Raw genomic sequence first — 111234 nt, 5'->3', positions numbered from 1 at the left:
GGGCAAGATCCTTGGTAAAATGAATGACCGCCGCTTTACTGGTACTGTATCCAATGGCATTTAATACCTCAGGAGGTTCGGCCCGCAATCCGGCTGCCGAAGCAATATTGATGATTTTTCCGTATTTCCGGTCCTTCATGTGTTTTCCAACCTGCTGAGACATCAAGAACGTACCGGTCACATTGACATCCATGACCTTTTTCCAAGCTTCCAAAGGCATCTCCTCAACTGATGCTCCCCATGTGGCCCCACTGTTATTGACGAGGATATCAATTTTTCCGAAATGCCGAATCGCCTCACGGACAACACGCTCTATATCCTCCGGATTGGTCACATCGCATGCAAAAGCTTGGGTACTCACTCCTAATTTGCTGACCGATTGGGCCACCTCCTCACAATTTTCCAGCTTTCTGGAGCAGACAATGACATCTGCACCCGCCTCGGCCAGTCCTTCAGCCATTTGCTGTCCCAATCCCCGGCCCCCGCCGGTTACTAAGGCCACCTTGCCCGTTAAGTCGAATAATTGTTGGATATTCATTTCCGCCCTCCTGACATTCTTCTAATACTCTTTGAGAGATGATCACCTTTTGGATTTCATTGGTTCCTTCTAACAAGGTACAAAACTGCTACAATTTTTCAGTTAAATGATTGTCCATGTTCACCTCCTACTAGGCTATTCATAGATTTACATTTGCAATAAGCTTGCCAACCGGTTTAGGTAAACCATTGCTAAGTTTGCTTCAATAATAATTCATAAATGAATCAATATTCGGATAAACAGGGATTCAATCGGTTGACAGTAAGTCATTTTTGTTTCAGTCAATTCATTGTTGTATTAGAACTGACTAATGCTTTTTCACTTTTCCCTGCTTTATCAAGCTGGCATTAAACATTGTTCAAGAACCGAGCGCAACTCAGAAGGAATCAACTCGGACTGTTGTTTATGAAAATTAAAACAAACCACTACAGCACTTCCGGTTGCTACAATCAAGTTCGAATCAGCTGTTTTGATTATGTGCTCCATAGTAAAGCTTTTTGTCCCTATTCTGGAAACTGTTGTGGTCAGAGTTAGCGTTTGGTAGGCATAGGCTTGGGCTAAAAAATTGCACTGTGTCGAGGCAATAATAAAATTCAAGTTTAACCTTTTTCTGTTGTCCCTTCCGAAACCGATGGCTTCAAAAAACTTTGTGCGTGCCTCTTCCAAATATAAAAAGTAACTTGTGTTACTCACATGGCCTGCTGCATCCGTCTCACAGAACCTTACATACACATCAATTTCAGGAATGCTTTTCATGATTCCCCCCCCCTTTCAACGAAGTATTGCTTTTTTGCAATGTGAGTGAGGAGCAAAAGATTACCCCTCACCGCTTTCAAAATTACCTCTCATCTATAATTATTTCTACTATTAATCTATCAATTTAAATAAATTGTCCCACTTTGACATGACCTTTTAACAAATCTCTGGAAATGATCATACGCTGAATTTCATCTGTTCCATCATAGATTCTCCACAATCTCGCTTCACGGTACCATCTTTCAATTGGCAATTCCCGAGTATACCCCATGCCTCCATGTATTTGCAGGATTCGGTCTACGACCCGGTTTCCCATATTGGCTCCGTACAATTTAGCCATTGAAGCCAGGTGGCGGTTGTCCTCGCCCTGATCAAGCGTATAGGCCGCATTCAGGACAAGCCATTTCGCTGCTTCGATTTCAACGGCTGAATCCGCGATTTTCCATTGGATGGCCTGCCTGTCTGCAATCGGCCTGCCAAAGGTTTGACGCTCTTTTGAGTAGTCAATCGCCATCTGCAGCAAACGCTCTCCCATTCCAACGGCTCGAGCCCCAACAATCCATCTAGCAAAGCCGATCCATTCCAGACCAAGCTTATATCCGCCGTTGATTTCGCCCAGAATATTTTCTTCAGGCACACGGACATTATCAAAGACTAAACCAGCTGGTCCCCACTCTCCCATTGTGTGAATGTACTCTGACTTCCATCCCATGTCTCGGTCGACAATAAAACACGTAACACCGTCTCTGCCTGTTGCCTGATGCAACTCTTTATCCGTGATAGCGATAACCATAACGAAATCGGCTTCATTTCCTCCGGTAATGAACGTTTTCTCGCCATTTAACACCCATTCATTTCCGTCCCTTACGGCTGTCATTTTGATATTTCTTGTATCTGAACCTGCACCTGGTTCCGTCATAGCAAAACAGGACTTCTTTTCACCATTGATGGTGGGAATTAAATATTTTTTCTTTTGTTCTTCATTACCGTAGTAGAGAATATTATCCGCTGAACCCCCAAACTTAAAGGGCACAAAGGTTTTGGATACTTCCATCGTTACGATAGCCATCATCATCTGGCCAAGGTCAGCTCCGCCATACTCTTCAGGAGTATTAATTCCCCAGAATCCAAATTCTTTCGCCTTCAATTGCAGCTCTTTTAATTTTTCTGACGAAATTCCCGGTCTGCCTTCCCTCTCATTTTTTAAGACTTCATTTTCAAGAGGAATAAGTTCATTCTCGACAAATTTTCGGATGGTTTGCCGTACCATTTTTTGTTCATCTGTCAAGCGTAAATGCATATTAACAACTCCTTTATAGATACAATTTTGATTTATTATTTTAACTAATCTTATTAATAGTAATTTAAATTTGTATCAACAATTCATTTTCGAATCATAATCCGTACGACCCATCTTCGCTACCTTCCTTTAAATTCCGGAGATCTTTTCTCAAGAAAAGCTCCTGTTCCTTCGTTTTTATCTTCAGATTGAAATAGAATCGCTTGGGCGAGCTTTTCCACCATAAGCGCCGTATCCATATCCAAATCCAATCCGCGGTTCACACTGAGTTTAGCTAAGCGAACGGCTAATGGCCCCTTGGCTATTATTTTTTCAGCAGTTTCCTTTACTGTGTTCCAAAGTTCAGCCATAGGAACTGCTTTAGTTACCAGACCAATTTCTTCGGCTTTCTGGGCGGAAACCATTTCACCCGTCAAAATCATGCTCAACGCTCTTCCTTTCCCTATGATTCGGGATAACCGCTGGGTACCGCCGGCTCCAGGGATAATCGATAGGTTTAGCTCAGGCAACCCCAGCTTGGCATGCTCCGCTGCAATGCGGATATCACAAGCCAACGAAAGCTCACACCCTCCGCCAAGTGCGAAGCCATTAATGGCGGCAATCGTGGCTTTGCTGGAATTTTCAATCAAACGATAAGTCCCGGACATACCCGGGACAAGAGCATCTAACGCCTCTTTTTCCCGCAACTGGCGAATATCGGCACCCGCTGCAAAGGACTTCTCTCCCTCTCCTGTGAAAACAATGACCCCGACTTCTTCATCGCGCTCATGGATTTCCAATGCCCGTTCCATTTCCCTTAAAGTTTTGGCGTCCAGCGCATTTCGTACTTCCGGGCGATTGATTTTGATCACTCCGATGCGTCCTTCTTTTTCTACTACAATGTTTTCAAACTCCATCTTCACAACCTCCATTATTGTGGATATCATTTTAATAAACTGAATATTTATCTATGCAAAAATCATTCCAACTAATTTCATCTTACAGATTCAAATTTTTCTCCATCACCGCCCGCCGTTGAACCCAAAGGACGCAACCAGCTAATAAACTTATGAATTGTAATGACAAAAATGCATTACTGTAATTCATACCGGAACCATACCACAAGCCATTCACTGCACCGAAATGGCCTGCATCCAATATCATCCCCGTGCAAGCTACACCAAAGGCCCCTCCAAAAAACTGAAGGAGTTGTTGAAGACCCATGGCGGTTGCAAATTGATCTTTGTTTAATAGTTTAGATAAAAAATGTGGGACTCCAGCGGATATGCAAGCAAAGCCGATTCCGCATAAGAAATAGAACAAGAGTATCAACCACATGGAATGGTAACCAAAACTAGAAAACAAAGATACGCTCAAAAACATTATGAGGATCCCGATTCCTATTACTTCTGTTGAATCCACTCGATCAAGCCACCGTCCTATAAAAAGGGAAGCGACAGCAGATCCAAAAGCGCCCGGGAAAATGATCAGACCAATTAAAGCGGATTGGGCATGAAACAAGGATGCAAGCAATAAAGGCACAAGAAACATGACGGAGAAATTGATAAAAAAAACTAAAAAACCAATGAACAGTGAACATACATATCGTTTATTCCTTAGAAGATCCGGATGGATAAATGGTTTTTCAATCCGCTGAATGTGTGCCCACAGCAGAAAAAAGAAGATTATCCCGATAGCACTGTATAGATTTTTGGTAGAAATCACCAATAATAACGAAATGACGCCAGCACTAAGAAGCATGAGCCCAACCCAATCAATCGCTTGGTTATTTCGGCTTTCTGAAGGAAGCTGCTTATAATAAACCGGAAGCATAAAGAAGGCAAACAACGTGATTAAAAAGAGATAACTCCATCCCCAATATTGGACTACCAATCCTCCCACCAATGGGCCGAGCCCAAAAGCCAGTGTGGATGACGATGCCACTTTCCCCATGGCCTCTCCACGACGATGGGCGGGGATATAACGATTGGTGATCACCATCCCAACACCCGAAACACACGAGGCACCGGAAGCTTGAATCAACCGAGCGGCAAGAAGAAGATATAAATTGTGGGCTAGCATCCCCATGACCGAACCAATACCCAGCAGCGAAAGACCAATCGTAATTAAATATTTAATTGGGTATTGATCCGTCAACCGGCTGTAGGTTACAGTCCCGATCGCAAACATGACAGAATAACCGGTCACAATCCAGGATGTAGATGAAGGTGAAAGGAGCCATTGACCTGAGATCGCGGGAAGGGCTACATTAAACATGGTTGTATTCATGACGGTGATTAAAATATTGAACCGCAAAGCGATATAAAATAATTGCTCATTCTTAATCTCATGAACCGTATAAGTTGACATCCTCCCACATCCGTTTTCACAATAGTCTATCAAATTAGGAAAGAAGCCCTTTTTAGCAAGGCTTCTTTCGTACAAGATGGAGCAGTGTTCCATTTTTCATCTCTTTCTTCTTAAGAGAACATCAAGAAACTAAGCTTCCCCTTCGCTACCATCTGACCTAGGCCGTTTTCTGCAAGGACGGTATAATAATGAACAGTTCCTTTATCCCCCTCTTCACTTCTTTCCCATTCAGCCCTGGCTGTTATCTGATCATCCACAAAAACCTTATTTAAAAACCGAGTGGAATAATCTTGGATCATCCCACGATCCATATAAGGGGAGAATAGCCGAGCCATCATTCCCATCGTTAACATGCCGTGGGCAATGACTCCTGGCAATCCGGTTTTATGTGCTTCTTCATCAATCGTATGAATCGGATTGAAATCTCCGGAGGCGCCTGCGTATTTGATCAATTGCAACCGGCTGATAAGTGGAAGCGTTATCGCATCAATCTTCATCTTTTGCTCATTCCTTCCAGTACTTTTTCCGTAATAACCAAGGTTTGTGTCGAACTAAAGACCGGTTCGCCCTGCAGAGATTGCCCTTTTTGCTCCATCACAACAAACACAAGCCTGCCAGTGCTTCCTATTTTGTCCGACACATCTTTTACTTCAAAAGAACAAGCAAGCTGATCACCAACCTTAATTGTCTGAAAATAAGTAAATGTCTGTTCCCCGTGTATTAAACCGCTTATTGGCAATTCAAACAGCTCAATCTCCCCATAATCAAATGTTCGGGGAAAAGTGGGAGGAGCAAGCATATTGTCATGCATACTCCTTTTACCCGTCTCTTCATCCCAATAAATGGCGTTATGATCTCCAATCGCTTCCGCAAACTTTCGGACGGCTCCCTTTTCCACCACATTCACTACAGGTTCCGACCTCATCCCGATACACTTTCTTAGTCTTTCTACCTCGACGTTTAGATCTCTCATAAGCTCCCCCTTTTATCTCCTCATCACCTTAAAGGTTCCGGTCCCTTTGGCCACTAGTTTACCATTGCCATCCCGGATTTCTCCTTCCCCCGTCAGCAGCTTATATCCTTGTTTCAGCACTGTCGCTGTGGCCACTAACTTCCCTTCCGTCACTGAATCCAGATAATGAATATTTAAATTCATTGTAGTTAACGGATATTTGACAATGGAACGGAAAGTCATCCCCAGGATATTATCCAGCATGGAGGCATAGACTCCCCCATGCACGGTTTCATTCACATTCATGACATGCTGATCGACAGGAAGTTCCAGAATAACTTTCCCTTCTTCAAACTGCACAATTTGAAACCCTAGATGGGAAACAAAAGAGCTCTTCTCAAACACTTGTCTTACCTCATCCAGTGACATAATGGTCATTTCAAAACCTCCCTTCAAGTCCATGTGATATTGCACATCTTTTTAAGAATAGCTGTAAAAGCCTTTCCCTGTTTTCCGGCCTAATTCTCCACGATTGAACATCTCGGTCACTGTTTTTGAAGGTTTCGCGGACTCCTCCCCCGTTTCCTCATAACGCTGCATTCTTACATAATAATGGACATCAATGCCTGTTAAATCGATCAGGGCAAATGGGCCGATCGGATGATTCAGGGCTTTGGTGCAAGCCAGATCAATTTCTTCAGCGGTAGCTATCCCATTTTCCAGCAAATAAATCGCTTCATCCATCAGCTTCCCAAGAATCCGATTAGCCACAAAGCCAGAAATTTCTTTTCTAAGCAGAATGGGGACCTTGTTGATTCGCTTGGTCAATTCGAACGTGACTTCAGCTGTCTCTTCCGACGTATGGGTCCCTTTAACCACTTCCACTAGCTCCATCACTAAGGCCGGGTTAAAGAAGTGCATGTTGCATACTTTGTCCGGACGATTCGTTGAATCTGCCAGTGCCGAACTTACCATGGTGGAACTATTGCTTGCCAAGATGGTATGGGCAGGTGCGAGTTTATCCACCTCAGCAAATAACGCACGTTTGGCTTCCAGCTTTTCTACGATTGCTTCTATGACGAAATCCGTTTCCTTCACCGCTTCTTCTAATGATGTCAAAAAACGTAGCCGATCAAAAGCCTGATCAACCTGATCTTGGGATAACCTTCCTTTCTCCACCCTTCTTTTCATATGGCCTTGCAACGATTGTTTTGCTTTTTCCAGGCTTTCTCCGTTAATATCCTGCAAAGCCACATGGTATCCGGCTAAGGCGCAAACCATAGCGATTTGCGAACCCATGGCTCCAGAACCGATGACTGTTATCTGTTTGATTTGATTAATATCCATCATGCTTCCTCCTTTATTTAACGCACCAAGATCAAGGCAATTCCCTGGCCTCCGCAGGTCCACGTCTACACCTCTTTTTTCAGCTGATCTAGCTCTTCCTCAACCAACCTGCGCCGCAAAAGCTTGCCAACTGATGTTTTAGGCAATTCTTCCCTAAACTCTATTAGTCTAGGAACCTTGTATCTAGCTAAACGTTCACTGCACCATTGAATCAATTCCTCTTCAGCTACGGTGCTGTGCTTTCTGCGGACAATTGCCGCTTTGACCGTTTCTCCTCGGTAAGGATCCGGCACGCCGAATACGCAAGCCTCCGCAACGGCAGGATGCTGATAAAGCACATCCTCCACTTCAATCGGGTAGATATTGTACCCCCCTGCGATGATCATCTCTTTTTTCCGGCCGACAATATAGAAATAGCCATCTTCATCCATCGTGGCAATGTCCCCTGTAAAGAGCCATCCATCACGGATCGTCAGTGCCGTTTCCTCCGGCTTCTTCCAATATCCTTTCATCACCTGAGGTCCTTTCACGATCAATTCCCCCGCTTCGCCTGGTGGCAGTTCCACCGTTCCGGTTTCCAAATCGACAACCTTACTGTCGGTATTAGGAAGAGGCAAACCAATACTCCCTGCCTTCCTTTGTCCACGTATTGGATTTCGGTGTGTGACCGGCGAGGTCTCGGACAAGCCATAGCCTTCCACAATCCTTGCTCCAGTCTTTCGTTCAAATTCATGCATGATTTCGACGGGCATCGGAGCTGATCCGCTGTTGCATACTTTGATGCAATCCATTCCGGCCTTATCAGAGTCCGGGTGATGAAATAAGGCAATATACATCGTCGGAACTCCGGGGAAATAAGTTGGTTGATGCATTCGAATCAACTCCAGGGTTTGATTGACCTCAAAACGCCTGGAACAGATCAGAGTTCCTGCCGCATAGATGGTAATATTCATTGAACTGGTCATTCCATATACGTGGTAATAGGGTGATAGGCTTAATAACCGCTCTCCCGGGCGTTCAAACGCTCCTCCAGCAAACGTAAAACTCTGAATGACGTTACTGACTAAATTAAAATGGGTTAACATGACTCCCTTCGAGCGACCGGTTGTTCCGCCCGTATACTGCAAAACGGCAAGATCCTCTTTCGGATTGATATCCAGCGGAGGAATGTCTATCCCTCCACTGGATATGAGGCCATAGAAGTCATAGGCTTTCGAATCAGATTCCCCATCAGTGAAAATAAGGCCTATTTGGTCTTCCAAACCGATCTGGCGAATTTTCTCTCTTTGTTCCTCCTGGCAAATTATCCATTGTGCCTCCGAATCGTTAAGAATATAGGCCAATTCGGATTGCTGGTACATGGGGTTGACCTGAACCAGGATCCCGCCCAATCTTTGGATGGCATAATAAGCAATGATATACTCGACGCAGTTGGGCAGCATCACACCAATTCGATTCCCTTTATTCAATCCAAGGCTATAAAGGGACGAGGCCAACCGGTCTACTCGATGTTTAAGTTCTGAATAGGTAAGCTGATGCTCTCCATCAATCACGGCAATTTGTTCGGGGTAGTCTTGTTCAGATTGTTTCAACAGGTCATATAAGGAAAGAGGGGGAACCTCGATTTCATGCGGAATCCCCTCCGGATAGAATGCATACCAAGGTCTATTCACTCGCTGCTCACCCCTCATCCTTTTCTCTCGCTCTTCTGTCAAACTCAAATCGGCCATTTCTCTCCTCCCTGTCTCGCTTCCCTTCATCTTTACCCTACTTTCTGTTCCCCCAAGTAAGCCTTGATGACATGCAAGTTGTTTTGGATATCTTTTGGCGTTCCTTCCGCAATGACATTTCCGTTCTCCAGTACCGTAATCGAGTCGGAAACTTTCATGATCAGCCGCATGTCATGCTCGACCAACAGAATGGTGAGTCCTGCTTGGCACAATTTCAGCAGGATGTTTTCCAATTGCTCGATTTCCGTATTCGTTAACCCGGCTGCAGGCTCATCAAGTATTAATAGTTTAGGCTGTGCGGCCATCGCTCTCACTATTTCCAAAATCTTCTGATACCCGTAGGGAAGATCCCCCGCTTTGGCAAAAGCCAAATCCTTCATCCCAAACCATTCAAGAAGCTTTAATGCCTCTCGCTGGCTTTCTCTTTCTTCCTCCACCGCTTGGGGCAACAACAAAGAACCGCTGATAAATCCCGTTTTCCGGAGACGATGCTCTCCGACCATGACGTTCTCAATGACCGTCAACTCTTTAAAAGTCTGTGCATGCTGAAAGGTTCGAGCAATTCCGACACCGATCTTTTCATGCATTTTTAGATTCTTAATCGATTTTCCCTCGAAAAGGACATCTCCTTCATCAATTTGATAAAGCCCGCTTATGGAGTGAAGGCAGGTGGTTTTCCCTGATCCATTTGGTCCGATTAGAGCATGGATGGTTCCGGCTTTCACAGACATATTCACGCGATTGTTGGCAACAACACCGCTAAAGCGTTTGGTCAACTCAACCACTTGCAAAATGTCCTTTTGATTGGACTTCATTTTTAATTGTTGAGACGGTTCATAGTTTCCTATTGGCTGATTGACTAAATTTTCTTCATTCAGCAGGTTTTCCTTTGGCTTTAGAGCCTTCGGAAGCAAACTGGCAATTCCACCGGGCAATCCGATAATGAACCCCAGCAAAATCAAACCATAAATAATCAATCGATATTCATCAAATTCTTTTAACACTTCCGGAAGAATATATAAAAGAATCGTCCCGATGATTGGCCCAATAACGGTCCCCATGCCCCCAAGAATAATCATGACAAGCAAAAATACGGATAGATGCGGAGTGAACGAATCCGGGCTGACGTAGTTGTTGCTATGGGCGTATAAATTTCCCCCGATGCCGGTAATCATGGCACTTATGACGAAAGCAATCAATTTATACCGGAAACGGGAGACACCCATGGCTTCCGCAGCGGTTTCACTATCACGCAAGGCAAGAAAAGCACGGCCGGGTCTTGTCCGGGTTAAATTCCAAAGAAAGACGGTAACCAATCCAGCGATAAAAGTCACCAGGTAGTACATCTCCATCGCCGATAAGGCATGCCCAAATAGTTCTACACCCGGTACACCGCTAATCCCGGCAAATCCTCCGGTAAACTCACCGCCCTCATGCAGGAGCTTCTCAATAATAATTCCAGCCCCAATGGTCACCATCGCCAGATAATGACCTTTTACGCGGAGCGCAGGCAGCCCAAGCAACAGCCCGACTACGCCGGAACAAATAATGGATGCCAACACACCAATGAAAAACGGCATCTCGAAGTTCGTTGTAACGATCGCAGCCGCATAGGCGCCTACGGCATAAAAGCCAGCGTGTCCCAAAGAAATCTGTCCTGCGTATCCGCTTAATAAATTAAGCCCTTGGGTCACAATCACGGTGATTCCAATCATTTGTCCCATATGGATGTAGTAATCGTTTGTCGTAACGAATGGGAATAAGGCCAATCCCAAAAGGACAATACCCAACATTCCCTTTTTTATCATTGACAGTTTCAAATTGCTCTTCCCTCCTTAAGCCTTCTCTACTATGGCTTCCCCGAATAATCCATCCGGCTTCAAGGCTAGTACAATGATCAGTAGAACGAATGCCACGATATCCCGGTAACCCGCTGAAATGAAAGAGCCGGCAAACACTTCGCAAATCCCTAGGGCTAATCCTGCAAAGATGGCTCCATGACCGCTTCCCAGGCCGCCCATTACTCCCACGGCAAACCCTTTCAGTCCGATCAGCAGTCCCATCGTACTGCTTGCAAAGGTTAAGGGACTGACCAAAACTCCTGCGATTGAGGCGATGCCGCCTGCAATGGCAAAGGAGAGCGAAATGACATAGGATGTTTTAATCCCCATGTATTCAGCGGCCTGCTTATTTACACTTGTCGCTTTAATCATTTTTCCAATGTAGGTTTTGTTCAGCAGAATTTCGACTAATAGGGCGATGAGCAAGGCGCCCAAGAAAATATACAACTGGTTGGTATCGAGAGCAGCACCCATAAAAGAAATCGTTTTACTTTCAAATGGCGGAGGAACAGGCAAGAAGTCTTTTCCCCAAATAATCATCGCAATATTTTGAAGGATAATGGAAAAAGCGAGCGTGCTTATAATCCAAGCGATGCTGTGACCTGCTACTTTAACGCCTTGTACCGGGCGATAGGCTATCCGCTCCACCATGAGACCCACCATCGCGACTACAATCATCGTTAATGGAATCGCAAGTAAGGGCGGGATATGAAGACCCGTTACGATCGATAAGGTCACCAAGGCCCCAAGCATGACGAATTCCCCGGTGGCAAAGTTAATAATGTGAGTAGTAGAAAATATGATATTATACGCGATGGCGACTAGTGCATATATACTGCCCATGGTTAAACCGCTTATGACTAATTGCATAACAAAGCTTGAAGTCATTTTGATCCTCCTAATCTTTAGTCGGCATTGACAACGTTTACAAATGCGTTCAGTTACTCCGACATCTCAAATAACTTGCCGTTTTCCACGATCACCATTCCTAAATCCTCTCCGAGCCACACTTCATGATTATCCTTGCTGTATTGGATCACGTCCTTGGAAGCCAGCTTCTCATGCTTGATGCTCTCTATTGCATCACGAACAGCTTCCGGTTCTGGTCCTGCTTGAGCAATCGCATTCATCGCGATGATGGCGGCATCGTAAGCGAACATCACTGTACCGGCGTCATCAATACTGAGGGCATTCTGGCTGTACTTCTTATAGACTTCGTAAGCATCTTTAATCCGTTTCGTGCGGTCTCCCTCTTTTTTCTCCCGGACATGATCTTTTGGCCAAATCGTTAATGTTCCATTCGCTGAATCACCTGCCAATTTTCTAAAGTTCGGTGTTTGCAAGGAGGTGGAACCAATCATTTCAATTTGAATCCCTAATTTCTGCTTAGCCTTTGCGATCTGGGCCATATCTTGGCCCAAAGCCCATACAAGGAGGACATCAGCGCCATTTTGCTTGCCCTCTAGGACTTGCGGCGTTAAATCAGGGCTATTCATGGGGAAGCCAATTTCTTTAATTGGTTTGACCTTGATTTTCTCTAACCCCTTTTGCAGCTCCAATAATCCGCCTTTTCCATAAGCCGTTTCATCATGCAAGATAACCGGTTTCTGGTAACCTTTCTTCTTGACATAATCCGCTATAGCATCCGCCTGAGCATCATCGGGAGTCGTGGTACGGAAAAAGTAATTCTCCCCGCCTTTAGCCAACTTTTCCGCTTCCTCGCCAATCTTGGATCCTGTGGCAACTGCATCAATTAAAGGAACTTTGGCATTAAAGATTTCTGGGAGGATGGCCAATGCATTGGAAGTATTGGTCGGTCCGATAACCACAGAAACCTTCTCCTTATGAAGAAGATCTTTGATTAATTCCTTTGATTTGGTCGGATTTGCCTCATCATCCCGCATCACCACTTCAAATGTATACCCATTCAATCCTCCCTGCTCATTGATATGCTGAATCGCTGCTGTAGCCCCGTCAAAATATTGCCCAAGTGTAGCTGAAGGACCCGTTCTTGCGCCAATAATCCCAATTTTGACAGTCTTTCCGCCAGAGGCTCCCCCTTCTTTTGAAGCTTCCGTCTTCGTCGCAGCCTGTTCGCCGCCACCCGTACAAGCCACGAGGCTGCTTAAAGACAATACGCAACTCATAAGGACTAGGCTGATTCTTTTGATCATGTCTTTTCCCCCTAAATATAGACGTTTATTTATGGAGTGTTTATGAAGTTGAACAGGCTGATTTAATGGAGCTTCCCCCATCGACACTCAACACTTGAAATATAATTATAAGTTTTCATATGTTTTTAGTTGGTAATATGAATGAGAGGGTCACACATTTAGCCTTATTTTAACAGGTGTAGATGCACTTTTTTTATATCCCTCTGCATCCCGAATTTTGTATGGAATAAATGAATCTACTGGTTCAGCTTTAACATTCTTCTAAAACCCGTTGAGAAATGATCAGTTTTTGGATTTCATTGGTTCCTTCATAGATTTTGGTAATACGGGCATCCCGGTAGAAACGTTCCACTGGATATTCTGCCATATAGCCCATTCCCCCATGGATCTGCACCGCTTTGTCAGCAACCTTGTTAAATACATCCGTGGCAAACAGCTTGGCCATGGAAGCTTCCTTGATTGCCTTGACCCCTTCATCCACCAGCCATGCCGCCCGATAAGTCAACGCTCTGGCCGCTTCGGTTTCAGTTGCCATCTCCGCCAGCATCCATTGGATTCCCTGATTTTTGGCGATTGGTTTACCAAATTGAATTCTTTCCTTGGCATAACGGGCTGACATTTCAATCAGCTTATCACAAGACCCGACAGACCGGGCCGCCAAGCTTACTCGGCCTTCACCCAGAATTCGCAAGGCGGAAGTGTACCCCAAGCCAACTTCTCCGATGACATTCTCATCCGGAACCTCACAATCTTCGAAAATGATTTGAGATGTAAATGATCCTTTTAAACCCATTTTCTTATCCGTCTTTCCGACAATTAAACCCGGAAAATTCTTTTCAACTAGAAAAGCTGTAATCCCCCCTTTAGCCCCTTTATCCTTATCGGTCATGGCAAAGACGGTGAACACATCAGCAACTGGGCCATTGGTGATAAAATGCTTCATCCCATTCAGGATCCACGTATCTCCCTTTTTCACAGCTCTTGTGGACAAGTTGGTGGCATCTGAACCCGCTCCCGGCTCCGATAAGGCAAATGCTGCGATTTTTCGGCCTGCCGCCATATCCGGCAGATATTTTTCCTTTAGCGCCTCAGACGCAAGCTTGACCAAACCTGTACTGCCAATTCCGGTATGAGCTGAGATCAATGATACAAATCCATTATGTGTACGCCCCAACTGTTCCAATACAATGGCTTTTTCCACTGTGGAAAGACCAATGCCGCCGTATTTCTCAGGAATGCTGATCCCAAATAGCCCTAATTCTTTTGCCTTCTCCACCAGATGCGAAGGAATCGCATCTTCCTCCTCGATTTGCTGGGCATATGGCTCCACTTCGTTTTCCACGAAGTCTCTGACCATTGCCCGTATTTGCTGCAGCTCTTCTGTTAGTTTAAAATCCATGTTGATCCTCCTTTTGTCTGTCCTTGTCGATTTACTTGTTCTATAATGGCCTTATTTTTCTCTTACCTACATTTAATAGCAATTTCTATGCCAACCAAATTTTCAGAATTCCAATTCGAACGATTCGCTAATGAATTAATAGTCGGACAAATATTGATAATTGTATCGATTTCCAATCCGTTTTTGTATCGCATGATTCGATATTGGATTATTCATTCCAGTCTAATCCAGAAGCTCAATCCCGATAGCCATCCCTTGGCCGCCGCCAACGCATAGCGTGGCTAAACCAAACTGTTCGTTCCTGCGTTTCATTTCATAAAGCAAGGACGTCATAATTCTTGCTCCCGTTGCGCCCAGCGGATGCCCTAAGGCGATCGCACCGCCATTGACGTTTAGTTTGTCCGTATCCAAGTTCAGCTCACGAATGACGGCAAGGGCTTGAGCGGCAAAAGCCTCATTTAGTTCTACCAAACCGTATTCTGCTAGGCTCATTTTGGTTCTGTCCAACAGCTTGCGCACCGCTGGAACGGGTCCGATTCCCATAATCTCAGGCGAAACGCCGGATGTTGCCCAATCAATGATTTTCCCCATCGGCTTGCAACCTAATTCTTGCGCTTTTTGGCGTGACATCAAGACCAAGGCGGCTGCCCCATCATTCCGTCCGCAAGCATTTCCTGCTGTAACAGTGCCACCTTCCCTAAAGGCCGGCTTAAGGGCGGCAAGCTGTTCCATTGAAGTGTCTCGAGGAAATTCATCCGTATCGAACAGCATCGTTTTTTTCTTTTGCTTTACTTCTACTGGAACAATCTCATCTTTAAATTTATGGTTTCGAATCGCGGCAGCTGCGCGCTGTTGACTCTGCAAAGCAAAGGCATCCTGTTCCTCTCGTGTAATGTTGTAGCGTACCGCGACATTTTCAGCCGTCATTCCCATCCCGAGATGGGAACCAAAGATCTCCATCGGTTGCTGTCCATTTTCCAAGTTCGAATCGACAATAACCGGATTTCCTTCACCAAAACGGGCATTGCGTAGGTAAATGGGAGATAAGCTGAGACTCTCCGCTCCCCCCGCCACTGCCACCTCGGCTTGTCCAAAGGCAATCTGCTGGACAGCCGAAGCAACAGCCTGCATGCCGGATGCACATAGTCGGTTCACCGTATAAGCGGTCGCTGTATCGGGGAGCCCTGCCCGCAGAGCTGCCACTCTGGCCATATTGGAAGATTCGGTGGATTGTCTCACTTCCCCCATAATTACTTCGTGGACTGTTTCAGGAGAAATCCCTGCTCGGCGCACCGCTTCCTCAAGCACGATTGCCCCCAGCGTTCCCGAATTGATATCCTTTAATGTTCCGCCAAATTTTCCAATCGCGGTTCTTGCTGCAGAAACGATTACAATCTCATCTTTCATTTTTAGTCCTCCTTACGATTTGGTTATACCTTCGATATTTCTGACAATTTTCTTCTTAGCACCTTTCCGACAGCTGTTTTCGGAAGTTCACTTACAAATTCTACATATTTTGGCACCTTGTATTTGGCCAAACGATCTTGGCACCATTGGATTAATTCTGCTTCCGAGACACTGGTTCCCTCCCGGAGGACGACGGCAATCTTGACTGCTTCACCGCGATAAGCATCCGGAACCCCGAATGCACACACTTCCTTGATGGAAGGATGTTGATACAGTACTTCTTCCACTTCATTGGGGTAAATATTATAACCGCTTGAAATGATCATTTCCTTTTTTCGACCGACTATATAAAAGTATCCGTCCTCATCCATTGTCGCGATATCCCCGGTATACAGCCATCCGTCCCGCAATGCGATAGCTGTCTCTTCCCCATTATTCCAATACCCTTTCATCACCTGAGGACCTTTGATCACAAGTTCACCGGGAACACCATTGGGCATTTCCACTTTTCCTGTTTCCAGGTCAACCACTTTGCTATCGGTACCCGGTATCGGCACTCCAATACTGCCAATTTTCCGCTTCCCTCGGATCGGATTTCGATGGGTCACTGGGGAAGCTTCGGATAAACCGTATCCTTCAACGATGATGGCACCAGTTTTTTGTTCAAATTCTTTTAATAATTCTGCAGGCATTGGTGCCGACCCGCTGTTGCACACTTTGATCGAATCCAGTCCCGCTTCCTCCGCAAGAGGGTGGTGCAGCAATCCCATGTACATGGTCGGTACCCCGGGGAAGAAGGTTGGACTATGCTTTTTCATTAATTCAATCGCCTCATCGGGAGTAAATTTTTTCATACAAATGATGGTGGCAGCAGCAAAGATCGATGAATTCATACAGTTGTTCATCCCGTATACATGGAAGAATGGGGAGATGCTGAGCATCCTTTCTCCAGGTCTTTTAAACATCCCGCCAAAAGTGCTGAAGATTTGGTAGACATTTGAGATCAAATTGGAGTGAGTCAACATCACCGCTTTCGATCTCCCCGTGGTTCCTCCTGTATACTGCAGCACAGCGATGTCTTCGTTCGGAATGATTTCCACCTTGGACAGATCTTGAGCCGATGTCTTAAGCAGATCATCAAGCGGCCATTCTCGTTCCTCCAAGTGATGCGGATCGGTAATGATCTTGTTAATCCCTTCACTGCATGGAATTTCTTTTAATTTGTCTCGAGCTTCAGCTTGGCAAATAATCCCCCAAGCTGTTGAGTCCTCCAGAATAAACTCCAGCTCATGCCGTTGATACATGGGATTGACTTGAACCACAATCCCCCCTAAACACTGAACCGCAAAATAGGAAACAATGTATTCCCAACAGTTCGGGAGCATAATAGCCATTCGTTGTCCTTTTTTAAACCCCATTTCCGACAAGCAGGCTGCTAAGGACTCACTTTTTTCTTTTAGTTTCCGATACGTGATGGTATGTGCACCGTCTACAATCGCCTCTTGCTCCGGGTAATCATAGGCTGATCTCTCTAATAATTGATAGATGGAAATGGCCGGAAATTCAATTTCCTTAGGAACACCCGAAGGATAAAATTTCAGCCACGGTTTGTCTTGCATATATCCCCCTCCTGATCCTGTTCACCTTTATATGTTATTGATTAAGTTCAAACAATTTTCCTTTTTCTACAATAATCATGCTAAAGTCTTCTTTCTTCCACACTTCATGTTGATCCGGACTATATTGAATTAGATCTTTGGAAGCGATATTCTTATGCGGAAGGCTTTCAATCGCGTCACGAATGGCGACCGGATCATTTCCTGCATGGGCAATCGCATTCATGGCCACCATGGCCGCATCATAAGCAAACATCATTGAACCCGCATCGTCCAGATTATACCCGTCTGGGAAAAATTCCTTGTATACATCATAAGAAGTTTGGATCCTTTCCGGACGATCTCCTTGTTTTTTCTCCCTTACATGATCGGCCGGCCAAACGCTCAGCGTACCATTAGCGGCTTCCCCAGCCAGCTTGCGGAAATTCGCGGTTTGAAGAGAAGTGCATCCGATCATGGGGATATTTTTGCCTAATTTATGTTTTGCTTTTGCAATTTGAGCCTGATCTTGACCCAACGCCCAAACCAGAATGACATCCGCTCCCGTATTTGTTGCTTCTAATACCTGAGGGGTTAAATCAGGAGAATTCATCGGAAATCCAATTTCTTTTATGGCTTTCACCCCTGATTTTCCCAGTGATTTTTGCAACTCTTCCAAGCCGCCTTTACCGTAAGCTGTTTCATCATGCAAAATGACCGGCTTAGAATATCCCTGTTTGACTAAGTAATCCACAATAGCATCCGCCTGTGCCTCGTCAGGGGTCGTCGTCCGGAAGAAATAATTTTTTCCGCTTTTTGATAGTTTTTTAGCTTCTTCCCCAATCTTGGTGCCCGTTGCAACAGGATCGATCAGCGGTACCTTGGCCGAAAAGACTTCCGGCAATATAGCTAAGGCATTGGAAGTGTTCGTAGGACCGATAATCACCGACACCTCTTCCTTATGAATCAACTCTTTCACTAATTCTTTCGATTTGGTCGGATTGGCTTCATCATCCCGAACGACAGCTTTAAATGTATACCCATTCAAACCGCCTTGTTCGTTCACATGATCAATGGCTGCTTGGGCACCATCCAAATACTGGCCAAGGGATGCAGAGGTGCCTGATCTCGCACCTAAAATACCGATTTTGACCTCCTTTTCATCCTTGCTGCCGGCACTCGCCTGCTGATCGCCAGTCCCGCCTCCACAACCTGCCAACATTCCGGCTGTTAAGGTGAACGATAAAACCATCGAAGGTATTTTTTTGAACATCTCTATTCCTCTCCCCTTTTTCTATCCATCTAGAAAAAGTCAATTAACTGACTTGTCCGAGGTACACTTCTTTTACATAACTATCCTGCAACAACTCGATGGATTTCCCTTCTACGATAACCTTCCCCGTTTCAATGGCATAGGTACGCTCACTGATTTCCAAGGCCCGGTAGGCTTTCTGTTCTACAACCAATACGGTTAATCCCTTTTTGTTCAGGTCCGCTATAATGGAAAATAGATTATCCACAATATTGGGTGCCAATCCAAGGGTCGGTTCATCTAACATCAACAATTTGGGCCTGGACATTAACGCTCTTCCAACAGCCACCATTTGCTGCTCCCCTCCGCTCACGGTTCCCGCCTTTACTTTCAAGCGCTCTTTCATCCGTGGAAAAAGCTCTAGCATTTCTTCCGCCCGCTCGATCACTTCTTTTTTGTTCTTAAAGTAATTGAGGTATCCTCCCATTAATAAATTTTCCCATACCGTTAAGTTCGGAAAAATTTGCCTCCCCTCCGGCACAATAGCGATCCCCTTTTTCACAATTTCCGAGATCGGACATCCTTGAATCGACTCTCCTTGGAAAGCAATACTTCCAGAAAGGGGTTTCAATTCTCCCATAATGGATTTTATGGTCGTCGATTTGCCAGCGCCATTGCTTCCTATAATAGCCACAATCTCCCCTTCGTTGACATGCAAATCAATCCCATGCAATACTTGAACTTTGCCATACGCGGAAACCAGTTGATTTACACTTAACATCTCAAACCCCCCTTGTATGATTTTCACTCTCATAAATATTAGCAAGTATTGTGCCAATCAAAAAACAAGTAATATTGTTAATTTTCTATCGTTATATCCAGTATTGATACAGGCTTGAATTATTTTTCCTAAATATCGGTTCATATCAATTCTTTTCTGTATCGTCAATTCAATAATGTATTAGTTACCTTCCCTTAAAGCAAGGGAGCCGTTTCTCAAAGAAGGCCTCTACACCCTCCCTAAAATCCTCTGTCTCAAAACAAAGGCCTTGAGCGAATGCTTCTAACTCCAGCGTATGGTCCAGCATCGTATTCACATTTTGATTCACTAGCTTTTTAGTTAACCCGAGCGCGAGGCCAGGACCGTTTGACAACTTCTCTGCAAAGACAAGTACTTGATCAAGCAAATCCTCTTCTTCTGTAACCCGGTTGACTAGTCCTAATTGGAAAGCTTGTCCTGCAGTCAGCACCTCTCCTGTAAACATCAGCTCCTTTGCCTTATAGGGGCCAAGCATTTGGGTTAAGAAATGAATGGATCCGAGATCAGGAATTAAGCCCACCTTCGCAAAGCTTTGGATGAACGTCGAAGACCGTGAGGCATAGACGATATCGCACGCAAGGGCCAGACTGAATCCCGCCCCGGCGGCGACACCATTGACCGCAGCGATGATCGGCTTTTCTACATTTAAGATAGCTTGAATTACCTGATGGCCTTCCTTCAGCCGGTCCCTACCTGAAATGGCATCCACTCCTTGCAATGTACGCAAGTCGCCGCCAGCAGAGAATGCTCTTCCCATTCCGGTAAGAACGACAGCTCGAATCTCCTTTGATCGATTCACCTGCTGAAAAACATCAATTAACTCTTTCCTCATCTCTGTAACTAAAGCGTTTCGAATCTCGGGCCGATTCAGCTTAATTAAAGCAATCTGCTTTTCAATGTCTACCACAATATGTTGGTACATGGTTCACATCCCTTCTGAACGTCAGCTGAAAGATTTTCGGTTTAACCATTGACCGCCGTCAATTGTAATGCAATCCCCATTTATAAAGGAAGACTGAGGCGAAAAGAGAAAAGCGGCTACTTCTGCAACCTCTTCCGGTCGTCCCAGACGTCCGGAAGGTATACTCTGAATGGTGCGCTGATACGCTTCTTCCGACGCCCATAACCGTTCTGCCCCTCCCGTATCAGAAATCGGGCCGGGGGCAATCGCATTGACCCGAATTCCATATTTGGAGCCCCATTCTACAGCCAGAGTTCTCGTCATCGCTAATACCCCTGCTTTTGCACTGGCGGAATGAATGACGCCGGATCCCGCCGACCATGCATAGGTCGCTACGATATTGATAATGCTTCCTTTATGTCTCGTCCGAATCCATTCCTTCCCTACCGCCTGCGTACAGTACCATGTGCCATTAAGAACTATATCGATCACTGCATTCCATCCATTCACAGATAAATCTTCTGCCGGACTGATGAAGTTTCCGGCTGCATTATTGACGAGAAAATCGATTCTTCCAAAATGTCTTTTCGTTTCCTCAACCATATACTGAACTTTTCCTGGCTCCCGAACATCCATTGGAATGCAGAGGATTTGATCCGGAGTCTGTTCAATTTCTCTTTTCGCTTCTTCCAACCGTTCCCGATTGCGCCCTGTGATGACGACACGCGCTCCGTCTCGAGCAAATTTTCCAGCCATGGCTTTCCCAATACCGCTGCTTCCTCCTGTAACGATAACTACCTGATCCTTCATACGATCATTCCCCTTTTTCCACTGTGTAATAAACTAATCTAGCCGGCTATTGACCGTTCTACAATTTCTACGATGTCTAACGTCTTTACTTGTTCCTCCACCTCCTTAGCCTTCGTTCCATCACTTAACATGGTTAGGCAATAAGGACAGTTACTGCCGATCGTGGTGGGGTTCAGCTGCAGAGCTTGTTCTGTGCGATCCACATTGATCCGCTTTCCTTGTGTCTCTTCCATCCACATCATGCCTCCACCAGCCCCGCAACACATGGCATCCTCTTTATTGCGCTCCATCTCAAGAATTTTGACACCTGGAATGGATTTGAGAATTTCACGAGGGATATTGTAGATTTCGTTATAGCGCCCAATATAACATGAGTCATGATAAGCGATGGCTTCTTTTACTTCCTTCATCGGCTGAATGCGGCCCTCTTGTATCCATTGCCAGATCAACTCGGTATGGTGATAAACTTCGGCTTCTAAACCAAATTCTGGATATTCATGTTTAAAGGTATTGTAAGCATGCGGATCAATGGTTACAATCTTCTTCACATCATAAGCCTGGAAATTTGCGATATTCTCCTGACATAACTGCTGAAATAAGAATTCGTTCCCCATTCTCCGCGCCGTATCCCCAGAGTTGCGCTCTTCATTGCCAAGAATGGCAAATTGGATGCCTGCTAAGTTCATAATTTTTGCAAATGATTGGACGATCTTTTGACTGCGTTTATCAAAGGATCCCATCGATCCAACCCAAAAGAGATATTCGAATTCTTCCGTCTCATTAACAGTCGGGACTTCAATATCCTCACATTCTTCACGCCATTTAATGCGCTCCTTGCGGTTAATTCCCCACGGGTTGCTCTGCCGCTCGATGTTTTGAAAATAACGGGTAGCTTCGTGAGGCATGTTGCCTTCAGTTAAGACTAAATAACGCCTCATATCAATGATTTTATCCACATGTTCGTTAGCCACCGGACACTGGTCTTCACAATTCCGGCATGTCGTACAAGCCCATAATTCCTCCTCAGTGATCACATCGCCGATCAAGTTTGGCATTTCAGCCGTTGCCGCGATTTCCTGAGCTGCCGATTCAGCCGGTAATGAAGGGGATAATGCAGTAGATCCAAAAACAAAACCGGGCATCCATGGATTACGGGAGGTAACGGCCGCTCCTTTTTCTGTCAAATGATCCCTCATTTTAACTATGAGATCCATCGGAGACAACGACTTTCCGGTTCCTGAAGCGGGGCACATGTTCGTGCATCGTCCGCATTCCGCGCATGCATACAGATCGATTAGCTGCTGCTGGGTAAAATTCTCTATTTTTCCTACGCCGTATTCCTCGACTTCTTCATCTTCGAAATCAATCTTTCTCAGTTTTCCAACAGGTCCAACCTTCTTGAAATAGACATTGAACATAGCGAATAGCTCATGCGCTTGCTTCGACTGCGGTACGAATACCATGAATGTTAGCACGGTCAGCAGGTGCACCCACCAAAATACGTAGAACAATACGGTTCCAGCCGCCGTTCCGATGCCAGAGAACATCGTCGCAATCACTCCGGAGAATGGAGCATGGACGAGATCCGGTTTATGCCCGAGCATCACCGTTTCGAAGCCCAGCATAAGCAGAATGGACAGGGTCAGCGTGGTCAGTGCAATATAGACAAAGGCGGCTTTGGCATCCCGCTTGAATTGCAACCGCTTCAGCTTCTCAATATAACGGCGGTAAGAAGCATATACCACAGCGCACAGCATGAGGAAGGTTGTCCACTCCTGCAGGAGACTGAAATATTTGTGCGCTTCGCCGAAAGGGAATTCATAACCGATAATAAATCCCTTGATTATGATTTCTATAAGTCCAATTTGGATGATAATAAAGCCATAAAACAATATCAAATGCATACAACCGCTTTTCTTGTCTTTAAACAATTTTCGCTGGCCGAATACGTTGATTAAAACCTCCCGTACCCTTTGTCGAGTGTCTTCTTTTAAATTTGATTTTTTGCCTAGCCTGATAAAGGTGATACGGCTATAAACCACGTGGGCAAATAAATAGACCGCATACCCGGTTATGGCTAAAAAAGCTAGAAAATTAAGCAGTGCTAACATAGATGTCCATCCTCTCCTTACTCTTTCATCTTTTTCCCACCTGCAATTCTAATAAGCAATAATGATGCCAATCAAAAAAACTTACATTTACTCTTTTTTGGAGAAACATGGACTCTCTAAGAGCCATTTTTTGTTGAGGTCTATTCATTATTGGATCAATTGACGACTAGTTTAATTCATATTTGAATCGGTTAACAAAAAAAGAGGGTTTCTCAAAGGACCATCTTGTGATCATTTTAAGAAACCCTCAGGATCTGGATTATACCTAATTCATTCTTGACTCATTCAGTCCAATGTTGTTAGATTATACTTTTTCAGTTTCCTCACAATGGTGGGCTGACTTGTTCCCAGTTTTTCCGCAATTTTATACGTACTGCCATATTGTTCAACAGCGGCCACGAGCAGCTCTCGTTCAGCGGTTTCAATGGCTTCCTTTAAGGTCGTAATAGAAACAGGGGTTGTCATTTCCTCTTCATCATCTTGAATATTTTCAGGAGCTTCTTCCCGATCATTATTTGTTGGATCTTCTTCGTGAAAAGAATTATATTCAAATGGAAGGTCATGTACCGTTACGACTTTTGATGGCACTGTCAAAACCAGTCGTTCGATTAAATTGGAAAGCTCCCGTACGTTTCCCGGCCAATCGAAATGATAAAAGAAGTCTTTTAGTCTCCGATCAAACTCTCTTGAAATTCCATATTTTCTATTAAAAATGTTTAGGAAATACTGAACAAGAGGAAGGATATCCTCTTTCCTTTCTCTAAGTGCCGGAATGGATATGGGAATCACATTGAGCCGATAAAATAAATCCTCTCGAAATTCCCCTTTCCTGACCATTTCCTTTAAATCTCGATTGGTTGCAGCCACTAGTCTGACATCTACGTTTTTCGGTTTGGTCCCGCCGATGCGTTGGATTTGTTTCTCTTGCAACACACGGAGCAATTTCACTTGCAGTAATAAGGGTAACTCTCCGATTTCATCTAAAAACAAGACACCTTTGTCCGCGAGTTCAAACATCCCGGGTTTTCCCGCGCGGTTCGCCCCGGTAAAAGCGCCAGCTTCATACCCGAAAAGTTCAGACTCCAATAAATCATGGGGAATGGCACCACAGTTGATTTTCACAAATTCGCCCTTTTCATGCCGTTGGCTCGAACAGTAAATATGTCTGGCTAATACATCTTTCCCCACTCCGGTCTCCCCTAGAATTAATACCGTGGCATCGAAATCGGCAATGCGATCTGCCATATCATAGATGTCCAGCATGCGTGTACTTTCCACAATCACATCAGGGTCTTGGCGGGTTTTTGTCTTTAATTTCTCTAGTTCCTTGCGATATTGATCGTTTAGCTCTAACACTTTTTTCAGTTCATGATGCAATTCATTTAATTCGGAAAGGTCGCGGATATTGGTAATGACTCTTTCAATTTCTCCATCTTCATTAAAAATAGGAGTGCCCGTCATTAGGGTTTCCTTGCCTGCGAAATTGGTTTGGATTTGGCTGACGGGTTTCTTTTGTTCCAATACTTTAAACGTGACAGATTCCTTTAAGATCCCTCTTTTGATCAGGTCCTTGGAATTTTTCCCGATATAATAATGCTTCGGAATTCCCGTAATTCTCTCGATCGCTGAATTCGTTCTGATTGTCGTTCCTTCACGATCGGTAATATAGATGGCATCATATGAATTTTCAATAATGGCATCAAATTCTTTATTCAGTGTGTCCAACTCATGAATTTTTTCCTGCAAAAGCTTTATATGCGATCCGTCCGCCAGAATAAAGAAAGTGAGCTCTTGATTTTCATATACGATACGGTTATCGATTAATATATATTGATCTTCCTTGAATTTGACGGATACAAGGTTCTTTCCCTTAACTTCCCAGTCCTGAAAGAATTTTTGAATACGGACTCCCTCAGTAACACTATGAATTAGATTGACAAAGTAGGAGTTATAGTACTCTATTATATGATTTCGATCGGTTACCACGATTGGAAAAGGCATAATTTCCAACCATTTTGGCTTGTTTTTGATCATCTCCATCTGTCTCTCCTTTCCATGGAAGACAAAATAGCATATAGAGTGCTAAGTACGGGAGTATCGACGCCCAGCCTTTGGCTTTTGGAAATAAAAAAGCCGCAAAGCGAATCAATTTCCATCCTTTTTCCCCGTTCCCGATCCTGAAGCATTGACGTTTTATGATGACGAACTAACTCCGCTGAAGGGAAAATTCGGTCAATCACCTTCTCCCGAATCTCAATCCCACAAGCTTTTCCGATCATGACCGCCTCCAGCAATGCTTTTTCTGCTGTCATTCTCAATTGTTTATCGTCCAAAATCTCTCCAACCGAAGCCCCCGTCACAGCTGACAAAGGATTAAAGGTCACATTCCATAACAGCTTATCCCATTTTCGTGTGAGAATTGAATGGGTTGTTTTGCAATGAATTCCAGCAGACTGACATAGATCCGAAAGAGACATAACAGCTTTTTGGGCGGATTCATGCAGCGAGCCGACCAATAGAGAAAACGGTCCCTCTTGACGTATTACCCCGGGTTCCTCAATTTTGGAGGTAATATAAGCAGCTCCGGAAAGAATCTTTTCTTCACCTAGCACCTCAGAAAGAATTTCTTCGTTATCCACTCCATTTTGCAAAGTCAATACATGTGAACCCGCTTTCATGAAAGGGCGAAGCATAATAGCCGTTTCTCTAGTATCGGTGGACTTTACAGTAAAAAAGATAAAATCAGCCCTATTAATTTCCTTCAGATCCTCTGTAAAGGTCCCATCTATGCAAAAGGTCTCCGAGTCAGATTGTATTCTCAGTCCACGTTCCTTCATCTTCTCCAAATGGAGTCCCCTGGCTATAAACGTTACATCGAAACCTGCTCGTTTTAACTTCGCTCCTAAAAATCCACCGACCGCACCCGAACCGACAATAGCCACTTCCATCTTATTTCGTTCCCCTCTCCGTCATATAAAAAATCCATATGAATTGATTAACTGGTAAATGCGACTCTAATTTGATGGATGGCAATTGATTGGAAATCAAAATTATTTTAATTATAATACATATTATGTTTATTTTGAATTCCAATACAAAAAATCATAATTATAAGTAAATTATAAATTAATCATAATTTAACCCTACAAAAGACCATAGGGGAGAATCGGTATAATATATCAATATCCAGTTCTTCATTTATTTCCAGCAATAATTCGCATAAATGGTACTTTTTATATATTTAGTTTCTTCTTTAATCGTAGCCAACAATTGTTCCGAATCTTGCATTAGTTGTTCTCTAAACGAAGTATCATTATGATTAATCCATTGAACGATTTGATAAACATCTAACACTTCACGATTATGGATATCCGACTTTTGCTTCCTTTCCATTTCTACAAGAAATCGTAATAACATATTTTATCTCCCTTCATTACAAGTCAATTGGCTAAGAATAATCTATATACTATTTCTTTCTAATCATTTTAAAGCAATAATCATGCCATAAAGAAAACTCCAGCCCAAACTTGAATCAATAACCCGTTTGACAGGAAATAAACTTAAAACTATTCTATTTTCTTATTAGGGTCACTTATCTTCTGATTCATCTTTAAATCAGCGTAATTCAATAGTGAATTAATGGCAGCTTTGCAAGCCGCAGGGGTCCAAGTCTTAAAAGACAGCTATGTCACGATTGGAGATGGTTTTTATCTTATAGGGCGGGATACAATAAAACTTTATAAGATTTCATATGAAATAGTTGGAAATGAAGCTAGCATGAAAATTGACTATGATACACGGAGAGATTTACAAGAAGGAAAAAAGGGAGCACCACCTAAGGCTACGCAAATCTTGATTTAATACGGCCATAAAAAAAGGAACCTTCTCACCTAAGGGAAGGTTCCTGTCTATTTTGCTTTTTCAATCGCATCAAAAACAAAGGTATAATAACCATCTCCTTGGGCCGCAAAGTCCCTTCGCTCAGCAAGCAGTAATCTTTCTACTTTCTCCCCACTATCGTCGTATTCAAAGCCGATTGCTTCCACTGTTGATTGGCTTCCCTTTAGAAAAGACTGGAACGACTCCAGCTTGACCTTATAGAGTCCCTTTAGTTCGGCTTGCTGAATGGAAAATTCGGTGAGCTTCCGATTGGTTTTTAGCAGGTGAATATGATTAAATTCCCGGTCCTTATAAGCATCCGTAACGTAGCTCCCCTTATATGTCCCCAGGAATATCAGTTCGGCGTAGTCCACCTGGATTCCTAATTCCTCTTCCAGTTCACGAACCCCATCCTCTACCGTTTCACCCTGAAGCAGGTGCCCTGCTGCTGAAATATCTAATTTATTAGGAAAGGTTTCCTTAGCCGGATGGCGCTTCTGGAACAAGACAAACCTATCTTCTCCCTCCTCCAGAACTACCCAGCAGTGAAACGTCTGATGCCAATATCCTTTTTGGTGGACTTCGTTGCGAGTGGCTGCGCCGATCAACTTCATCTCTTCATTTAACCGATCTAAATATTCTGTCATGGCTTCGGCCACCTTCCTCTATACTTGTGTGATGAATTGATAGACTTATAGAGAAAAAAAGGTTGAAATACTATAGGTTTTGATAAGGGTGTCCCTTCACGAGACACCCCTTCCGTATTTCTCTTCCCTTAGACTTGTTCAATAACGGCAAGCTCGTTCACCTGAGCAGATGTTACCTGAGCCAGTTGATTTAAGAACTCAATCTGAAAACTTCCCGGCCGATTGGAACCAACAAGCCCAACCGCTTGTTCCGCGGCGATCCCGTAATAAGCAAGGGCTGCCACCGCTGCTTCCATCAGATTATGTTCAACCGCTGCAAACGCACCGATAACCGAAGTAAGCAAACAGCCGGTTCCTGTTACCTTCGTCAGAATCGGGTGTCCGTTTTTAACGAGAACCGTTTTTGTTCCATCCGAAACAATATCCTCTTTGCCCGTGATTACCACCAAACAGGATAACAGACGGGCTGCCTTTTCCGCTAAAGCAACCATATCTCCTGAGCCCTCTCCCGTATCCACTCCTTTAACAGTCCAATTCTCCCCGACAATATTCGCTAGTTCCCCGGCATTGCCGCGAACGGCACCAACCTTTACCTCTCTGAGAATACGCCGTGCGGTTTCGGTTCGATAAGCGGTCGCTCCTGCTCCCACCGGGTCAAAAATAACCGGTACATCGCTTTCGTTGGCCGCCCTTCCTGCAATAATCATCGCTTCAATTTCGGTTTCATTTAAAGTACCCATGTTGAGGACAAGCGCACCCGCGATTTTTGCCATATCCGCCACTTCCTGTTTGGCATAAGCCATCACCGGCGATGCGCCAAGGGAAAGCAAACCGTTTGCGGTAAAATTGGTAACAACTACGTTAGTGATATTATGTACGAGCGGATTTACCTTCCGCACTTTATCCAGCTTCTGCGCAATATCAAGATTTGTAAATAGCATAATGGTTTCCCTCCTACGTGGAATTGTATTAGATATTTTGCCAAAGAGCAAGGCAAAGAGGAAACGGCTTGCTGGGGTGGCCTTACAAACCGCTTATGAAAGGTTCAAAAAGAGGGGGGATAGGCCGAGGGGGTAAAATTATACTCTTTATAATGGCAAAGAAACTGCGTATCGTTTCCCTACCGCTCTAAGCTCTTCGACCTGTTTCATGGATAACGGAATACCTCTGGTTTCTCGCTCTGCCATCTTTTCCAACTCTATTTCTCCAGGCAAATATATTTTCTCAAATCCTTCTGCTAAAGGGATATTTCTTATTTCTCGAATCATCTGATCAACTCGTTGCTTAAATCCATCTAATTCCTCAAATAAATCCGCACGCATGACAAAAAAGAATTGGCCAACATTCTGTTTCTGATGGACGTCTTGATAAAGGCTCATGATATGCGGACCGTATGCCGCTCCGGTAAACAGCCCGGATAGTACCTCGACTAAAAACGCCAGCCCATAGCCTTTTGGGCCACCCACAGGGAGGATCACCCCGTCGAGAGCTTCCGCAGGATCCTTTGTTGGGTTTCCTTCCTTGGAAATCGCCCACCCTAGTGGAATCGGTTGTTGATTCTGAAGAGCGAGTGCGATTTTCCCGCGCGCTACAACACTGGTTGCCATATCAAAAATAATGTCGTTCTCTTTTCCAGCAGGAACACCGTAAGAAAAAGGATTTGTGCCAAAATACCTCACCTTGCCCCCCCAAGGAGCCATACTAGATGGCGCATTGGTTGTCACGATCGCAATACAGCCTTGTTGGGCTGCGTACATCGTGTAGTCCGCCAACATGCCGCAATGGCTGGAATCTTTGATCCCGACTACTGCCATACCTGCGCATTTGGCCTTTTTTACGGCTATGCGAATGGCTTCAGTTGCTAAAATAATCCCCATTCCTCCGCTTCCGTCGATCAACAGGGAGGAAGGCGACTCTCTTTCGGCGATGACCTGGTTGGTCTTGTTAACAATTCCGCTATCCAATCGCTTGCAGTATATATCCACTCTGCTCACCCCGTGCGAATCGATCCCCCGCAGATTGGCCAACACGAGATGTTTCGCCACAATGCGTGCATGTCCTTCACTTATCCCTGCCGCTTCAAATACACATTGGACAAACCCTTCTAGGTCCCGTTTGGATACTCTGACCGATTCTTTGGACAAAATCACCTCATCCTTTCATCATAGACACTGCTCTAGTAAACTCACACTCTATATCCAATGTATGAAAAATAAAAAGCCTGGTGTCTCTTCCAGGCTCTTGCCATTCCTATTAGTTTATGCTTGGATACATCGCTTCATAGCTTTTATTTGGCCTAGATGCTCCGCTTCATGATACAAAGTCAGGGCAAACAATTCTCCGAACGTTTGAATGTTTCCAAACGGAAATTGGAAAGGAAGCTTTTGCGAAAAAAACTCTTCCGTGAGCTCATTGATCCGCGCGGTTTGGCTCTCTATATGGGCAATCAACTCGGGCAGAGCTGGGATATCACCGCTCCAGTCGGCTGGTTTTGAACCCATGCCAAACAAATCGTTGTAGGATGCAGGCAGGTTTGATGACTTCTTGGGATAGCCAAACATAAATTTTTCAGCTGTTAAAAGCACATGGCCAATATGCCAGCGAATTGTGTTGTTAAAGCCATTCGGCTGTACATCCGCCGTTGTCTCGTCCAGCTCTTTAAGAAATCCCAGAAGTGCCCCCCGTGTGAGTTCGAACTGTTTTGACATATGTATCTCCTCCTCATTTTCCAAAAGATCTAGCCAATTTTCATTGGCTTTGTTTCATAATTTTACCACCCAATTGTTTTAAAATATACCTTTTCCTCTTTCGTAAATGTGTTCATACCCTAGGATTGGGTCAATTGCACCAGTTAGGTATGAATTCGCTATGAAAAACCATGAAAAACGTTCAAAAGCTATGAATTCGTTTGATGATGTCCGTTTTCATTGGTTTACAATATGAATGATTGTCGCTTACATGGAGCTAAACCGACTTTGGCAAAATACTCCTAAAGTACGATAATAAGGATACAAACGATGAGGAGGTAATGATAAATGATCAAGTTATTAGCTACCATTATTGAGGTTATTGACGATGCTATGGAATTGCGGAAGGAAGCAGAAAAGCGGTATGGTTATCTGTTTTTCGATTAATCCAATTACCAAAAACTGATGAAAGGTGATTCAATGAATTTAAACCATCAGAAATGACCCTGTACATTCCCTCATTGGAATGAGCAGGGTCTTTTGTTTGGAGCAGGGTTTCTAGCTCTCCCTCATACAAAGAGTCACTTCTTTTGATCAGCGTCACTTCTTTTTAATCCCAAATAATAAAGATGTTCCTCCGTAAAGGAATTCACTTTCCAGTAAGCCTCATCACGGGTATCCACATCAATTTGCCCCGAATTAATTTTCACTTTTAACATGGGTTTAAATGACTCATCTACTGATCTTTCCACCAGTTGACTCCTCCTATATACTCAGAATTCCTAGTAGCTATACTCTATTTTCTGATTATAAAACAGAGTTATTATCAGGTTATGACGAAAGAAAGATCAGTTTATGACCGTTATGCTAGTCTGCATATCCTAATTCATGCGAATGCTCCCATAAAATCTACTTTTCTTCCGAACACTATAGTGCCAGCAAAAGAAAGGAGTCAAAAACTTATGAATTTTCTCAAGCGTATTTTTCAAAAGCAAGATCCGTCTACTCTGTGGTGTGTCACTTATATCGATACGAATACTTTTCGCCGGGATAGAGTCATGGCAATATTAAAGGAGGCAGGCGTCGAAGTAAAACCATCAGCGGACCATCTATTAGTCAAACAAGACCACTACGATCATGCCATGAGTATATTAAAAGGACACGGATATTAATCTAAGGGTGACTTGATGGAAAGAACCTTATGGGCTTCATTGCTTGTTATGTTATGTATTTCTCTGCTTTCTGGGTGCCAGCTTTTCGGGACTCGATCGCCTGCGGTTAAGCAGCAGGAAGTTTCATCCGAACCAAGCGAAACGGTTTCCGTTTTTTCCGATCCCATTGAATTGCAAATCAAGGAAATGACACTTACTGAAAAAATCGGTCAGCTCGTTATCATTGGCATAGATGGCACTTCATTTGACAGCCCTATGGAAACCATGATTGATACCTATAAAGTTGGCGGCTTTATTCTTTTTAAAAGGAATATCATGGATACCAATCAAGCTTTACTTTTAATTAGCGAGTTGAAAAGCTATAACTCTATGAATCCCTTCCCCCTCTTTGTCAGCGTTGACGAAGAAGGAGGAAGAGTCACAAGAATGCCCGATGGGTTTCTGGCCGTTCCAAGCAGTTGGGAGATTGGTCTTGTTGATGATGAGGAGCTTGCGCAAAACATTGGTTCAGCCACTGCTCGAAAAATAAAAGCGTTCGGTTTCAATATGAATTTTGCCCCTGTACTCGACATCCACAGCAACCAGCAAAACCCTGTCATCGGTGACCGCTCTTTCGGGACAAGCCCCGAAACCGTCAGCAGGCTGGGGATCGCAACAATGAACGGAATGAAATCCGAAAATGTCATTCCTGTCGTCAAACATTTTCCAGGACACGGCGATACTTCAATAGATTCCCATCTGGATCTTCCTGTCTTGAATCATACAAAGGAAAGATTGGACTCCTTTGAAATAAAGCCTTTCCAGCAAGCGATTAGGGAGGGAGCGGATGTTGTTATGGTGGCTCATATCTTACTCCCGAAAATCGATGCACAGCATCCCGCTTCTTTATCTAAACCCATCATGACCGATATCCTGCGTCAACAACTTCAATTTGACGGGGTTATCATCACAGATGATTTGACCATGGGCGCTATTACTGAAACATACGAAATTTCTGATGCTGCTGTCCAATCCATCCATGCCGGAAGCGATATCGTGCTAATTGGTCATGAATATGAAAGACAAGTGGCTGTTCTCCATTCCCTTAAGCAAGCTGCAATCGATGGAACGATTCCAATCGAAGCGATCGATGATAAAGTATACCGTATTTTAAAACTCAAACAGAAATATCAACTGGCCGATGATACACTAAATAATAAAGTGGACATCGACCGGATTAATACGGATCTGCATGGAGTTCTCAATCCCTTTCTTAAATAGAAAAAAAAAAGCAGGACTATCCTGCTTTTTACTCCTAATTTGTGATCTTCTCTGTCATCAATTCCAGAACGATCGGACAATGGTCGCTTCCCATTATATGCGAGTGAATGTGAGAATCCTTCAACTTATCTCCCCATCTCTCAGATACAATAAAGTAGTCAATTCTCCACCCAATATTTCTCTCTCTGACCTTAGCCATATAGGACCACCAGGAATAGGCCCCTTCCCGATCGGGGTAGAAGTATCTGAAGCTGTCAATAAATCCGCTTTCCAGCAAAGCTGTCATCTTGCCGCGCTCTTCATCTGTAAAACCAGAATTTCCTTTATTCGTTTTAGCGTTTTTCAAATCGATATCTTGGTGGGCTACATTCAAGTCTCCACAAAGAATAACGGGCTTGATAGAATCCAACTCTTTTAAATGCTGAAGGAATACATCTTCCCACTTTAATCGATAGTCTAGTCTCGCTAAGTCTCTTTGGGCATTGGGCGTGTAGACATTAACCATAAAGAATTCTTCAAATTCCAGCGTAATCGCTCTTCCCTCAGCATCAAATTCTTCAAGCCCTAATCCGTATCTAACAGATAGCGGCTCTTTTTTAGTGAAAATAGCCGTACCTGAGTAACCCTTTTTCATTGCAAAATTCCAATATTGATAGTATCCTGGAAAATCGAGCTGGATTTGCCCTTCTTGCAATTTTGTTTCTTGAATACAGAATATATCCGCATCCACTTCCTGAAAATAGTCTAAAAAACCTTTGGTAACGCATGCTCTAAGTCCATTTACATTCCAAGAAACCAATTTCATCTCGCGGTTATAATCTCCTTATTGTTCTGTAAGCGGGAAGCTTCATCATTTATTCTAACATACGATGGGAATATCGGATTCTTTATGCATGTCCAATTTTCTCCAAATGAAGAAGTTGCGTCTTCATTTCCAAACCGCCGCGATAGCCTGTCAGCGAACCGTTCTTACCAATCACACGATGGCAAGGGACGGTAATTAACACTGGATTGGCACCAATCGCTGCCCCAACTGCACGAACGGAACCCGGCTTTTGAATAAGATTCGCAACATCCGAATAGGACCGCGTTCGTCCGTATGGAATCTCGCACAGCGCATTCCACACGGCAAGCTGGAAAGGGGTCCCGCTTAAATCAACCGGTATGGTAAATGCCCTGCGCTCACCTCGCAAATACTCGATAACCTCCGCCGCATACGGCTTAAGCTTTTCATCATCGTGAATCAAGACACTTCCAGGAATACATTTTTCCGCCCAATCGGATAATTCTTTAAGCGGCTTATTGGGCGATCCCACATAACACAGCCCCTTGGATGTTGCAGCCATGTAAAGGCTCCACTCTCCATAGGCGAGCAATGTCCAATATATAGACAAATTTACGCTGCCTTCCAATTGTGAAACACCTCCTCAGCAGATATCTAAAGGTAGTTCACCTCACTCCCAGTATACTCCTAACGAAGGGATTATGTATGCATCTGAAAATGGACCAAGAAGAAAAGCTGTCTAAAAAGGTGTTGTTTCACTGGCCATTCTAGACAGCCTTAGAGGAAAATAGCATCACTGTTCCAATCTGCGCACTCTTTGTTCTAGTCTATCCAACCTTCGTTCAAGCCGGTCCAATCTCCGTTCGATGTTCGAAGCAGGAGGCTGAGGAGTAGGGGGGGTTGGAAATGGCGGGGTTGGCGGAACGGGGGACGGTCCGACCGGGATGAATAATCTTTGGCCGACATAAACGTAATACGGCGCTGCTAAGTTATTTGCTCTGATAATAGCATCTATGCTCACATTAAAACGTGTTGCGATGCCATATAAGGTATCGCCGGGCTGTACGATATAATTCATATATTACCTCCCATCATGGTCTCACGATAACCTATGCGATAAATGACTACAAAGACAGCCTAAATTATGCTTATGGAGCAAGTAACCCTTGAGGCTGTTTTCCTTCCAAGCACCACAATTTTCTGGGAAAATAGGCTATCAATGCCTAGCCCACCTACATAAATTGCTAAAAAAACTTATTCTTTACAGGATAATACCTATATCATATAATTCCTATTACAATACTATGAATTGAGCGGAGGAGAACGGATTTGAGAAAGCTAATTATCTTTACAATTGTTGGTTTTATGGCACAACTGGTGGATGGTTCGTTAGGCATGGGCTTTGGTGCAACGTCTGCATCCTTGTTGCTAATGTTTGGGATCGCTCCTGCTGTAGCCTCTGCTTCCATTCATATGGCTGAAATCGCTACTACGGCGGCATCTGGTGCATCCCATTTATGGTTCCGGAATGTAGACAAAACGATTTTATGGAGACTAACCATTCCCGGTTCCATCAGTGCGTTTATCGGGGCCGCATTTCTTAGCAGTTTACCAGGAAATCTAATCAAACCTTTTATATCGGTTTTTTTGATCCTGCTAGGCTTCTACATTTTAATTCGCTTTTTATTCTTGAACCGTTCTTCAACCGAAAAACAGCCATCCCCCATGACAAAAGCCTTTCTGACCCCATTGGGGTTAGCCGGTGGATTTTTCGATGCGGTAGGCGGCGGTGGCTGGGGACCTATCACGACGCCTATGCTGATCGCAAGAAAGGGAATTTCCCCCAGAAAGGTGATTGGTACTGTGGCTACAAGTGAATTTGCGATTGCCCTGTCTGCAACGTTAGGTTTCGTCCTGTTCCTAGGTTTGGAGCAATTCCAATGGCAATTGGTTATCGCCTTCATGATTGGAGGAATCCTGGCCGCACCTATTGCAGCTTGGCTCGTAAAAAAGTTGCCTACTTATCTTTTAGGTGTTTTAGTCGGGGGATTGATTATACTAACCAATGCTGCCACCATTATCAAATCGCTGGCATTGCCCGTTTCATGGGCAACTGTGGCTTATGCCCTGATTATTGTTTTGTGGGCTGCCGCCATACTATATCAGCTTAGAAATAGGAATCGCTTTGTTACAGTTGAGCAGTAATTCACTTTTTCTCTAAATATAAAAAGGAACCAGGCAGCTGGTTCCTTTTTTAGCCTACAACCTCATCCATATCCTGTTGTAACTGGTGTTGCTTTTCGCACTCTGGTGAACAGAAGCCTCTATGCACCTCTTCACAATGGGCATGAGCAATCGTTTTTTTGTTGCAAGAAGGGTAGGCGCAATTAATGTAGCGATCTTCCGGTTCCCCGCAATAATGGCACTTTCCAATCACCTTATCTTCATCCGTCCGATTGACGGGAACGGAAATGCGCTCATCGAACACGTAGAGCTTTCCATCCCATAGTCTCCCTTGAACTTCAGGGTCTTTTCCGTATGTAACGATCCCCCCATGCAACTGGGCTACGTCCTCAAATCCCTCTTCCATCATCCACCCGGTTAATTTTTCACAGCGAACCCCACCGGTACAGTAGGTGATGATTTTTTTGTCCTTATATTGGCCTAAATTTTCGCGAATCCACTCAGGAAATTCCCGGAACGATTTCACATCTGGCCGGATAGCACCGCGAAAATGCCCAATATCGTATTCATAATCATTTCGGCCGTCGATAACAATTACATCTTCATCTTTCAGGGCCTCATAAAATTCTTTCGCGTTTAAATACGTTCCTGTCTTTTCAAAGGGAGCAGGAGCGTCTTCTACCCGGAACGTAACTAACTCCGCTTTATACCGAACATGCATTTTTTGAAAGGCGTGTTCGTCTGCTTCATCGATTTTAAACCACAAATCAGCAAAGCGCGGATCGGCGTGCATATGATCCATGTATTCTTGAGTTTGCTCAACCGTTCCGGAGACCGTTCCATTAATCCCTTCAGGAGCAACCAGGATGCGACCTTTTAAGCCCAATTGCTTGCAGTATTCCAAGTGTTCCTGCGTAAATTCTTCGGGGTTCTCAATTGGAACAAATTTATAGTAAAGCAATATGCGATACGGTTTTTGCGTTTCCATCTTAATTCCTCCTGTTAATATACATAACCTATCTTTCCCTAAGATGGGGAAACATAGTATTAAAGTTAAAATCCTTAAGCGGATCCCACTCTGTTTGATACCCCAGCTGAATCGAATGTTGCCATTTCGGTCATGATTGCATGAACAGTATCAATGATGGGAAACATCAAGGCAGCTCCCGTTCCTTCACCTAATCGCATGTTCATCTGAAGCATGGGAACCAACCCTAGCTCCTCCATTGCGATGCGATGACCCGGCTCTTCCGACTGATGGGAGGCAATCAAATATTCCCGTACAAGTGGCTGAAGGCGGACAGCACACAGCGCAGCGACAGTAGAAATAAAACCATCAAGAACAACAGGTACCCGTTTCACTGCGGCTCCCATGACTAGCCCCGCAAGTGCAGCTATTTCCAATCCTCCCACCTTTTGAAGAACATCAAGCGGATCATTTGGATCAGGTTGATGTAACTGAAGAGCTTGCTCAACCACGTCTATTTTCCTTGAAAGAGACGAAGACGCAATTCCTGTCCCGCAGCCTACAACCTGCTCTGCCGGCTTGCCTGTCAAAGCAGATAACACAGCCGAGCTGGTTGTCGTATTTCCAATACCTACTTCTCCCGTAGCCAACAGCTTCGCTCCCTCATAAACCTGTTCAAAAGCCACTTGGATCCCGGCTTCCATGGCTTGAATGACATGTTCCTTGCTCATAGCTGGAGCCTTCAGCATGTTCGCTGTACCAAAGGCTACCTTGCGATGGATCAAACCGTCAACACCGGTCAAATCCCCATCTACGCCCACATCCACGCAGACGACTTTTCCTCCTGCATTTCTTGCCATCACATTGATAGCGGCGCCGCCACGCAGAAAATTATGGACCATCTGTACGGTGACTTCTTTAGGGTAAGCTGATACGCCAGCTTCAGCAACTCCATGGTCAGCAGCCATTACCACCACTCTTTTATCAGGGAAACCAGGCTGCATGGTACCCGTTATGCCAGCCAATTGCTTAGCCAGTTTTTCGAGTGCCCCTAAACTTCCCGGCGGTTTGGTCAGCTGATCTAAATGTACTTGTGCCTTTTCCATTGCGTATTCATTTAAAGGTTTGATTTTTTTTACCGTTTTTTCCAATAGCGTTGAGTTTTCCTGAAAAGCTGATCCCCAGGTGTCAAAAAAGACAAGATCATTTATGGACCTTCTTTTTTCCCAGTTCTCCGTCTCTAAAATGGGAGCCGTCGGATAGTTATCGGTGTATCCAATGGAAAGAAGAGCAATTGGTTCAATGTGCGGCGGTATGCCCAGGATGTCCCTCACATCATTTTTTTTGTAAAAGCTGACCCAACCCATGGCCAAACCTTCTGCATAACAAGCTAACCACATATTCTGGATGGCACAGGCCGCGGAAAGAATATCAGTTTCCGGAATGGAATTTCTCCCCAACACGTGAGATCCTCCTCTTGTCGGATCACAAGTTACGCAGATTGTAAGAGGTGCCTCCCTAATTCCTTCTATTTTTAGATTAAGGAATTGATCAGCCCGTTCTCCTTCATAATGGATCGCTAATGCCCTTCTTTCTTTATCCGCTGCCCACGCAAGCCTTTCTTTTATTTTCTCATCGTTAATTAGAATAAAATTCCATGGCTGCATAAATCCAACTGAGGGGGCATGGTGGCCAGCAAGTAGAATTTTTTCCAAGCTTTCCTCCGGTATCGGTTTCGAATTAAACTGTCGAACATCCCTTCGCTCAGATATCGCCTTAAAAACGCCCTCTTTTTGCAGTTCATTTAACAAAACACACCTTCTCCTTCCCAGTGATTCTAATTTTAAATTCAACACAAAAAATCCCAGCCTTAATAAGACTGAGATGGTGTCGTTTCTCAAAGTTAGGATACTAAATTTGGCAGGTCTTCTGACTCAAGTTCATTGTGAATATACGCCTTCCCAGCTTTAAACCAGTGGCATTATGTATATTCACTCCCTTATACAGCGATGGACACATCGTGTGGTTTTGCTTCCCTATTCTCCACGAAATCTAACGTGGCACCAAATTTGCTTTTTCATTTTAATTTATATTAATATCTTTTTTTATAGAAATCAATACCAAAAACACACCTCGTATTATTAAACCGTCACGCCATGACGATGTAAGGCGGCCGCTTCCAATACAGAAATACCTTGTTTTTCTGCAAATGCCGCTAGCTTGTCCGAAATGACCGGAGCAAAGTGGGCAGGAGGAGCAGCATGGCTCATCGCACGCTGACGCGCAGCATTGATAAATAAGGTGTTGCCATCTGGAGAAAAGGCAGGTCCAGCAAATTCTGAGCCGTTCAGCTTATTTTCTGCAAATGTATAAACATTGCCTTCAGGGGTAAGCCCAATAATCCGGTCTGAACCGCCTCCATCTTCGGCAATCCACAGGTCTCCCCAAGGCGTGATAGTGATGTTATCCGGCATCTCAAGATCGTTGCTATCGGAAGATTCATAGAAAAGCTCCAATGTGTTCGTTGCAGGGAAATAACGATAAACCCGGCCTAATCTTTTATCTCCAGCACTCGTATCGTCAAACCAAAGAGCGCCCGCCGCAAACCAAGATCCTTCTAATCGGCTGAACTGAATGCAACCGAGATCTCTTGCATCTTCTTTTGCGCGCTCAGGCTTTACTTGCTTCCAAACGATCCCGAAAGTTTGTCCGGTCTTGAATGTGCTCGCAGCCGAATTCGGAAGCACCTCAATCGCAGCCGCTTCTAGTATTCCACCTTCCTGCAAGGAACCTAGCTTTTGGCTGCGATTATGAGGTGTAAAACGATAGAGAAAGCTAGGATTGCTATCCTCTGTTAAATACCAAATGCCCGTGGCAGGATCCATGCTGCAGGATTAATAATTATAAAAACTAGTTCTAAAGTATAGTTCTGCGAGAAAAATATAAAAAAAAAGACCCGATATTCACCATAATTAGATGAAGGTCGGGTAATTTCAAATTTGCCTTATAGGTCTCTCCGCTGTTTTAAGAGATCTCGAATTTCCGTCAGCAATACTTCTTCTTTGGATGGGGCAGGCGGTGCAGCAGGTTTCGCTTCTTCTTTCCGCTTGAACCGGTTCAATCCTTTAATGAAGAGGAAGATGGAGAAGGCCACAATTAAAAAGTCAACGACAGTCTGCAGGAAAGCCCCATATTTTAATACGGCATTGCCAAACTGAAATTCCAATCCGGATAGGTTCAGTCCTCCTAGAAGAAGACCTAAAAGCGGCATCAGCAAATCATTGACCAATGAGGTGACTATTTTTCCAAAGGCGGCCCCAATAATAACCCCGATCGCAAGATCAAGTACATTACCTTTCAGCGCAAATGTCTTAAATTCTTGCCACATATTTATTGTCCCCCTTTGTTATTTTTTGACTAGCTAATCCTACCACATTGTGTTTATTCTATCAAAGAAAAGCGCCACAAATATGACGTGGCGCTCTGTGAATCTACTGTTTTGTCTTATTTGGAGTCTTGCTGATTATCTGGCCGAACCACTTTCAATTCCTTTTCCCCATGTTTTTCTACCACATGCTGGAGCATAGATAGTTTGTTAGTCCAAAACTTTTCATAGAAAGAAAGCCATTGTTTCAGTTCTGTTAAGGGTTCTGGCTGCAGCCGGTACAGCTTGGTCCTGCCTACCTTTCGGCCGCGGACTAATTTTGCTTCTGATAGAACATGCAGATGTTTGGCAATGGCTGTTCGGCTCATAGTAAAGTGGGACGTGATTTCCGAAATAGGCAGTTCTTTATCGGCGAGCAAACGCAGAACCTCTCGCCGTGTAGGGTCCGCAATAGCTTGAAAAATATCAGGCTTTTGTGCTGTAGAGGTCACCTAGTTTTCGACACCCTTGCGAAGATTCTCCATAATTCCTGCCCAGCCCTGTGCCATTCGGTCGCGAATGACGGAATTCTTCTCGTTGGCTTTTGAAACGAGCTGATCCTCCTGCTTCCATCCGCCATGGATCAGCGTAAACTCAGTTTTATTATCCAGCTCTTTTAAGAGAAACGAAACTACCCAGCCCTCGGTATCCCATGTAAAGGATAGTCGGTTAGGCGCGTCGATTTCTATGACCTTGCAAGGAGACGGACCAAAAGGCGATTGCAGATGAAATTCATATCCTAATTCCAACTGAAAATCATTAGGCATGAACCAAGAGGCTATCCCCTCGGACGTGGAGACGGTCTCCCATACCTTTTGAATCGGAGCTTCAATTACAACAGTTTGTTTAATGTCTGGCAGGGTATTGGAATGATTGTTTTCCATATATCTATCTCCTTTGGCAAAATAAAACCTTTTGGTTTCGTTTTTGATTATATAAAACCTTTGTGTTTCATGTCAAATAGTCAAAGAACATAAAAAGGCTGCTATATAGCAGCCGAATTCAATCAAGTTAGATTTAGGCATTTACCACGAAGGGTTTGACCTCTTCTTCTTTTTTCCTTTTCATGGTCAACTTGATTAGCGGAGGAGTGACAAGGGTTGTCGCAATCACCACAATCACTGCAGCGCCGAACAAGTCATTGCTAATAAGTCCTCGATCGATACCGATCAAGGCAACAATGAGCCCCACTTCTCCCCGAGCAATCATCCCTGTCCCAATTCCGAGTGCACTCTTCGTATCAAACTTGGCCAATTTTGCACCAATCCCGCATCCGATAATTTTGGTAATTATCGCAATAAAGGCAAGCACAAGGCTAAACCAGATGATTTCCGTATTCATTTCTTTAAAGTTAGCAACCAACCCGATATTCACAAAAAAGAGAGGTACGAAAAACGGAAAACTAAACGATTCTACCTTATGAGTCATTTCGTCTCGATGCGGTGTCAAGCTGAGCATTAATCCGCACACGTATGCTCCAACAATCCCAGCTACCCCAAACAGTTCAGCCATATAAGCAAACAGGAGGGCGGAGATCACGCTGACCGCAAGCAAGGTTTGGGAAACTTGAAATTGATTGAACCACGTAATGAATTTAGGAAGAATAAAGTAACCGAGCGCAACAGCGATGACAAAAAACATAATAATTTTAACCAGTAGGAAGATCAATGAACCGAGGCCGCTTCCACCCGCGGCTCCCCCGGCAAAGATTCCCAATACGGCAGATAGAATAATGATGCCTAACACATCATCCAATACTGCAGCCCCAAGAATCGTTACCCCTTCCTTAGACTTAAGCTTGCCTAGCTCTCTTAAGGTTTGTACGGAAATACTTACGCTTGTTGCTACAAGTAGCACACCTATAAAAATGGCTGTGTGAATTTCATACCCAAAGAAATAGGCGACTCCCATTCCGCCAAAGAAGGGAATGATCACTCCTCCAACAGCAACTAATGTAGACGCAAAAGCCGACTTTTTAAATTCTTTTAGATCGGTCTCAAGTCCAGCCAAAAACATTAGTAGAATAACTCCCACCTCAGCAAGTTCCTTAATGAGTTCATTGGGATGAAGGATATTGAGCAAGGATGGTCCCAAGATAATACCGACCAATAACTTTCCAAACACTGAAGGCTGTCCTATTTTTACACTTAATTGTCCCATTAATTTGACGGCAAATACAATCAATGCCAATTCAAACAAAAAATAAAACTTGTCTGCCTTTTCAATTGAAGACGTTATCAATTCCATCCATTCCATTGTTTCTGCTAAGGGCTGTCCCTTAGCTCACCTCCCTATTTCAATAGTTTGCCTCTTCCGCATCCGGCGATAAATCAGCCTCTTTTAATTCCTTTAACAGCCTGGAAATCTTTTCTATCGAACAGCCATCAGGATTATAAAAGCTAACCACCAGCTCTAAGGTCGTGCCGAAAGTAGGCAGGTGCTCTCTGATTTCTACACTTGTGTTGCCAAATTTTTTACGGAAGACGTGCTTCGTCTGTTCCTCCCATCCCATCCTTCGTAAAACGTTCTCATATTCTTCAAAATCCTCTTCTTCAATGTGTAGGATCATACTAGTGATCTTCATTTCCTTCCCTCGTTTCTATGTAAATCTTAATTATAATTATACTATATTTTTATAATCTACTTCACCTATATATATTATTATATTTTCAGAAAAAAAGCTTTTATATTTGTATATTTTAATAGAAATCGGGAGAAAAAAATAGCCGCTTTCTCCCTCATTCGAGAGAGAAAAAACGGCTAAAGCATTATCAATAGATAAATTAATGAGCAGACATCTGCTTATTGCCCCATTCTGCCTCAGGTGGAACCGCGCGCTTCAGAAAAAATGAAGCAATCCAAGCCATGGCAACCAACCCAAAGGCTAGGAGAAAGGCACTTTTCATACCTGCAGTCATTGCTAGAATCGGAAGTTCCGACTCATTAACTGTATTCCCCGCCTTTTCTATAAACCGCTTAGAGCCGTTCGTCATGACGGTCACGAGAAGAGCAGTGCCGACAGCGCCCGAAACCTGCTGGAGCGTGCTGATGATCGCCGTACCGTGCGGATATAAAGGGCGAGGCAATTCGTTTAAGGCATTGGTCATTACCGGCATCATAAGCATGGAAATCCCCAGCATCATGAACGTATTCAATATTAGAATCGTAGTATATGCCGTGGATACGGTAATAAAGGCAAACTGCCACAATACGAGAGCCATCAGCCCTAATCCTACAACCGCAAGCCATTTTGCCCCGAATTTATCGAATAGTCGGCCTGTGATGGGAGACATGATCCCCATCACAATTCCTCCAGGCAGCATGATCAGCCCTGCCTCTAATGGACTGTACTTCAATCCGTTCTGCAGGAAAATGGGCAGCAGCATCATGGAGGAAAACATGGCCATCATGACGACCATCATAATGAGTGTCGACATCCTGAAGATGTTATATTTAAATGTTCGGAGATCCAGCAATGGCTGTGCTAATACCAGCTGCCTCCATGTAAACAATGCTATAGAAACAATCCCGGCCGCAATGGGAATGAGGACGGCATTGCTCGACCAGCCTCCATGCCCTTCACCTGCGCTGCTAAAGCCGTACACAAGCCCTCCAAAGCCAATAGTGGAAAGCAGCAAGGACAAAAGATCAATTTTAGGATGGGTCGTCTCGGTTACGTTTTTAAGCTTCACATACGCAAACATAATGACAAGAAATGCGATGGGCAAAACACTGTAAAACAAAACTCGCCAACTGAAATGCTCCACAATGATCCCAGACAATGTTGGACCGATGGCGGGAGCAAAGGTGATCACAATCCCAATCGTACCCATGGCAGATCCTCTTTTCTCTAGAGGAACCATGGCAAACACCACATTAGTCAGTAAAGGGAAAAGCAAGCCGGTTCCGGACGCTTGAAGTACTCTTCCGATTAAAAGGAAAACAAAGCCCGGTGCAACCCCCGCAATAAAGGTCCCCGCGGTAAACAGGCCCATCGCTGTGAGGAACAAGCTTCTTGTAGTAAACCGCTGTATTAAAAAAGCAGTGACCGGAATGAGTACCCCGATGACAAGCAGATACCCAGTAGTCAGCCATTGTGCCGTACTGGGGGAAATTTGAATATCACCCATGATTTTGGGCAACGCCACATTCAGAAGCGTTTCATTCAAGATCGCTACAAACACACCGAGAATCATGACGGTGATCACGACAAAATTTTCTTTGCTTCCGAATGTCCCCCCTCTTTGGCTTTTATCCTTATGATTTTTCACAGTCTTACTCCTCTCGTTACTGAATCGAATAATCTATATATACCCCATAGTGCCCTGTCTAGAAACAGCTCTAACCCAAGCATTTTCCTTCTTAATACGAGCGTTGTCAACTGAAAGATTTCCCTTTATATATTTTCGATTGTCCGCTGATAAAAAAAACTTTATACTAGAAAATAATTATTAACCATTCACTATCCCTCATGATAGCCTCTTATTAAAAAAAGAGCGTATTTCCTAAACATAAAGGAGTTGCCAAAGGTGAAACAGCAAATTCGAATCGAATTAAGCCAAAATTTAAAAGAAAAGATTCCAACATCGAAACTGGAATTCGGAAAGTATTTTACTGATCACATGTTTTTGATGAATTATTCTGTATCCGAAGGATGGCATGATCCTCGAATTGTTCCTTACGGTCCGTTTACATTTGATCCAGCAGCCATGGTGTTCCATTATGGACAAGCGATATTTGAAGGAATGAAGGCCTTCCGCACAAAGGATAACAAGATTTTCTTATTTCGACCTGATAAAAACGCAGAACGTTTAAATATTTCTAACGAGAGATTAAGTATTCCGCCGATCGATGAAACTGATTTCGTTAATTATATAAAAACCCTTGTTGAAATTGAAAAAGATTGGGTTCCATATGATGAAGGAACCTCCTTATATATTCGTCCGTTTATTATTGCTACCGAGCCTTGCTTGGGAGTTCGTGCATCCCACGAATATTTGTTTGCGGTTATCCTGTCCCCTGTCGGATCGTATTACGAAGAAGGAATTCACCCTGTTAAAATCAATGTCGAGAGCCAATACGTACGTGCTGTTCGCGGGGGAACCGGTTTCGCTAAAACCGCAGGGAATTATGCAGCAAGTATCAAAGCTCAGGAAGAAGCCAAGAAAGCAGGATTCTCTCAGGTGCTTTGGCTAGACGGGAAAGAGCATTCCTATATTGAAGAAGTGGGAAGCATGAATGTCTTCTTCAAGATCAATGGGGAAGTGGTCACGCCTGCCTTGAACGGGAGTATTCTGGATGGGATCACCAGAAATACCGTGATCCATCTGCTTAAGGATTGGGGAATTCCAGTAGTAGAAAGACGACTGTCCATTCAAGAGCTTCACGAAGCGCACTTAGAAGGCAAGCTTGAAGAAGCTTTTGGAACAGGGACTGCTGCAGTCATTTCACCTATTGGGGAATTGAATTGGCAGGAAAACAAAATGGTTATTCATAACGGAGAAACGGGTGAGCTTGCTAAGAAGCTCTACGATACCATTACTGGCATTCAAAATGGTTCGGTTTCCGATCCGTATGGCTGGAATGTCTTTGTAGCTGGAGAATAAATCCCAAAAAAGCTGATTTCCTCAATAGGATATCAGCTTTTTCTTCATTTTAGAACACAGGGGCTGGTGCCTTTGATAAGTCCATCTGCTTGACTATAGTTTCCGCTGTTTTCTCTCCATTAGCAATGCAATCCGGGATTCCCACACCGTAATAGGAGCATCCAGCCAGCAGGATATGGGGATAGCTGACCTCTATTTTCTTTTCTAAGGACTGAACAATTTCATGATGTTTGATATGATAATTGGGCATCGTCTCATGCCATTTCGTCACTTCATATTTGACAGGTTCGGCAGTAAGTCCAAGGCTATCTTTGATATCTTTCAGCGCCACCTGCATCAAGTCCTCTTCCGAGAGCTTTTGCAGGGTCTCATAGGCTGGGCTTGAGCTTTTATAGAAAAGCCTTACCAACAAGTGATTATTTTCGGATGTATGCTGCCATTTCCGGCTTGTCCAGGTACAGGCATTGCAGACTAAATCGCTATTCTCTGCAACGATGAACCCGGTTCCATCCTCAGGAAGCTGGCTGTCGGGAACATCAAACCCAAGGTAAACACTGATCAGCGAACTGTTTTTTAACTGGTTAAAGTCCACATCCAGCTCCTCATCCTGCAAGAGCGATTGGGCAACCGTATGCATTGCAGCTAGGACGACAAAATCGGCTTCGATGGATTGACTGTCATTCAGGGTAATCCGATACCTTCCTTGATCTTTTTGGATTCGTTCCGCCTTTGTCCCTTTGAGAATTTCCACATCGGTCAGCTGTTTCTCTAAACCGTCGATCAAAGCGGATACCCCATGCTTAAACGAGAGGAACTTTCGATCACCGGATCCTTTGAATTTTTTCATATTCTCGGATAGACCTTTAATAATGCTGCCATATTCATTTTTATAATCCAGCAGATAGGGCAGCGTTGAAGCAATCGTAAGGTCCTTAAGCTTTCCGGAGTATACGCCGGAAATGACAGGGGCAATCTGTTTCTCCACAAGCTCCTTGCCAAGAAAGCTTTCCAGGAAAAATCCAATCGAATCGTTCTTTGTAAAAGTCTCATTTTTCGTATAGAAATCCTTTAATGCCTCCACTTTTCCCTCAGCAGAAATCAAGTCCGTCTTCGCAAGCGATTCCAAACTCATGGGAATGCCAAATATCGTATCTTCGGGAATGAGCTTCAACTCGCCATCCACATGGATAAACGATTTGCCGGTTGCGTTATAAACAACATCTTCCTGTAAATTCAACTCCTCCAGCAAGGGAGCCACATTGGGTTTTCGAGTGATAATGGAATCGGCGCCCGTTTCCATGATAAATTCACCATCTTGCACGGTTTTGATTTTGCCGCCTAACGTTTCATTTGCCTCAATAAGGACTAATCTCGCGTCCAGTTGTTGTTCTCTCAGACTTTTTTGCAGATAGTACATGGTGGATAACCCCGTTATTCCACCACCGATGACCATAACGGTTTTCAAAGTAATAACACCTCAATTATAGTTAGCTGTAAGAAATATACTTAGTATAGCAAAGGACTGCACACATTCAAACCAGGCTGGATTCTTCCTTTTGAAGAAATTCGGAACTTTATACTCCCCTTTTCCATGGGAAATTTGCAATTTTTACTCGTAAACTCATTAGTCCCTACATAAAAATCAATGTGGTATGATAGTACAACAACATATATAGAAGGAGAAAACAGTGAATAAATCCATTGATTTCACGGAAGGAAATCTGCTCAAGCAGATGATCTCTTTTTCCATCCCTATATTTTTGACAAACATTCTTCAGATCTCTTATCAGGTCGTGGACAGCATGTGGGTAGGAAGGCTTGTCGGGAGCCATGCACTGGGGGCAGTAGCTATTTCCGGATCCGTCCTTTTTGCCATTCTATCCTTTATCATTGGCATCAATGGCGTAACATTGACCGTCTTATCCCAGCAGCGAGGAAAAAAAGATGAGGAGGGGTTAAAGGAATCACTGAACGCGTTTGTCGTTATCCTTGCAGCCTTAACGCTGATCATGGGCTTGGTGGGCTATCTCCTGACCGATCCCATCCTGAGGTGGCTGGGCACACCTCCCGACTTGTTTCCTTTAGCCAGTTCTTACCTCCATATTAACTTCATGGGGATCCTTTTTTTGTTTGGCTATAATTTCATCGGTACCGTCCTGCGTGCGATGGGAGACAGCCGAACTCCCTTAAGGTTTGTCTGGATGGCTGTCATTCTTAATGCCATGATTAATCCCATCTTTATTGACACCTTCAGCTGGGGGATCGAGGGATCTGCCTATGCGACCATCGTTTCTCAAGGTCTTGCATTTATATATGGAGTCGCGTATTGCATTCGAAGCGGAAAGGTACCCTTTGTCAGACCCTATCTTCCTTCGATGCTTTATATTAAGACCATTATCCGTTTAGGCATCCCTGCAGGACTGCAAATGCTCGCCATATCCGCTGGAATGACCGCCATCATTGCCGTGGTGACGAGCCATGGGCAAAGCGTGGTCTCCGGGTTTGGGGCAGCCAATCGAATTGAGAGCATGCTCCTCATTCCCTCCTATACGCTGAGTTCGGTAGTGAACAGTATGGCGGGACAAAATATTGGAGCTGGCAGGTGGGATCGCGTAGCTCAAATCACCAAGCTGGGATTAATGGTAATTGTTAGCCTGAAATTGCTCCTTGGGGGATTTGTGTTTCTCTTCAGCGACATGCTCATCCGCATCTTTGTTAGTGACCCGGCAACTGTAGCGTTCGGGGCTTATTATCTAAAAACCGTGGCCTTTTTCTATGTTTTCTTAGGTATCAACTTTGTATTAAACGGCGTCGTTCGAGCTTCTGGCGCAATGCTTGCCGTTTTAGTCCTGAATCTGATTTCCTTTTGGCTTCTTCGCTTTCCGCTCGTTTATTTCTTTTCCGAACTCTGGGGTGATCAAGGACTTCCCCTTGGCACGGGAATCAGCTTGATGTTAAGCTCCCTTATCGCTAGTGCTTACTTCTATATGGGAAATTGGAGAAAGAAGAAGCTCTTTCAGAAAGACGATAAACGCGTATCGGCATAGACGCGTCTGTTGGGAAAATCCGCCATTTCATCCGGATCCTTTTTGATCTATAATTTGGACTTAGATGGATTTTCCGGATAACGGGTTAAGGAGTAGTTTTTGTTGAAAAATGGCAGAATTGAAGAGCTCGATATGTTGCGTGGATTGGCCTTTATTGCGGTCGTTTACCAGCATGTGATAGGGCAATTTATCCAAAAGCCTGATATGCCTTACTATGAGGCTGTCGTATTGGGCGCTGTGTTTAATCTCCTAAAATTTGCGGTTCCCCTGTTTGTCTTCATTACCGGTTTAACGCTGTTTTATCATTATTTTGAAAAAATGGACTATGGGTCATTTATTAAGAAAAGAATGAAGGATATTTATCTTCCCTTCACGGTTTGGACCATCATTTATTATATCTATACTTATCATGAATATCTGCATTTGGCCAATCGGACTTGGTTAAAGAATATTGCAGTCGAATTGATTGCACCGACTTATGGCTACCATTTATGGTATATCGTCATGGTTTTTCAGTTTTATTTGTTATATCCAATCCTTTTATATGGATTTAAGCGGTTTTCCAGAAAATTATCCGTCCCTTACCTAATGGGCATACTCGCGGTTTTTTATGGATTGCTGATGTGGGCTTCCCAAAAGTATTTACCCGCACATATGGCAGATTATCCTTCCTGGTTGCAGACTTTCCTGAAATATAGAACGTCGAACTTCATGTTTTATCTCTTTTACTTTTTTCTTGGCGGTCTTGCAGCCCTTCATCTCAACCCATGGAGGAGATGGGTTCACTCCTCCGGATTCTGGAATCTCTGTCTTTTCATCGGTTTATACATTTGGGTAACCTATGAATTGTTCAATGGATCCCCGCGGGGAGGGCCATTAAACCTTGGCTATTCCACGTCTTTAAAGCTTTCTATGTTTCTTTTTACAGTTTCTCATATCCTATGTCTTTATAAGTTGGCCCTGCAATCAACTGAAAGGAAAAGCTTCCTATCTTTTATGTTTGGCTTTATAGGGAAGTATTCCTTCGGAGGCTACCTGATGCATGCCCTCGTCCTGGGCCTGACTCTCAAATGGTTGATTACGGAAAAATTCAATTCAAGCTATGTGATCACAAGCCTTGTCGTAATGGCCATCGTGTGCCTCTTTTCAATTCTTTTGACGTTCCTGTTATCGCATATTCCTTGGGCCAGATACCTGGTTGGGACAGTACCCTTGAAAAAGGTTGGAAAACCTGCTGAACAGCATTCCAGCAAAGCTATCTGAATATGAAATGAAAAGGCTCCTACTTGTGATATGCACACATTGTAGGAGCCTTTGATTTTTTCCCTTCTAAATCCTTTCCTGTTTTGAGTCCACCGCCACATGCCATGTACACAAGCTAGTTGTTAATGCAACGCTTATAATGGCAATCAGGGATAGGAAGAAGGTCTCTTTGGAGATAAGCAGTCCTCCTATACAAATGACAAAAGCGTCAATGATAAAGATCATAAACCCTACATTGATATTAAATATATTGGATAAAAATTGAGCGAGAAGGTCTGTCCCTCCCGTGCTCGTATCATATCGCAGCATAATTCCGATCCCAAGCCCAACGAGAGCTCCTCCCAAAATAGAACTTATCAATGCTGGCAACTGTACTACGGCAACAAAATACTTATGGAAAGGATAAAGCAAGTCAATAAAAAAGGAAGAAATCAACATGCCGTGCAAGCTGCTGTAAAAATAATTGCGATAGTGCAGCCATCCGATATAAAATATGGGAATACTCAGTACAATGATGGTAAAACCTGCTTTGATTCCCAAGAGATATTTGACAATCAGCCCCAACCCGATGATGCCCCCGTCCAGCAATTCAAAGGGAACTAGAAAAAAGTTAATTCCAATTGAAAGTAATAAACTTCCTATGAGGATTGCCATTCCTTTTCTATATAATTCCATATTCTGAACCATCTCCATAATTGGACATGTTTCATATATATGCCATAGAAAATTCAACTTTACACCTTATTTTTCATTGGACAATAATGAAACTAATGACCTAGTATAATCGTATAAATGAATACATCACAAAAACTAAGGGGATATGTAAAGGAAGAAAACTAAAAGTGATTTCCCTGGTTTTATATTTTTTTTACATTATCGGAGGAAACCAGATTGTATACTGAACTTGTCATACTTGCTATACTCATTGTTTTAAATGCATTTTTTGCCGCTTCAGAAATTGCCCTTATCTCACTGAATGACAACAAAGTGAAAATGATGGCAGAGGCTGGAGATAAAAAAGCCAAAATGCTGCAAAACCTGTTAGGAGAGCCGAGCCGTTTTTTGGCAACCATTCAAATCGGTATTACCTTGGCGGGATTTTTAGCCAGTGCCTTTGCGGCCGGAAGCTTTGCGGGGACTTTAGCCCGTTTTTTATATGACATTGGTGTTCCGATTTCTCCTCAGTGGTTAGAAAGAATTTCGGTCATTTTAATTACATTGGTCCTGTCCTACTTCACCTTGGTTTTAGGTGAACTCGTGCCCAAAAGAATTGCCATGCAAAAAGCGGAGCCCATCTCCATGTTCGTCGTAAGGCCTTTAACTTTATTGTCAAAAATCACTTCCCCGTTTGTAAAATTACTGACTCATTCCACGAATGTCATTGTCCGGCTGTTCGGTGTGGATCCAAACTCCAATGATGAACAAGTTACCGAAGAGGAAATCCGCATGATGGTTGATGTGGGCGAAGAAAGAGGCGCCATTCAAGATACCGAGAAAATGATGATTAATAACATTTTTGAGTTTGACAATACTACAGTATCGGACATTATGACACATCGAACCAATATTATTGCCATACCGCTGGACTTTAGCTTAAAAGAAGTCATTCATTTAATCAATGTTGAAAAATACACAAGATTCCCCGTATATGATAATAGTATTGATAACATTATTGGCATTCTCCACGTCAAAGACTTGCTCCAGTATCTGGAAGAAGGGATCGAAGAAGATTTCAGTTTAGAAAAGATTATTCGAATCCCCCATCTTGTGCCAGTATCACGAATGGCCGATGACCTGTTCAAAGACCTTCAGAAAAACAAAGTACACATGGCTGTTGTGATAGACGAATATGGCGGAACTGCTGGGATTGTGACAATTGAAGATTTGCTTGAAGAAATTGTAGGGAATATTTTCGATGAGCACGATGAGGATGAGTTTGAGTTTATCCCGCTGGATGAACATTCTTTTTTGATCAACGGAACACTCAGTCTGCATGATGTGGAGAAATTTATCGATATCGATTTTCCAACAGAAGACTATGATTATGATACATTAAGCGGCTTTCTTATTGGCCAGCTAGGATACATTCCTTCTACTTCTTTGGAAGAAAACCAACAAGCCATTCAATTTGAAGACTATACTTTCACCATAGAGGAAGCAGATGAGAAACGAATCACAAAAGTGAAGGTGACGAGAAACCAATTACAGGAAACCGAAGTAGAGGTGGAATAATGACAGAAAAAGGACTAACAAATCCAATGTTAGTCCTCTATTTTTTTTCGGTTACCTTTCCAATCTCGATCCGGGGATTTTTCTTTAAATCTTCCACATAGCGAAGTGCCGCTTCCTTCGTTTGAAAGTGGGCATCGGATAAATCTTCATCAAGTACCCATTCATTCGCTTGCAAATAAAAAACATCCACGTCCCACGTCTTATCCTCCTCCAGCAAGATATCAATTTCAACTTTCTTCTTAGCCATTGGCTTTCCCCCTTTCTATTTACACTAGATTTATTATGTCAACCGAAAACCATTTTAATCAATGTTGAACAGATTGTGTCCCTTTTTCATCCAAAACGTGAAAACGATGTTACTGATTTGTGAAGTGTATCACAAAGTGAATTCGAATCTAGTATAATAAAAAGTGTAAAGAAGGAGGTGAGTCAGATGAATGAGGCAGAATTAACAAAATGGATTTTGGAGACCAAAATTGAACTAGAAACCCTACGAACCATGCTGATTCAACGTGGAAAACTAAACTCAATGGAGTTCGAATCTCTAAAGAAAAAGATTGCGGAAGAAATGACACTATCCATTCGTTAATGGAATTAATACCTTAAAGCATAACAGGAGTTTCAAATGTACAAACTTACCTAAAAAGTCCTTATGCATAGGCAATAAGGACTTTTTTGGCTTCCCCTATTACTCCAAAAATCTCCTCCTTCTCTCAGGAGTTGGCATCATACAATAGTCCTGTTTTCCCCACAAGCGATACCGATTCTTTGCCACCCAACGGTACATCCCGTTTCGGATTGGATCAGGAACAATCTTTAATACGTAAAGAATACGCCAGCCACCGCCTAAATTTTTGCAAATACGAAGGATCGCCATTGATTCTGTATAATACCGGCCGTCATCCAGCAAAATTACGGAGTCCAACTCTGATGTAATGTGATACTTCTCCCTTAGCGCCTTTCCCGCATCTGATTGAAGGGAAGCAAAGCGGAAAACCTCTCTTTTATCCAAGGTGATAAGCCGATTGATCCAAAAATTGCAAAAGTTGCACACGCCATCAAACAAAATAATCTTCCCTTGCTTTTCCTCCATACGTGCCCTTTCTCATGCCGTTGCCAGATGTTCTTCTGCTAATGCATGGATCGGTAGTTTTATTTCAACGGTTGTTCCTTTTTTCAGTTCACTCGAAATTGACATTTTTCCATGATGATCTTCAATGATTTTATAGCAAACCATGATTCCTAGACCCGTACCCTTTTCCTTGGTGGTATAAAACGGTTCACCTATTCTGCTAATAATGTTCTGTGGGATTCCGCATCCCTGATCTATAATACGAACTAACACGAGATCGTTCTCCACATTTACTTCAATAGAAAGCACCCCGCCAGCGCTCATGGATTCGATTCCATTTTTGAGCAGGTTTACAAAAACTTGCTTTAATTGATTTTCCTCACATTTTATCATGGGAATTACATCGTTCGTCTCTAACACAATTTCTACGTTATTAATGGCTGCCTGCGTTTCAATGATTGGCATCACTGCATTGAGGATGTTTCTAATATCATGCTCTTGGAATTGCTTAAGATGGGGTTTAGCTAACACCAAAAATTCGCTTACAATGAAATTAATTCGATGCAATTCCGATTTCATAACCTCTAGATAATGCGGGTCGCTTCCTTGCCTCTCCAAAAGCTGGACAAATCCAAGCAAGGAAGTGAGGGGATTCCGTATTTCATGGGCTACTCCAGCCGCTAGCTCCCCCACAAGTGATAATTTTTCAGACCGTTTAATCAGCTCTTCGGCTTTTTTTAAATTGGTAATATCTATACATGACGCAATCACTTCGCAAATTTCCCCATTTCTCATGACCGGTCGCAAAGAGGCAAGGTAAGTAATGCCATTGGCCTCACCCTCATAAACTACATTTTCTTCACCATTCCAAGCGCGTTCATAAAACAACTCTTTCTGCGAAGCGTTACTTTGTGACAGAAACTCATGCAATTCCTTTCCGACGACTTGTTCTGGAGTCAATCCTATCCTATACAGTAGGGCGCCATCACATAAAGTGTGAATAAATTTACCATCCACCTTTTTAAACTTAAAAGTCATTCCTTGTTGCTCGCGTACTGTATCCCTGAATTCTTCCTTGATTTCATTCAACTCATTTTCCGCGATAATTTTTACTTTCTCACTGGATTTTAATTTTAAAAGCATCGGTATTCCGAGCAGCAGGAGAACCGCTATATTTATCGCTTCCCATAAGAAATAATGGGGAGCTTTGAAACCATCCATAATGTGCAGGAGAATCGAGACTGACAAGGTGAGAGAAAAAAGTCTTGCTAACCAAACCTTTTCAAGCCTCTTGATAAATGCCCATATATTGGTCTTCATGCAATCTCAACTCCAGTTTTAATAACTCTTCTTACTATTTAACCAAATTTTAAAAGAACCGACAATACACAGGTATTTCAAACGGTTCATGTTCTAAGACAAAATGAGACTCAATATTGATATAACCATATTGTTATATTATAATGTTGTTTGTTGGGAATACAGTAAATAATAAAAAGGCTTTACTTCAAACGGGAGGGATGATAGATGGATCTAAACCAGGTATCTGACTGCTTGAAAGCTCTAGGAGACCCAACAAGACTTCAAATGGTTACTCTGCTGAAACATCGTGATTGCTGCGTCTGTGAATTCACCCCGATATTCAACATATCGCAGCCAGCTATTTCCAAACACCTAAGCCGATTAAAAAGTGCTGGCTTAGTCACGGAAAATAGGAAAGGGCAATGGGTCTTTTATTCGCTCAACTACAGCAAATTTGAAGATATCGGCTTTTCATTAGATAAGCTGCCTGACCTTTCCGAGAAACTTAAGGAATTAGAGGAGAAAGGCCTCCTTGTCCAATGCGAGGCCTAACTGAAGGAGAGAGAAGTCATGTTAGCAGCTATCATTTTTGCCATTACGCTTGTCTTTGTGATTTGGCAGCCAAGAGGTCTTTCCATTGGCTGGTCTGCTTCAGCTGGTGCTTTATTGGCCCTTAGCTTTGGAGTGGTCACGCTGCAAGACGTATGGACCGTTACAGGCATTGTATGGAACGCGACTTTAGCGTTCGTTGCCATCATTTTCATATCATTGATCTTGGATGAAATTGGTTTTTTCGAATGGGCTGCCCTGCACATGGCTCGCCTCGCTAAAGGAAACGGAAAGCTCATGTTCGTCTATGTCATTTTACTTGGTGCTGCGGTTGCTGCCTTTTTTGCGAATGACGGGGCCGCTCTGATCTTAACCCCAATCGTACTAGCTATGGTTCGGGCTTTGAAATTTGATGAAAAAATGGTCATCTCTTATGTGATAGCCAGCGGCTTTATCGCTGATACTACCTCCTTGCCGCTGATTGTCAGTAATCTAGTCAACATTGTTTCCGCAGATTTCTTTGGCATTGGCTTCGTGGAATATGCGAGCCGAATGCTGATTCCTAATTTTTTCTCCTTGTTTGCCAGTTTAGGTGTGCTCTACCTGTATTTTCGCAGGAGCATCCCTGCTAGCTATGACCTGTCGCAATTGAAAAAGCCAAGTGAAGCGATCCGGGACCTGAAACTATTTCGCTTGTCCTGGATCATTTTAGCAGTCCTGTTATTAGGGTATGTTTTGAGCGAAACCTTTGAAATTCCTGTTTCATTTATCGTAGGAATCGCGGCAATCGTCTTTATTTGGATAGCGAAAGGCAGCGAAAAAGTGGATACTCTAAAGCTGGTAAAAGAGGCTCCCTGGGCAGTCGTGGTATTTTCGATCGGGATGTATGTTGTCGTTTACGGACTTCGTAACGCCGGTCTTACCGACATGTTAGGACAGGCGATCCAATGGACAGCCGATTACGGTTTGCTTTCAGCAACGATGGGAATGGGATTTATTGCGGCCATTCTCTCCTCTATCATGAATAATATGCCAACCGTGATGATCGATGCCCTAGCAATACAGGGGACATCCACAGAAGGTATCATCCGGGAGGCTTTAATCTATGCAAACGTTATTGGATCCGACTTGGGACCCAAAATTACGCCTATCGGTTCTTTGGCTACCCTTCTTTGGCTGCATGTCCTTTCCCGCAAAGACATTACCATTACTTGGGGGCAATACTTCCGAACAGGGATTGTATTAACGATTCCTACCCTGTTCATTACTCTCCTTGGACTGTACCTTTGGTTAATCATTATTTCATAAAAAAATCAAACGAATTTTAGGAGGCTCACGATGAAAAAACCGCTTGTATACTTTCTATGTACTGGAAACTCCTGCCGAAGCCAAATGGCTCATGGCTGGTTGCATGAAATAGCTGGAGACAAATATGAGGTAAGAAGCGCCGGCCTTGAGGCCCATGGCTTAAACCCTCGTGCCGTGCAAGCGATGAAAGAAGCCGGAGTGGATATCAGCCACCATACCTCTGATGTCATCGATCCTGAAACCTTAAAGAATGCGGATTACATTATTACGCTTTGCGGTCATGCCAATGACCATTGCCCCGTCGTATCCAATCCTAAAGCCGAGAGATGGCACTGGGGTTTTGACGATCCGGCTAAAGCCACCGGGACCGAAGGAGAAATTATGGAACAGTTCCGTACGGTTCGCGACGAAATAAAAGCACGCATGGAGCAATTTGCAAAAGAAGGAAAATAAATGAAAGCGAGGGAAAATCGATGATAAAAAGAATGCATGTCGCCATCAACTGCCAGGATCTAGAGGCATCCCTAAAGTTCTACCGGGCATTTTTCGGAACGGAACCCACCAAGGTAAAAGACAACTACGCGAAGTTTGAATTAGATGACCCGGCTCTGCACTTCTCGCTGAATGTAAGACCTTTTGAGAAAAAAGGTGCACTTAACCACTTGGGCTTCCAGGTGAACACAACCGAAGAAGTATTAGCTCTTGGCGAAAGATTACGCTCTGCAGGACTTCTTACGATTGACGAAATGGGTACGACTTGCTGTTATGCGGTCCAGGATAAAGTATGGGTGTACGATCCGGATGACAATGCATGGGAGATCTTTTATACCAAGGAAGACTCCGAATTTGAATCGGCTGGTGACCCAAGAGATCTATCTCTATGCTGTGCACCCGCACCTAATCAAGTTACCCCTGTAGCCATAGAACTAGGCAAGTTCAAGAAATAAATTTGGTTTCAAATAAAAAGCGCCTCTCCCCAATGGAAAGGCGCTTTCTTGCATCCTGCTCGATAGGACACTTTTTATCACGACAAAAATCGTAACACCATGGTGGAAGTAATCCCTGCAACGACTGTCGATAACAAGCTGCGTGTCATGATGGCCACTAAAAAGGTCGGCAGGGCTGCTAATGCTTCTAAATTAAGTAATGAGATTTCTCCGTCATGCATCAAAAGCTCTTGGCCGATTAAAGCCGCCATCACAGAAATGGGAACATAATTTAACCACCGCATAGCCCACTCCGGCAATTCAATTCGGCTTAGTACCATTAAAGGCAGTACCCTTGGAATGAACGTAACAAGAGCCGTACCTACAATAATCAAAAACATACCCCATCTTACTTCCATTTTTCCATCACCATCCCTACCGTGGAGGCCAGCACCGTCGCTGCAATGACACCCATACTGCCTGAGATCGCAAAACTGCTGCCCACAGCGATAATTACGGCACTTACCGCAACAATAAGATCTAATTTCAAATTGGATCTGCTTATCATAGCGAGAATAAGAAGACCGATAAACATAGCGGGCAAAGCAAAATCCAGTCCGAACTTCTCTGGATTTGCAATCCATTGCCCGAAATACGCCCCTGCAAGATTGGCTAAGAACCAGTTCAGATAGGCGGTTATATTGAGGCCATGCATCCATTTTTCACTGATGCCTCTTTCTTTTGCCCTCTTGTTAATCGCAACGCCAAACGTCTCATCTGTAAGAAGAGAACCCACAAGCATATTCCTGAACGGTGTAAGATGTCTAAAAAAAGGAGATAAGGCAGCACTAAGTAAAATATGGCGTAAATTCACAAACAAAATGGTAATAATTATAGCAGTAGGCGAGCTGCTTGCGGCTATCATCCCAGCGGCAATAAATTGAGCTGACCCGGCATAAAGAGCGATTTCCGCTATGCTAAGCCCTGCTGTCTTTTGAACAACACCAGCAGCAAACCCAATGCTAAGATAGCCCAGTAAAGTCGGAACGCAATCTTTCACCCCTTGCAAAAAACTGTCTTCCCTCTGAGCCATATGGGTTTCCAGTTGAACATTTTCCAGACTCACCCTACAACCTCCATTCAAGTTCAAACAAATAGAAAATACGGTTCACCTTTCTTGAACCGTTTCCTGCAGCTTCATAAAAATAGTCTGTTTCTCTACGAGACCTCATAAATGAGCATACAATCATGCTTTATTTATAAAATCATGTATAAAAATATTTGTCAAACACTCAAGCCTTCAAATTTAAACAATATATTCATTAACTTGACAAGGACTACCCCTTTTCTTTTGCTGATAATTATGATAAAAATAGATTATACCACGATAATAGCAAATTCATCGAAAGATGAAGACGCAAAGCCACGGGCCTACCGTTGAATAACCATGGCAGCCGGGTTACCGAAAGGAGAAATGAAAGTGAAGGTAGAAATCAAGCGTCTCGAATTGATGACAAACATTGAAGAGTTAAGGGTAGTAAAGGAAAAACTAAAGGATGACGTTATGGACCCCATGTTAAACTGGCGAGAAAGAATTGAGTTATATCAGTCTATACAAGGGATTAATGAACGAATCCAAATGTTAAACAGTAGACTCCAAGAAAACCTCGTAAGCGCTTAGCTGCAAGCTTTCTACGTCCTTTAAGATCATAAATCTCAAATAGAAAAAAGAGGGTGTCCCAAAAGCCTAGCTTTTGAGGGACTCCCTCTTTTTTCGCATAAAAAAACAAGAAAACCGTTCTCTTTGGTAATTTCGTAGTTATCACGCCAACGACTAACAATATAGCAAAATAAAAAGATTGAATTATCCGTTGTGAATGCCATTTGCACCTTCTCCCATTAATGTATGTCTTTCTTCTTGAATCGTCCTCCTTTAACATCATGGATATTCCCAATGGCTAAGAATGCCGTTTTGTCTACTTCTTCTACAATGGATTTGAGCTTGGCTTCCTCCAGTCGAGTGATTACGCAAAAAATAACCTTCTTGTCATCACCAGTATATCCGCCTTCACCCTGTAAATAAGTCACTCCACGACCTAAACGAGCTAGAATCGTGTCTCCTACCTCCTTATGCTTGTCACTGATAATCCATACGGATTTTGATTGGTCCAACCCTTCAAGGGTGATATCTATCATCTTAAACGCGATATAGTACGCAATCAGGGAATACATCGCCCGGTCCCATCCAAACACAAAACCGGCACTGCCCAAAATGAACAAGTTGAAGAACATCACGACTTCCCCAACAGAGAAAGGCGTTTTCTTATTAAACAAGATGGCAATAATTTCCGTGCCATCCAGCGATCCGCCATAACGGATAACCATCCCTACCCCGGCGCCTAAAATGATTCCTCCAAACACGGCAGCCAGAAGGGGGTCTTTCGTCAAGACGGGAACAGGATGCAATAAAAATGTTCCAATTGACATAACGCTTATTCCAAATAAGGTGGATATTGCGAACGTCTTTCCGATTTGCTTATATCCTAATAAAAGAAAAGGCAAGTTGAGCAAGAAAAGCAGATAGCCCAATTTGATACCCAAAAGATGTGAAAGGATGATCGAGATTCCAACAATCCCCCCATCAATAACCTTGTTGGGAACTAGAAAGATCTCCAGTCCTACGGCAACAAAACAAGCCCCTAAAAACATAAAAATGGCTCTCTTTAATATTTTCAGTTTTGTCAATTTTTGATGTTGAATTTGTTGCTCTGCATGCGCTGTTTCCAAACAATTCTCACTCCTTTGGGTAATGATTCTGTCCCTCTTGATAATTAGAAAAACTCAAGTCTGCTATTAAAAACGCGAGGGTAAAGATTAAACCTTTGTTTTAGTTTATGGATAAAAGAAATTAGAAATAGTTTAGCTAATCTCCAATAATTATAAGAGACCCATTGGGTAATTCCTGTGGAGAATGCAAGAAGGAGTATAACCTCACTTAAAAACCACGGACTTTCTTCTACTTATTTTATTATAGCACAATTTAACACGATCAGTTATGATACCCTTCTGACCATTGCCGACAAAATAAAAAGCCTTTCGAGGTAACCCCGAAGGCTTTAAATTAGGAACCTTTTTATAATATTACAGTGCTTTCTTCAATCTCCTCAGAATCACTAAAATAAATAGGCTTTTCTGCACCGCGCTCATGGAGACCTTTGAATAATTCACGATACTGAGAAAGGGAAAGTTCTTCACTGATGTAGGAGCGTTGGATAAAGTCCAGAAGTTCATTGATATTAGAGGGCTTCACTTCCTTAACCTGAATAAAATTATGGATTAAAGTTTCTAAAGTCATTAATAACCCTCCCATTTGTTAGCGTTTACATATACATCATAACATGGATTTACAACAACCTATCTTTTTCTAAAAATTTAAACTTACGACAAATTTCAACAGGGGTAAACAATTTCCACAACAAGAAAAGAGTGACGTTGGGTAATGGGCGGCTGAATCAATTCAACCAAAATCCACTGTTCCCTCTTCCTATTTGAAACCTTCTGTTCCAGTAAGCCGTCAATAACTTAAAAGGAGGCAATCAAATGAAAAATACCTTTCAAATTCTGTTCCTCGGTTTATTTTTTCTATTGGCGGGCTGTACTGAGTATGGACCTGTTATTCCAAGAGAAGTCAAGCAAGAAACAACGGATCAAAACGACTCCAAAACTCCGGATCTGGAGGAAAAGATCGCACCTGAAGATATTGCAGATGTAGCGGTACTTACTTTAAAAGAAAAGGATATGCAATCTTTATCACAATACATTCATCCTTCTAAAGGGATCCGTTTTTCACCCTATGGCTATGTGAGCTTAGAAACAGATTTGGTCTTTACTGCCCAACAAGCCCAGCTGCTGATGACGGATACCACCGTATATCATTGGGGAACATTTGATGGTTCCGGAGATCCTATTGAAATGACTTTTACGGAGTACTACGAAAGATTTGTTTATGACCATGATTACACTCAAGCAGAACAGACGGCCATTAACCAAAGAATCGGCCAGGGCAACACCCTAGATAACAGCCAGGAAGTTTATCCCAACGCTACCATTGTTGAATATCATTTTTCAGGTTTCGATCCCCAATATGAAGGAATGGACTGGAGAAGCCTTCGCATCGTATTGGAGGAAGAGGATGGAAAATGGTATATAGTAGGAATTATCCACGATGAATGGACGATTTAGGCAATGCAAAATAGCTATCACCTGACAGTTCTAAGAACAATACCTTATTAGTGACAAATTCAGTTCCAGCAATATTTTCACTTTAGGGAAAAAGGTGATCAACCGTGTACCATCCAAAAGAAAGGAATGCATCACTGAGTCAGGCTATGCCGTATCGCGTCAGAGTATTGGCTACAGGGCTGGAAGTTCCCTGGTCGCTTGACTTTGCGCCAGACGGAAGAATGTTTGTAACCGAGCGTCCTGGGCGAATTCGAGTAATACAAAACGGGAAACTTTTGGCAAAACCGCTTATTACGTTTGCCTCTCCTTTCGTCAGTGTTGGAGAAGGAGGATTGCTGGGTTTAGCCGTCGATCCGAATTTCCGTCGCAATCATTTTTTATATGTCTACTACAGCTACCAAACTAACCGAGGAATTAGGAATCGACTTGTTCGGCTAGTAGAAAAAAACAATCGAGCAGCGTTAAACAAAATCTTGCTCTCGAATATTCCAGGTGACTCCGTGCACGATGCCGGAAGGCTGAAAATCGGGCCAGATGGGCATCTCTATATTACCACGGGAGATGCTGGACAATCCGATTTGGCTCAAAGTCGTAAGAGTTTAGCGGGTAAAATTCTGCGTATTCGTTTAGATGGGTCTATACCAAGAGACAATCCTTTTCCAGGCTCCGCGGTTTATACTCTTGGTCATCGCGACCCCCAGGGACTTGCTTGGGATCCGCGAACAGGACTCCTTTACAGCTCAGAACATGGGGAAATCGCGCATGATGAAATCAATCTGATTCGCAAAGGTGCCAATTACGGCTGGCCACTCATTGAAGGAAATCAGCGAAGACAGTCTTTTACTCCCCCGCTGATCCAAAGCGGGAACCAAACGTGGGCGCCTGCAGGAATGACGTTCGTGTCGCGAGGTCCCTGGAGGGGGCAATTACTGGTAGCCAATTTGAGAGGTAACCAGATCTTGCGGTTTTCCATAAGTCGAAAGAATCCTCGTTCCATTCGATTAGTATCCAGCTTTTTCAAATCGCGCGGGAGAATCAGAGACATCGTGGAGGGACCTGGCGGTTCACTTTATGTATTGACCAGTAATCGGGATGGACGTGGAGATGTGAGACGCGGGGATGATAAAATATATCGTTTAATCCCTAAGTGATGGATGAAGGTTTTGAGCGGAGTCTCTAAGGAAGGGACTCCCTTTTGTGCTAAAATTAGCATACTTTGTCCTTATCAATAGCTTGTCTGCAATAATTAGAGGGTTCCCACTCGAATAGGTCACCACTCTTGCGGGACTTATCCCATTGCTGAGAACCGTCTTGTATTAGATCTGAAAGGTTCATTTATTTTATGATAGCTACACTCCTTCCTCCATTATAAATTTTAATCTTGACTGAAGCAGCATTATTCTCATGTTTGGTTTCCATTAAGAGCCTTTTTGGATTGATGGTAGTTCTGAGGTAGTATGTTCCATCTTTTATACCCGTTATATCAATCCATTGGCCATATAATGAGTAATCGTATAAATCAGCCCAACCTGGAGTAATACCCGAAATTCTCGTACTGCAGGAGGAATAGCGTCTTGAATAACTTGGACCTTTATATCGTTTGGAATCTAAACGGTGTGTGTCAACAATGCAGAATGAGATTTTATCACTGGATGCTAAGGGTTTCCCCGGTCCGCCAGTCACCGAATCGATTTGGCATAAATCATACCGAGCTATATTTACCACGTGCCAATGCTTGTGTTGCGGATGATAAATCATGCACTCTCTTAATCGATAACTTTTTTTAGTCCCATCTGTGAAATAAATATCCTGGTAAGCTTGAGCTTTCCCCCTCCCCGGACACATCGGACTAGAATTTCCTCGCCGGACTTGTAACGGTCCGGGACCTAAGTTGCCAAAGGATTGACTTAAACGTAATAGTTTACGGAACTTTCCCGCTTTATTTTCCGCTTCGATGTGCAGATCTTCAGGCGGAAGAGCAAGTAAATCCGGGAGTAAAGCACGCTTTTTTGCTTTTCTTTTCTCCATTAGCATCTCCTCTAGAAAAAGCTATTAAGTACACTAATCAAAGTATGTCATGAAGACCTCTTCTGTTTGGGCTAGGGAGCAAGTTTGGAATAGAAAAAACCGCCAATAGATAAGCGGTTTACTCCTAAGCCTTGATAATTAATTCCTCAAATGTTTTAACATTCTTAAACAGGATAAGTCTTTGTTTTTCGCTATAGAAAATATTTGTCTGAGAGGATATAATGTGGTTATTCTAAACAAGCAATGTTTAGAGTTGAGAGAATTAGGGCAGGCGCTTTAAAGCGTTCTGCCTTTTTTTATTAAGATCTGAACTTTCTTATCCATTGCTGCAGGTCAATGGCCATCCGGCTCAATGCAGCTGTCGTATCCTTAATCTGTTCCATCGAATCGTGTTGCTGATCAACAGCAGCTGCTACACTTTGCATGCTTTCTTGGGATTGCAGCGAAATCTCAGCGATTCCGTTCATCATGTCTGTCATACTCTGCGTACTAGCATAGACTTCCTGAGCGATGGCAAATACTTCTTGCGATTGCAAGGATACATCCTCAACGATCAAAGCAATATCGTTAAAAGCCTCCCCATTTTGATGGACCAGAATCATCCCCTCTTTTATTGAATCGGTTCCATCCGTCATCGCTTGAACAACATTATACGCCTCTTTTTGGATATCCTCCACAAGGTACTTAATACTTTCGGAAGATTCGGCCGATTGTTCAGCTAACCTACGAACTTCAGCTGCTACCACAGCAAAGCCTCTACCTTGCTGACCAGCGCGAGCCGCTTCAATAGAAGCGTTTAAAGCCAGTAAATTGGTTTGAATAGCTATCTGTGAAATAAACGTAACAATTTTTCCAATTTCTTTCGTCTTATCACTTAGAACATGAACCAGTTGTCCCGTTCGGTCCATTTTCGCATTCATCATATTCATATGTTCAACGGTTCGACCTGCCATTTCTTTTCCGACAAAGGCTTTTTGATTTGCTTGCATAGCAGAATCAGCCATTTTTTGTATCGCTAAAGTAGAATGACTCATCCCATATGAAATATCGGAAACCGCTTGGGCTGTCCCACTTAAACTCGAAACTTGCTCCTTGGCACCCGCTGCAACTTCTTTCATGACAAGGGAGATTTTTTCCGTAGCATGATTACTCTGTTCCGCACTGTGCATTAGTTGAGTAGATGTTGCTGCCACATGCTCTGTGCTTTCCGAGACACGTTGAATTAAATGTCTTAAATTCTTTGTCATATGATTAAAATCCTCAGCTAATCTTCCAATCTCATCTTTATTGGTTATGTCCACGGCACCGACCAATAAATTTCCTTCAGCTACTTGATTAACATTTTTTGCAATAGTCGCCAGCGGTTTCGTAATTTGGCGGCCGAGAATCATGGCAACCATGCTGCAAAGGATGAGTGAAAAAATCATCCAGATAATTGTCCATTGTTTGGTTCCCTGATACAATCGGTCTCCATCGCTGATGACCCTTGAGACACCATCATGATTGAGTTTAACCAGCTTTTCCAGCGAATTCTCCATGACGTGAAATTGTTCCGTTCCTTGACGTATGTACTCAAGCGCTTTGATATCTTCATTCTTTTCTCTTGATTCCAGCACTTTATGATGAATTAATAAGAAAGCCGACCAGTCTTTTCTTAGTTCATTATATATCTTCTTCTCTTCTTCAGAAGTAATTAAGGGTTCATATTTTAAAAATACTTTATCTAGTTCTGTCAGGGTGTTTTCCATTTCTAATTTGTGCTGACGTTTGTATGTATTAGTTGAAATCACAAAGTTGAGTTCTGTTGCGATCAAGTGCTCTGTTAGATATTGAATCTCCTTTACATATTCAAGAGACGGAAGCCATTCGTTCTTGACTAATTTAGAATTAGAGTTTAAGGCGTCCATATTCTTAATCGACATCCAGTTTAAAAAGGTTAAAAGAAGAAGGATAATCGAAAAGGAAGCTAGCAGTTTTTTTCTTACAGTGGACGGTTGGGATAAAACCTTTTTCCTCATTCCAGTCAAATTAGTGAACTGGACTCGGCTTAATTTCTTGAGAATCGGTATAAATGTTTTTTTAATTTTATTTAACAATGGATACCAGCCATTGATTTTCACGGACCTCTCCCCCAATATCATATTGATGTCATACTCTTGGTCTCCATTTTAGGTACAACGCCTCACTTCGACATTTTATGACCAGTCTAATGTACTATTGGAGCATTAACGCTTTATTAAGATCATGTAAAGATTATATAAATACTTAAAAACGAAAAAATCAGGCTGCCATTTCTGGCAGCCCCACTTAAATTCATTGAACGTTTGGATATAGAAACATTAGCCTTCTTCCTATAAATTTTTACTCCAGTACCCAAAACCTCTCCTCTCGGAAGTTGGGAAGTTCCGTCAGGTCTCCCTCATCGATTTTCTTGATGTACTTGGCAAATTGAGAAGGGTATGCCTTGATACAGGCAATTTTCCGATCGATATATGGTGTGATATCGTTTATCACATCAGGTTCCTTAACCTTTACATTATTCAGCCTAAACACGGCTGAGCCATGTACGACAGGACGTCTTTCCTTGGGGAGCCGCCTCATGGCTTCAACTACCAACGAACCGGTTGCATCATGATCAGGATGGACACTCTTCCCCGGGTAAAAAGTGAAAACACAAGTGGGCTGGATTTCCTCCGCTAGCTCTAGCAGTCGTTGAATAATGGGCTCTGGATCCTCAAATTCAATCGTTTTATCTAGGTATCCCCACAGCCTGACATCCTGAATTCCAATAATTTCACATGAATTCTTAAACTCCCTGTGACGCAGCTGCGGCAGAGTATGACGATTTGCTCCTCCGAGCCCGCGTCCCATTTCTCCTAAGGTGAGACATACATAGGTAACCGGAATTCCTTTTTCAATCAACCCCATTACCGTTCCTGAACAAAAAAAGACTTCGTCATCAGGATGGGGATAGACAAGCAACACATGTTCGTTCATCGATAAATATCCTCCTTTCATATTGCTTACAGTGCATTTAAATGAATATGTAAAGCCACTTGCAGCTTCCCGTTATCATCATGGCCTTCCAACAATAGCCTGCCTCGTTCATCCCAATCAAACACGTTTAAGCCTTCTGCATAAACCCAGCCCAAGGGAATCTTTAAGCCTACTCGGTAAGGATTCGTTCCTCTGATTTGTGCACGTTCAACCTGGACCTGCGCATTTCGGATAAAGCAGCCGATAGGATGTTTGTCATATGCCCCTTGAGTTGTTTCCAAATGGATATGGCAGGTCTTCCCTGCAAACGTATGTAAATGCTCCTGGACTTCCGCCAATTGAATCGATTTCATCTTATTCACCTTTCCAATTATTTCTATATATAATCTTTTATTTATTTTATCACGTTGACGGGAGAAATCATCTCATTTCATAAAAAGCATGAAGAGAGACTTGCCAGGGCAGATTATAGCTGGAGGTGTTTGAACTTGTTAACTCAAGATCCAAAATCGAATACAGCACCTGTTCCCATTTGGCGATGCAAAAATAAGGAATGCAAAGCCTTTGTCCGAGAAGAACTTGCAGCAGGTCCTTCACCAGCCTGTCCCTTGTGCAATGGTCCTACGATCCGGAGTTTCAAACACTTGCCTGAACTTGTGAAGAAATTTAAAAAAACGTAACATGCAGCACTTCTTAATCGCCTATCTCTGAATAAGAAAATGCCCCATCCTCTTTGGATGGGGCGCGAAACTATAATCTTTATCTAATTCAAATATACGGTTTGAGTGGCCGGATCCCAGCCTACCAACGCACCAAAGGCCTCTGCCACGGCCCGTACGGGAAGTTGAGTCCGTCCATTTTTATCGATAAATGGTGCCGCATCGGACGTCTTTTGCTCTCCGTTAACCGTGTAGGAAGCAGAGCCGCTCACGAATACGGCGGACTTCATTACATTACCGTTCGTTGGAATGATGACATTAGCTGCGGTTACGCGCTATCTTATCTGTCTCTGTCTGAAGCATGGAACCGGTAAGCATGACGTCCAAAGCCCCTTCCGGCACAGCCTGTATGGCCGTGTCAGCATTGCCTGGAACATATACGCTGCCTAAGCTGATTTTTAGCGTTGTATCCACTTCAGTACCCGCAAATCTGCAGGCTTTGCTGCATTTTTAACGACCACTTTTAGCTCGTTTTCATTAGTCTGATAAACCGACAAATGATTCACTGCCCCATCGTTCCATGGATCGGAAACCACCACTTCAATCAAGGGCTTCGTGGAACCATCTGGCTTGGTGACTTTGGCACCTGCAATATCAGTCTTCCTATCTGTTGCTGCAGGAATGTTTAATTTAAAACCAGAAGGCAATCGGAGAAAAAAGAAATCCTCATTATTCAAGTCCGCCACTGTTACCTTAATTTTCACATCTCCTAGATCCTTATAATCTGTGCTTGTGGCACTTACATTAACCGCTTTGACACCAATAACATTAACGCTTGTTGCTGCGTTCGCCACTGGTGCCGCAAGGCCGGCAAGAAGGGCCGCAACAGAAAGGACGGAGGCAAATGCTCTAAGATTTATCATCTCGGTTCCTCCATATCGTTATTTATTCTATATAGAGTAGCCGTCAGCCACGCAAATTCGTTTGAAAGACAAGGGTTAACTTATCACAAATTTGATGTGGATTTCATTACTAAATGATTGCCATCCCATCCAATATTTCTGAGAGGACAAAAAAAGAACCTTACTCACAAGGAGAAGGTTCCTTCTTTCAACCGCCATCTATAACGTCAATTCTTTTTCAATGCTTTCGTCATGTTTAATGAAGGACAATCGCACCTTAAAAGCATCCCACTTTGCCTCTAGATAATAAGAGATATGAAGGGTAACAAAAAGCCCCGCTAAAGAGCAAAGAACCGAAATCGGAAGAAGCCAGATAGACGAAGTATTTGAAAAATAAGGAATTAGGGCGACCGCTACAATGGGTGCGGCATTTAACTTAAAGAAATTGATCATGAAAAGCGTCAATAAACAAGTAATGAATAGAGTTAACATACCTGGATTTAAATAATGAAGAAAACTGCTTGCCATTGCGGCAACAACTGCCATAATAATAATTTTCAAAGCATTCTTATTATCTAAGGTACGGCTGATAAAGAAGTAGCAAAATGCACCTAATGTAGGATAGAAAAACATTTTCAACTCTGAAGAGCTGGAAGATATCCAAAAAGCAAAAAGCAGATAAAAACAAGCAACGAGCGACCTGATCACCATATATTCCCCTCTGTACCTATCATGATTGATTCCTACAATTCCAACTGTTTTTAACGTATTAAATATAATTTATTAGGAATAAATAGTCAACCGCTGTTTTCTTACTCTCTCGATATAAACTCATCCACCTTCTTTTTCATCGATGCAACAACGGTTTTCTTATAATGAATCCCTATAAGCAACACCTTAAATTGCTGCATGGGCGTTAAATCAAAAAAACGAGGGTCTTCTTTAATAAAAGCCCGAACAATGGTAAAGGTTGCTGGAACCCAGCGCTTGGGTTTGCTGAGAGGAATGCGGTACGGAAGCTCTTGATGGCGAAACCAATGGAGGAATGATTTCGTTTCAGAGGAAAGGTTGGCTTCATCGACTATGCAAGGTACAGATTGTTTCGTTGTATGTTTCCGAAGATACTCGTAACGATCATGTCCGCTAAGGACAACATAGTTCCCGTCCTTCTTTTTGCGGACAGCCAATAAATACACGCAGTCCCAAAGCAAACTCTGCATCTTTTTTATGCGTTGCGTCATCTTGCTCGATAAGTCGGGTTTAATTTTGCTTATGGGGATATACTCAATATTGAATTTCATATGATATCCTCTCCCTTACGGGAGTATATGAGGGGGGAGCATCGTCCTATTCCCTCTCTTGCCGCTTACACGCTCCCCCATTCAGTGGCCCATATCCTAACTGTACGATTGAATAACTGAATGAAGCCGTGCTGCGGTTGTTTGAACACCCTGTTCCAGTTCATGGAATGACAGGAAAAGCGTTACTTTCGATTCGTCCATGTCCAGGCCCTCGGCAAGAAATGAAACGAGTCCTCGCGCTTTTCGGTCGATTTCCATCAAAAGGCGGACGCCATTTTCTTCCACCAGGCAGACGAGTTCAAATTCATCCAGCTTTCCTCTAAATGATCCGCTCGTTGGAACAAATTCAAATTCTTGCACGAATCCAAGAGCACTGCGCCGATACAGGAGATTTTCCGTCTTTCTTAAGACAAAACCGAGAGATTGGGTTGCCTCCAAGATTGTTTTTACAGCAGGATGAGGCTGCACATCAATATAATCCCGATCCGTTGGGTCAAGCGCGAGAGAAATGTCTAATGCGGTTTGGAGCCAGATCTTTGTCTTTCCAATCGTCATGGGAGAATCCTTGGGCAAAATAAAGGAAAAAGGAATAGTTTTCTTCTCCCCTTTCCCGATAGAGAAAGAAGAAGCAGCTCGTGTTTTTACAAAGGAAACCGCCTCTTTGACTTTCTTATCATCGACCTCCCGAATAATCTCTGTCACGAGGTGAATATCAATACCGTTGATGTCTTGGGTAATCTGCCCGCCCTCGATATGGATCGTACCATTGACTTTCTCCCCGGCTGCATAGCTGCTCTTCTCCAATCTCGCATCCACTTTAGCGGCACCGATCCCAATGCTAGCTTTCATTTTGTCGAAAAAAGACATAAACAGCCTCCTCTTAAAAAAAGTAATAGACGCTTTCATTATACAACTTTTTTCTAATCATTGGGCAGAATTGGAATTTTATATTGAAATATACCCAAATAATTCCTTAGTTCAGTGGAACGAACCCTCCCTTTTTCAATGGCCGCCCATTTTATCTAACAAAGGTAATAAAATCCGTATTTACCGGCTCCGCACCATCAGCACGAAGCCGGGAGTTAATTTGTCCGCGATGATACTGGCCGTGAAGGGCAATATGAGTTAATATATCTCGCGTAGAGCTTTTAAATGCTTGACCTTTACTATTTTTATAATCTATAACTTGATCAAGCTCCTTATCGGATAACTGGGATAATATTATCTTAAAGTTCGCTTCATTTTGTAGGATTAGTTCCGAACAAGCCGTTAAATTGGCTTCTGGCCAGATGGAGAGAGTGGAACTATCCAAGCCTTGTAATCTCGTAGCCCAAACTGATTCTGTATGAAGGATATGAGCAAACAAACGTATTATTGCGGGATTCTCCCCCTCCGTGCTTTGCAATGTCCCAAGTATACGTTGGTTCGCCCAATTCATGTGTGCGAACATCTTTTTTATTGTTTCCAACTCAGTCACGCCTCCCCAATTTTGATCATACCAATACCTAATTTCTCTATTAAACGAATTCACACCTGCTGATACGTTCCGAATTTTCTAAAATCAATTGACGAACAGTTCTATGCGTTCCCTGAACAATAGGAAAAAGAGCCCTTCAAGGAGCTCTTCTCAAAACAATCTTGCTTATAACTAGGAATCCTGTCTCGGAATCTGTTCATCTTCAGGGTTCCGATCATCGACCCCGCCAACCGTACCCTCCATATAATAATCACTGACCTGCTCATGCGTGATAGCTAGCCCCTGCTCCGTAGTATCTTGACTCCGATAATCCTTGACGTCGTACATTTTATCCGCTACATCTTTTTCTAGCGCTTCCTTGAATCCCTTATCCATAATTATATCCTCCATAGGAAAAAGATTGATATCACATACTACTCAGTATGTGTATAAAGATTGTAGTTATTCGCTTCATTCATTCCTTACAACCGTTTTCCAAATAGGAAACGCCCTCTCCAATGCGCATTAAAGTCTCCAAGAATCACTCCGGGATCTCCATAAGTATGCAGAATTTTATCGTTTCCAGCGTAGATTCCAACATGGCCTACAATCCGGTTGCTGCTGAACCTTCCGGGTGTGTAAAAAAACATTAAATCTCCGGGCTGTAAATCATTAATGCCTACCCGTCGTCCAACGTCAGATTGACTTCGGGAGCTTCGAGGAAGGTCTACGCCAAAACGATCGTAAACATGCTGCGTAAAGGATGAACAGTCAAAGGTTCTGTTTCCTGGTCCATATGGCTCAGCTCCGAATTGATAAGGCACCCCTAGAAATTGTTTTCCGTACTGTATAACGTCTGTTCCACTCACATTAGCGGTACTTAGCGTAGTGGCTCCATCCCCGGCATTACGGAAGGCAAGCCGTGGTAATTCAACTGTTCTTGCTGAAGCATTCCATGTAACCGGAGCATTAAGCAGCGCGGAAAGTGATGGCTCCGTTAGATGCAGCTTTCCATTGATAAGAATTGGCGGCTGCGGCAAAGGAACGGTCCGGTCCCCGGACAATGCTTGTGTATCTCCCGCCTTCACACGATACAATGGATCCGTAAAGCCAAATTCCCCCATTTTCTCTTCGCCGTCCCAACGACTTCTTAGATCTAATGAATGCATCACCGGATCAAGCGGGATCCAAACTTGCTTCCCATCTGCCTCCTGTTTCACGCTAACTGTAATATTCTGAACCGCTGGCTGGCCATTGTTAAGAATCTGGACATTTTCAATCTGGGCCGTTTGTTGGGTCCTTGCTTGCTCCCGCTGAGAAATTCCGCATGCTGAAAGCAACAGCCCAATAAGAAGGATTGGAGTGACTCGCTTATAAATGTGTCTTTTCAAGATGTTCACCTCTAATAGTAGTAGCTTGCAGTAACGTACTATCATTAGAGTGTTATAAGCATGAGTCCAATATACGGATATCGCGTTAAAAAAACAAACACAATATATATGTGCTAAAATTCCAACGTAAAAATCTTCCATGGCGGACGTGAATGCCCGCCCGAGTTAGTCCCCAATGGGGAAACGGTTAGTGCCAGCGCTATTCCTTCGGAGAAAGAAGGAGCTCAGGTTCCCCGTGCGCTAGATGAGGCAGAAATTGAAGAAATCGTTCGTGCGTTTGGAGAAACTACCCGACGTGCGATCGAAGCCGGATATGATGGTGTGTAGATTCACGGGGCCAACGGCTACTTGATCCAGCAGTTTTTTTCGCCTCATTCCAACCGCCGCAGTGACCGCTGGGGAGGGGATGTGCAAAAGCGAATGAGTTTCCCGCTCGCTGTGGTGGATGAAGTGAAGAGGATCGTGGCAGAGCATGCTAAAGGACCATTCTTGGTCGGATATCGGTTTTCTCCGGAAGAACCTGGAACACCCGGAATTACAATGTCTGATACGCTTCAACTGATTGGTGCTTTGGCGGATAAAGAACTCGACTACTTGCATGTGTCCTTAATGGACTTCCGCTCAAAACCGAGGCGCGGAACCGATAGTACGGACTCGCGATTAGCATTAATCCAGCAGCATGTCGGCGCTAAAACGGCAGTTATAGGAGTCGGTTCTATTGTTACTCCAAACGATGCGCTCGAAGCGTTAGCCACTGGTGTTCCTCTTGTAGCTCTGGGTCGAGAGCTTATCATTGAACCGGACTGGGTCGAAAAGCTAGAAAGCGGCAAAGAGGCCGAAATTAGAACCGCTTTAACAAAAGATGATCAAAAAGAACTCGTCGTACCCGATCCGCTTTGGCAAGCCATTATGAACACGCCAGGCTGGTTTCCAGTGGCTGAAAGAGCATGACTATCCGTTCACAGCAAATAACCGGAGATTCTCTAGCTCTCCGGTTATCTTTACGCTTTATGAATGAATTTGCTTGGCTCTTGCCTTTTCCAACAGATCCCATATTCTAGGATCTTCTTGTCCGAGCCTCCAGCCTCCCCAGCCTTTTAACCCATATTTTTCGACCAGTGCGATCTTTTTCATCAAGCTGTCTGCATTGTCAAGCCAAATCCATATTTTTTGCTGGTTGCTCTATCTGTGAACTTAGAAAAAGTAGATTTATAGGTTCGATTCCATTTCCATTTTGCCTTATTTTGTTTAAGTAGTATAACAGATAGAGAGAGGAGTTCTAGTGTTATAAATTGGACACTCTGTTTCACCGCTGCTATTTTTGCTGCGACACCCCAACCGTTTGCATCACTTTATCGACAAGTGCACTTGCGTGTTCCGCTTCAATGGTCGTCAGTTGAATTCTGCAAAAAGGTTTGACCCGGCACTGCAAGCATCGTCGGAAACAATCCACAATGCGGATTTCCACCTCATTTGAATACTCTCTTTCAAGTTGTTGAATCGCTGTTTTGGCGTCTGTTCCTTCAACATTTCGCTCACAAAACTTGGCCACTCTCAATGCGTATCATCTCTTTCAGATGGTTTCCTTAAAAAAATGAGCCGCTAGAATCGCTTCTAAGGCTCGTAATGGCAGTATATCAAATTATTTTTGGTAATGGGTAAATTGTATATCCAGGGTTCGAAGATAGGTTTGTAATCCTGCATCTTGAATCGGAATAATGAAAGCAGGCTCACCCGATTCATTGTGGTGCGAATGCCATAAGCCGGGAGGTGTGACAAACGCCTTACCGGTAACCCAATCAATCCGGATCGGGTCTATAATTTCAGCCGTTGCGGGATCAACCTTGTCTCCTACCAGCGTATACGTGCCAGGTGCAGCATAAGCGACGAAATCCAATGCGACTGACTTGTGGCTATGCGGAGCTTGGTTGGCACCTACGGGTACGATGCCCAGCATGGCCCATAATACATGAGTGATGGTTAACGTCTGATCAAACTTTTGATTGTTTAAAAGAATCGAAATCCGATTCTTAAGATGGGCATCAGGTGCATTGGCGACCTCATTTAACATTGCATTAGCTTCTTCTGCCGTAAATAGAGTCGGACTAAACTTCGCCTCTGTTGCCTTTGCGCCTAGATAATTTAGTAATGGGGTATCCAGGATATAATAGATGGTCGCATCTTCTGTAGCCGAATGGCGGCTTACTGATCCCGCGGGGAGCGTTAGAAAATCCCCTTTTTTCCAATTGATCGTTTCCCCATTCACTGCGGTACATCCTGCACCGGAAATAATATAATAAAGTTCACTCGTTGCATTAGGTTGAGTATCGATCGAATCGCCTGCATTGATCCGTATAAATTGCGCGAGAAGCGAAGGGCTTGTTGCTGGATATGCCGTTCCTAGATCTTTAGAAAGGTCTAGAGTAATAATCCGAGTTTCCCCTGAATTATATAGCTCCGGTCCAAATTCTATCGCAGGGACGGGACTGATTATACCGCTCCCTATCGGGTCAGCTGCTGTAGTGTATTCGTGGAATCGTGCATCTCCAGTCCAGTTCTCTTCTATAGTTCCAATGGATAATTGTCCAGGCTTCACGCTGGTTGCCATATATTAATTTCCTCCTCATAGATGATGGTTAATACCATCGTATCTTGATTCGAAGTATTTGTACAATATATAATTCATATTATTATGATACAAATAGTAAATAACTGATTTTTACTGGAGGCTATCGATGGAACTAAGACAACTCCAATATTTCCTTGCGGTTTCCGAAGAATTGAATTTCAGCCGGGCCGCTGAACGCCTTCGGATCACTCAGCCTCCCCTGAGCCTGCAAATTCAAAACCTTGAAAAGGAACTAGGCTTTCCCCTCTTTCACCGTACCAATCGTCATGTTGAGTTAACGGATGCAGGCAGATTATTTGCCGAAGAAATACGGAAAATTCTATTGCACCTTGAAAAAGCAACCCTTAACGCCAGGCGAACCCATGAGGGTGAAATCGGTTCGCTCACGGTAGGATTCGTAGGATCTGCAACTTATGATATTTTACCAGCCGTCCTGCGTGAATTTCGCCATCTTTATCCGAACGTTCATGTTGATCTTCTCGAAATGTCTACCCCTGTCCAAATAACAGCCCTAAATGAAGGGGAGATTGATATCGGCGTACTCCGTCCCCCCATTCCTAACGAAACATTGTGCACTGAAATTGTATCTACAGTTCCATGTGTTTTGGCCGTTCCTAATCGGCACCCTTTAATAGAAAAAGAGCCATTATCTGTAACAGATCTTTCAGACTACCCATTTGTCATGCTGTCACGAAAAACTTGGGCAGGTCTTTATGATGATATTGTTTCGTTATGCAATCCAAAAATCCAGCAAGAGGCCCTTGAATTCCAGACGGTTATCGGCCTAGTTGCAGCAGGCCTGGGGATTGCCGTCGTTCCTCAATCTGCTATGAACCTTCATACACAGCATGTGTCCTTTCTAGATATGAAAAACCTGTTGCCCTTCGCAAATATGGGTTTATCCTGGCGGAAAAATGAACGCTCTCCTTTAGTTAAAGCATTCATCGACATTGCCAAGAAAACAAATAGAAAACAGACCCCCGTCTAGGAGTCTGTTTATTTTTTACATTAGTATTAGGCTTTTCTGACGTTTGTCGCTTGTGGGCCGCGTTGACCCTGTTCAATGTCAAACGTTACTTCTTGTCCTTCATCCAACGATCTGTAACCATCGCCTTGAATAGCTGAGAAGTGAACAAATACATCGTCTCCGCCATCACGCTCAATAAATCCAAAGCCTTTTTCGCTATTAAACCATTTTACCTTACCGTGTTCCATTTTTGCCTCCTAGCATGTAACCATTACATGATTCTTTAATTTGATCTTGCCTACCTATTATGTCTCTATTTATCGATTTTTATACTTGGATATCGCTTTGAATTACGGCAGAATTTATACTTTATTAACTGGCAGACGAAGTGGTACGATAAATAAGCTGAATTTTATCAGTCATATTGAGGAGCGAGGAGGTGCAACTATGACAATTACAGATGCTGCAAAAGACCTTATCCAAGGGGTTCTAAGCGAAAATGGAGCTAAAAACATTCGCATTTACTTCGCAGGAATGTCCTGAGGAAGCCCCAAATTGGGCTTGGCTCTGGATGAGCCAACAGCGCAGGATAAAGTGGAAACCATTAATGGCATACTCGTTGCCATTGAGGACAAGATTTTGGAATACACCCAAGATCTTGGGCTTGATGTTCAAAATGGAGGACTGGTTATGGTTGGGAATCAGGGGTGCTGTTAAAGCATGGAAGGCAAAAGACGGGACATCTCTCCCGTCTTTTTCTAATATTGAAACTTTAAGTTTGGATGTCCGTATTCATAGAGTACAATATGCCAATAAGCTAGGAGTGAATCAATTGAAGGCCGTCGAATCGAGAGAAGAATTGCTACTTGAACTGAAACACATTGCGGACTGGGAAAAAGATCAGAAAGATTTATGGTTTTGGGAAAAGTTGGGTCGACTTCCTTTCGTTTTGCTAGACCGAATCACCCCCAAATTCATCCACCAAAAAATCGGACAATCTATTGATGAACTGGGCAGCTATATTCAATCCGGTGGACAATACCTTATTAAAGAAGAAGACATATACAAAAAATTCTCCAAGGATGTCCCCTCCCAATCCGAGATCCAGCAACTCCCTCTCCTTGAAATGGATAAAGTTGCTAAAGGCCTGTTGGATTCCCGTTCCAAAATGGCAACTGTCCAAGGGGCAACGACTGGTATCGGCGGTCTTTTTACCCTCGCCATAGATATTCCCCTACTGCTTGGCATTTCACTGAAAGTTCTGCAAGAAATGGCTTTAACATACGGATACGATCCCCGCCAAAAAGAAGAACGTATATTTATCGTAAAGTGCCTCCAATTTACTTCATCTGATATCGTTGGAAAGAAAGCCATCCTCGAAGAATTGGAATCTTTTCAGACGAATCGATCAAGTTCTCAAGCCATATCGCAGCTGGAAGGATGGAGAGAAGTCGTAATGACCTATCGGGATAACTTCGGCTGGAAGAAGCTATTTCAGATGGTACCCATAGCAGGCATGATCTTCGGAGCCTACATCAATAAATCAACCATTCAGGACGTGGCAGAAACGGGAATGATGCTATACCGAAAGCGTCGTATACTGGAGCGGTTAACACTTCCATAAATTTCAAGAATAGTTCAATTCATTTTGCTCACAATAACATGTACAAGGTACCTTATTGGTCCTTGAAAAAAAAATGGAGGTGTCACCTATGCCTGGTGGCAATAACAACAACCAAAAATTAGTTCAAGGGGCAAGTCAAGCACTTGACCAAATGAAGTACGAAATCGCTCAGGAATTCGGTGTACAGCTTGGAGCTGATCAAACTTCTCGTGCTAACGGATCTGTTGGAGGAGAAATCACAAAGCGTCTTGTACAGTTCGCTGAACAAGCTCTAGCAGGAACTAGCCGATAAAACAACTGAATATCAGTGGATAGAAGGGCTATTGAAAATTTCAATAGCCCTTCCTTATTTAATTTAACATAATTTATCGAGAGGCTGAGAACATTATATCCATAGATGAAAGAGGGACAAGCATGTTTATCTATGGAAAAGATATACCACTAGATGGCGTCAGCCATTCTCAAGTTAAACTCGAATCCCCTTCCCCAATAGAACCAAGCTTATATCCTTTTACGCATGGAGAGACGATCTTCTCTTTAGATGAAAAAGAATAAAGAAAAGCCATTCATATTCAGGCTCGTGGAGGGGTATATTCCGAAGGCCCCGCAATGGAAGCGGAATTCGGGGATCGTTACCTAAGAACAATCTTTGGATTTGTTGGCATTACGGATGTGGATTCGATCATTGTTGAAGGCATGGCCCAAATGCCAAATGAAGCGGAGCAAATTAAGCAAAGAGCCATGGACCGTGCCAGGGAAGTAGCCCGGTCATTTGCCAAAGACCCTGTTAAAGTATAAGACAAGCGATAGAGCTTGTCTTTTTATTTGGATTCGTATTGCAGCTTAAAAAGCAAATCATCCTGCCATTCCTGATCCTTCGTTTTTATAGCTAATGTAAGCAAATACCTGAGACTGCTTTTTATGGCAATGTTCGAAACTGGCTTTCACAGGTCAAAACCACTCTTAACATCATCCATATCGTTTGGGAACAAAAAGGCAACCGTTACGCTTGCATTGGCCGGTTGTTGATGGAAGATGAAGAGACGCTTATCCTTTATGCTGACGATGAAAAAACTGTAAAACGTCCTGCATGTAGAGACATCGGCTCTTTTTAAATGCTTTGCTGATCCACCCAATGCTTGTAACGAACCGAAAGGAATATCATGAAGCTATTCAATACGATGTTCATATACGGATAATAGAAATTCATTTTTAGGATGCCTAGAGTTTTCAATGTCCAATCCAGCATTACACCAAACAGTACCACTCTCACCTTCGACCACCAGCTGCCGTCCCTAATTGACCAAACCGTAAATAAAGCCTGGGCCAAGGTATAGAGGGGACTAATATGAAAATGCTCACTCCAAGAATGCCATTTTCCCCTGCCAAATCTGATTTTACGCAGTAAGGCGAAAACATACATGATGTTTGTGCTCGTAACCAAAATGATGTTAACGAGCGATATAGATAAAACAAAAGGCGTACCCTTTTTAATCTGCTTGTACCACCAATCACTGATAAAGAAAAAGATGGGGAGCAGAACGGTTGTATAAATAACCCTCCACCAATGGTGCTGATAAACCCGCAAACGCAAAAACAAAACTTCTACAACAGAGAAATAAAAACTAAATAACCATTTGACTTTCCATCCCCATTGGGACGCTGTAATGAACACAGCTGTAAAGGGGACATAGATCGCTTGCGATAAGATGGCACCGAGCGTATTATCGATGTATTCCCTTTTAAAGAAATAAGGTCTATAGCAATATGCCTTGAAAAGAGTAAATACAAAATACTCGAACAGGTAAGCCAAACCGATATTTGAAAATAATAAAATCAGCAAGGATTTCCTGTCTTTATGCTTATAAAAGGTGTAGAAAATCAGCGCACCATGAATGATAAGCAGGACAATGAAAGGGTACCTGTTTCGTTTATTGCTTTTCATTAGCTCTCACTCACTTATTCCAGCCTAAATATAGTGTTTGAATGGAAAGCAATTATTATCACACCACTTCTTGCCAACTGTAAAAGAGCTACCCTTCTTAAGGTAGCTCTTTTTTACTATTTGATGATATCCAGAAACTTCGCTTCCGTTACTCCCGCTAGGTCTTTGGGACTCATTTGGAGCTGTATGCCAATTTTCCCGCCACTGACTATTATCGTCTCTAACTTAGATGCACTCTCATCAATATATGTAGGAAATAGCTTTTTCATGCCAACCGGAGAACATCCGCCCCGGATATAGCCTGTCCATTTTTGAATGTCTTTAACAGGAAGCATCTCCAGTTTTTTTTCCGACGAAGCCTTGGCTGCTTTTTTCAAGTCTAGTTCAGCCCCTACTGGGACGACAAACACATAGACGGATTGACCAGCACCTTGAGCGACCAAGGTTTTATAGACATTTGCCGGATCCTTTCCGATTTTTTCAGCAACGGACAGCCCATCTATTTTCCCGTCTTGACTGTCATAGGTCAATACTAGATACGATAGCTTCTTTTGATCTAAAATACGCATGGCATTCGTTTTGGCTACTTTTGCCATTTTTCCATCTCCTTACTTGCGCTGCTAGCCTGGCCCCATTCCCCTTTCACGTATCGAATGGGAATAGCCAGTCCTACGGTTTCCCCATCTAAAGAGGTAGTGGCAAAAAGAACTCCAATTACCTTTCCTTGCTGATTGAAAAGGGGACTCCCGCTGTTGCCTCGATAAACTGGCGCGCGAATGGCCATTACCGGTTGTTTGATACCTTTAACTTTTGTAGTACCCAACACTTCTCCCTCATTCGCAATCCAGAGATATCCTAAGGGATTACCTATAAAAGTTACCCGTTCCCCTTCGCTCCATTCGTAATCATAATCAGCGGCAAGGGAAACAAGATTGGAAACATTCACTCCTAAAACAGCTAAATCCAGCTCTGGGAAAGACTGCCTGATCGTAGGAACAAAAGAATCTCCATTGGGGAGATGCAGATAAATTCCTTTCTCCCCTTCAACCACATGGTAATTGGTAAGAACTACCCCCGAGGAGTCGATGACAAAGCCTGTTCCTCTGCCTTCTTGTCCTACCACAGAGACAACTGCTTGCTTTCTTTCCTTAACGGCAGCATCTTGGTATAAACGATAGGATGTGCGTAGAAAATCAATCGCTTCCCACCGGATTACATGGGGCCATACACTTATGACGTTTAAAAATAAGGCCAAAACCAGCAAAACAGAGACCGTTTTCTTTACCAGCCTTCTCCGTTTTTCGCTTTGTTCAACTAACTCAGCGCTAAGATCATCGTCATCCTGGAAAACAGAATCCTCTTCCAGGATAGGCTCCTCTAGATCATTGCGCGTTGGTTCGTTCATGCTTCACAACTCCATCATCGAATTTACAATCTCTTTTGCTCCCTCATGTTGGATGTACTTCCTTGACCATCATCCATGAACCGCCATCATCCATTTCAAAGATTTCATTGGGTATAAACCCGCAATGCCTAAAGAACTCTTCAGCCTTAGCATCAATGGGATCCGTGATCACGTATTCCGTTTTCGCCTGGTTAACCACATATTCAACCAATTCTTTCCCTATTCCTTTATCCCGGAAAGCCGGATGGACAAAAATGGTTCCAATTAGCAATTCCCTAACCGGAACATTTTCGGTCGTTTTGAATACTTCTTCACTGCAGTCGATTATCCCTGCTAGTTGACCATGAAGGAATGCCCCATAAATTTTTTCGCCGGATTTTATGGAATCTTCCATTGCCTCGAGAAGTCCTTGATCATTTACACCAAGAAGGGTATTCCAGGGCTGCAAAGAATGACGGAAAGTCATGAACTCAATTACATCTACGGGCCGAATCACCACATCCATCCTCCACCTTATTCTTCATGTCATACTGATTTATTTGACTTCGAATTGATAACCAAATAGCCAGAAAATCATCCTTCAATTGGTCCACCCTTAATAGGCGAGTAGATAGTTCTTCATTTTTCCGGTAAGTGTCTGCAAACCGATTGGCCATAAATAAAGAAAGCATCAATAAATAGATAAATGGCAAAAACGGAGGGAGCGTGTTCAAATTCGTATCTCCCATTACATTTAGTGTTACCACAACAAAATAAACCAATATACAAGTCAAGCTTAATAAAATAGCAATAAGCATCCAGCCAAGAGAGGCATAAACAAAGCCGACAAAGCCATTCCCAACACTCCCATGGCTCCCTCCAGCTCCCCCCACTGCGCAGCCTTAGCCGCTCCAACCATTGATGCCGCCGTTCCCATAACTAAACCTTTGACAATCTTATTGCTGATGCCAAGCCACCGGATTAGGGCAGGGCCGATCAATAAGCCGGTGAGCGCCGTAATCATGGCAAAGATCGCGGTCAGTTCCGGCAGCCCCCCGAGAGAAGATGAGACAGATACTGCCATGGGGGCGGTTGTTGACTTTGGGGCTAACGAAAGAATCGTTAACTGGCCCAGATCAAGAGTGTCCGCTATCCATGTCACGAAGAACACCCCAGCCGAAGTACCAAATAAAACTCCAGTTATAATCATGGTAAAGTGACGTTTAAGCACAGCGAAGTTTCTGTATAAGGAAATCATCATTACAAGCTCAACCGGCCCCAGGAAAAACGAAATCGCTTCTGTCCCAGATCGATAGTCTACATAATTCGTGTGCGTTATCCCCAAGATAAAAATCAAGAGAAGCGGACAAATATAAAGCGGGTTTAGCCAGATGAAAGGGTATTTTTTATACAACCTCGCAACCAGGACATATAATACAATGGTCAAAACGAACCAGATTGCCGGATAAAATACTGTCATTGCGTCTCTCTCCTTTTTTTAAATAGGATGGCAAAAAAAGCAGTGGATAGGATGACAAAGATCGTACTAATGGCAATCGTGAAAAGTAATAGCCAACCACCCTGCTTTATTACCTCCCAGTACTGAACAATCCCAACAATAATTGGAATAAAAAACAGAACCATGTGACGCGATAAAAATCGGCTGGACTGCTCTAACTGATTCGGTTTGATTACGCCTGTAGTCAACATGAAAAGCAACAACGCCATTCCGATCATTATAGAAGGGACAGGCAAGTGCAAAACAGATGTCATCCATACGCTAAACTGGTATATGGCACATAGCACGAGAATTTCAATTATGAGCTTCATCATCCTTCCCTCCTTCATGAATTCTTATATCAAATATATATCCCGTAGGTTGTAGGAGCAAAATCAGTGTAATCCTGTATAACATGATTAAAGCGATTTCTTCTTTTAAAAAGAGTAAGATACGCTCTTTATCCTTTATTTGTAAAAATTATGTTAGATTTATTTACAAAAACTTCTTGCGAAAGTGAGAATCATGTAAGATTTCTTATCAGTCACTTGTATAGATCCTCCACTCTACTGATTTCGTGTAGGCTGACCTTGAACACTTGTATATGGACTTTAATGGTTTTCCAGATGTAAGATGGGGATGCCAAACCTTACCAGCCCTTAGGCTATGTTTTTTTTGGAGAAACTCTTTGAGAGGAATGGATGTATGAATAGCATGACAATAGATCAATCTCGTTCAGACCGTTTAAAGTTAGCGGTAATGCTGGGATCTTTGGCAACAATTGGCCCCTTATCCGTTGACATGTATCTGCCGGCCTTTCCTAATATTGCTGAAGACCTCCATACCAGCGCGCCCCTGATCCAGCTCAGCCTCACCTTTTTCTTAGTAGGGATGGCTTTGGGGCAGCTTTTTGCCGGTCCCTATAGTGATGTCTACGGCCGCAGGAAACCATTGCTGATTGGGATGGCCATTTATTCCGTTGCGTCTGTGCTATGCGCACTCAGCCCTTCCATTTGGACCCTTCTTCTCCTGCGGTTTGTCCAGGGTATGGCGGGTTCAGCAGGAATTGTCATTTCTCGGGCAATCGTCCGGGACCTTTATTCTGGATCTGAACTTACAAAGTTTTTTTCTCTTTTGATGCTGGTAAATGGACTCGGCCCCATCATTGCCCCCATTATTGGCGGACAGCTGCTGCGGGTTACTTCTTGGCAAGGGGTATTCATTTTACTTGGCATTATCGGCATTCTTTTACTTCTTACTGTGCTTAGCGGATTGCCGGAAACACTTGTAAAGGAACGAAGGGCCAAGGGAGGTACAAGGGCAACCTTGCTAACCTTTAAAAATCTTTTTTTAGACCGAAGCTTTATGGGGTATGCCATCTGCCAAGGACTCGTATTTGCCTCTATGTTTGCTTACATATCCGGTTCGTCCTTCGTCTTTCAAAATGTATTCCATGTTTCCCCTCAAACTTTCAGTTTGATTTTCGCCATGAACGGACTCGGGATTATCCTTGCTACCCAGACCACCGGCAGGCTTGCCGGTCGAGTGGGTGAAGCTACCTTGCTTAAAGTAGGTCTTCGCCTATCGGCCCTTGGGGGAGTATGGCTGTTCATCATGCTATTCCTTAATGCAAGCCTTTTTGCCGTTCTGCCTCCCTTGTTCCTCACAGTATCGAGTGTAGGAATGGTAAACACTGCTGGATTTTCATTGGCTATGCAAACTCAAGGGAAATCAGCAGGCAGCGCTTCGGCATTACTTGGAGTCCTGTCTTTAATTATTGGAGGCATGATTGCTCCACTGGTTGGGATAGGCGGCAGCCATACCGCCATCCCTATGGGGATTGTCATGGCTTGCTCGAGTCTAGGCTCGAACCTTGCCTTTACTCTGCTTGTTCGTGAAAAAAGCAAGGCAGCAGCATAAAAAACAAGAAAAGTCCGCTAGCTATCAACGTGCTAGCGGACTTTTTGCTTTTATTTTAACACCCAGGCATCTAATATCCATACTCCTGTCAGGACCGCTGCCGTACTAAGCATAATCCACAAACCTTGGCGAACCACTTTATCATCTTCAGCTTGCTGATTTTTATCTGCTTTCCAGCGAGCATCCCCAGCTTTATGTAAGGATCTATTTATAGCAAAGACGGTCCACGGAAGTGCAACAGACAACAAGGCACAGATGTAAATGGCACCCGGAGGAATATAACCGAGATATCTCTCAAGCATCAGGACCTCCAATACTTAGAGACTCAAGTACTGTACATACAGAAAAAGGGTTCCTAGAGAGGTTGCTTTCTTCAACCTTTCTAAGAACCCTTATCATTTATCTCTCGGCCATTTCACGAAGGGGCCTAGGCGCAATCACTTGCTTCATCCGCAGAATCTCCCTTTCCAGGAACTGTTCAAAGGTAACTTTCTCAGGATGCTCATTACAGAAATCAAAGGCCAACGACTCAATCAATTCATCGGATAATACAAGGCGCTTCATTGCGAATTCCCTCCCTTAAAGTCACTCTCAACGATTTCTTGCTAGATTAAAAATTCGCCCTATTCCTTGTCGAATCCTTTGATGAATAACGTCTATCTTTGACATGATCCTAAAATAATAGAAGAAAGTTCTACGGACGCAGGACCTTTTTCATTTCTTCTGTAATTTTGGCTGTTGTTTCTTCCATTTTTTCTCCCCAGTGATCATCAATCTGAACAAATACGGTTTCCCCATTTTGATCAAGGAGACCATATCCACGATAGGCCGTATCTCCATTTCTCATTTCCATCGCTTCGATGAGCTCAAATTCCGGATCTGATAAAAATGTAATCGCCTTTTGGTCATCCCTTGGATATTTTTCCTTGATTGCCTCAGCAAGCTGCTTTAACTCATTTGGGCCGTCCTTGCTAATCGCATACACTTCCGCATCTAAGGCATCCAATTGCTCGAGTTGGTTATTCAGCTCCACGAGCTGTTGCTGGCAGGTCCCTCAGGTATACGTAGTGAAGAAAAACAAGACAGCTGGCTTGTCTCCCGCCACGGTGACAAGTTGATTATCTTGATTATTCAGTTGAATAGCTTTCTGATCCTCTGAGCCTGAGGAGCATGCTCCTAAAATCAATAGAAAGAAAGTCACTGTTAATAGCCTTGATATGGGTTTGATATATTTCCCCATCTCCAATCCCTCCATTCCACCCTCGATTGTATCATAACTTAAAGCAAAAAAAGACCCTCACATGGTGAGGGCAATCAGGAATAGGAGTGAGAGATCCAGAGTAAGGAAGGCCTACCTTCTGGTACTTTTTACTATAATGGATCCTGGCTCACTTGACTGGAGGATCGTCACAAAATCTAACATTCTATTTTCCATATAATTACTATGTTGGATTTTCTAACAAGTAATCCAGGGAAATATACCTACTTATATTAAAATAGATAAAAGAAAAAAATGGTGGGAAGAGGGAAGTGATCAACAACAATGGGGTTCTTTGGCTGGTTAGACTTTCGGGAAGGACTGCCTCTATGGTGGTCGTACAAACTAAATGAGAAGGATAAGCAAACGGTAGAAGAAATTTTTGAAGGCATTGCCAAAACGCGGGTATCTTTATTAACCGATTGGGCGCATGAACAATGGGACGTCTTAGAAAAAGCCGCCATGGAGATGGCGAGAGTTTCCTCCATAAATCAAAACATATTTCTTGATTATAGACTGAAAAACAGCAAGTATTTTACAGAGCTTTTCCAATTGAACGAAGAAGGCCAAGTTACCGCTTCTACATATGCTAAACATCAGGGATTCACCTATGTAAGACACCAGTACCCAACTTATAGAAAAGCCCTGGACCAAGTCATTCGTACGAAAAAAAGCATGCTTTATGGTCCTTTTCTCGATCCTATTACATTGGAAATCGGACCGCGAACGTCTCCATTCCATGATGAGGTCACTCTCTTGTTTTTACAGCCCGTCATTCAAGAAGGGGAACTTGTTTCCGTATTAGCTGGACGAATTCCTAACGATGTTATGGGAGATCTGATCCAGCGGGAAGCCGGTCATGTTTATCGGGATTCCGGCGATAATTATCTGTTTATGGCCAAGTCCAACTTCGATCCCGCCATTCCTCAAGGCATCGCCTTGTCCCGAAGTCGTTTTGAAGACCGTGCCTTTACCCTCGGAGAGAACCTGAAGGATGGCATACATACTCAACATTGGGGTGTAGTGAAAGTAAAGAAGCATACCGAATTTGAAATTCGTTTTACGGATCCTGCCACCCAGGAATTGCATCCCGGAGTCATGAATACGATTCATAAGGGAGAAAACCTTTTTGTGGAATTCCCTGGATATTCCGATTACCGACACATTCCAGTCATTGGAAAAGGAGTCACTTTCCAGCTCCCCGGTTCACCCGATCTTTGGGGAATGATGTGCGAAGGCGACTTGGAAGAGGTTTATCGAAATCGCTCCATCAGCTGGCAGCTCGGGAAAAAATTTGCTCTTCTTTCCTTTATTGGTGTTTTCCTACATCAAGGACTAACCTTGCTTCCTATCCTCCCCGCTTGGTCTTTGCTTTTTTTCCAAGTGATATATGCAGGAATAGCCACTTATCTATTTTATAAAAAAGGGATTGTACCCATTTCTTCCCGCATGAAGCAGATGACCGACATCGTTCGAAAGATAGCCGAAGGAGGTGGAGATCTGACCATCCGTTTAGACCATCAATCTCTAAAGCATGATGAAACCGGAGGATTGGGTCGTTGGGTCAATAATCTCATTGATAGCCAGGACGAAATGATGGCAAAAGTGAAAGCTGTAACCCTTGATGTCGAGCAAATTAACCGGTCATTGAGTGAAAAGACAGCCCGCGTTGAGCAAAACTCTCTCGAGGTCATCCAACAGATGAGTAACATGTCCTTAGAAATGCAGCGTCAGTTAACGGATGTCCATGAAGCAATGAAACAAGTGGACCAAATTAGCGACACCCTAAAAGAACTGGAAACCATGTCACAAGAACAATTGAATGAAGCCCAAGGTCAAGTGGCAACGATTAACAGCAAAATGACTCATATTGTAGAAAAAGTTCATGACACGCTTGCGCTGACCGATCACTTTAAGGAATTTTCCAAGAATATCGGACTTATCGTCAATACAATCAATAATATAGCAAACCAAACGAATTTGCTTGCTTTAAATGCTAGTATAGAGGCCGCTCGTGCGGGCGAGTACGGCAGGGGCTTCTCTGTAGTTGCTGAGGAAATTCGAAAATTAGCTAATCAAACCACGATTGCGACTCACGAAATCAGCAAAACGCTGGATCAAATTGAAAGCAGTTCCTATCGAGTTAAAGAATCGATTCAAGACAGCAGTTATGAAGTTGAAAAGGGATCTGATTTTATTCAAGCCGTCCAAGGCGTATTAACGTCTATGGCCCAAGCTTCCGCAACCCATCCTGATGTCACGGATCAAATGCGCAGCATTATCGGCAATATTGCAATGATTAACGAACGGAATGTGAAGACAGTCGGAAGTGTGGACCAGTCTATCGACAAAATGGTCGACTTCATTCAAGATGCTCGTTTGGATTCGGAGCAAAGCTCTCTTATCGTATCTGCGCTGCGCCGTTTAGTGCATAAATTTAAACTTTCCCAAAAGTAGACTTTTGATCGTTCGGGTCATTTAAATCTTACAATCCTACTTTTAAACTGATGGATCTCATTCGGCGCAAGCAACCCTTTGATGGTCTTGAGCTCTTTTCTTAATTGTCTGATCTGCTGGCGTTGTCGGTGGTTTATATCCCACAGCAGCTGATTGTTCTTTTGCAGAAGCCGGATGATATTCCGGATCTTTGGATTCAATTGCCTACCCCCTTTTTGGACCCTTCCTTTAACACCATATGACATAAATGGGTTCGTTGTATAGGCAACATTCCTAAGACTATTTCAGTATATTCTCAACGCCCATTGAAAAAAGCTCATCATCCCATTGTGACGAGCTTTTTTCATTAAATGCTATCCGCTGTTATCAGCATCGGGCAGCTGATCCATCTGCTGAAACAGCTTTAATACCAGCTCTTGCTGCTTGCAGGTTTCATCTTGATTCCATCCCAACAACTCCCCCATCATTTCCTGGATGACAGCCCGATGGGCTATTGCCTTCCTAAAATCAAAAGACAGCCAACCTGTTCGAAGTCTCAAGAAATCGGCGGCTTTCACAGTCATCTCTTCTTCAATGGAATAAGTAAGCTGTGCTCTAAGTTCTCGATGGCTTTTTCCCTTCGGGATTTGGCTATATCTATCATAGATCTTCAGCGTATTCGTCCCGTAGGTCGCAATCCATTCCTTAATGGTTTCTTCTTTGATGCCGAGCAATATCCCCCTTTTCAGCATTTCCTTTTGCCAGTTCTTAAAGGAGGGATAACCCATTCTCTCCCCGCCGCTTATGGTTACTTTTTCAGTCGTGCAAGGGGGAAGAGCCTTTTTATCCAGACCCATAAGATCCTGAGCAATTAAATTAACCACTTTTTCCGCCATTTTACGGTACCCTGTTAATTTTCCTCCGGCAATCGTAATAAGCCCTGTCTTGGATACAAACAATTCATCCTGCCTGGACAGTTCAGAAGGCCCTTTTCCCTCTTCATAAATGAGCGGTCGTAAGCCTGCCCAATGAGAGAGAACATCCTTTTCTGTTAACTGAACCTTGGGAAACATCGCGTTGACAGCAAGAAGGAGGTAATCTCGATCTTCTTTCGTCATTCGTGGATTATCGATGCAATGCGTATAAGGTGTATCTGTCGTCCCAATATAGGTTATACGATCTCTGGGGATCACAAAGACCATCCGTCCATCAGGCGTATCAAAGTATACCGACTGCCTGACGGGCAATCGCTCGTACTCAACGACCAAATGAACCCCTTTGGTGTGAAATATCCGCTTTTGCTGTGGTGACGGATCCATATCCCGCACCCGATCTGCCCAGGGACCTGCCGCGTTAACCACCTTTCTTGCCTTTATTTGGACCGGTCTCCCGGTTAACTGATCCCTTACCTTCACCCCGATCACCTTGCTGGCTTCGTAAAGAAATTCGGTTACTTCCGCATAATTCACTGCACGAGCTCCATATTGGATAGCCGTCTTTAAGACATCTAGAGTAAGTCTGGCATCATCCGTACGATATTCGAAGTAGTAACCCCCTCCTTTCAGGCCATCCGCCTTAAGCAAAGGCTCTTGCTTTTTGGTCTGTTCCCTCCCCAGCATCTTGCGGCGCTCTTTTCGTTCTACGCCAGCTAACCAATCATACACATATAAACCAATCGAAGAGGCCCAATATCCATATGCCCCTCCTTTGTATATGGGCAGCAACATAGGTGCAGGAATGACCACGTGAGGAGCATTTTGATACAGAATAGCTCGTTCCCTGCCCACTTCTTGGACAAGCCTGATCTCACCTTGCTTCAAATAGCGCAAACCGCCGTGAATCAGCTTGGTAGACCGGCTGCTTGTTCCCGATCCAAAGTCGGACTTCTCCACCAAACCAGTGCGAAGCCCGCGAACACTTGCGTCTAAGGCAATCCCTGCTCCAGTAATTCCTCCGCCAATAATAAGCACATCTAATGGTTGACTGGACAAGAAGTCTAACTCCGATCCTCTATGAAGGACAGAAAAATGATTATTCACACCAAGAGTCTCCTCTCCAAAGAAACGTCAAGTTGCCAGGAGTATAACCTAAACCATTATATTCAAAGCTTCGTCCCGATTATCCCTTATGTGACATGATTGAACACCAAGATTCCTATTGCTATAATATGAAAATAGAAATAGAACGGAGATCTATCATGCTACAGCTCATTGCCATGATTACGATGCTGACAGATCATGTTGGCTTACTATTCTTTCCCGATCACGAACTATTCCGAATCATAGGAAGATTAGCCTTCCCACTTTACTGCTGGCTGTTAGTTCAGGGCTACTACCATACGAAAGATTTGCAGAAATATATGGAACGCCTATGGTGGATCGCTTTGCTCTCCCAGATTCCGTACAGCCTAGCCTTAAAAACAGTGGAATTAAACGTGGTTTTCACCCTTCTCTTAGGACTTGTTGGCCTTTTTGTCATGGAGCATCTGGAGAAGGAAGCATTGCGCCCCGCATTGCTGCTAGGCATCTTTTCTGCATCTATCTTTATTCCAATGGATTATGGGCTATACGGCATCGCCCTCATTTTTATCTATCGGTATGCGGATCAGCAAAAGATCCTCTACCATGTGTTTCTTAATATTTTTTACTTAGTTAGTAGTGGTTTGGGGTTCTATATTCAGTTATTTAGTATTTTCGGAACCGCACTGATCCCCTACCGGCTATATCTTCCACCAATCTCCATACACAGGGGAGTATACCGAAGCTTTTATCCTGTTCATCTGGCTGTCCTGTATCTCTTATCCCTATGGATATTGCCATCCTAAAAAAAGCCACCTGCTGCGGTGGCTTTTTTTAGGAAGAAGGAGCATCCAAGATCTCCATTTCGCGAATAATAAGACTGCGCTGAATGGGCGGAATCCAAATCTGGTCGCTTCTTTCGATTGATAGGTTTTTATTCATAATTTTGAAGTACTCATCAAATCCCTTTATCTTAATTGAAGATTCCAAAAGAGCGGGATCCCCGATTGCCTTAATTGTATAAGGCGTGCTAATAGGCTTGGTATCAATTAATATTTCGTCTCCAACCGATCGGATATATGTTGTCGGGGTAATTCGATGCCCATTAATGGAAATATGCTTGGCCCCCGATGCAAACAGCTCGTTGACCAGATAACGCAGATCCTCGTCATACACCATGCTATCAAAATAGTTTCCTTCATAATTTTCATCATAGGGTATTTCCTCAATCCGAACCAAGAGACCCTGCCCTTCGACACCGGATTCTCCGACAAGGATCTGCAGGCGTTCGATCTCTTCCTCAATGATAGAAAACGAATCCGCCTCTTCCATCGAAGTTTCATATTGCCTTACTAGCTTTTGATACTTCTCAATATCCTCTTCGAGATTTGAATTATTCTCCAGTTTTTTCTGGAGCTCCTGGCGAAGAAAGGACACATCTTGGTTATCCTTCGCTGACGCTTGCTGATTGGATTGGTATTGTATAGCGAGTAAATAGCCTACAAGCAAACTGGACAAAGTAATGAGAATCAGAGTCTGAATGTTTTTCTTCACATCGAGCCTCCCGTAAAGGCCGGAACCTCGACCTTGTCCCTTTTTTCAATTTGTATGGCAACCTTTGAATACTGCCTCAAATGCTGAAGAACGCCACCAGGCATTTCCATGGCTGTCTTTAGTATCGTCGGATCACCAATCGCCAAGATTTCATAAGGAGCATTTATGGAAGTATCATTGACTAGCATCACTAGACCGGAATAGATAACGGCAGAATGGGTTGTTAATCGCTGTCCGTTAAGGCTGACCGCTTCAGCGCCAGCAGCAAAAAGCTCATTGATAATTTGTCTTAAGTTTTCTTCACGGACGCTTGCATCACTGCCAGGATTGTCCTTGGCATGAGCATTTTCCGTTAATGTCACCGCTACTCCCCTGCCTTCGACAGGTACGGTTCCCCCCCACATCCGAAGCGTTTCCAGCTGTTTTAAAAGAGCCTGTCCATGGGCTTCATTTGACGCTAATTTCTTCTCCATTTCTGTCACCTGCTGTTTCGCAGCCATTAGTTGGTCCGTGAGCTGTTGCTTTTTTACCTGTTCCTTGATGATCTGTTCTTGAATTTCCTGTTTTTTATCAAGCTGCTTCTCCGGAACGGTCTGCAAGGCTTGCATCTGTTGGGTATATTTCACGGAAAATGAAATCATAAAACCTAAAACCAAGGCGACTAAACCTATATTGACGTGAATTTTTCTTAGCTTCATTCGACGGAATCACTCCCTACATTTTAAATTGTAGAATGGAAGGCATGAAAAAGTCAAACGATCGGGTTCTAGCTTCCTCTTCATCCTTCTGTTAAAGTAGAATTTGATGCTCCTACCGAAGGAGGAAGGAAAAGTATGAGCCATCGTCAGATCGATATAAACCATCTATATCATACCGCTGAAGTCGCCCTTGATATCGTAGATGATGTCATCATGAGGCGAGGGCTAAACTATTACCAACACGGGAAAGTGGAAAGCCTATATCTTCGCGATAGCATGATTGAAGCGGTCGTCCTGGGAACGGAACCGTACCATGTTTCACTGGATCTCCAGCATTTCACCAACAGTTCCTGCAACTGTCCCTATAACGTAATCTGTAAACATATTGTAGCAACCCTTTGCGAGGTCCTTTCTGCCATCACAGACCCTGAGGATTTTTTTATAGGTACTCGCAAGGGTATTCCAAGGCAAAATGATCAGACGGTTCAAGAAACAGATTCATCCGATCATTGGACGGAAGCCTTCGAGCTCGCATTTTCCTCCTATGTTTCTGGCTATACCTATGATCTTCCATTCAAATATCAGAAGTTTTTTGACGATTGGGGACATCGTGCCGAACATTGGCATCCTTCCCATCGATTTGTTTATCATCTTTATCTTGCATTGTTCAGCCTGCAAAAACTGGAAGCTATAGAGAAGCGAACTGCTTATACCTCGGATCGGCAATTAAAAGCCACTTTTCAATTTGTCTTAACTCACTTGCTGGAACTACTCAAGGAGGAAAATCATCCCCCATTCCATCAACTGAAGGAATGGGCTGCTCTGCTGACCTACCAGGCCCTTTCATCCACTCCATCAACTGTAGATTGGTTGACGATCTACCGATTGGTTTGCTGGCATGCATTAAGAAACACCGATTGGATCGCCGAGGAAAAGCTTAAACTAGAGGAGCTTTTGCACCATCCTTCCCTGCCGCTCCTGCAACGTCGGACATTGCGGCTTATGTTGGCCCATCTGGAGTTCATGCTCGATCAGGATGACTCGGCAAGAGCCCTTCTGACTCCGATCATGAGTGCAAGCGAAGTCTCAGAAGCTATTTTTTATTTATCTGTCACGAGTCATCTTGAGCAATGGAACCGCTTGTCTGCCTGGCTCCACTGGCTTTATCCCTATCTAGCCCAAACGGAACAAAACGATCTGCGTTTGATTCTCGGTTTTTGGGCCCGTTTGGCAGATGCTCAGCCTGCAAAACGGGAAACATGGATCGAGGTGCTCACGTCTTTGCTCCCAGCAAGCTCAAGCTTTTATTTGGATCACCTGCTGGAGACAGAACAATTTCGTCGATGGGTAGATTTTCTTCTTGTGCAAGGCTATGTTCCCTCTCATATTTCTAAGGATCTGCTGAAGCGAGTGGAAAGCTCCGACTTGCCCGCCTTGCTTCCTTTTTATCACCGGGCTGTGGAACTCTCGATTCGGGAAAAAAACCGTCAAGCCTATAAGCAAGCTGTCAAGCTGCTCAAAAAACTTCGTACGTATTATAAACGCTTAAAGCAAGTAGACCGTTGGAATGCCTTCATTCTTCAATTAGCGGACAAGCATAAGCGCCTCCGTGCCTTGCAAGAGGAATTACAGAAAGGAAAACTGCTTCCATGAGAGATACGGAATCAATCACCATCTATAGCCGCTGGGTGCCTTCTTCGGGAGTGTTGGTTTGGGCAAGATACCGAACAGGCCAGCCCCTCGATCCTCTGGAATTAAAAACCCGTTTGTTCAGTTGGCACGAGCCATCCTTTTATGGAACTTTCCTGGACATTCAGGATGTCGGCGGATGGGATGGCATCCTTCTTTCCCCCGCAATGGCCCTGGATTATTTTTCGAATCCCTCACCGCTTGTTCATCAACAGCTGAACTGGAGCGATGAGACAATAGAAATCATGAGGATTGCGCCGTTACTGCAGGAAGCCGTTTTAAACAAAAGCTTCCAGCCCGATTTTAACCTTTGGCAAAAAGGAGAAGAAGGCTGGACCTTTCCTCTGCCGCTGGAAACCGTACCTGTTTACGTTAAGGAATGGGGAGAGCAAATCATAAGCGAACAACTTCAAGATATTTTCAAGCATCCCCTGATGCGTTTAGGTCTTGAGCACCGCATTCACTGGACGGAAGAGGACTGGTTAATCGATATTGGCTGGAGCGATGATCCTGCCCCTTTCCGAATTGCCCTTCAGCTGCTGGAACCAGCGGAAGAGAGCGAATGGACTCTTCGCCTCGTCTTACGGGACCGTCAGCGGAGTGATCTTTTTTTTGCTTATCCCGAAGAATACGCAGAGCTTCCAAGTCACTGGTTAAACGATTTGAAGAGAGTAGACCGTGAAATCGACAAAATGGAAAAAATTCTTCCTTGGCTGCACCATCCGAATTCATCAGCCTCTTTTACCCGCCGGTTGAATGATCAAGAGGCCTGGTTTTTTTTATCGGAGGGAAGTCTCCGCCTTGCAGAGGCAGGATTCATAGTCCTGCTTCCCTCTTGGTGGACGCAGCTGGAAAAACGCAAACCTAGGCTTGTTGCCAAAATTCAATCTCCTGTCGGACAAAGCATGCTAGGGCTTGAACAGCTTATGCAATTTGATTGGAAGATTTCCATTGGAGACACCTCACTCAGTGAAGAACAATTTTCAGAAATACTCAAGCAAAAAAAGCAGCTAATCCAAATCAATGGAAAATGGATTCAACTGGATGCCTCCATCCTCGAGCATTTGCAAAGCATCATGCGAAGAATGAGCAAGCAAAAAGCAATGACCCTTGGTGAAGTGCTTGAGACTCATTTTCTTCAGGAAGACTCCGAGCATCCGCTTGATCTTCAAGTTGAATTGAACGGTTCGCTCCTTTCCATGATCAGCCAGCTGCAGGAGATCACCTCGCTGCCCATGAGCATGCCGCCCGCCAGCCTGCAAGCAACCCTTCGCCCCTATCAGGTCGAGGGCTATTCCTGGCTCGTGTTTTTGCGCCGATTTGGGCTAGGCGGCTGTTTAGCTGACGATATGGGATTAGGAAAAACGGTTCAATGGATTAGCTATCTTCTTTACATGAAGGAAAACGAAAAAAGCTCTGTACCGTCTCTGCTCATTTGCCCGACTTCAGTACTAGGCAACTGGCAAAAGGAGTTACATCGGTTCGCTCCTGCCTTAAAGGTTTATGTCCACTACGGATCTAAACGAAAGAAGGGAGATGAATTTCAGCCTGCGCTAGAAGGGATCGACGTCGTGCTCACTACCTATACGCTATCCCATCTAGATGGCGATGAGCTTCAAGCGGTCGAATGGAATGCCATCGGTCTTGATGAAGCGCAAAATATCAAGAATGCTTATACCAAACAAGCCACCGCTGCCCGACAGCTGAAAGGCCGCCATCGGATTGCCATGACAGGGACCCCGATTGAAAACCGACTCACGGAACTGTGGTCAATTTTCGATTTTATTAATCCTGGATATTTAGGCAGCCTGCGTGACTTCACCCGTCGATTTGTAAGTCCCATCGAAAAAGAGCAGGACAAAGACTTAATTGAGCAGGTGCAGCGACTCATTCGGCCTTTCTTGCTTCGTCGAGTCAAAACAGATCCATCGATTCAACTGAATTTGCCCGATAAGCTGGAAAGCAAAGAGTATCTAGCCCTTACCCCGGAACAAGCTTCTTTATATGAAGCGGTTCTCCAAGATTTGTTCACAAAACTGGAAACCGCATCGCCCATGGAACGCCGAGGGATGATTCTTGCTTCTTTAACCAAACTGAAGCAGGTGTGTAATCATCCTCATTTGCTAATAAAGGCAGCCGATGAACAGCGAATGAATCTTTCTCCTAAAATGGAAAGACTGCTTGAGATGGTGGACGAGCTCCGGCAGGAAGGAGAAAAGTGCCTCATTTTTACCCAATATGTGGAAATGGGACAAATGCTAAAACAAGTGCTTGAAGAGCACTTTCATGAGATGGTTCCTTTCCTCCACGGCGGGGTGCCAAAAGAAAAGCGGGATGAGATGATTCAGCGATTCCAAGAGGAATACCAGCCAAATCGGGAAACGGCAAACTTCTTCATTCTGTCTTTGAAGGCCGGAGGAATTGGATTAAACCTTACGGCGGCAAACCATGTGTTCCATATCGATCGATGGTGGAACCCTGCTGTGGAAAGCCAAGCCACTGATCGCGCTTATCGGATTGGACAAACTCGCCGTGTTCAAGTGCATAAATTCATCACTTTGGGGACACTGGAAGAAAAAATTGATGACATGATGGAGCGAAAAAAGGAATTAAGCGAACAAATCGTCGGATCTGGGGAACAGTGGATTACTGAGCTATCTGGCGATGAGCTGAAAGAGCTCCTCACTCTGCAAAGGGATTGGGTAACCGATGAAAAATAGAGTAGGGGCTTGATCAGCCCCTACTCTATTCTTATTCCCCTCCGTCAGCGCCTTCTTCTTGATCACTTCCTACTCCCGGCGTTCCTCCCGCGAGTCCGGTACCCGCCATCACTTGATTAGGTGAATACGTTTTTTCTCTTCTAAACAGGGAATAAACCCCGAATAAAACTAAGATAATGACTAGACACATCGCAATTACGACCACGGACATCACCCCCTCTTTTGGTTTATGTAACTTTCTAAGCCAAAAGAACCCAAAAAACGAGGAAGTTGCGTCATGAACCTGATGTGTTGACTTTATCAGCAAAAAATTTTGCAGCTACAGCATTTCCGCCCCAAAAAGAGTGGCACTCTATAGAGAAGGAGTGGGCGATTTCTCTTTCCGTAAGATAGCACATGGAAATAAAAGCAAAAAGGAGCCAGCATGAAGCGGCTCCTTCTTTGTTTTCAGTTCTTACAGCTTGCTAAAGGCCTCTGTCAACACAGGGACAATTTGCTTCTTACGTGATACGACGCCCTTAAGCAAGGCCGTATTGTTTTCTAATGTAACATTATAAGCAACTTCTACTGCTTTCGTTTTCTCACCTAGAGCCAAACCAATGGAATCATTATTTAAAATATCAGTGACGACAAATAAGAACAAGTCCAGATTTTTCTCAGCAATGCGCTTGGAAAGAGCTTCTTCCAATTCCTTTTGGCGGGACATGACATCATTGGTATCCACCGCATTGACTTGAGCAACTTCAACTTTATGGCCTTCCATTTGGAATTCCTTGGAATCGAGGGAAATAAGCTGATCGATCGTCTTGTCACTCAAGTCAGCCCCTGCCTTAAGCATCGCTAATCCATAGCTCTCCAAATCAACTTCAGCAATGGCTGCAAACTCACGAGCGGCTGCCACGTCTTGGTCCGTACAAGTTGGGGACTTAAACAAAAGCGTATCGGAAATGATTGCGGACAACATCAATCCAGCGATTTCTTTTGGAATAGCCACACCATGTTCCTTATATATTTTATTTAAGATGGTTGTAGTACATCCGACTGGTTCAGCACGATAGTATAACGGATCACTCGTTTCGAAGTTAGCGATGCGGTGATGATCGATAACCTCCAGTACGCGAACTTTATCTAAATCGTCTGCGCTTTGTTGTCTTTCGTTGTGATCCACTAAGATAACACCATTGGTTTCATTTCCTACCGTTTGAACTAATCTAGGTAATTCAACTTTAAAATGATCCAATACAAATTGGGTTTCTCCATTGATTTCGCCCAAACGTACAGGCTCCACCTCAAAGCCTAGCTTGGTTTTCAAGTCTGCATAAGCAATGGCAGAACAAATAGAATCAGTATCTGGGTTTTTGTGTCCGAATATAAGTACTTTTTCCATTCTCAATTCTCTCCTTATTCACCTATTTATGTGAGTCATCCTTATTTTTCTTTCCAAACCTTATTCTAACAGAAAGGAAGACCAAGGCTCAATCAATTTTAATTAAAATAAATTGGAAAAAAAATAGCCTCCATGAGGCTATTTTCAGCAAGTTATTTGAATGTCCCTTCCAATTGGCGAGGGGCTCTGCCCGTCCGTTCCCGCTTGCCTTTGGATTTGTTGCCAACGTACCCTTTTCCTGCGTGCCCTTTATTCCCTTTGAAATGGCGATCACGGTCAGATTTGCCGTCACCCTTGAATTTAGGCTTCTTAGCAAAACGAGGTTCCTCTGCTGTTAATTGAACTGGAACGTCCGTTTGTTCCTTCGTCATCATCTTCAAGGCTACGGAAACCAAAGTAATGGAATCATACTGGTCAAGCAGTTCTGTCGCCGTTTGCTTATACTGGGAATATTGACCTTCTTCAATTAATTGAATCATTTTATCAGATGCAATTCGTTGTTTAGATTCCATTGCTTCTGCCACTGTTGGAATCGGTTTGCGGCTGATCTTGCCTTTCGAGGCTTTTTCAATGCTGCGAAGCTGCCCCATCTCGCGAGGTGTAACAAAGGTCGTCGCTAACCCCGTTTTCCCTGCTCTTCCTGTTCTTCCGATACGGTGGACATAGCTCTCCGAGTCTTGCGGGATATCAAAGTTGTAGACATGAGTCACACCGGAAACATCGATCCCTCGAGCCGCAACATCTGTTGCAACCAAAATATCAATCGTCCCTTCGCGGAACTTATTCATGACCACATCACGCTGGCGCTGGTTTAAATCGCCATGCAACCCATCTGCCAGGTAACCCCTCTTGTTTAGGGCATCACTCAATTCGTCTACGCGCCTCTTCGTACGTCCGAAAATAACCGCTAACTCCGGATTTTCTACGTCCAGCAGTCGGCAAAGCACATCAAACTTTTCCCGTTCATTAACCTCATAATAGATTTGCTCTACCGTTGGAGAAGTGACTTCCTTTGCCTTCATTTTTATTAGCTCAGGATTTTTCATGAACTTTTCCGCGAGATTTTGAATCGGTCTCGGCATGGTAGCAGAGAACAATAAGGTTTGCTTGTCCTCTGGCGTTTCCTTTAAGATACGCTCGATATCTTCCAGAAAGCCCATATCTAACATTTCATCGGCTTCATCCAGAACAACGGTCGAAATGCGATCTAATCTTAAGGTTTTTCGTTGTATATGATCTAAAAGCCGCCCGGGAGTTCCGGTAATGATATGAGGACGTTTTTTTAATGCATTGATTTGGCGGTCAATGGACTGTCCCCCGTAAATAGGCAAAGAACGGATTCCCATATATTTTGCTAGCCGGTTAATCTCTTCAGAAACCTGAATCGCTAGTTCCCGGGTTGGGGCAATAACGATCGCCTGGACATAGTCTTTGCTTGTGTCCACGTTTTCTAGGATCGGTATTGCGAAAGCCGCCGTTTTTCCAGTACCAGTCTGGGCTTGCCCAATAATATCCTTACCTGTTAAAGCAACGGGGATGGATTTCTCTTGTATGGGAGAAGCTTCCTCGAAGCCCATGTCTGTAATTGCCCGCAAAATGGGGCCACTAATTCCTAATTCATGAAATGTTGTCATACATTTTACTCCTTATCATCTATGTTCATATCACTTAGCATTGACGAAATTTCACTATGTAATGCAAATTCATCTCCAATTTAACTGGGAGGTTAAACTGGCTTCGAATTAATATAGCTTGCTTTATATTCAAACAAGTATAGTATACCGTTCCTCGCGCTGTCTTATCGATGCCACGAAGTTATAAATTCTGACAGTAGAACAAAACCGACATTCCCCAACGCCATTGAGATGGCGTGCGTCCTGTCGGCGTAACTGAATTACACTAGAACATTTTTCCGGTTCGTCAACCTTTTTATTATATCACCATATTTTGGTCACATCAAGTGAACACTTGAATATATGTGTCCCTCTATTTCTTTATTACCTGTTCTATGGCCATGAGGAGGCTTTCTTCGAGCACGTCACCGTTTTGCATGGATAAAAATAAGGCAAGCAGCCCATAAGCCTCTTGAAGAGTGATGGAATGAAATTCATCCTCATCATAATCGATAATAAGGTATGACTGATTATCTTCAGAATCGACCATATCAATCAGGCGATACCCTTCAAAATCAAATAGCCTCCTAGCACCGCCTTCCGCCATCTTTTCATATTGCTTTTGCGTGATAAGCATGTTACACCTCCTATTTAATTCACTGCATTATAGCACATTACTCCAGACATGCACCTATTTTCCTGGAGAAATGGGCAGTGCCCCATGTCTTCTAGGTTGATGTGAATAGACTAGATTATAAAAGCTCTGAGCTTGCTACACCAGAAAGGGGGAGAATCATGATTTCGTTTATTGTGGGGCGAGGAATGGGACACTTAGGACGTTGCATCAGTATTGTTAACTTACTGCGTGCGAAAAGGAAAAAAGTACGCATATATGCCTTCGACAAAACCCATAAGTATTTAAAGCAAAATCTTTCCAAGAAATGCGATCTAAAGCTCTATAGAAAAGGAAAAGTAAGTGGGGGCAGAAAAGCGAATGTTATCATCCACGATTGGCGGCCTGAGATCCCTAGATTGCGGAAAGGTCGTACCTTCCGAAAAAGCGCGAAAATGGTTTCGTTATATCATAGTGATTTCTTTGTCCACCGCAGGGATGACCGCAAGATGCGAAGATATAAGCGACATATCCTGAAAGTCGCCAACCAAACTGACGTATTCCTTCACATGAATGTAAAACCTCCACAAAAAGCGCCTAAGAAATTAAAATGTCTTTACATCCCCATCCCGCTTATCTCAAGAAAGTCAACAACATCACAAGCAAAGGTGAAGAAACAACTAGGGTTAAAAAGCAACGAACCTTTCATATTAGTCCAGATGGGCTCCGGGCTTGGTGATGGACGCTACAAGTCCATACGCAAGTGGTATAAGATCATTAATCGTCTTGCTAAAAAACATCGTTTTGTCATCGCGGGTCAGTTTAAGGATGAAAAATTCAAGTTTGATAAGCGCGTCATCCAAGCGCCCTTATTCCCTAATGGAAAAGATCTGGTGCGCGCGGCAGAGCTAGTCATAACAAAACCGGGTATGGGTATCCTTGTGGATTGTATCTCCACCCAAACCCCTATTCTGATGCTGCCTCCGGACACGTCTGAGAGAAAACAAAAAGTTAGAATGCTAAAGGATATTATGCGAAGCGATATCGCCTGCGTAAATAAACCAAAGCAATTGGGAAGGAAAATCGAGCAGGCATTAAAGCATCGCTCTACTTTCAAAAGGAAATTTAAGCAAATACGGACAGATGGAGCCAAGATAGCCAGCCGTATTATAACTAAGCTGGAGAAAATTCCGCGAAGAAAGCTGAAAAAACATCGTTCACAGCTCTGCAGCCTAAGTCCGTACTGCAGGAAATTGAAGCGAAGAAAAAAATAAACGGATGGGTTCTGCCTCCATCCGTTTATTTTTGCGCACTAAGAGAAGCGTTCTTCTTTAAAGGGATTAGCGGTCATGGAATAGCCTCTGACCTCCCAATAGCCTGCCTGATCCTCTTTCATGAACTCAATGCCAGTAGCCCATTTGGATCCCTTCCATAGATAAAAGGAAGCAGGAGGAATGAATCGGAGGGGATATCCATGCTTTGGCGTGATGGCTTGCCAGTCATGGCTTTGATCCTTCCAGCGATACACAAAAAGCGAATCATCCCCGTATAGCGCATCAAGCGGCAAATTGGCTGAATAACCCATCGGATTACCGCCCAAATATCCATAAATTCTTACATACTTCACTTCAGGCTTAAGGTCCACCAGTTTGACCAGTTCACGAAAAGAAATGCCCTCAAAGGTCGTATCGAATTTTGACCATGTGGTCACACAATGCATATCCATTGTTGTTATGGTCTTGGGCAGCTTCAAAATTTCTTGGTAGGAAAGAACCCGCTCTTTTTCCACTTCACCGAACAACTTGAACTGCCATTGATCTTCCTGAAAAGTGTAGACATCCCCTTCATGAAGAATGGGCCATGTATCTGTCTCAAACTGTCCCGGCGGCAATTGTTTACTCATAGTCAAATCCCCTTCCCGCAGTACAAAACCTGTCTTAAAAATGATACTGTTTGAGTGGTAATGATGCAAGATGTACCAGAAAGGAATAAATCTAGCTTTTTTTCCTCATTATGATAATAACTTGAAATAGGAGGAGTATAATTGGGATTATTTCAATTATTATCTGACTGGAAAGAAGCAAACTACCAAAAGAAAGTGACCGAGATGCAATCTCAAGGCAAATGCCCCGATTGTCTCGGCAGAGGGTACAATCCGGTCATCCTCAGTGGATATTACTACATGAGTTCCTTGGATTGCCCTGGGTGTAACGGCAGCGGATTGTTTTCAGACTGGACACAAGCAGAATAATTTGATGAGGGTGTCCCAAAAGTGCCTGGCACCCAGTTAAGGGTACCCTCATCAAGCCCTAGTAAGTAAACCATGGAGTGATTTAATGAAACCTTTTACCGAACGAACCATTTCCATCATTAAAAGTATACCTGCGGGGAAAGTCATGACGTACGGCCAGGTTGCCTCCTTAGCCGGTAGCCCGCGAGGAGCCAGGCAAGTCGTCCGCATTCTTCATTCCATGAGCCACAATCATCAACTCCCTTGGCATCGCATCATTCATTCATCAGGCGAAATCAATACTAGCAACCGGGAGTTATACCGCGAACAAAAGCAACTGCTGGAAATGGAAAATATCCGTTTTATCAATGATTGCCGGATTGACCTGGATCTCTATCAATACCATCCGCAGGAATAAACCCAAAGATAGTCCAGATTCCTTATCGAAGCTTTCTTCGCTTAATCAATTGGTTAATGACTTCTGAGAAAACGAGCCCGAATGCGATAGCTCCGGAAATCATAAAGGCTCTTGCCGCCAATTGTAGCGCCTCACTATAGTCATTTTCGACAAAGTTTCTCATGGCATCATAGGACAAGCCGCCAGGTACCAAAGGGATAATCCCCATGACACTAAAGATGATACTCGGGGTTTTGTACTTCCTTGAAAAAAACTGACTAAATACAGCAACGAAAAAAGCCCCTGCCAAGGTTGCCAAAGCTTGTTCCACCTGATATTGGACCAGTAAGAAGTAAATCATCCAACCTGCCATTCCAACCAGTCCACATATAGCCAGAGAGGCCTTGGGTGCATTAAAGATGATCCCAAACGCAACCGAAGCCAAAAAACTCGTACTAAGCTGTTCTACGATTCCCATAGCAACCCACTCCGTTACAATATAGAAAAAACAATGGCTATTCCCGTTCCTATCGCAAAGGCAGTTAAGAATGCTTCTGCCCCTTTAGCTAATCCGGCAATCAAATGACCCGCCATTAAATCCCTGACCGCATTGGTTATGAGAAGCCCGGGAACAAGCGGCATCACGGAACCGATAATGATTTTATCCAATTCGCTTCCTATACCTGAAAACACGAATAAGTAAGATACAATTCCAATGAGAAAAGAGGCTAAAAACTCCGCAAAGAATTTTATCTCCGCTAACCGGTGGAAATATAGAACCGAGGAATAACCAAGTCCACCGGCAATTACAGCCGGTATGAAGTCGCCCCAGCTCCCTAGGAACATAATCAAAAAACAGCCGCTGGCAAGGGCTGCTGAGGTGATTTGCAGCCATATAGGATAGGAATAATTAGCCGACTCAACCTCTTTTAAGCGAGAGAGAGCCTCCTCTGCTGTAAGCCCCCCTTCGCTAATCTGCCTTGATATGTTGTTAACCAAAGCTACCTTCTGAAGATCTGTAAAACGTTCCGTGATCCGTATAAGTCTCGTTGCTTCCACTCCATCGATGGAGAAGATAATGCCGGTAGGTATCACAAAACTTTGCGAACGCCGGAGCTCAAAGGCAAAAGCCATGCGTATCATCGTATCTTCAACGCGATAGGTTTCGGCTCCGTTTTGCAAAAGGAGTTTCCCAGCAAGCAAGCAAATTTCAATTATTTGATCTGATTGTATCGTTGATTTTTCCATATCCATTCTCCCCAAAAGGAAAAAGCATGGGGCTTCCATGCTCAATTTTCTTATTTACCTAGAACTACCTTCCAAGTATTGTTTTCACTCGCCCAACCTGACCATCCTGGAGACGAACTTTAATACCATGAGGGTGGCTAGAGGAATTGGTAAGAATATCCTTTACGATCCCTCGCGTAGTTTTGCCTGTTCGCTGGTCTTTCTTTAATATAATTTCTACTTCAAGGCCGGTATGGATGTTTTTTCGTTCCTGGCCGTTTCCTGTCATTGGATTTGTGGCTCCTTCCAACCAATATCATCGGGGACGCAAAACGGCAACAACTTGCTTCCCGCTAGCCTGAATCCCCTTATCCTGGTTCCCGCAATGTTTTAGTTCTTTAACTAAGCGCTCTATAAGGCTTTTTGCCTCTTGACTCTCTTTTCTTTCCAGACGCACCGTCAGTTGAACGGCATCTCCGGTGGTAAGGATCTTTTCCGCTTGGCGTTTCTTTGTTTCATAATCATGATCTTCAATAAAAGCACTTAAGCGGATTTCTTTCGTTTTTACTCCTTTTTCAGCCTGCCGCTCCTTTTTTCTTTCTAAGTCTTTCCGCTTTTGAAATTCTGAAGGATTCGCTAATTGGCATGGCGGCGGGCTTGCCGATAACGACAGACAGACCAAATCAGCCTTCAGCTTTTTCGCCATTTGCAGGGCTTCTTTTGTTGGCACAATTCCCAGATCTTCCCCATTCAAGCCAGTCAAATGGACTTCCGACGCTTTAATTTTTTCATTCTTAACCATAGAGCCCCTCCTCGTTTGTTTAAGGCAAATCCATTAGCATAAAGGAAGCACCCTTTTCCGAAAGGATAGCCAGATCGGTGATATCCGAAATTCGGGCTGCATCGCGTCTTTTCAGCTTGTAATCCTGATTAAGTACAAGATCTCCTTCGATCACAAATATATAAATTTTACGGTCCTTTTCCTGGCTGAAATGAAGACTTTTGTTTGCTTCCAGCTCAGACATGTAGATCGTCATATCTTGATGAATATGCACTGTATTTTCAGATTGAATTCGATTTGAAACAACTGGAAGCAATTGATTTTTGGTTTCCTCTTGATTGTATGCCTTCTGTTCATAGGAAGGCGTAAGGCCTTTTTCACTTGGCATGAACCAGAGCTGAAGGGTATTGGCTACCTCATCCTCAGAGGAATTGATTTCAGAATGCAGGATGCCTGTCCCCGCGCTCATTCGCTGAACCTCCCCAGGCCGCAAGACCTCTCTTCCTCCCGTGTTGTCTTCATGCTTTAGCTGTCCCTTTACTACAAAAGTAACGATCTCCATATCGCGATGCGGATGTGTTCCAAACCCCTCTTGCGGTTGAATATAATCATCATTGAATACCCGAAGCGGTCCAAAATTCATATTTGCAGGGTCATAATAATCAGCAAATGAAAAGCTGAAATTACATTGCAACCATCCGTGGTCAGCCGAATACCGAGCCTCTGCTGGATAAATTTTTATCATGAAACCACACCTTCCTTGAATGTATTACGCGATCCCAATGTCAGATTAAACTAACTTTATGTAAGTATCTTATTGTGTTATAATTACTTCTGTCAAGTCTACGCAAATCCTTAACCTAAAGGAGCATTGATTATGGATCATATGTACATAAGGCATACTGTTGGAGGCAGGTTATTTTTGGATACCCAAAAGCATTCCTTACACTATAGCTTGCAATATGTAGATGGTTTTTGGAAATTCATCATTGATCTGCCGGCTGAGGAACTAGCAGACGCTTTGCTTGAAAACCGGGACGAACTCAATATTTTTGTGATTTCGGAGGACACCCGAAGCAAATCTTGGTATTATACGCGAGAAGGCTTAGTAAAGTACGATGATGCGAACCATAAATTAGTCATTCTTGCTGATTTCAAACTGGATTATCCAGCATAGCTATAATCCTAGCCGTTTGAATTCCTTCTCAAGTATTTCAATCCATTCTTCCATTGTTACCCCCTCCGGATCCTCTGGAGATGGCTTACGATGCCAATCGCTATTGGGGAACAGCCCTTGCCGGATGTTCAGCTTGAGTTTTCGGACTTCCTCGAGTTCAAGATCGTGTAATTCTTTAAACCAGATTGCTTCATCCATTTTAGTACAGCTCCTTTAATCAGATGAATATTATCTCTCATTTTTCCACATAATAAATGAATAAATTCATTAGGAGTGGAAAATGAACCTATTTGATCAATTATCTCAGTGGTTAAAAACAAGAGACCAGAGAAAAGCAATGGAAATGCAGGCAAAGGGATTGTGTCCCGAATGTACTTATGGGACAGGTCTTTATCCTTTAATCAATGAGTTTTGTTCCTATGAGTGCACCAGCTGTAATGGCAGCGGGTTGCTTAATACCTGGGATAAGGCCTAATATTATCTAATTTAACATGGTATAATAGAAAAGCAACCGTATAGGGTTGCTTTTTCTTTTGCTTTAATATTTCTAATCTAATACAAAGGATGATTATATTTGAATGCTGTCGTGTTTGACCTTGAACTCATAAAACGTTTTAAAAAAGGCCAGCCGAGTGAAATCGTTGAAATCGGCGCTTGTAAGGTAAACCTGGAAACCAAGTCGATAAGCGATCAATTTCAGGTGTATATAGCACCTAGAAATGGCTATGTTGCAAAGAGCACAAGAAAGTTTATTAACATGACCAAGGAAGATGTAAAGAATGCCGTACCTTTCCATTCTGGCATCCAGCAATTCTCAGATTGGTTGGGAGATGACTATTTTCTATGCTCCTGGGGCAGGGATGATCGACTCCATCTTATCAATCAATGCGTTCGGAATCGGATCAAGCTGGACTGGTTCCAAAACTATAACGACATTCAGCAGCAAATAGGAAAAGTACTGAGGCCCGATACGAAAAGCCAGTTAGGTCTTAAAAGCGCCCTGGATCTTGCAGGCATAGAACCCGTTGGCAAAGCACATCGCGGCATTGATGATGCGTTAAATACGGCCGAGCTGTTAATACGCTACCTAGATCAGCTCACCCTCCAAAAGAATGCCTTGACTAAAAAAGAGCTGGCCCAGTTTATCATGAAAAACAGAGCGAGACATCATTATAAGGAGCAGCAGCCATCGTCAGCAACAAAGGAAGCTGGAAAATAAAAGGCAGAAACGGATTCATCCTTTCTGCCTTGCCTATGCCTATCAAATATTTTTTAATACGAACCCCCGCCTCTAGCCCAACGGACAAACTGCTCCCCAACATTTTGCATCATATGATATTCCCTTTTGCCAATTCGGCTTCTCGCTCTCGAGATAACGGTTGCACTATTATACATCATTGGACTGTAAACAACTTTGACCGCATCGCCCTTGGAATAGTCCTCAAGCGAAGCTTCAACAACCATCCCAGTATAATAATTGTAGTAGATTACTTGCGATTCTCCGGAAAAAATGCCATGGTGAGTGTTTCCCAACCGGTTGACGACAAGATGGTCTGCTAACTGATAACTGGGTAAGGCGAACGTAGTTCTGTCCAACACTTTAATATTATTTGGGGATTCCATATTGGAATTCCCCATATTCTCAGCTTGCTTCCCCTTCCACCATCTGAAAAGTTTCATCCTCTACCCCACCATACTATGTTTTATTTGCTTGAAAAATAGTACTTATGTTCAAGTCTCAGCCGGGAGCGTAATGGAGAACCGAGTTCCTTTCCCCTTTTGGCTTTTCACTTCAATTTTTCCGTTCATCATCTGGACGATTCGAAAGCTTGTCAGCAGGCCCAAGCCTGTCCCTTCTTTCTTCGTGGAATAATAAGGGGTACCCAATTGCTGAACTTCATTCGAGCTCATCCCGATCCCCGTATCAGAGACCTCTAGTGTAATCTGGCGATTTGACCTCGTTCCTGCAATATGCAGTGTTCCTCCCCCCGGCATGGCCTCTATGCCATTCTTAATGAGGTTAAGCAGCACTTGGTTAAACTTTGCCGGATTAGCCAGTATATAAAGGGGACCCGCAAGGTCGATTTTAATATCCACGTCCCTTAGCACAGCGTAGGCAGAAGTCACGCTAACCACATGCTGAACCTGTTCGGATACATCAAATCGTTCAATCTCTTCTCCCTGGGGCTTAGCTAGAGATAAGAAATTATTGATGATCAGTTCCGCTCGATCCAGCTCATCGATCATTAATCTCATGTATCTTCGCTCATTTTCACTTCGTTCCCGTTCATTTAAGAGTTGCATAAATCCCCGTACAACGGTCATTGGATTACGTATTTCATGAGCGATGGAGGCAGCGAGCTGACTCAGCGCATTCAACTTTTCTGTCCGTTGAATTTCCATCCGCATCTTTTCGTTTTCGCTTAAGCTCTCGATAAGAACCATCACAATCCACATGGCCAACGCATGCAACAAGCAAAACCCAATATAAAAAATAACATTCTCCTTGGTTAATGGAGCTCCCCTAGGTCCTGAAAAGGAAATAAATGTGCAAATGAGCGCCCACAATAAAGAAAGCCCGCTTCCTAAAAGATATTTGTACCTGCGAGCCCTCTCCCTGAAATATGGAATTAGGCCAAAAGCGATAATCATGACAGGAGGGTAGGAATACAGCGTCAAGATGAACCCGGGTCCACCAAGAAAGTATCGGTAAGCTATCATAGTTATACCAACTACAATGCCCACCCTGTATCCTCCGTATAAAATGCCGACCAGCAAAGGGATTACGCGCAGGTCATACTTATAGCCTATGATGACACTAAAAGGAAAGCTCATGCACAGCATCAAGGTCACCGTACAAAGAATGGCGACGGTCACTTTCGAATACTTGGGATTCAACCTAATGGAAAAATAGATAAGAATGGACAATACCATAATCAGAATATTTAAAAGCAACTCCTGTGTACCTGCCAAGTCCCTCACTCCAAATCTATAAAGCACGGTAAAGCTATCATAATACATCCTGCATATTCTGAAAAGATCCGACATATAGGAAATCTGTTCCGCTTTTTCATCTGGAGGTTTTACCCATGTCAACATTGGGCTTGACTGAAGTAATTCAAATAGAACCAAACTAAGGTGGAACAAAAAAAAAGGATGGTGAAAAAGACATGCTTTCACCCAATCAAATTTCTGCGCTTAAGAGTGCCCTTTTGGATGAAAAAGAAGACCTTATCCGACGGTTAGATCAAAATGACCATTTCGATATCGAGAACTCTCAGATTAAAGAATCTTTAGGGGATTTATCCAACTATGATAATCACCCTGCCGATCACGGAAGCGAATTGTTTGAACGGGAAAAAGATATTGCCTTAAATGAACATGAAGAAGAACATCTTCAGGATATCCTAAGGGCTCTGGAGGCAATAGAGCAGGGAACATATGGCCTGTGTGAAATTTGCAGCCAAGCCATACCCCTTGAAAGACTTCAGGCCCTTCCTACAGCTACCCGTTGCATCGAACATACACCTAACCACTTTGTGTCTGAAAACCGCCCGGTGGAAGAGGATATTCTCCGGCCAGCTTTCGGTAAATTTGAGTATGATGAACAGGATGCGACGCTTTATGACGCAGAAGATGCTTGGCAAGAAGTAGCTCGATACGGTACTTCAGAAACGCCATCTGACTTTTGGGAGCAAGAAAAAAACAGTTATAATGAAATGTTTGTGGAGTCAGATGAACCCATCGGTCTAACTGAGGCTGTCGAAGGATTCCTGCTTGCCGACATCGAAGGGAATTTCATTGGGATAGCAGCTAATGATTTGCATGAGATCTATGAAAGAAAACTCGATGAATATGGGATCATGTCTACGGTGGGTGGCCTTGGGGCAACAACCTGGGATTTTGATGAAGATACCCAATAAGAGGAAACTAAACTGGGATGATCATCCAGTATATTATGACACGCAATAAACAAAAATATAAAGGCAGATAACCTTTCTGCAAAAAACAATATCAAGGGAGGACTTCAAATGCCTAACAACAATAACAACAACCAAAAACTAGTACAAGGTGCTTCTCAAGCATTAGATCAAATGAAATATGAAATCGCTCAAGAGTTCGGAGTACAGCTAGGAGCCGACCAAACATCTCGTGCTAACGGATCTGTTGGTGGAGAAATCACAAAGCGTCTTGTTCAATTTGCAGAGCAGGCTCTTGCTGGAAGCCGTATTCAATAATAACTGAATACTTGATCTGAGGGGTGTTTAAATACACCCCTTTTTCATGTTTTCGATCTTACGGTATCTAATATACCAAAAAATAAAAAGGCTGATTCCAATTTGGAATCAGCCTTTCTTTAAGTTAAGACTAAAGCTTAACTACGTTAGCAGCTTGCGCACCGCGATTTCCTTGAACAACTTCAAATTGCACGCGCTGTCCTTCTTCTAAGGATTTGAAACCTTCGCCAGTAATTGCGCTGAAGTGTACGAATACATCGTCTCCGCCTTCTACTTCGATAAATCCGAATCCTTTTTCTGCGTTAAACCATTTAACTGTTCCGTTTTGCATTTGTGTTTCCTCCAAAAAATTTATTTAATATGTTATTCGCTTTATTTACTGAGTAAAATAAAAAAATTCACATATTAAAAAGAGCAACCAAAATCAGAAGTGATAACCCTTTTTAACAAGTGAATTATACTTAAGTTTTATTTTCTTTTGTTAAATATATTGTATCACCTTTGAACCTAATAATCAATAATAAAGTGGAATAAAAGGATATAGGAGTCCTTGGACTCCTATTATCCCTAATCAAGCTTACTTTTTAAAGTATGGCTCGTGTGGTTTTTTTTCGGAAACAACTTCCAGAAAAGCCTGAGCAAACTTAAGCCCATCCTGAACAGT

General features: G+C 43.4%; 131 protein-coding genes, 3 pseudogenes and 2 riboswitches (2 of these 136 only partly in view). Of the genes and pseudogenes, 37 read left to right on the top strand and 97 right to left on the bottom strand.

The features are described from left to right. From ABLT31_RS04105 to ABLT31_RS03990, 24 genes are all read right to left on the bottom strand, one after another. A protein-coding gene (locus ABLT31_RS04105; RefSeq protein WP_367749217.1) for an SDR family oxidoreductase crosses the window boundary here: on the bottom strand, positions 1-538 show its 5' portion. 233 nt of this gene lie to the left of the window's left edge; the window shows 538 of its 771 coding nt (coding positions 1-538); its start codon is at positions 536-538; the stop codon falls past the left edge of the window. 336 nt (positions 539-874) lie between these two features. Beyond that, complete coding sequence (locus ABLT31_RS04100) at positions 875-1294, bottom strand: acyl-CoA thioesterase (protein WP_367749215.1); 420 nt, start codon at positions 1292-1294, stop codon at positions 875-877. 124 nt (positions 1295-1418) lie between these two features. Next, entirely contained in the window at positions 1419-2594 is a 1176-nt protein-coding gene (locus tag ABLT31_RS04095) for an acyl-CoA dehydrogenase family protein (protein ID WP_367749213.1), read from the bottom strand. Between the two features lie 119 nt (positions 2595-2713). Beyond that, a complete protein-coding gene (locus ABLT31_RS04090) occupies positions 2714-3490 on the bottom strand; it encodes an enoyl-CoA hydratase/isomerase family protein (protein WP_367749211.1) in 777 nt (258 codons plus the stop codon). A gap of 82 nt (positions 3491-3572) precedes the next feature. Then, on the bottom strand, positions 3573-4943 hold the full coding sequence (locus tag ABLT31_RS04085; RefSeq protein ID WP_367749209.1) for an MFS transporter: 1371 nt from the start codon (positions 4941-4943) through the stop codon (positions 3573-3575). 110 nt (positions 4944-5053) lie between these two features. Continuing rightward, positions 5054-5440, bottom strand: a complete 387-nt coding sequence (locus ABLT31_RS04080; protein WP_367749206.1) for a MaoC/PaaZ C-terminal domain-containing protein — start codon at positions 5438-5440, stop codon at positions 5054-5056. Beyond that, a complete protein-coding gene (locus ABLT31_RS04075; protein WP_367749203.1) occupies positions 5437-5916 on the bottom strand; it encodes a MaoC family dehydratase N-terminal domain-containing protein in 480 nt (159 codons plus the stop codon). The genes ABLT31_RS04080 and ABLT31_RS04075 overlap by 4 nt, the downstream gene beginning before the upstream one ends. Before the next feature lie 12 nt (positions 5917-5928). Then, positions 5929-6333 (bottom strand): PaaI family thioesterase, encoded by a 405-nt coding sequence (locus tag ABLT31_RS04070; protein ID WP_367749200.1) that lies wholly within the window; start codon positions 6331-6333, stop codon positions 5929-5931. Between the two features lie 42 nt (positions 6334-6375). After that, complete coding sequence (locus tag ABLT31_RS04065) at positions 6376-7242, bottom strand: 3-hydroxyacyl-CoA dehydrogenase family protein (RefSeq protein WP_367749198.1); 867 nt, start codon at positions 7240-7242, stop codon at positions 6376-6378. A 65-nt stretch (positions 7243-7307) separates the two neighbouring features. Next, the gene (locus tag ABLT31_RS04060) at positions 7308-8972 is read right to left on the bottom strand and encodes a long-chain-fatty-acid--CoA ligase (protein ID WP_367749197.1); all 1665 of its coding nucleotides are present in this window, start codon (positions 8970-8972) and stop codon (positions 7308-7310) included. A gap of 32 nt (positions 8973-9004) precedes the next feature. Next, complete coding sequence (locus ABLT31_RS04055; protein WP_367749194.1) at positions 9005-10792, bottom strand: branched-chain amino acid ABC transporter ATP-binding protein/permease; 1788 nt, start codon at positions 10790-10792, stop codon at positions 9005-9007. 15 nt (positions 10793-10807) lie between these two features. Then, positions 10808-11701: a branched-chain amino acid ABC transporter permease gene (locus ABLT31_RS04050; RefSeq protein ID WP_367749192.1), complete on the bottom strand. Its 894-nt coding sequence runs from the start codon at positions 11699-11701 to the stop codon at positions 10808-10810. Between the two features lie 53 nt (positions 11702-11754). Beyond that, a complete protein-coding gene (locus ABLT31_RS04045) occupies positions 11755-12987 on the bottom strand; it encodes an ABC transporter substrate-binding protein (protein ID WP_367749190.1) in 1233 nt (410 codons plus the stop codon). Positions 12988-13237: 250 nt separating this feature from the next. Beyond that, positions 13238-14386 (bottom strand): acyl-CoA dehydrogenase family protein, encoded by a 1149-nt coding sequence (locus ABLT31_RS04040; RefSeq protein WP_367749188.1) that lies wholly within the window; start codon positions 14384-14386, stop codon positions 13238-13240. Between the two features lie 222 nt (positions 14387-14608). Continuing rightward, positions 14609-15793, bottom strand: coding sequence for a thiolase family protein (locus tag ABLT31_RS04035; protein ID WP_367749185.1), 1185 nt, complete (start codon positions 15791-15793; stop codon positions 14609-14611). 23 nt (positions 15794-15816) lie between these two features. Continuing rightward, the gene (locus tag ABLT31_RS04030) at positions 15817-17412 is read right to left on the bottom strand and encodes a long-chain-fatty-acid--CoA ligase (RefSeq protein ID WP_367749182.1); all 1596 of its coding nucleotides are present in this window, start codon (positions 17410-17412) and stop codon (positions 15817-15819) included. Positions 17413-17446: 34 nt separating this feature from the next. Then, positions 17447-18661 (bottom strand): ABC transporter substrate-binding protein, encoded by a 1215-nt coding sequence (locus tag ABLT31_RS04025; RefSeq protein WP_367749179.1) that lies wholly within the window; start codon positions 18659-18661, stop codon positions 17447-17449. Positions 18662-18704: 43 nt separating this feature from the next. Then, entirely contained in the window at positions 18705-19421 is a 717-nt protein-coding gene (locus ABLT31_RS04020; RefSeq protein ID WP_367749176.1) for an ABC transporter ATP-binding protein, read from the bottom strand. A gap of 184 nt (positions 19422-19605) precedes the next feature. Further along, the gene (locus tag ABLT31_RS04015) at positions 19606-20382 is read right to left on the bottom strand and encodes an enoyl-CoA hydratase/isomerase family protein (RefSeq protein ID WP_367749173.1); all 777 of its coding nucleotides are present in this window, start codon (positions 20380-20382) and stop codon (positions 19606-19608) included. A 21-nt stretch (positions 20383-20403) separates the two neighbouring features. Then, entirely contained in the window at positions 20404-21171 is a 768-nt protein-coding gene (fadH, locus tag ABLT31_RS04010) for a 2,4-dienoyl-CoA reductase (RefSeq protein ID WP_367749170.1), read from the bottom strand. A gap of 38 nt (positions 21172-21209) precedes the next feature. Beyond that, a complete protein-coding gene (locus ABLT31_RS04005; protein ID WP_367749168.1) occupies positions 21210-23282 on the bottom strand; it encodes a (Fe-S)-binding protein in 2073 nt (690 codons plus the stop codon). A gap of 285 nt (positions 23283-23567) precedes the next feature. Continuing rightward, complete coding sequence (locus tag ABLT31_RS04000) at positions 23568-25322, bottom strand: sigma-54 interaction domain-containing protein (protein WP_367749165.1); 1755 nt, start codon at positions 25320-25322, stop codon at positions 23568-23570. After that, positions 25313-26230: a ketopantoate reductase family protein gene (locus tag ABLT31_RS03995; RefSeq protein ID WP_367749162.1), complete on the bottom strand. Its 918-nt coding sequence runs from the start codon at positions 26228-26230 to the stop codon at positions 25313-25315. The genes ABLT31_RS04000 and ABLT31_RS03995 overlap by 10 nt, the downstream gene beginning before the upstream one ends. 250 nt (positions 26231-26480) lie before the next feature. Then, positions 26481-26699, bottom strand: a complete 219-nt coding sequence (locus ABLT31_RS03990) for a hypothetical protein (RefSeq protein ID WP_367749159.1) — start codon at positions 26697-26699, stop codon at positions 26481-26483. 222 nt (positions 26700-26921) lie between these two features. On the opposite strand from ABLT31_RS03990, the gene ABLT31_RS03985 reads away from it, so the two are divergent. Further along, positions 26922-27143: a metallophosphoesterase family protein gene (locus tag ABLT31_RS03985; protein ID WP_367749158.1), complete on the top strand. Its 222-nt coding sequence runs from the start codon at positions 26922-26924 to the stop codon at positions 27141-27143. Between the two features lie 47 nt (positions 27144-27190). Here the strand turns inward: ABLT31_RS03985 and ABLT31_RS03980 are convergent, their stop codons facing one another. From ABLT31_RS03980 to ABLT31_RS03960, 5 genes are all read right to left on the bottom strand, one after another. Continuing rightward, on the bottom strand, positions 27191-27808 hold the full coding sequence (locus tag ABLT31_RS03980; protein ID WP_367749155.1) for an NUDIX hydrolase: 618 nt from the start codon (positions 27806-27808) through the stop codon (positions 27191-27193). Between the two features lie 128 nt (positions 27809-27936). Beyond that, positions 27937-28749, bottom strand: a complete 813-nt coding sequence (gene thiM / locus ABLT31_RS03975; protein ID WP_367749152.1) for a hydroxyethylthiazole kinase — start codon at positions 28747-28749, stop codon at positions 27937-27939. Between the two features lie 147 nt (positions 28750-28896). Then, on the bottom strand, positions 28897-29952 hold the full coding sequence (locus ABLT31_RS03970; RefSeq protein ID WP_367749150.1) for an Ldh family oxidoreductase: 1056 nt from the start codon (positions 29950-29952) through the stop codon (positions 28897-28899). Between the two features lie 114 nt (positions 29953-30066). Beyond that, positions 30067-30516, bottom strand: coding sequence for a DinB family protein (locus ABLT31_RS03965; RefSeq protein ID WP_367749147.1), 450 nt, complete (start codon positions 30514-30516; stop codon positions 30067-30069). Positions 30517-31076: 560 nt separating this feature from the next. Then, complete coding sequence (locus tag ABLT31_RS03960) at positions 31077-31247, bottom strand: hypothetical protein (protein ID WP_367749145.1); 171 nt, start codon at positions 31245-31247, stop codon at positions 31077-31079. Between the two features lie 210 nt (positions 31248-31457). On the opposite strand from ABLT31_RS03960, the gene ABLT31_RS03955 reads away from it, so the two are divergent. Both ABLT31_RS03955 and nagZ read left to right on the top strand, forming a co-directional pair. Beyond that, positions 31458-31667, top strand: coding sequence for a hypothetical protein (locus tag ABLT31_RS03955; protein WP_367749142.1), 210 nt, complete (start codon positions 31458-31460; stop codon positions 31665-31667). A gap of 15 nt (positions 31668-31682) precedes the next feature. Further along, positions 31683-32927 (top strand): beta-N-acetylhexosaminidase, encoded by a 1245-nt coding sequence (gene nagZ / locus ABLT31_RS03950; RefSeq protein ID WP_367749140.1) that lies wholly within the window; start codon positions 31683-31685, stop codon positions 32925-32927. A 34-nt stretch (positions 32928-32961) separates the two neighbouring features. Here nagZ and ABLT31_RS03945 read toward each other — a convergent pair whose 3' ends face one another. The 3 genes from ABLT31_RS03945 to ABLT31_RS03935 form a co-directional block, all read right to left on the bottom strand. After that, positions 32962-33732, bottom strand: a complete 771-nt coding sequence (locus tag ABLT31_RS03945; protein WP_367749137.1) for an exodeoxyribonuclease III — start codon at positions 33730-33732, stop codon at positions 32962-32964. An 82-nt stretch (positions 33733-33814) separates the two neighbouring features. Continuing rightward, entirely contained in the window at positions 33815-34339 is a 525-nt protein-coding gene (locus tag ABLT31_RS03940; protein WP_367749135.1) for a methylated-DNA--[protein]-cysteine S-methyltransferase, read from the bottom strand. 165 nt (positions 34340-34504) lie between these two features. Further along, positions 34505-34789, bottom strand: coding sequence for a LysM peptidoglycan-binding domain-containing protein (locus ABLT31_RS03935; protein WP_367749133.1), 285 nt, complete (start codon positions 34787-34789; stop codon positions 34505-34507). Positions 34790-35040: 251 nt separating this feature from the next. Between ABLT31_RS03935 and ABLT31_RS03930 the strand changes: the two genes are divergently transcribed. Next, the gene (locus ABLT31_RS03930; RefSeq protein WP_367749130.1) at positions 35041-35916 is read left to right on the top strand and encodes a sulfite exporter TauE/SafE family protein; all 876 of its coding nucleotides are present in this window, start codon (positions 35041-35043) and stop codon (positions 35914-35916) included. Positions 35917-35965: 49 nt separating this feature from the next. Here the strand turns inward: ABLT31_RS03930 and trhO are convergent, their stop codons facing one another. From trhO to ABLT31_RS03885, 9 genes are all read right to left on the bottom strand, one after another. Beyond that, positions 35966-36883: an oxygen-dependent tRNA uridine(34) hydroxylase TrhO gene (trhO, locus tag ABLT31_RS03925; protein WP_367749127.1), complete on the bottom strand. Its 918-nt coding sequence runs from the start codon at positions 36881-36883 to the stop codon at positions 35966-35968. A gap of 74 nt (positions 36884-36957) precedes the next feature. Further along, entirely contained in the window at positions 36958-38673 is a 1716-nt protein-coding gene (gene cobT / locus ABLT31_RS03920; protein ID WP_367749124.1) for a nicotinate-nucleotide--dimethylbenzimidazole phosphoribosyltransferase, read from the bottom strand. A 91-nt stretch (positions 38674-38764) separates the two neighbouring features. Beyond that, positions 38765-38945, bottom strand: a riboswitch (cobalamin riboswitch). Positions 38946-39003: 58 nt separating this feature from the next. After that, a complete protein-coding gene (locus tag ABLT31_RS03915) occupies positions 39004-39747 on the bottom strand; it encodes an alkaline phosphatase PhoX (protein ID WP_367749121.1) in 744 nt (247 codons plus the stop codon). A 119-nt stretch (positions 39748-39866) separates the two neighbouring features. After that, positions 39867-40250, bottom strand: coding sequence for a large conductance mechanosensitive channel protein MscL (gene mscL / locus ABLT31_RS03910; RefSeq protein ID WP_367749118.1), 384 nt, complete (start codon positions 40248-40250; stop codon positions 39867-39869). 116 nt (positions 40251-40366) lie between these two features. Then, positions 40367-40738 carry an ArsR/SmtB family transcription factor gene (locus ABLT31_RS03905; protein ID WP_367749115.1) on the bottom strand — a complete coding sequence of 124 codons (372 nt, stop codon included), beginning with the start codon at positions 40736-40738 and terminating at the stop codon, positions 40367-40369. Continuing rightward, positions 40739-41170 carry an SRPBCC family protein gene (locus ABLT31_RS03900; protein ID WP_367749112.1) on the bottom strand — a complete coding sequence of 144 codons (432 nt, stop codon included), beginning with the start codon at positions 41168-41170 and terminating at the stop codon, positions 40739-40741. Between the two features lie 133 nt (positions 41171-41303). Further along, positions 41304-42533 (bottom strand): cation:proton antiporter, encoded by a 1230-nt coding sequence (locus ABLT31_RS03895; protein WP_367749109.1) that lies wholly within the window; start codon positions 42531-42533, stop codon positions 41304-41306. Positions 42534-42582: 49 nt separating this feature from the next. Further along, entirely contained in the window at positions 42583-42870 is a 288-nt protein-coding gene (locus ABLT31_RS03890) for a hypothetical protein (protein ID WP_367749107.1), read from the bottom strand. 199 nt (positions 42871-43069) lie between these two features. Then, a complete protein-coding gene (locus ABLT31_RS03885; RefSeq protein WP_462976461.1) occupies positions 43070-44482 on the bottom strand; it encodes a DHA2 family efflux MFS transporter permease subunit in 1413 nt (470 codons plus the stop codon). A 333-nt stretch (positions 44483-44815) separates the two neighbouring features. Between ABLT31_RS03885 and ABLT31_RS03880 the strand changes: the two genes are divergently transcribed. Continuing rightward, positions 44816-45892 carry a branched-chain amino acid aminotransferase gene (locus ABLT31_RS03880; RefSeq protein ID WP_367749101.1) on the top strand — a complete coding sequence of 359 codons (1077 nt, stop codon included), beginning with the start codon at positions 44816-44818 and terminating at the stop codon, positions 45890-45892. 49 nt (positions 45893-45941) lie between these two features. Here the strand turns inward: ABLT31_RS03880 and ABLT31_RS03875 are convergent, their stop codons facing one another. Beyond that, entirely contained in the window at positions 45942-47357 is a 1416-nt protein-coding gene (locus ABLT31_RS03875) for a protoporphyrinogen oxidase (RefSeq protein ID WP_367749098.1), read from the bottom strand. Between the two features lie 223 nt (positions 47358-47580). Here ABLT31_RS03875 and ABLT31_RS03870 point away from each other — a divergent pair, with 223 nt between their 5' ends. Beyond that, on the top strand, positions 47581-48939 hold the full coding sequence (locus ABLT31_RS03870) for an MATE family efflux transporter (protein ID WP_367749095.1): 1359 nt from the start codon (positions 47581-47583) through the stop codon (positions 48937-48939). A gap of 102 nt (positions 48940-49041) precedes the next feature. Continuing rightward, positions 49042-50202, top strand: coding sequence for an acyltransferase (locus ABLT31_RS03865; RefSeq protein ID WP_367749092.1), 1161 nt, complete (start codon positions 49042-49044; stop codon positions 50200-50202). A 66-nt stretch (positions 50203-50268) separates the two neighbouring features. Here the strand turns inward: ABLT31_RS03865 and ABLT31_RS03860 are convergent, their stop codons facing one another. Beyond that, positions 50269-50877 carry a YitT family protein gene (locus ABLT31_RS03860; RefSeq protein WP_367749089.1) on the bottom strand — a complete coding sequence of 203 codons (609 nt, stop codon included), beginning with the start codon at positions 50875-50877 and terminating at the stop codon, positions 50269-50271. Positions 50878-51093: 216 nt separating this feature from the next. On the opposite strand from ABLT31_RS03860, the gene ABLT31_RS03855 reads away from it, so the two are divergent. After that, on the top strand, positions 51094-52434 hold the full coding sequence (locus ABLT31_RS03855; RefSeq protein WP_367749086.1) for a hemolysin family protein: 1341 nt from the start codon (positions 51094-51096) through the stop codon (positions 52432-52434). A 37-nt stretch (positions 52435-52471) separates the two neighbouring features. Here ABLT31_RS03855 and ABLT31_RS03850 read toward each other — a convergent pair whose 3' ends face one another. Next, entirely contained in the window at positions 52472-52681 is a 210-nt protein-coding gene (locus tag ABLT31_RS03850; protein WP_367749084.1) for a hypothetical protein, read from the bottom strand. Between the two features lie 186 nt (positions 52682-52867). Between ABLT31_RS03850 and rpmC the strand changes: the two genes are divergently transcribed. Next, positions 52868-53023, top strand: coding sequence for a 50S ribosomal protein L29 (rpmC, locus tag ABLT31_RS03845; protein WP_367749081.1), 156 nt, complete (start codon positions 52868-52870; stop codon positions 53021-53023). A 99-nt stretch (positions 53024-53122) separates the two neighbouring features. Here the strand turns inward: rpmC and ABLT31_RS03840 are convergent, their stop codons facing one another. Both ABLT31_RS03840 and ABLT31_RS03835 read right to left on the bottom strand, forming a co-directional pair. Beyond that, positions 53123-53527, bottom strand: coding sequence for a thiol-disulfide oxidoreductase DCC family protein (locus ABLT31_RS03840; RefSeq protein WP_367749079.1), 405 nt, complete (start codon positions 53525-53527; stop codon positions 53123-53125). Between the two features lie 12 nt (positions 53528-53539). After that, positions 53540-54826, bottom strand: coding sequence for an ATP-binding protein (locus ABLT31_RS03835; RefSeq protein WP_367749077.1), 1287 nt, complete (start codon positions 54824-54826; stop codon positions 53540-53542). Positions 54827-55033: 207 nt separating this feature from the next. Here ABLT31_RS03835 and ABLT31_RS03830 point away from each other — a divergent pair, with 207 nt between their 5' ends. The 4 genes from ABLT31_RS03830 to ABLT31_RS03815 are packed head-to-tail and all read left to right on the top strand — an operon-like array spanning position 55034 to position 57612. Next, positions 55034-55360 carry an ArsR/SmtB family transcription factor gene (locus tag ABLT31_RS03830; RefSeq protein ID WP_367749074.1) on the top strand — a complete coding sequence of 109 codons (327 nt, stop codon included), beginning with the start codon at positions 55034-55036 and terminating at the stop codon, positions 55358-55360. An 18-nt stretch (positions 55361-55378) separates the two neighbouring features. Further along, entirely contained in the window at positions 55379-56665 is a 1287-nt protein-coding gene (locus ABLT31_RS03825) for an arsenic transporter (protein ID WP_367749073.1), read from the top strand. Between the two features lie 30 nt (positions 56666-56695). Further along, on the top strand, positions 56696-57118 hold the full coding sequence (gene arsC, locus ABLT31_RS03820) for an arsenate reductase (thioredoxin) (RefSeq protein WP_367749070.1): 423 nt from the start codon (positions 56696-56698) through the stop codon (positions 57116-57118). A 20-nt stretch (positions 57119-57138) separates the two neighbouring features. Beyond that, positions 57139-57612: an ArsI/CadI family heavy metal resistance metalloenzyme gene (locus tag ABLT31_RS03815; RefSeq protein WP_367749067.1), complete on the top strand. Its 474-nt coding sequence runs from the start codon at positions 57139-57141 to the stop codon at positions 57610-57612. Between the two features lie 77 nt (positions 57613-57689). Here the strand turns inward: ABLT31_RS03815 and ABLT31_RS03810 are convergent, their stop codons facing one another. Beyond that, positions 57690-58010: an AzlD domain-containing protein gene (locus tag ABLT31_RS03810; protein WP_367749064.1), complete on the bottom strand. Its 321-nt coding sequence runs from the start codon at positions 58008-58010 to the stop codon at positions 57690-57692. Further along, complete coding sequence (locus tag ABLT31_RS03805) at positions 58001-58717, bottom strand: AzlC family ABC transporter permease (protein WP_367749061.1); 717 nt, start codon at positions 58715-58717, stop codon at positions 58001-58003. The genes ABLT31_RS03810 and ABLT31_RS03805 overlap by 10 nt, the downstream gene beginning before the upstream one ends. Positions 58718-58973: 256 nt before the next feature. After that, positions 58974-59058, top strand: a riboswitch (cyclic di-GMP riboswitch). Between ABLT31_RS03805 and ABLT31_RS03800 the strand changes: the two genes are divergently transcribed. Next, complete coding sequence (locus tag ABLT31_RS03800; protein ID WP_367749058.1) at positions 59039-59272, top strand: hypothetical protein; 234 nt, start codon at positions 59039-59041, stop codon at positions 59270-59272. Its footprint overlaps the riboswitch before it by 20 nt. A 218-nt stretch (positions 59273-59490) precedes the next feature. Here ABLT31_RS03800 and ABLT31_RS03795 read toward each other — a convergent pair whose 3' ends face one another. Both ABLT31_RS03795 and yppF read right to left on the bottom strand, forming a co-directional pair. Beyond that, on the bottom strand, positions 59491-60300 hold the full coding sequence (locus ABLT31_RS03795) for a YitT family protein (RefSeq protein WP_367749351.1): 810 nt from the start codon (positions 60298-60300) through the stop codon (positions 59491-59493). A 424-nt stretch (positions 60301-60724) separates the two neighbouring features. Beyond that, positions 60725-60946: a YppF family protein gene (yppF, locus tag ABLT31_RS03790; RefSeq protein ID WP_367749055.1), complete on the bottom strand. Its 222-nt coding sequence runs from the start codon at positions 60944-60946 to the stop codon at positions 60725-60727. Between the two features lie 245 nt (positions 60947-61191). Here yppF and ABLT31_RS03785 point away from each other — a divergent pair, with 245 nt between their 5' ends. Beyond that, positions 61192-61833, top strand: a complete 642-nt coding sequence (locus tag ABLT31_RS03785; RefSeq protein WP_367749052.1) for a hypothetical protein — start codon at positions 61192-61194, stop codon at positions 61831-61833. Positions 61834-61937: 104 nt separating this feature from the next. Continuing rightward, positions 61938-62984 carry a PQQ-dependent sugar dehydrogenase gene (locus ABLT31_RS03780; RefSeq protein WP_367749049.1) on the top strand — a complete coding sequence of 349 codons (1047 nt, stop codon included), beginning with the start codon at positions 61938-61940 and terminating at the stop codon, positions 62982-62984. A 184-nt stretch (positions 62985-63168) separates the two neighbouring features. On the opposite strand, the gene ABLT31_RS03775 is transcribed toward ABLT31_RS03780, so the two are convergent. From ABLT31_RS03775 to ABLT31_RS03760, 4 genes are all read right to left on the bottom strand, one after another. Continuing rightward, entirely contained in the window at positions 63169-63861 is a 693-nt protein-coding gene (locus ABLT31_RS03775; RefSeq protein ID WP_367749047.1) for a lysyl oxidase family protein, read from the bottom strand. 299 nt (positions 63862-64160) lie between these two features. After that, entirely contained in the window at positions 64161-65981 is a 1821-nt protein-coding gene (locus tag ABLT31_RS03770; RefSeq protein WP_367749044.1) for a HAMP domain-containing methyl-accepting chemotaxis protein, read from the bottom strand. A gap of 241 nt (positions 65982-66222) precedes the next feature. After that, positions 66223-66858, bottom strand: coding sequence for a bacillithiol biosynthesis deacetylase BshB2 (gene bshB2, locus ABLT31_RS03765; protein WP_367749042.1), 636 nt, complete (start codon positions 66856-66858; stop codon positions 66223-66225). Positions 66859-66884: 26 nt separating this feature from the next. Then, a complete protein-coding gene (locus ABLT31_RS03760) occupies positions 66885-67211 on the bottom strand; it encodes a DUF1806 family protein (protein WP_367749039.1) in 327 nt (108 codons plus the stop codon). Positions 67212-67346: 135 nt separating this feature from the next. Here ABLT31_RS03760 and ABLT31_RS03755 point away from each other — a divergent pair, with 135 nt between their 5' ends. Beyond that, complete coding sequence (locus tag ABLT31_RS03755) at positions 67347-67538, top strand: cold-inducible protein YdjO-related protein (RefSeq protein WP_367749037.1); 192 nt, start codon at positions 67347-67349, stop codon at positions 67536-67538. Between the two features lie 83 nt (positions 67539-67621). Here ABLT31_RS03755 and ABLT31_RS03750 read toward each other — a convergent pair whose 3' ends face one another. The 9 genes from ABLT31_RS03750 to ABLT31_RS03710 form a co-directional block, all read right to left on the bottom strand. After that, entirely contained in the window at positions 67622-67807 is a 186-nt protein-coding gene (locus ABLT31_RS03750; protein ID WP_367749034.1) for a copper amine oxidase N-terminal domain-containing protein, read from the bottom strand. Positions 67808-67835: 28 nt separating this feature from the next. Further along, on the bottom strand, positions 67836-67991 hold the full coding sequence (locus ABLT31_RS03745; RefSeq protein ID WP_367749032.1) for a hypothetical protein: 156 nt from the start codon (positions 67989-67991) through the stop codon (positions 67836-67838). Next, the gene (locus ABLT31_RS03740) at positions 67976-68440 is read right to left on the bottom strand and encodes a hypothetical protein (RefSeq protein WP_367749030.1); all 465 of its coding nucleotides are present in this window, start codon (positions 68438-68440) and stop codon (positions 67976-67978) included. The genes ABLT31_RS03745 and ABLT31_RS03740 overlap by 16 nt, the downstream gene beginning before the upstream one ends. Positions 68441-68638: 198 nt before the next feature. Continuing rightward, positions 68639-69127 carry a hypothetical protein gene (locus ABLT31_RS03735; RefSeq protein WP_367749028.1) on the bottom strand — a complete coding sequence of 163 codons (489 nt, stop codon included), beginning with the start codon at positions 69125-69127 and terminating at the stop codon, positions 68639-68641. A 104-nt stretch (positions 69128-69231) separates the two neighbouring features. After that, the gene (locus ABLT31_RS03730) at positions 69232-69720 is read right to left on the bottom strand and encodes a ParB N-terminal domain-containing protein (protein WP_367749027.1); all 489 of its coding nucleotides are present in this window, start codon (positions 69718-69720) and stop codon (positions 69232-69234) included. 96 nt (positions 69721-69816) lie between these two features. Beyond that, on the bottom strand, positions 69817-70587 hold the full coding sequence (locus tag ABLT31_RS03725) for a sporulation protein (RefSeq protein WP_367749025.1): 771 nt from the start codon (positions 70585-70587) through the stop codon (positions 69817-69819). Positions 70588-70738: 151 nt separating this feature from the next. After that, positions 70739-71170 carry a DinB family protein gene (locus ABLT31_RS03720; RefSeq protein ID WP_367749022.1) on the bottom strand — a complete coding sequence of 144 codons (432 nt, stop codon included), beginning with the start codon at positions 71168-71170 and terminating at the stop codon, positions 70739-70741. 198 nt (positions 71171-71368) lie between these two features. Then, complete coding sequence (locus ABLT31_RS03715; protein WP_367749019.1) at positions 71369-71572, bottom strand: YozQ family protein; 204 nt, start codon at positions 71570-71572, stop codon at positions 71369-71371. Positions 71573-71658: 86 nt separating this feature from the next. Next, positions 71659-72567, bottom strand: a complete 909-nt coding sequence (locus tag ABLT31_RS03710) for a C40 family peptidase (RefSeq protein WP_367749016.1) — start codon at positions 72565-72567, stop codon at positions 71659-71661. A 126-nt stretch (positions 72568-72693) separates the two neighbouring features. On the opposite strand from ABLT31_RS03710, the pseudogene ABLT31_RS03705 reads away from it, so the two are divergent. Beyond that, positions 72694-73518 (top strand): annotated as a pseudogene (locus tag ABLT31_RS03705) (oxidoreductase); the annotation flags it as partial. Between the two features lie 57 nt (positions 73519-73575). Here the strand turns inward: ABLT31_RS03705 and ABLT31_RS03700 are convergent. The 3 genes from ABLT31_RS03700 to ABLT31_RS03690 form a co-directional block, all read right to left on the bottom strand. Next, positions 73576-73701, bottom strand: coding sequence for a hypothetical protein (locus ABLT31_RS03700; protein ID WP_367749014.1), 126 nt, complete (start codon positions 73699-73701; stop codon positions 73576-73578). A gap of 181 nt (positions 73702-73882) precedes the next feature. Continuing rightward, positions 73883-74119, bottom strand: a complete 237-nt coding sequence (locus ABLT31_RS03695; protein ID WP_367749011.1) for a DUF1450 domain-containing protein — start codon at positions 74117-74119, stop codon at positions 73883-73885. Between the two features lie 90 nt (positions 74120-74209). Then, a complete protein-coding gene (locus ABLT31_RS03690) occupies positions 74210-75175 on the bottom strand; it encodes a cupin domain-containing protein (protein WP_367749008.1) in 966 nt (321 codons plus the stop codon). A gap of 127 nt (positions 75176-75302) precedes the next feature. Here ABLT31_RS03690 and ABLT31_RS03685 point away from each other — a divergent pair, with 127 nt between their 5' ends. Continuing rightward, the gene (locus ABLT31_RS03685) at positions 75303-76184 is read left to right on the top strand and encodes a LysR family transcriptional regulator (protein WP_367749007.1); all 882 of its coding nucleotides are present in this window, start codon (positions 75303-75305) and stop codon (positions 76182-76184) included. A gap of 26 nt (positions 76185-76210) precedes the next feature. On the opposite strand, the gene ABLT31_RS03680 is transcribed toward ABLT31_RS03685, so the two are convergent. Next, positions 76211-76411 (bottom strand): cold-shock protein, encoded by a 201-nt coding sequence (locus ABLT31_RS03680; RefSeq protein ID WP_367749004.1) that lies wholly within the window; start codon positions 76409-76411, stop codon positions 76211-76213. Positions 76412-76610: 199 nt separating this feature from the next. On the opposite strand from ABLT31_RS03680, the gene ABLT31_RS03675 reads away from it, so the two are divergent. From ABLT31_RS03675 to ABLT31_RS03655, 5 genes and pseudogenes are all read left to right on the top strand, one after another. Continuing rightward, positions 76611-76880, top strand: a complete 270-nt coding sequence (locus tag ABLT31_RS03675; RefSeq protein ID WP_367749000.1) for a HesB-like (seleno)protein — start codon at positions 76611-76613, stop codon at positions 76878-76880. A gap of 115 nt (positions 76881-76995) precedes the next feature. Then, on the top strand, positions 76996-77787 hold the full coding sequence (locus ABLT31_RS03670; protein ID WP_367749350.1) for an EcsC family protein: 792 nt from the start codon (positions 76996-76998) through the stop codon (positions 77785-77787). An 88-nt stretch (positions 77788-77875) separates the two neighbouring features. After that, entirely contained in the window at positions 77876-78079 is a 204-nt protein-coding gene (locus ABLT31_RS03665) for a small, acid-soluble spore protein, alpha/beta type (protein ID WP_367748997.1), read from the top strand. 122 nt (positions 78080-78201) lie between these two features. Next, the gene (locus tag ABLT31_RS03660; RefSeq protein ID WP_367748995.1) at positions 78202-78342 is read left to right on the top strand and encodes a hypothetical protein; all 141 of its coding nucleotides are present in this window, start codon (positions 78202-78204) and stop codon (positions 78340-78342) included. Further along, positions 78343-78585, top strand: a pseudogene (locus ABLT31_RS03655) (NAD(P)H-dependent oxidoreductase); the annotation flags it as partial. A 313-nt stretch (positions 78586-78898) separates the two neighbouring features. On the opposite strand, the gene ABLT31_RS03650 reads toward ABLT31_RS03655, so the two are convergent. The 7 genes from ABLT31_RS03650 to ABLT31_RS03620 form a co-directional block, all read right to left on the bottom strand. Beyond that, positions 78899-79732, bottom strand: coding sequence for a hypothetical protein (locus tag ABLT31_RS03650; RefSeq protein ID WP_367748992.1), 834 nt, complete (start codon positions 79730-79732; stop codon positions 78899-78901). Positions 79733-79848: 116 nt separating this feature from the next. Further along, positions 79849-80328, bottom strand: coding sequence for a Cys-tRNA(Pro) deacylase (gene ybaK / locus ABLT31_RS03645; RefSeq protein WP_367748988.1), 480 nt, complete (start codon positions 80326-80328; stop codon positions 79849-79851). After that, entirely contained in the window at positions 80316-81137 is an 822-nt protein-coding gene (locus ABLT31_RS03640; RefSeq protein WP_367748985.1) for a S1C family serine protease, read from the bottom strand. Before ABLT31_RS03640 ends, ybaK begins: the two co-directional genes overlap by 13 nt. A gap of 43 nt (positions 81138-81180) precedes the next feature. Then, on the bottom strand, positions 81181-81633 hold the full coding sequence (locus tag ABLT31_RS03635) for a GNAT family N-acetyltransferase (protein WP_367748983.1): 453 nt from the start codon (positions 81631-81633) through the stop codon (positions 81181-81183). Then, positions 81608-81850, bottom strand: a complete 243-nt coding sequence (locus ABLT31_RS03630) for a hypothetical protein (RefSeq protein ID WP_367748980.1) — start codon at positions 81848-81850, stop codon at positions 81608-81610. The genes ABLT31_RS03635 and ABLT31_RS03630 overlap by 26 nt, the downstream gene beginning before the upstream one ends. Positions 81851-81912: 62 nt before the next feature. Continuing rightward, positions 81913-82596, bottom strand: a complete 684-nt coding sequence (locus ABLT31_RS03625; protein ID WP_367748977.1) for an LrgB family protein — start codon at positions 82594-82596, stop codon at positions 81913-81915. Beyond that, positions 82593-82949: a CidA/LrgA family protein gene (locus ABLT31_RS03620; protein ID WP_367748974.1), complete on the bottom strand. Its 357-nt coding sequence runs from the start codon at positions 82947-82949 to the stop codon at positions 82593-82595. The genes ABLT31_RS03625 and ABLT31_RS03620 overlap by 4 nt, the downstream gene beginning before the upstream one ends. A gap of 370 nt (positions 82950-83319) precedes the next feature. On the opposite strand from ABLT31_RS03620, the gene ABLT31_RS03615 reads away from it, so the two are divergent. After that, positions 83320-84534, top strand: a complete 1215-nt coding sequence (locus tag ABLT31_RS03615; RefSeq protein WP_367748971.1) for a Bcr/CflA family multidrug efflux MFS transporter — start codon at positions 83320-83322, stop codon at positions 84532-84534. Positions 84535-84584: 50 nt separating this feature from the next. Here ABLT31_RS03615 and ABLT31_RS03610 read toward each other — a convergent pair whose 3' ends face one another. The 4 genes and pseudogenes from ABLT31_RS03610 to ABLT31_RS03595 form a co-directional block, all read right to left on the bottom strand. After that, positions 84585-84836 (bottom strand): hypothetical protein, encoded by a 252-nt coding sequence (locus ABLT31_RS03610; RefSeq protein WP_367748968.1) that lies wholly within the window; start codon positions 84834-84836, stop codon positions 84585-84587. 97 nt (positions 84837-84933) lie between these two features. Next, a complete protein-coding gene (locus ABLT31_RS03605; protein ID WP_367748965.1) occupies positions 84934-85098 on the bottom strand; it encodes a hypothetical protein in 165 nt (54 codons plus the stop codon). Between the two features lie 130 nt (positions 85099-85228). Further along, positions 85229-85573 (bottom strand): annotated as a pseudogene (locus ABLT31_RS03600) (redoxin domain-containing protein); the annotation flags it as partial. Positions 85574-85588: 15 nt separating this feature from the next. Continuing rightward, positions 85589-85774, bottom strand: coding sequence for a hypothetical protein (locus ABLT31_RS03595; RefSeq protein ID WP_367748962.1), 186 nt, complete (start codon positions 85772-85774; stop codon positions 85589-85591). A 303-nt stretch (positions 85775-86077) separates the two neighbouring features. Here ABLT31_RS03595 and ABLT31_RS03590 point away from each other — a divergent pair, with 303 nt between their 5' ends. Then, entirely contained in the window at positions 86078-88249 is a 2172-nt protein-coding gene (locus ABLT31_RS03590) for a methyl-accepting chemotaxis protein (RefSeq protein ID WP_367748959.1), read from the top strand. 17 nt (positions 88250-88266) lie between these two features. Here ABLT31_RS03590 and ABLT31_RS03585 read toward each other — a convergent pair whose 3' ends face one another. Both ABLT31_RS03585 and ABLT31_RS03580 read right to left on the bottom strand, forming a co-directional pair. Beyond that, positions 88267-88449 (bottom strand): hypothetical protein, encoded by a 183-nt coding sequence (locus ABLT31_RS03585; RefSeq protein ID WP_367748956.1) that lies wholly within the window; start codon positions 88447-88449, stop codon positions 88267-88269. A gap of 153 nt (positions 88450-88602) precedes the next feature. Beyond that, positions 88603-90267 carry a glycerol-3-phosphate dehydrogenase/oxidase gene (locus ABLT31_RS03580; RefSeq protein WP_367748953.1) on the bottom strand — a complete coding sequence of 555 codons (1665 nt, stop codon included), beginning with the start codon at positions 90265-90267 and terminating at the stop codon, positions 88603-88605. Between the two features lie 158 nt (positions 90268-90425). Between ABLT31_RS03580 and ABLT31_RS03575 the strand changes: the two genes are divergently transcribed. Further along, entirely contained in the window at positions 90426-91052 is a 627-nt protein-coding gene (locus tag ABLT31_RS03575; protein WP_367748950.1) for a TraX family protein, read from the top strand. Positions 91053-91080: 28 nt separating this feature from the next. Here the strand turns inward: ABLT31_RS03575 and ABLT31_RS03570 are convergent, their stop codons facing one another. Together ABLT31_RS03570 and ABLT31_RS03565 are read right to left on the bottom strand one after the other, a co-directional pair. Further along, on the bottom strand, positions 91081-91800 hold the full coding sequence (locus ABLT31_RS03570; protein WP_367748947.1) for a DUF881 domain-containing protein: 720 nt from the start codon (positions 91798-91800) through the stop codon (positions 91081-91083). Continuing rightward, a complete protein-coding gene (locus ABLT31_RS03565) occupies positions 91797-92498 on the bottom strand; it encodes a DUF881 domain-containing protein (RefSeq protein WP_367748944.1) in 702 nt (233 codons plus the stop codon). Before ABLT31_RS03565 ends, ABLT31_RS03570 begins: the two co-directional genes overlap by 4 nt. A 135-nt stretch (positions 92499-92633) precedes the next feature. Between ABLT31_RS03565 and ABLT31_RS03560 the strand changes: the two genes are divergently transcribed. Both ABLT31_RS03560 and ABLT31_RS03555 read left to right on the top strand, forming a co-directional pair. Then, positions 92634-94151 carry an SWIM zinc finger family protein gene (locus ABLT31_RS03560; protein ID WP_367748941.1) on the top strand — a complete coding sequence of 506 codons (1518 nt, stop codon included), beginning with the start codon at positions 92634-92636 and terminating at the stop codon, positions 94149-94151. Beyond that, complete coding sequence (locus ABLT31_RS03555; protein ID WP_367748938.1) at positions 94148-96907, top strand: DEAD/DEAH box helicase; 2760 nt, start codon at positions 94148-94150, stop codon at positions 96905-96907. Before ABLT31_RS03560 ends, ABLT31_RS03555 begins: the two co-directional genes overlap by 4 nt. 31 nt (positions 96908-96938) lie before the next feature. Here ABLT31_RS03555 and ABLT31_RS03550 read toward each other — a convergent pair whose 3' ends face one another. The 4 genes from ABLT31_RS03550 to ABLT31_RS03535 form a co-directional block, all read right to left on the bottom strand. Beyond that, positions 96939-97112 (bottom strand): hypothetical protein, encoded by a 174-nt coding sequence (locus ABLT31_RS03550; RefSeq protein ID WP_367748935.1) that lies wholly within the window; start codon positions 97110-97112, stop codon positions 96939-96941. 249 nt (positions 97113-97361) lie between these two features. Beyond that, positions 97362-98294 carry a manganese-dependent inorganic pyrophosphatase gene (locus tag ABLT31_RS03545; protein ID WP_367748932.1) on the bottom strand — a complete coding sequence of 311 codons (933 nt, stop codon included), beginning with the start codon at positions 98292-98294 and terminating at the stop codon, positions 97362-97364. Between the two features lie 152 nt (positions 98295-98446). Further along, positions 98447-99928: a DEAD/DEAH box helicase gene (locus ABLT31_RS03540; protein WP_367748929.1), complete on the bottom strand. Its 1482-nt coding sequence runs from the start codon at positions 99926-99928 to the stop codon at positions 98447-98449. Between the two features lie 352 nt (positions 99929-100280). Next, a complete protein-coding gene (locus ABLT31_RS03535) occupies positions 100281-100544 on the bottom strand; it encodes a hypothetical protein (RefSeq protein ID WP_367748926.1) in 264 nt (87 codons plus the stop codon). 158 nt (positions 100545-100702) lie between these two features. On the opposite strand from ABLT31_RS03535, the gene ABLT31_RS03530 reads away from it, so the two are divergent. After that, positions 100703-101794 (top strand): glycosyltransferase family protein, encoded by a 1092-nt coding sequence (locus ABLT31_RS03530; RefSeq protein WP_367748923.1) that lies wholly within the window; start codon positions 100703-100705, stop codon positions 101792-101794. 38 nt (positions 101795-101832) lie between these two features. On the opposite strand, the gene ABLT31_RS03525 is transcribed toward ABLT31_RS03530, so the two are convergent. Beyond that, positions 101833-102423, bottom strand: coding sequence for a molybdopterin-dependent oxidoreductase (locus ABLT31_RS03525; RefSeq protein WP_367748921.1), 591 nt, complete (start codon positions 102421-102423; stop codon positions 101833-101835). A gap of 141 nt (positions 102424-102564) precedes the next feature. On the opposite strand from ABLT31_RS03525, the gene ABLT31_RS03520 reads away from it, so the two are divergent. Both ABLT31_RS03520 and ABLT31_RS03515 read left to right on the top strand, forming a co-directional pair. After that, positions 102565-102771: a methionine aminopeptidase gene (locus tag ABLT31_RS03520; protein ID WP_367748919.1), complete on the top strand. Its 207-nt coding sequence runs from the start codon at positions 102565-102567 to the stop codon at positions 102769-102771. 85 nt (positions 102772-102856) lie between these two features. After that, complete coding sequence (locus ABLT31_RS03515; protein WP_367748917.1) at positions 102857-103168, top strand: MGMT family protein; 312 nt, start codon at positions 102857-102859, stop codon at positions 103166-103168. A 22-nt stretch (positions 103169-103190) separates the two neighbouring features. Here the strand turns inward: ABLT31_RS03515 and ABLT31_RS03510 are convergent, their stop codons facing one another. The 5 genes from ABLT31_RS03510 to ABLT31_RS03490 form a co-directional block, all read right to left on the bottom strand. Further along, a complete protein-coding gene (locus ABLT31_RS03510; protein WP_367748915.1) occupies positions 103191-103625 on the bottom strand; it encodes a threonine/serine exporter family protein in 435 nt (144 codons plus the stop codon). 14 nt (positions 103626-103639) lie between these two features. After that, a complete protein-coding gene (locus ABLT31_RS03505) occupies positions 103640-104395 on the bottom strand; it encodes a threonine/serine exporter family protein (protein ID WP_367748913.1) in 756 nt (251 codons plus the stop codon). Between the two features lie 64 nt (positions 104396-104459). Beyond that, entirely contained in the window at positions 104460-104663 is a 204-nt protein-coding gene (locus tag ABLT31_RS03500) for a YwbE family protein (protein WP_367748911.1), read from the bottom strand. Between the two features lie 27 nt (positions 104664-104690). After that, on the bottom strand, positions 104691-105176 hold the full coding sequence (gene infC, locus ABLT31_RS03495; protein ID WP_367748909.1) for a translation initiation factor IF-3: 486 nt from the start codon (positions 105174-105176) through the stop codon (positions 104691-104693). 19 nt (positions 105177-105195) lie between these two features. Continuing rightward, positions 105196-105900 carry a pirin family protein gene (locus ABLT31_RS03490; protein ID WP_367748907.1) on the bottom strand — a complete coding sequence of 235 codons (705 nt, stop codon included), beginning with the start codon at positions 105898-105900 and terminating at the stop codon, positions 105196-105198. A gap of 132 nt (positions 105901-106032) precedes the next feature. On the opposite strand from ABLT31_RS03490, the gene ABLT31_RS03485 reads away from it, so the two are divergent. Continuing rightward, positions 106033-106332, top strand: coding sequence for a hypothetical protein (locus ABLT31_RS03485; protein ID WP_367748905.1), 300 nt, complete (start codon positions 106033-106035; stop codon positions 106330-106332). Here the strand turns inward: ABLT31_RS03485 and ABLT31_RS03480 are convergent, their stop codons facing one another. Further along, positions 106333-106530 carry a hypothetical protein gene (locus tag ABLT31_RS03480; protein ID WP_367748902.1) on the bottom strand — a complete coding sequence of 66 codons (198 nt, stop codon included), beginning with the start codon at positions 106528-106530 and terminating at the stop codon, positions 106333-106335. Between the two features lie 82 nt (positions 106531-106612). On the opposite strand from ABLT31_RS03480, the gene ABLT31_RS03475 reads away from it, so the two are divergent. Together ABLT31_RS03475 and ABLT31_RS03470 are read left to right on the top strand one after the other, a co-directional pair. After that, complete coding sequence (locus ABLT31_RS03475) at positions 106613-106807, top strand: methionine aminopeptidase (RefSeq protein WP_367748899.1); 195 nt, start codon at positions 106613-106615, stop codon at positions 106805-106807. A gap of 99 nt (positions 106808-106906) precedes the next feature. Continuing rightward, positions 106907-107551: a 3'-5' exonuclease gene (locus ABLT31_RS03470; protein WP_367748897.1), complete on the top strand. Its 645-nt coding sequence runs from the start codon at positions 106907-106909 to the stop codon at positions 107549-107551. Positions 107552-107604: 53 nt separating this feature from the next. Here ABLT31_RS03470 and ABLT31_RS03465 read toward each other — a convergent pair whose 3' ends face one another. Together ABLT31_RS03465 and ABLT31_RS03460 are read right to left on the bottom strand one after the other, a co-directional pair. Continuing rightward, the gene (locus tag ABLT31_RS03465; protein WP_367748894.1) at positions 107605-108012 is read right to left on the bottom strand and encodes a lecithin retinol acyltransferase family protein; all 408 of its coding nucleotides are present in this window, start codon (positions 108010-108012) and stop codon (positions 107605-107607) included. A gap of 51 nt (positions 108013-108063) precedes the next feature. After that, a complete protein-coding gene (locus ABLT31_RS03460; RefSeq protein ID WP_367748891.1) occupies positions 108064-109431 on the bottom strand; it encodes an ATP-binding protein in 1368 nt (455 codons plus the stop codon). Positions 109432-109502: 71 nt separating this feature from the next. On the opposite strand from ABLT31_RS03460, the gene ABLT31_RS03455 reads away from it, so the two are divergent. Both ABLT31_RS03455 and ABLT31_RS03450 read left to right on the top strand, forming a co-directional pair. Next, entirely contained in the window at positions 109503-110255 is a 753-nt protein-coding gene (locus ABLT31_RS03455) for a yteA family sporulation protein (RefSeq protein WP_367748888.1), read from the top strand. Between the two features lie 108 nt (positions 110256-110363). After that, positions 110364-110570: a small, acid-soluble spore protein, alpha/beta type gene (locus ABLT31_RS03450; protein ID WP_367748885.1), complete on the top strand. Its 207-nt coding sequence runs from the start codon at positions 110364-110366 to the stop codon at positions 110568-110570. 130 nt (positions 110571-110700) lie between these two features. Here ABLT31_RS03450 and cspD read toward each other — a convergent pair whose 3' ends face one another. Both cspD and ABLT31_RS03440 read right to left on the bottom strand, forming a co-directional pair. After that, a complete protein-coding gene (gene cspD, locus ABLT31_RS03445; protein ID WP_367748882.1) occupies positions 110701-110901 on the bottom strand; it encodes a cold-shock protein CspD in 201 nt (66 codons plus the stop codon). A 246-nt stretch (positions 110902-111147) separates the two neighbouring features. Then, positions 111148-111234 carry the 3' portion of a DUF1641 domain-containing protein gene (locus tag ABLT31_RS03440; RefSeq protein ID WP_367748880.1) on the bottom strand. Its footprint extends 498 nt past the window's final position, so the window shows 87 of its 585 coding nt (coding positions 499-585); its start codon lies off the right edge, out of view; the stop codon is at positions 111148-111150.

It is taken from the genome of Ammoniphilus soli (assembly GCF_040813775.1).
This window is presented reverse-complemented; position numbering and strand designations above follow the sequence as displayed.

What these genes read in the sequence shown, in the direction of transcription:
- ABLT31_RS04100 (WP_367749215.1), bottom strand. Translation starts at nt 1,294, where the DNA reads ATGAAAAGCATTCCTGAAATTGATGTGTATGTAAGGTTCTGTGAGACG.
- ABLT31_RS04095 (WP_367749213.1), bottom strand. Translation starts at nt 2,594, where the DNA reads ATGCATTTACGCTTGACAGATGAACAAAAAATGGTACGGCAAACCATC.
- ABLT31_RS04090 (WP_367749211.1), bottom strand. Translation starts at nt 3,490, where the DNA reads ATGGAGTTTGAAAACATTGTAGTAGAAAAAGAAGGACGCATCGGAGTG.
- ABLT31_RS04085 (WP_367749209.1), bottom strand. Translation starts at nt 4,943, where the DNA reads ATGTCAACTTATACGGTTCATGAGATTAAGAATGAGCAATTATTTTAT.
- ABLT31_RS04080 (WP_367749206.1), bottom strand. Translation starts at nt 5,440, where the DNA reads ATGAAGATTGATGCGATAACGCTTCCACTTATCAGCCGGTTGCAATTG.
- ABLT31_RS04075 (WP_367749203.1), bottom strand. Translation starts at nt 5,916, where the DNA reads ATGAGAGATCTAAACGTCGAGGTAGAAAGACTAAGAAAGTGTATCGGG.
- ABLT31_RS04070 (WP_367749200.1), bottom strand. Translation starts at nt 6,333, where the DNA reads ATGACCATTATGTCACTGGATGAGGTAAGACAAGTGTTTGAGAAGAGC.
- ABLT31_RS04065 (WP_367749198.1), bottom strand. Translation starts at nt 7,242, where the DNA reads ATGGATATTAATCAAATCAAACAGATAACAGTCATCGGTTCTGGAGCC.
- ABLT31_RS04060 (WP_367749197.1), bottom strand. Translation starts at nt 8,972, where the DNA reads ATGGCCGATTTGAGTTTGACAGAAGAGCGAGAGAAAAGGATGAGGGGT.
- ABLT31_RS04050 (WP_367749192.1), bottom strand. Translation starts at nt 11,701, where the DNA reads ATGACTTCAAGCTTTGTTATGCAATTAGTCATAAGCGGTTTAACCATG.
- ABLT31_RS04045 (WP_367749190.1), bottom strand. Translation starts at nt 12,987, where the DNA reads ATGATCAAAAGAATCAGCCTAGTCCTTATGAGTTGCGTATTGTCTTTA.
- ABLT31_RS04040 (WP_367749188.1), bottom strand. Translation starts at nt 14,386, where the DNA reads ATGGATTTTAAACTAACAGAAGAGCTGCAGCAAATACGGGCAATGGTC.
- ABLT31_RS04035 (WP_367749185.1), bottom strand. Translation starts at nt 15,793, where the DNA reads ATGAAAGATGAGATTGTAATCGTTTCTGCAGCAAGAACCGCGATTGGA.
- ABLT31_RS04030 (WP_367749182.1), bottom strand. Translation starts at nt 17,412, where the DNA reads ATGCAAGACAAACCGTGGCTGAAATTTTATCCTTCGGGTGTTCCTAAG.
- ABLT31_RS04025 (WP_367749179.1), bottom strand. Translation starts at nt 18,661, where the DNA reads ATGTTCAAAAAAATACCTTCGATGGTTTTATCGTTCACCTTAACAGCC.
- ABLT31_RS04020 (WP_367749176.1), bottom strand. Translation starts at nt 19,421, where the DNA reads ATGTTAAGTGTAAATCAACTGGTTTCCGCGTATGGCAAAGTTCAAGTA.
- ABLT31_RS04015 (WP_367749173.1), bottom strand. Translation starts at nt 20,382, where the DNA reads ATGTACCAACATATTGTGGTAGACATTGAAAAGCAGATTGCTTTAATT.
- fadH (WP_367749170.1), bottom strand. Translation starts at nt 21,171, where the DNA reads ATGAAGGATCAGGTAGTTATCGTTACAGGAGGAAGCAGCGGTATTGGG.
- ABLT31_RS04005 (WP_367749168.1), bottom strand. Translation starts at nt 23,282, where the DNA reads ATGTTAGCACTGCTTAATTTTCTAGCTTTTTTAGCCATAACCGGGTAT.
- ABLT31_RS04000 (WP_367749165.1), bottom strand. Translation starts at nt 25,322, where the DNA reads ATGGAGATGATCAAAAACAAGCCAAAATGGTTGGAAATTATGCCTTTT.
- ABLT31_RS03995 (WP_367749162.1), bottom strand. Translation starts at nt 26,230, where the DNA reads ATGGAAGTGGCTATTGTCGGTTCGGGTGCGGTCGGTGGATTTTTAGGA.
- ABLT31_RS03990 (WP_367749159.1), bottom strand. Translation starts at nt 26,699, where the DNA reads ATGTTATTACGATTTCTTGTAGAAATGGAAAGGAAGCAAAAGTCGGAT.
- ABLT31_RS03985 (WP_367749158.1), top strand. Translation starts at nt 26,922, where the DNA reads ATGGCAGCTTTGCAAGCCGCAGGGGTCCAAGTCTTAAAAGACAGCTAT.
- ABLT31_RS03980 (WP_367749155.1), bottom strand. Translation starts at nt 27,808, where the DNA reads ATGACAGAATATTTAGATCGGTTAAATGAAGAGATGAAGTTGATCGGC.
- thiM (WP_367749152.1), bottom strand. Translation starts at nt 28,749, where the DNA reads ATGCTATTTACAAATCTTGATATTGCGCAGAAGCTGGATAAAGTGCGG.
- ABLT31_RS03965 (WP_367749147.1), bottom strand. Translation starts at nt 30,516, where the DNA reads ATGTCAAAACAGTTCGAACTCACACGGGGGGCACTTCTGGGATTTCTT.
- ABLT31_RS03955 (WP_367749142.1), top strand. Translation starts at nt 31,458, where the DNA reads ATGAATTTTCTCAAGCGTATTTTTCAAAAGCAAGATCCGTCTACTCTG.
- nagZ (WP_367749140.1), top strand. Translation starts at nt 31,683, where the DNA reads ATGGAAAGAACCTTATGGGCTTCATTGCTTGTTATGTTATGTATTTCT.
- ABLT31_RS03945 (WP_367749137.1), bottom strand. Translation starts at nt 33,732, where the DNA reads ATGAAATTGGTTTCTTGGAATGTAAATGGACTTAGAGCATGCGTTACC.
- ABLT31_RS03935 (WP_367749133.1), bottom strand. Translation starts at nt 34,789, where the DNA reads ATGAATTATATCGTACAGCCCGGCGATACCTTATATGGCATCGCAACA.
- trhO (WP_367749127.1), bottom strand. Translation starts at nt 36,883, where the DNA reads ATGGAAACGCAAAAACCGTATCGCATATTGCTTTACTATAAATTTGTT.
- ABLT31_RS03915 (WP_367749121.1), bottom strand. Translation starts at nt 39,747, where the DNA reads ATGGATCCTGCCACGGGCATTTGGTATTTAACAGAGGATAGCAATCCT.
- mscL (WP_367749118.1), bottom strand. Translation starts at nt 40,250, where the DNA reads ATGTGGCAAGAATTTAAGACATTTGCGCTGAAAGGTAATGTACTTGAT.
- ABLT31_RS03900 (WP_367749112.1), bottom strand. Translation starts at nt 41,170, where the DNA reads ATGGAAAACAATCATTCCAATACCCTGCCAGACATTAAACAAACTGTT.
- ABLT31_RS03895 (WP_367749109.1), bottom strand. Translation starts at nt 42,533, where the DNA reads ATGGAATTGATAACGTCTTCAATTGAAAAGGCAGACAAGTTTTATTTT.
- ABLT31_RS03890 (WP_367749107.1), bottom strand. Translation starts at nt 42,870, where the DNA reads ATGAAGATCACTAGTATGATCCTACACATTGAAGAAGAGGATTTTGAA.
- ABLT31_RS03885 (WP_462976461.1), bottom strand. Translation starts at nt 44,482, where the DNA reads ATGATTCTCGGTGTGTTTGTAGCGATCTTGAATGAAACGCTTCTGAAT.
- ABLT31_RS03860 (WP_367749089.1), bottom strand. Translation starts at nt 50,877, where the DNA reads ATGGAATTATATAGAAAAGGAATGGCAATCCTCATAGGAAGTTTATTA.
- ABLT31_RS03850 (WP_367749084.1), bottom strand. Translation starts at nt 52,681, where the DNA reads ATGGCTAAGAAGAAAGTTGAAATTGATATCTTGCTGGAGGAGGATAAG.
- rpmC (WP_367749081.1), top strand. Translation starts at nt 52,868, where the DNA reads ATGAATGAGGCAGAATTAACAAAATGGATTTTGGAGACCAAAATTGAA.
- ABLT31_RS03840 (WP_367749079.1), bottom strand. Translation starts at nt 53,527, where the DNA reads ATGGAGGAAAAGCAAGGGAAGATTATTTTGTTTGATGGCGTGTGCAAC.
- ABLT31_RS03835 (WP_367749077.1), bottom strand. Translation starts at nt 54,826, where the DNA reads ATGAAGACCAATATATGGGCATTTATCAAGAGGCTTGAAAAGGTTTGG.
- ABLT31_RS03830 (WP_367749074.1), top strand. Translation starts at nt 55,034, where the DNA reads ATGGATCTAAACCAGGTATCTGACTGCTTGAAAGCTCTAGGAGACCCA.
- ABLT31_RS03825 (WP_367749073.1), top strand. Translation starts at nt 55,379, where the DNA reads ATGTTAGCAGCTATCATTTTTGCCATTACGCTTGTCTTTGTGATTTGG.
- arsC (WP_367749070.1), top strand. Translation starts at nt 56,696, where the DNA reads ATGAAAAAACCGCTTGTATACTTTCTATGTACTGGAAACTCCTGCCGA.
- ABLT31_RS03815 (WP_367749067.1), top strand. Translation starts at nt 57,139, where the DNA reads ATGATAAAAAGAATGCATGTCGCCATCAACTGCCAGGATCTAGAGGCA.
- ABLT31_RS03810 (WP_367749064.1), bottom strand. Translation starts at nt 58,010, where the DNA reads ATGGAAGTAAGATGGGGTATGTTTTTGATTATTGTAGGTACGGCTCTT.
- ABLT31_RS03800 (WP_367749058.1), top strand. Translation starts at nt 59,039, where the DNA reads ATGGCAGCCGGGTTACCGAAAGGAGAAATGAAAGTGAAGGTAGAAATC.
- ABLT31_RS03795 (WP_367749351.1), bottom strand. Translation starts at nt 60,300, where the DNA reads ATGTTTTTAGGGGCTTGTTTTGTTGCCGTAGGACTGGAGATCTTTCTA.
- yppF (WP_367749055.1), bottom strand. Translation starts at nt 60,946, where the DNA reads ATGACTTTAGAAACTTTAATCCATAATTTTATTCAGGTTAAGGAAGTG.
- ABLT31_RS03785 (WP_367749052.1), top strand. Translation starts at nt 61,192, where the DNA reads ATGAAAAATACCTTTCAAATTCTGTTCCTCGGTTTATTTTTTCTATTG.
- ABLT31_RS03775 (WP_367749047.1), bottom strand. Translation starts at nt 63,861, where the DNA reads ATGGAGAAAAGAAAAGCAAAAAAGCGTGCTTTACTCCCGGATTTACTT.
- bshB2 (WP_367749042.1), bottom strand. Translation starts at nt 66,858, where the DNA reads ATGAACGAACATGTGTTGCTTGTCTATCCCCATCCTGATGACGAAGTC.
- ABLT31_RS03760 (WP_367749039.1), bottom strand. Translation starts at nt 67,211, where the DNA reads ATGAAATCGATTCAATTGGCGGAAGTCCAGGAGCATTTACATACGTTT.
- ABLT31_RS03750 (WP_367749034.1), bottom strand. Translation starts at nt 67,807, where the DNA reads ATGAAGTCCGCCGTATTCGTGAGCGGCTCTGCTTCCTACACGGTTAAC.
- ABLT31_RS03740 (WP_367749030.1), bottom strand. Translation starts at nt 68,440, where the DNA reads ATGATAAATCTTAGAGCATTTGCCTCCGTCCTTTCTGTTGCGGCCCTT.
- ABLT31_RS03730 (WP_367749027.1), bottom strand. Translation starts at nt 69,720, where the DNA reads ATGAAATTCAATATTGAGTATATCCCCATAAGCAAAATTAAACCCGAC.
- ABLT31_RS03725 (WP_367749025.1), bottom strand. Translation starts at nt 70,587, where the DNA reads ATGTCTTTTTTCGACAAAATGAAAGCTAGCATTGGGATCGGTGCCGCT.
- ABLT31_RS03720 (WP_367749022.1), bottom strand. Translation starts at nt 71,170, where the DNA reads ATGTTCGCACACATGAATTGGGCGAACCAACGTATACTTGGGACATTG.
- ABLT31_RS03715 (WP_367749019.1), bottom strand. Translation starts at nt 71,572, where the DNA reads ATGGATAAGGGATTCAAGGAAGCGCTAGAAAAAGATGTAGCGGATAAA.
- ABLT31_RS03700 (WP_367749014.1), bottom strand. Translation starts at nt 73,701, where the DNA reads ATGAAAAAGATCGCACTGGTCGAAAAATATGGGTTAAAAGGCTGGGGA.
- ABLT31_RS03690 (WP_367749008.1), bottom strand. Translation starts at nt 75,175, where the DNA reads ATGGCAACCAGCGTGAAGCCTGGACAATTATCCATTGGAACTATAGAA.
- ABLT31_RS03685 (WP_367749007.1), top strand. Translation starts at nt 75,303, where the DNA reads ATGGAACTAAGACAACTCCAATATTTCCTTGCGGTTTCCGAAGAATTG.
- ABLT31_RS03680 (WP_367749004.1), bottom strand. Translation starts at nt 76,411, where the DNA reads ATGGAACACGGTAAGGTAAAATGGTTTAATAGCGAAAAAGGCTTTGGA.
- ABLT31_RS03665 (WP_367748997.1), top strand. Translation starts at nt 77,876, where the DNA reads ATGCCTGGTGGCAATAACAACAACCAAAAATTAGTTCAAGGGGCAAGT.
- ABLT31_RS03660 (WP_367748995.1), top strand. Translation starts at nt 78,202, where the DNA reads ATGTTTATCTATGGAAAAGATATACCACTAGATGGCGTCAGCCATTCT.
- ABLT31_RS03650 (WP_367748992.1), bottom strand. Translation starts at nt 79,732, where the DNA reads ATGAAAAGCAATAAACGAAACAGGTACCCTTTCATTGTCCTGCTTATC.
- ybaK (WP_367748988.1), bottom strand. Translation starts at nt 80,328, where the DNA reads ATGGCAAAAGTAGCCAAAACGAATGCCATGCGTATTTTAGATCAAAAG.
- ABLT31_RS03640 (WP_367748985.1), bottom strand. Translation starts at nt 81,137, where the DNA reads ATGAACGAACCAACGCGCAATGATCTAGAGGAGCCTATCCTGGAAGAG.
- ABLT31_RS03625 (WP_367748977.1), bottom strand. Translation starts at nt 82,596, where the DNA reads ATGACAGTATTTTATCCGGCAATCTGGTTCGTTTTGACCATTGTATTA.
- ABLT31_RS03620 (WP_367748974.1), bottom strand. Translation starts at nt 82,949, where the DNA reads ATGATGAAGCTCATAATTGAAATTCTCGTGCTATGTGCCATATACCAG.
- ABLT31_RS03615 (WP_367748971.1), top strand. Translation starts at nt 83,320, where the DNA reads ATGAATAGCATGACAATAGATCAATCTCGTTCAGACCGTTTAAAGTTA.
- ABLT31_RS03610 (WP_367748968.1), bottom strand. Translation starts at nt 84,836, where the DNA reads ATGCTTGAGAGATATCTCGGTTATATTCCTCCGGGTGCCATTTACATC.
- ABLT31_RS03605 (WP_367748965.1), bottom strand. Translation starts at nt 85,098, where the DNA reads ATGAAGCGCCTTGTATTATCCGATGAATTGATTGAGTCGTTGGCCTTT.
- ABLT31_RS03595 (WP_367748962.1), bottom strand. Translation starts at nt 85,774, where the DNA reads ATGGGGAAATATATCAAACCCATATCAAGGCTATTAACAGTGACTTTC.
- ABLT31_RS03590 (WP_367748959.1), top strand. Translation starts at nt 86,078, where the DNA reads ATGGGGTTCTTTGGCTGGTTAGACTTTCGGGAAGGACTGCCTCTATGG.
- ABLT31_RS03575 (WP_367748950.1), top strand. Translation starts at nt 90,426, where the DNA reads ATGCTACAGCTCATTGCCATGATTACGATGCTGACAGATCATGTTGGC.
- ABLT31_RS03565 (WP_367748944.1), bottom strand. Translation starts at nt 92,498, where the DNA reads ATGAAGCTAAGAAAAATTCACGTCAATATAGGTTTAGTCGCCTTGGTT.
- ABLT31_RS03560 (WP_367748941.1), top strand. Translation starts at nt 92,634, where the DNA reads ATGAGCCATCGTCAGATCGATATAAACCATCTATATCATACCGCTGAA.
- ABLT31_RS03555 (WP_367748938.1), top strand. Translation starts at nt 94,148, where the DNA reads ATGAGAGATACGGAATCAATCACCATCTATAGCCGCTGGGTGCCTTCT.
- ABLT31_RS03545 (WP_367748932.1), bottom strand. Translation starts at nt 98,294, where the DNA reads ATGGAAAAAGTACTTATATTCGGACACAAAAACCCAGATACTGATTCT.
- ABLT31_RS03540 (WP_367748929.1), bottom strand. Translation starts at nt 99,928, where the DNA reads ATGACAACATTTCATGAATTAGGAATTAGTGGCCCCATTTTGCGGGCA.
- ABLT31_RS03535 (WP_367748926.1), bottom strand. Translation starts at nt 100,544, where the DNA reads ATGCTTATCACGCAAAAGCAATATGAAAAGATGGCGGAAGGCGGTGCT.
- ABLT31_RS03530 (WP_367748923.1), top strand. Translation starts at nt 100,703, where the DNA reads ATGATTTCGTTTATTGTGGGGCGAGGAATGGGACACTTAGGACGTTGC.
- ABLT31_RS03525 (WP_367748921.1), bottom strand. Translation starts at nt 102,423, where the DNA reads ATGAGTAAACAATTGCCGCCGGGACAGTTTGAGACAGATACATGGCCC.
- ABLT31_RS03515 (WP_367748917.1), top strand. Translation starts at nt 102,857, where the DNA reads ATGAAACCTTTTACCGAACGAACCATTTCCATCATTAAAAGTATACCT.
- ABLT31_RS03510 (WP_367748915.1), bottom strand. Translation starts at nt 103,625, where the DNA reads ATGGGAATCGTAGAACAGCTTAGTACGAGTTTTTTGGCTTCGGTTGCG.
- ABLT31_RS03505 (WP_367748913.1), bottom strand. Translation starts at nt 104,395, where the DNA reads ATGGAAAAATCAACGATACAATCAGATCAAATAATTGAAATTTGCTTG.
- ABLT31_RS03500 (WP_367748911.1), bottom strand. Translation starts at nt 104,663, where the DNA reads ATGACAGGAAACGGCCAGGAACGAAAAAACATCCATACCGGCCTTGAA.
- infC (WP_367748909.1), bottom strand. Translation starts at nt 105,176, where the DNA reads ATGGTTAAGAATGAAAAAATTAAAGCGTCGGAAGTCCATTTGACTGGC.
- ABLT31_RS03490 (WP_367748907.1), bottom strand. Translation starts at nt 105,900, where the DNA reads ATGATAAAAATTTATCCAGCAGAGGCTCGGTATTCGGCTGACCACGGA.
- ABLT31_RS03485 (WP_367748905.1), top strand. Translation starts at nt 106,033, where the DNA reads ATGGATCATATGTACATAAGGCATACTGTTGGAGGCAGGTTATTTTTG.
- ABLT31_RS03480 (WP_367748902.1), bottom strand. Translation starts at nt 106,530, where the DNA reads ATGGATGAAGCAATCTGGTTTAAAGAATTACACGATCTTGAACTCGAG.
- ABLT31_RS03475 (WP_367748899.1), top strand. Translation starts at nt 106,613, where the DNA reads ATGAACCTATTTGATCAATTATCTCAGTGGTTAAAAACAAGAGACCAG.
- ABLT31_RS03465 (WP_367748894.1), bottom strand. Translation starts at nt 108,012, where the DNA reads ATGAAACTTTTCAGATGGTGGAAGGGGAAGCAAGCTGAGAATATGGGG.
- ABLT31_RS03460 (WP_367748891.1), bottom strand. Translation starts at nt 109,431, where the DNA reads ATGTTGACATGGGTAAAACCTCCAGATGAAAAAGCGGAACAGATTTCC.
- ABLT31_RS03455 (WP_367748888.1), top strand. Translation starts at nt 109,503, where the DNA reads ATGCTTTCACCCAATCAAATTTCTGCGCTTAAGAGTGCCCTTTTGGAT.
- ABLT31_RS03450 (WP_367748885.1), top strand. Translation starts at nt 110,364, where the DNA reads ATGCCTAACAACAATAACAACAACCAAAAACTAGTACAAGGTGCTTCT.
- cspD (WP_367748882.1), bottom strand. Translation starts at nt 110,901, where the DNA reads ATGCAAAACGGAACAGTTAAATGGTTTAACGCAGAAAAAGGATTCGGA.